The organism is Streptomyces sp. NPDC032745 (assembly GCF_055579465.1).
In genome coordinates, this window is sequence record NZ_JBVING010000014.1 from 113312 (window position 1) to 226286 (window position 112975).

A 112975-nucleotide genomic window follows, 5' to 3' on the forward strand; every position below is an offset into this window, starting at 1 on the left:
CCAGCAGCCCGGACGCGAGCACGGTCCCGTAGACCCCGCCGAACATCCAGTCGGCACCCCGGCGCGGCGGGGGGAGGAGGGGCGCGGCGGCGGGCTGCTGGGGCGGGGCGTCGGGCCGGGGACCGGCCGGGAAGGGTTGCGCCTCCTGCCCCGCCTCCTGCCGGTTCGGCTCGCTCTCTCCGGTCGGCTCGTTCCGTCCGTCGCTCATCCCGGCCCTTCGGTCCGATACATCCCTTTTGCTTGGCTTCACACCCTATGGGGTGGGGAGGTGAGGGCGGGATGAGTACGAGGCCGAGCGAGACCCCCGCGCAGCCCCGGCAGCCCCCCGCGCCGCAGCCCCGGCCGCCCCCCGCGCCGCAGCCCCGGCCGCCCCCGCGCCGCAGGCCCCGCCCGCGCCTACCGCCTCGCGGCACCTGCGCGCCCCATCGCCTGCGCCAGTGCTTCCACCGCTCGGCCGAACGCCGCTTCCGGTGGTGCCGCGTAGCCCACCACCAGTCCCTCCCTGCCCGCCCCGGTCGCGGCCGGGTGCCGGTATTCCGACAGGCCGTCCAGCGCCAGGCCCGCCGCCCGGGCGGCCTCCAGCGCCGCAGCCTCCCTCCCCTGCGGGAGCTCCAGGACCGCGTGCAGCCCCGCCGAGATGCCCGTCACCCGCAACTCCGGGGCGCGGGAGGCCAGTACGGAGACCAGCTGGTCGCGACGGCCGCGGTAGCGGTGCCGCATGCGGCGGATGTGGCGGTCGTACGCACCGCACGTGATGAAGTCGGCCAGTGCCAGCTGGTCCAGGGCGCTCGCCCAGGACTCCCGCAGGCCCTTCGCCGCCAGGACCCGGTCGACCAGGTGGTCCGGCAGTACCAGCCAGCCCAGGCGGACGGCGGGGGAGAGGGACTTGCTCAGCGAGCCCGCGTAGACGACGTGCCCGGGGTCCAGGCCCTGTACGGCGCCGACCGCCTTGCGGTCGTAGCGGAACTCCCCGTCGTAGTCGTCCTCCACGATCAGCCCGCCCGTCGTACGGGCCCACTCCACGGCGGCGGCCCGCCGCGCCGGAAGCAGCGCGGCGCCCGTCGGGAACTGGTGCGCCGGGGTCAGCAGCAGGGTGCGGGCCCGGGCCGGGATCTCGTCCGGGCGGGCGCCGTCCTCGTCGACGGGGACGGGGCGGGGGCGGACCCCGGCGGCTTCGAGGATGCCGCGGTGGAAGGGGAGCCCGTACTCCTCCACGGCCCAGTCGCGGGGCAGCAGCGACGCGAGGAGCCGCAGGCCGTTCGCGAAGCCGGAGCAGATCACGAGGTTCTCCGGGCCGGTACGCACGCCGCGCGCCCGGGACAGGTACGCGGCCAGCGCCCGCCGCAGCTCCGGGCGGCCCCGCGGATCGCCGGGCCCGAAGGCCTCGGTGGGGGCCTCGGCGAGGGCCCGCCGGGCACTCGCGGACCAGGCGCCCCGCGGGAAGGAGGCGGGGTCGGGCTTGCCCTGGAGCAAGTCGTGGCGGGGACCCTCGGGGGCGGCCGGGGCCGGCTCGGCCGGCGCGGCGGCGGTGGCCGCCCCCTCGGCGACCCGGGTGCCGGAGCCCTGCCGGGCGGTGAACCAGCCCTCGGCGACGAGCTCGGCGTACGCGTCGGCGACGGCGTTGCGGGCCAGGCCGAGGTCGGCGGCCAGCGCCCGGTAGGGAGGCAGCCGGGTCCCACCGGCGAGCCGCCCGCTGCGCACGGCTTCGCGGAGGGCCTGCGCGAGGGCGGTACGCCGGGCGCCGTGCGCGGGCAGCTCGAGATGCAGGTCGGCACCGGCGCCGGCGCCTGGGCTTACGCCCGGGTCTGCGCCTGGGCCTGCGCCCGGGCCTGCGCCTGGGCCTGCGCCTGCGCCTGCGCCCGGGCCTGGGCTTGCGCCTGCGCATGCGCCTGGGCCCGGGCCTGTGCCTGGGCTTGCGCCTGTGCCCGGGATTGCGCCTGGGCCTGCGCCCGGGCCTGCGCCGGCGCCTGCGCCCGGGCTTGGGCCTGCGCCTGGGCCTGAGCCTGCGTCGGCGCCTGTGCCTGTGCCTGGGCTTGCGCCTGCGCCTGTGCCTGGGCTTGCGTCTGCGCCCGGGATTGCGCCTGGGCCTGCGCCCGGGATTGCGCCTGCGCCCGGGCCTGAGCCTGCGCCTGGGCCCGGGCCTGGGCTTACGCCCGGGCTTGTGCCGGGGCCGGGGCCGGGGCCTGCGCCTGCGCCTGGACTTGCGCCCGGGCCTGGGTTTGCGCCCGGGCCTGGGTTTGCGCCCGGGCCTGGGTTTGCGCCCGGGTTTGCGCCCGGGTCTGCGCCCGGGTCTGCGCCCGGGTCTGCGCCCGGGTCTGCGCCCGGGTCTGCGCCCAGGCCGTCACCGGGTCCGGCGGTGGTGGTGCCCGCGCCCGTGCCGGACGCGGTGGTGGCGGTGGCGGTGGCCGTGTGGTCGGACGTCATACCGGGAGCGTAGGCGGGTGCGCCGGTCCGCCGACGGGGTCGTCCGCGCAGGTCGGCCCCGGTTCCGGCGCCACCGCCGGGCGGGGGCGGCGGATCGGCTCAGCCCCGGGGCCGGTCTTCCGGATCATGCTCACCCGGCTGCCGCCGGGAGGGGGCCGCAGGCCGTGACGCCTGGCGCCGCGGCCTGAACCGGGCTGATCCGAAAGCCGGTTCTCAGCGGGCCAGGGCCTCGCGGACGGCCTCCTCCGAGCGGGCGATGACCGCCGTGCCGTCCTCCGCCGTGATGATCGGGCGCTGGATGAGCTTCGGGTGCGCCGCCAGGTGGGCGATCCAGCGGCCCCGGGCCTCGTCCGTCTCCTCGCGCGGCAGGTCCCGTACGCCGGTCTCCTTCGCGATCGGGTCCGAGGTGCGCGTGATGTCCCACGGCTCCAGGCCGAGCCGGCCCAGGACCTCGCGGATCTCGTCCTCGGACGGCACGTCCTCCAGGTAGCGGCGCACGGTGTACTCGGCGCCCTCCGCGTCCAGCACGGTCAGCGCGCTGCGGCACTTCGAACAGGCGGGATTGATCCAGATCTCCATGGCCCCAGCCTAGGTCGTGTCGTCAGAGTCCCTCCCCCAGCTACCTCTGGGAGGTGCCCCCAGGCCGGCGGGGGCTGGCACGCGCGCTCGCCGCGTTGTCGTCGGTCAACGACGTCCCCCAGCTACCGCTGGGAGGTGCCCCCACCGCGTCGCTTCCCTCCTCCGCCTTGCGATCGCACGCACCAGGCCCCGCCGGCACCGCCCTTCGGGCGGCCGACGCCAATCCCTGGCCAGAGCCTGTCTGGCCAGGGGCTTCTGTCAGTGGTCCCCGGTAAAATCGAGGGAGAACGACAGGAAGCCAACTACCGTTTGGGAGGCTGTAGATGGCCACTGCCACGACCATTGAGACCGTCAAGAAGAAGCCGCTGCCGGCGGGGCTGCCCCGCGAGTGGTACGAGAGCCACAACCGCCGTCTGAAGGCGATGCGGCTGGCGATATCCCTGCTCGACTCGGGGACGTACGACGCCCGTCGCGCCACCAACCGGAAGATCCGCACGATGGCGGTCCGCACGGGCATCCACCGCCCGTCGAACGTCACGTGCAAGATGGTCCGCGCCTTCATCATCAGCAACGGAGCCTGAGCAGCCGACAGGGTCGACGGTCGACCGCGTCGGGCAGAGCGTTCCCGAACGCTCTGCCCGACGACGCGGAACGCCGCGGGGGAGGCGGCGCAGTGAACGGGGCGAGGGGCGGGCGGGAGCGCACGGCCGGCGGCGGGCGGGGACGGGACCCGCGCCCGGGGCCGTCCGGGTCGTCGGCGTCGGGAGCCGGGGAAGGCCGGGCCGGAGCCGGCCGGCGGCGCGGCCGCCGCCACGGCCGCCGCCACGGCCGCCGCTCTCGCGGGCGCCGAGATGCGCCTTCGACCCACCACATGAGCAGGACTGCTCGGTCATCCGGGGGCGCCCGCCGCGTCCGGGAGGGACAGCACCAGCAGGGCCACGTCGTCGCGCGGGCCGCCGTCGGTGAACGCCACCAGGTCCTGCCACACCGCCTCCACCAGCTCGGCCGGGTCCTTGGCCAGGGCCGGGATCCGGGTGGCCAGGGGGTAGAAGTCGCCCGCCGCGTCCCGGGCCTCCGTCACCCCGTCCGTGTGCGCGAGCAGCCGGTCGCCCGGCAGCAGCGGGACGTCGGCCACCACCGCGAGGTCCGCTCCGGCGAGCCCGAGCCCCAGCGGAGGGCCAGGTTCCACGGCCACCTCCGACACCGTGGACGCCCGCAGCAGCAGCACCGGCGGATGCCCGCACGAGACGATCCGTACGAGGTCCAGCCCGGGCGGGAACTCCAGCAGCAGCGCCGTCGCGAACAGCTCCGGATGATGCTCGACGGCGGCCTCGGCCGAGCCGGCCGAGCCGGCCGAGGCCGCCGGTCCCGTCGAGCTTGCGGAGCCCGCCGCACCCGCGGTGTCCGCCAGCAGTCTGCGGTCCAGCCGTGCGGCCACGCCCGCGAGCTCCGGATCGTCCAGCACCCCCTCCCGGAAGGCGCCGAGCAGCCCCGCCACCGTGCCGACCGCCGCCAGGCCGTGTCCCTGCACGTCCCCGACCAGCGCCCGCACCCCGTACGGCCCGACCCGTACGTCGTACAGGTCGCCGCCGACCAGCGTGCCGCGCTGGGCGGCCCGGTACAGCCCGGCGCAACGCACCGGACCGACCCGTTCCGGAACTGGCGGCAGCACCGCCAGCTGCGCGGCCTCCGCGACGGTCCGTACGCTGACCAGTTGCGCGTCGCGGCGCCGCCGGACCCAGGCGATCACCACGCTGAGCAGCGCGACCACGGCCACGGTGGCCAGGTCCGCGCCTTGGGCGTGCCCGACCCCGAGCGACGACACGCCGAGCAGCAGCAGCACGATCCCGGCGAAGACGGCGGTGCCGGCCGCCCCGTACGCGAAGGCCGCGACCGGGGGCAGGCCGGCCAGGAAGTAGCCCAGCTCGATGTCGCCCGGGGTGGCGCTCTGTGCGAGCACCAGCCCCACCAGCGCCACGGGAGGCGCGAGCCGCGCCCAGAGTGGTGGCGGCTTCCCGTGCAGCCAGCCAGGCTCCTCGCGTCGGCGTCTCACCCCTCCACCCTGGTACGCGGGCCCGGGCGGCGCACGCCGGACCGGCCTGCCGGGTGGACCTGCGGGGTCCGGGCGCCGACAGTGGTCCCGTGACGGACACGGACGGGGTGGGGCAGAGCGCGGCGATCAGCACGCGGCTGAACTGGCTGCGGGCGGGAGTGCTCGGCGCGAACGACGGGATCATCTCCACGGCCGGCCTGGTGGTGGGCGTGGCCGGGGCCACGACCTCGCGGGCGTCGATCCTGGCGGCGGGGGTGGCCGGGCTGCTGGCGGGGTCGCTGTCGATGGCCGCGGGGGAGTACGTCTCGGTGAGCTCCCAGCGGGACTCGGAGCGGGCCGCGCTGGAGACGGAGCGGCAGGAGCTGGCGCAGGAGCCGGAGGCGGAGCTGGCGGAACTGACGGAGCTGCTGGAGGCCAGGGGGCTGAGCCGGGAGCTGGCGAGCGAGGCGGCGGAGCAGCTGACGGAGCGGGACGCGCTGAAGGCGCACGCGAGGGTGGAGCTCGGGATCGACCCCGACGAGCTGGTCAACCCCTGGCACGCGGCGTTCGCGAGCCTGATCGCGTTCACGGTGGGGGCGCTGCTTCCGCTGCTGGCGATCGTGCTGCCGGGGCCTTCGGCGCGGGTGCCGGTGACGGTGGCGGCGGTGCTGGCGACGCTGACGCTGTGCGGGGTGATCAGCGCCCGCCTCGGCGGCGCACCTCCCGTCCGGGCGGTCCTGCGCAACGTCGCCGGCGGAGCCCTGGCGATGACGGTCACGTACGCGGTGGGCACCTGGCTCGGCACCACCTGACCCCGTCCCCACCCCCGCCCGGATCCGGACGAAGCCCGCGGGCCCCGGCGACGGAGCCGCACCCCGGGCCGGGTCCGATGGGGGCAGGCCGATGGCCCCGGCGGCGTCGCACCCGTACGGGCGCAGCCCGGCGGAGGGCCCTCGGGCGGGGCCCGGGGAGGGGCCCCGGGGCGGGTCCGGGCGGGGCCCGGGGAACGGGGGAAGGGCGGGGCGGGGAGGAAGGCCGTGCAGCGCCACCGGATGGGCCGGGCAGCGGACCTGTGCAGCGCCACCGGATGGGCCGGGCAGCGGACCTGTGCAGCGCCACCGGATGGGCCGGGCAGCGGACCTGTGCAGCGCCACCGGATGCGCCGCGCAGCGGACCTGCATCATGGGCCCATGCGTATCGCCATCACCGGCTCCACCGGCCTCATCGGCCAGGCCCTCGTACGGTCCCTGCGCGCAGACGGCCACGACGTCGTCCGCTTCGTGCGCCGCACGCCCGCCGCGCCCGACGAGGCGGCCTGGGACCCGCGGCGCGGGTACGTCGACCCCGCCGGGCTCGCCGGCTGCGGGGCCGTCGTCCACCTCGCCGGGGCCGGGGTCGGCGAACACCGGTGGAGCGCCGCGTACAAGAAGGAGATCCGGGACAGCCGGGTGGCGGGAACCTCCGCCCTGGCCCGGGCGATCGCCGCGCTCGACGCGCCGCCCGCCGTCTTCGTCTGCGGCTCCGCCATCGGCTACTACGGCGACACCGGCGACCGCGCCGTCGACGAGCACGCCCCGGCGGGGCAGGGCTTCCTGCCCGAGGTCTGCATCGAGTGGGAGGCGGCCGCCGCCCCCGCCCAGGAGGCCGGAGTACGGACGGTCTTCGCCCGGACCGGACTGGTCGTCGCCGCCGAGGGCGGGGCCTGGGGCAAGCTGTTCCCGATCTTCCGGGCCGGGATCGGCGGCCGGCTCGGCAACGGGCGGCAGTACTGGTCCTTCATCTCCATGTACGACGAGATCGCCGCCCTGCGGCATGCCATCGACACCCCGGAGCTGTCCGGCCCCGTCAACCTGACCGCCCCCGAGCCGCTGACCAACCGTGAGGTCACCGCCGCGATGGGCCGCGTACTGCACCGGCCGACGCCGTTCCCCGTACCGGCGCCCGCCCTGCGCGTGGTGCTGGGGGAGTTCGCCGGGGACGTGCTCGGCAGTCAGCGGGTGCGGCCCGCCCGGCTGTTGGAGAGCGGGTTCACGTTCCGGTACCCGGGCATCGACGAAGCGATCCGCGCCGCGCTCGCCCGGTAGCCCGATGGCCCGATGGCCCGATCCCACCCCGCCCCGGGCCCCCGCCGCGGCGCGCGATCCGGCGGCGTGCGACCGGTTGTGACCCGGATGCGACCGGTGTGCGACCGGAGTCGGGCGTAATACTCCACCGAACTCGGGTTCCCATGGAGCCCGTTGGGGGAAGGAGGATCCCCACACAGCCGCGCCGACCTCGGGGAGGGGCACGTGCTCAGCAGCTCACACCGCGCCGCACAGCATGCGGACGTCGTCATCGTAGGAGCCGGGGTCTCAGGACTCGCGGCCGCACACCACCTGATCGCGGCAGGGGTCACGGTCACCGTTCTGGAGGCCGCCGGCGATCCCGGCGGCCGGATGGCCACCGAGCACGTCGACGGATTCCGGCTGGACCGGACCGGGCAGCTGCTCAACACCTCGTACACGGAGCTCGACCGGACCCCCGGCCTGGCCGGCCTGGTCCTGCGGCCCTTCGCTCCGGGGGTGCTCGTCCACACGGACGGCAGGCAGCTCCGCGCCGGGGCGCTGACCCCGGCCCGCGCACTGGCCAGCGGCTCCTTCGACCAGGCCCGGCTCAGCGCCTACCTCGGCCGGCTCGCCGCCGTGCCCGTGGAACGCGTACTGGCACGCCCCGAGCGCACGGCACTCGCCGCCCTGCGCTCCCGGGCCCACGGCACGACCCTGCGGCCCCTGCTCGCCGCCCTGCTGCGCGATCCGGAGCTCACCACCTCCAGCCGCGTCGCCGACCTCGCCCTGCGCACCTTCGCCCGTGGCCGGCTCGCCGTGCCCGAGGGCGGCGCCGCCACCCTGCCCGAGCTGCTCGCGGCCACCCTGCCGCCCGGCACGGTGCGCACCGGGGTCCGGGTCCGCTCGGTGGCGACCAACCTGGTCACCACCGAGGAGCACGGCGACTTCAGCTGCCGCTCCGCCGTCCTGGCCACCGGCGCGCGGGCCGCCGCCGAACTGCTGCCGGGGCTGCGCGTGCCGGAGTTCCACGAGGTCACCGTCATCCACCACGCCACCGCCGCCCCGCTCCCGTGGGACGGCTCGCTCCTGCTCGACGGCGATCCCAGGTGGCCCGTCGCCCACACCGCCGTGATGAGCGCGGTCGACCCGACGCGGGCCCCGGCCGGCCGGAGCCTGGTCACCACCACCGTGCTCGGCCCGCCGCCGCCCGCGCGTACGGTCGCCTCGCGCCTCGCCCGGCTGTACGAGACCGGCACCCGGGACTGGGAGCTGCTGGCCGTCCACCACGCCCCGGAGGCCGTTCCCGCGATGCCGCCTCCCTACGACCTGCGCCGTCCGGTCCGGGTCCTGGCCGGGCTGTACGTGTGCGGCGACCACCGCGACTCCAACACCGTCCAGGGGGCGCTGCACTCGGCCCGCCGCGCCGCCACGGCCGCCCTGCGCGACTTCGGCATCCGGCTCCCGGCGAGCGCGGAGCCCGCCGCCCGGGCGGTGGCCTGAGAACCACGGGTGCCAGGGCCCGGTTCCGCCCCGCGGAACCGGGCCCACGCCTGACCCCTGACCCCGTATCAGCAGCTCACGACAGTGCGGCCACCCGGTCCCGGTACGTCCGCACCGCCGAGGCGTCCCGGTACGGCTCCAGCCGGCGCTCGAAGTCCCGTACGTACTCCACCGCGCGCACCGACCTCATCTCCATCGCCTGCTGCGCCGCCTCCGCACCCAGCGCACACGCCTGGTCCAGCTCGCCCAGCCCCAGCCGCGCCGTGGCCAGCACCACCCGGCAGAACAGCCGCGAGCGCGCGAACCCGGGCGCCCGCAACTGCAGGGACCGCTCCGCGTGCTGCGCCGAGGCCCGGTACTGCTGGAGGTCCCGGTGGCAGTGCCCGAACTCGTCCGCCAGCTGCGCCTCGTCGAACAGCCGTGCCCAGTGCGGTACGTCGTCCCCCGGCCGGGCCGCGCCCAGCGCGCGCTCGGCCCGTACCAGCGAGGCCGTCGCCGCCCGGACCTCGCCGAGCACCGCGTGCCCGCGCGCCTCCGCCGAGTGCAGGAGCGCCTGCACCACCGGCGGCGGCCCGGAGCCGACGCCCTGCTGCGCGACGCGGGCCAGCTGCACGGCCTCCCGGCCGTGGCCGAGGTACACGGCCTGCCGGCTCATGGTCACCAGTACGTACGAGCCGTACGGCCGGTCCCCGGCGGCCTGCGCGAGGCGCAGCGCCTGCACGAAGTAGCGCTGGGCGAGCCCGTGGGCGGCGATGTCGTACGAGGTCCAGCCCGCGAGCCGGGTCAGGTCGGCGGCGGCCGAGAACAGCCGCCGCCCGGTGGTCTCCCCGTAGGTGCCGCGGAGCATGGGCTCGGCCTCGTGCTCGAGGTAGCGCACCAGGGCCTGCCGGGCGTGCCCGCCGCCGTAGGTCTGGTCCAGGGTCCGGAACAGTTCGCTCACCGACCGCAGCGCCGCGATGTCCCCGCTGGTCACCCGCTGGCCGGGACCCCGGTCGATCTGCCGCTGCCGGGGAACCGAGCTTCGTCCCTGCACCGGGACGCGGGCCGCCGCGGCGGCCGCCGCGGCCGCGGCCGCCGGGTCCGCGCCGCGGCCCACGCGCTCGTCGGCCCGCCCGATGAGCCAGTCCCGGCTGGGCACGACCAGCCCGGCCGGGGTGAACGCGATCTTCCGCAGTTCGGCGTGGGAGCCGGAGTCCTTGCGCCAGAGGCCGCTGGCGATGTCCACGGCCTCCTCCGGGGTGGCCGCGAACTCCAGACCGGCGTAGACGGGCGCGCAGGCGTCCAGGCCCAGGTCCTGTGCGGAGAGCCGCCGGCCCAGGCGCCGGGTGAAGACCTCGGCGATCAGCGCCGGGGTGGTCCCGCGCGGCTGCTGCCCGCGCAGCCACCGGGTCACGGAGGTCTTGTCGTACCGCAGATCGAGACCGTGCTCCAGGCCGAGCTGGTCGACGCGGCGGGCCAGACCGGCGTTGGAGAACCCGGCTTCCGCGATCAGCGCCGCGAGCTGCCGGTTGGGGACGCGCTGGGCAGGTCGTTCCGTCATCGGCTCCACGGTTTCCTGACGTGACGGACCGGAGTCCCGGCCCTGTGAACGGCGTGAATGTAGCGGCGAACTCCGCTCTTGCCGCCCCCTCTGTCCCACATTCATCCGATCGTGTGCAGAATCGGTAGGGCTCTTTACGGACCGACCCCTTCCGTCCGCGTACGCTGCGCGACATGACCCGCAGGCCCACCGCGGCGGAGCCCTCCGCCGACGCCACCGCGCCACCGGCCGCGCCCGAGCTGCCCGCGCCGCTGACGGCGCCCGAGCTGACCGAGGCCGAGTGCCGCCGGTGCGGCACGTACATCGCGGGTCTGGACGGCCGGTACGCGTGCGGGGTCTGCGGCTGGGTCAACGACCACTCCGAGGGCCACCGGCGGCTGCCGCGGGCGGACGAGGACCCGGACCGGCCGCCCCGGGGCCGCAGGCGGCCCAGGCCGCTGCCGCCGGGCCCGGAGGACGGGCCGCGGACGGGCCCCGAGGACGGGCCGACGGAGGGGCCCCCGACGGGCGACTGAGGGGGCGGAAACCGGCCGCCGTACTCTTGGCTGGGTGCGATACGTGCACACGGCAGGTTCAACGAGGAGGCGCTGCGGTGGCTGAGCTTGGGTTTGTCCATCTGGGCTTCGGACCCGATTACGTCGAGTACACCCAGGCCTGGGAGGAGCAGCGGCGGGTTCACGCCGCACGCTTCGCGGACGAGATCGGCGACACCTGCCTCCTGCTGGAGCACGAGCCCGTCTACACCGCCGGCCGGCGCACCGCCGACAACGAGCGGCCGCTGGACGGCACCCCCGTCGTGGACGTGGACCGCGGCGGCAAGATCACCTGGCACGGCCCGGGCCAGCTGGTCGGCTACCCGATCATGAAGCTGCCCCGCCCGGTCGACGTCGTCGCGCACGTGCGCCGGCTGGAGGAGGCGCTGATCCGCACCGCCGCCGAGTTCGGCCTGGAGACCACCCGGGTCGAGGGCCGCTCCGGCGTGTGGGTGCTCGGCGACCCCGTCGAGGAGCGTCCGAAGATCGGCGGCCTCTCCCTCGACTTCGACCCGCGGCTGACGGACGACGAGTTCGACCCGCGTCTGAACGGCCCCGAGTACGCCCCCTCCAACGCCGGCCAGCGCCGTGAGGACCGCAAGCTGGCCGCGATCGGCATCCGCGTCGCCAAGGGCGTCACGATGCACGGTTTCGCGATCAACGTGAACCCGGACAGCACGTGGTTCGACCGGATCATCCCGTGCGGGATCCGGGACGCCGGTGTGACCTCGCTCTCGTACGAACTGGGCCGGGAGATCACCATGGCCGAGGTGCTGCCGGTCGTCGAACGCCACCTGAAGGACGTACTGGAGCAGGCCGAGCTGCGGCCCCGGGAGACAGAGCCGGCCGCCGGCTGACACCCGGGGGGAATGCGTCCGCCCGCCCCCAGGTTGGCGGACGTAAGAGCGTATGAAATTACGGGCGTACCCTGGTGGGCGCCGAAGAATCGAAGTCACAGGGAGCCGGTCGTGTCCGCAGTCGCACCCGACGGACGCAAGATGCTGCGCCTCGAGGTCCGTAACGCCCAGACGCCCATCGAGCGCAAGCCCGAGTGGATCAAGACCCGGGCGAAGATGGGTCCCGAGTACACGAAGATGCAGGCCCTGGTGAAGGGCGAAGGACTGCACACCGTGTGCCAGGAGGCCGGTTGCCCCAACATCTACGAATGCTGGGAGGACCGCGAGGCCACCTTCCTCATCGGTGGCGACCAGTGCACCCGGCGCTGTGACTTCTGCCAGATCGACACGGGCAAGCCCGAGGCCCTGGACCGGGACGAGCCGCGCCGCGTCGGCGAGTCGGTCGTCACCATGGACCTGAACTACGCCACGATCACGGGCGTCGCGCGCGACGACCTGGCCGACGGCGGTGCCTGGCTGTACGCGGAGACCGTGCGCCAGATCCACCAGCAGACGGCGGGCCGCGAGACCGGCCACACCAAGGTCGAGCTGCTGGCCCCCGACTTCAACGCGGTCCCGGAGCTGCTGGAGGAGGTCTTCGCCTCCCGCCCCGAGGTCTTCGCGCACAACGTCGAGACGGTGCCGCGGATCTTCAAGCGGATCCGCCCCGGCTTCCGCTACGAGCGCTCGCTCGACGTGATCCGGCAGGCCCGCGCCTACGGCCTCGTCACCAAGTCCAACCTGATCCTGGGCATGGGAGAGGAGCGCGAGGAGGTCTCGGAGGCCCTGAAGGAGCTGCACGAGGCCGGCTGCGAGCTCATCACCATCACGCAGTACCTGCGGCCCTCGCCGCGCCACCACCCCGTGGAGCGCTGGGTGAAGCCGGCCGAGTTCGTGGAGCTGGCGAAGGAGGCCGAGGAGATCGGCTTCTCCGGTGTGATGTCGGGCCCGCTGGTCCGTTCTTCGTACCGCGCCGGGCGGCTGTACCAGCAGGCGATGGAGAAGCGCAGCCGAGTCTGAGCGTAAGCGCGCGACGGTGTGACGCGCGCTACCGCACGGACTGTGTGAACTCACGCACAAAGTCTTACCAACGGGTAACACCGCATCGACGCGGCCCCTAGGCTCTTTTGTAACGAAGAGCCCGGCGGGCCGCGTAAATGTTTCATCACCGTTTGACCGACCGGTCATGCCCTGGTAACACCAGTCAGTGACGATGGGTCCACACACCGCGCACGCCGTCGCACACCGCCGACGCACGCCCGTCACGCACCCGGACCGACTTGAGCACCGTGAAAGGGATCGACATCATGCAGGCCGCGCCCGTACGCGCCATTGCCATTCCGTCGTTCACCGACGCCTTCCGGGGTATCGAGTCGCTGCTCATGAGCGGCGCCCGCCGCAACGCCTGGACCGCCGTCCTCGAGGACCGCCGCAGAGCCAAGGACCGGGTCGAAACCGAGCACGTACTCGAGGCCGCGGCGACCCGGACCTCGCAGGCCACGTAAACTTCGCTGTATGGCGAGGAAGTCAAACGCAGAGACTGCTGCGAACCCCGGGCGACTGAAGCAGATCGCCCTGACGTACAAGATGACGCGCAAGGCCGACCCGAAGGTCGGTCTGATCGTCGCGGGCGTGGGAATCGTCACCTTCGGTGTCTTTCTTGCGATCGGCTTCCTGATCGACCACCCGGTCTACCTGGGCATCCTGGGCTTCCTGGTGGCGTTCCTCGCGATGGCGATCGTCTTCGGACGGCGGGCCGAGCGGGCTGCCTTCGGGCAGATGGAGGGACAGCCGGGCGCGGCCGCGGCCGTACTGGACAACGTGGGACGGGGCTGGACGACCACCCCGGCCGTCGCGATGAACCGGAGCCAGGACATCGTCCACCGGGCCGTCGGCAAGGCGGGCGTCGTTCTGATCGCCGAGGGCAACGCGAACCGGCTGAAGCCGATGCTCGCCGCCGAGAAGAAGAAGCTGGCCCGGATCATGCCGGACATCCCGGTGCACACCTTCATCGTGGGCACCGGCGAGGGCGAGATCCCGCTGAAGAAGCTGCGTACGACGCTGCTCAAGCTGCCGCGCGTACTGGCCGGCCCGCAGATCACCCAGGTCAACGACAAGCTGCGGGCCATGGGCGATCTCATGTCGAACATGCCCCTGCCGAAGGGCCCGATGCCGAAGGGCATGCGGATGCCGCGCGGCGGGAAGATGCGCTGACCGGTTCAGCTGATTTTCGTATACGAAGAAGGGGCGCCCCCGGACCGATGGGTCCGGGGGCGCCCCTTTGTTCTGTCTCGTGCGTGTGCCGCGCCTCGTGCGCGTCCGGCTAGATGCGGACCTGGACGGCGCGGGCGAGGCGGTCGTGCAGGCCGCGCCCGTCCCGGTCCCAGACCAGCGCGGGGATGACGAGGGCGAGCAGCACGGTGCGCAGCACGACCCGGCCGAGACCGAGGCGGCCGCCGCCCTCCGCGACGACACGCAGGCCCACGAGCCGCTTCCCGGGGGTGAATCCCACGGTGCCGACGGTGAGGATGCTCAGCACCACGAAGAGCGCCAGCGTCCAGTTGCCCGTGGCGGCCGCGTTGCCGCCCGTGATCAGCCCGTATGCGATCACCTGGCAGCCGACCCAGTCGATGGCGACCCCGCCGAGGCGGCGGCCGAACCGGGCCACCGAGCCGGAGCCCTGCTGGGGCAGGCCGAGCCGCTGGCCCGGGTAGCCGAAGTCGACGCCCATGTCCTCGGCGGCCGCGCGGGGGCCGGAGAGCCAGGATCCGAGTGCTTGCCTGTTGTCCACCCGAACACGGTACCTGTGCGGCTCCACGGCGTTCCGGCGGGACCCTGGTTAACTTGTGCGAAACAAATGGGTCATGCTTGAGAAATCCCGCCTGCTTATGGTCGGGTCAGCGTGCGGCACCGCACTGACGCACCACGAGCTATAAAGCCCGCCCTGCCCCGGGGCCGGGAGTAGGAGGAGTTGGATGTTCCAGAACGCCGACGAAGTGAAGCAGTACATCGAGGAGAACGACGTCAAGTTCGTCGACGTCCGCTTCTGCGACCTGCCTGGTGTGATGCAGCACTTCACCATTCCGGCGCGGGCGTTCGACCCGGCGGAGGAGCTCGCCTTCGACGGCTCCTCGATCCGCGGCTTCCAGGCGATCCACGAGTCCGACATGGCGCTGCGTGCCGACATCACCACCGCGCGCCTGGACCCGTTCCGCAAGGACAAGACGCTCAACATCAACTTCTTCATCCACGACCCGATCACGGGTGAGGCCTACAGCCGCGACCCGCGCAACATCGCGAAGAAGGCCGAGGCGTACCTCGCCTCCACCGGCATCGCCGACACCGCGTACTTCGGCCCCGAGGCCGAGTTCTACGTGTTCGACAGCGTGCGCTTCGCGACCACCGCGAACGAGGGCTTCTACCACATCGACTCCGAGGCCGGCGCCTGGAACACCGGTTCCGAGGAGAACAACCGTGGTTACAAGGTCCGCTACAAGGGTGGTTACTTCCCCGTAGCCCCGGTCGACCACTTCGCCGACCTGCGCGCCGAGATCTCCCTCGAGCTGGACGCCCAGGGCCTCCAGGTCGAGCGCCAGCACCACGAGGTCGGCACCGGTGGCCAGGCCGAGATCAACTACAAGTTCAACACGCTGCTGGCCGCGGCCGACGACCTGATGCTCTTCAAGTACATCGTGAAGAACGTCGCCTGGCGCAACGGCAAGACCGCGACCTTCATGCCGAAGCCGATCTTCGGTGACAACGGCTCGGGCATGCACGTCCACCAGTCGCTGTGGGCGAACGGCGACCCGCTGTTCTACGACGAGGCCGGCTACGCGGGCCTGTCGGACACCGCCCGCTACTACATCGGCGGCATCCTCAAGCACGCCCCGTCGCTGCTCGCGTTCACCAACCCGACGGTGAACTCGTACCACCGCCTGGTCCCGGGCTTCGAGGCGCCGGTCAACATGGTGTACTCGCAGCGCAACCGCTCCGCCGCGATGCGCATCCCGATCACGGGCTCGAACCCGAAGGCCAAGCGCGTCGAGTTCCGCGCCCCGGACCCGTCCTCGAACCCGTACCTGGCGTTCGCGGCCCTGCTGCTGGCCGGCCTCGACGGTGTGAAGAACAAGATCGAGCCGATGGAGCCGATCGACAAGGACCTCTACGAGCTCTCCCCCGACGAGCACGCGAGCGTCCCGCAGGTCCCGACCAGCCTCGAGGACGTCCTCAAGGCCCTGGAGGACGACCACGAGTACCTCCTGGCCGGCGGTGTCTTCACCCCGGACCTGATCGAGACCTGGATCGACTACAAGCGCACGCACGAGATCGCCCCGATCGCCCTGCGCCCGCACCCGCACGAGTTCGAGCTCTACTTCGACATTTAAGTCAGCCGCAGGTCAGGACGGGTTTCCGTCCTCCTGGGCCGTCTGTGGGCCGTCGCCGGTGTCTCCGCCCTTGCGGAAGACGCCGTCGACGGCCCTTCGTGCTCTCGCCTGACTGTTGGGCATGAGGTGCGTGTACGTCCGCAGGGTGAACCCGGGGTCGCTGTGGCCGAGGTACTCCGACAGGGCCTTGACGTTCTCCCCGGCGTCCAACAGAACGGACGCGTAGAAGTGCCGTAAGGCGTGCATCCCATGCTCGCGTGACTGGGTAAAGCGTTGCCCCGGCACGCGCGGCGGGATGACGCCGGCCGTGACCAGCGCAGGCTTCCACAGCCGCATGTTGAAGAAATTGCGGTTCATCGGCTTCCGCTCCCGTGAGTAGAACAGCAACGTGGCCGTGACCGGCGGCCCGTCCGGCGTCTTCCACGGCAGCGTGACGGCGATAGGCGGCCGCTGGGTGATGTGCTCCGCGAGAGCGAACGCCACGGAGTCGGGCAGCGGCACGTCGCGGAGCTTCCCGCCCTTTGGTGGGGCGAACACCAGCTGTGCCCTGACCATCTTCACCTGGCGCACGACGTGCACGACGCCCCCGAGAAAGTCGACCTCGTCCACGGCCAGCCCGAAGATCTCCCCCTGCCGCAGACCGCATCCCGCACCGATGTCCACCACGTTCCGGTATGGCACGGGCAACGCTCCGCGGACCGCGAGGACGCGTTCACGCGGCCACGGCTTGAGCTTCCTCACGTCCGCACGCGGCGGCCGGACGGATCCCGCACGGCAGGGATTCCGGTGGATGATGCCGTCGTCGACGGCGGCGCCGAAGACTGCCGACACGTTGGCGAAGATGACCCGCTGGTACGACGGTGCCAGTCCCGCGTCTTGCAGGATGCGGCCCCAAGCCCGGATGTGCGCCGGCAGGAAGCCGCTCATGGGGCGGTGGCCGCCAAGCGCGGCCGGGAGGACGTATCCGGCATCCCTCCGGCAGGCGGGGCAGGCACGGCGGCCGCGTTCGCCCGGTCCAGGGCCGCCTGTTTGGCCGGGGTCATAAGCCGGACCGGCAGGGCCCGGTCGACGCGGTAAAGGAACGCGGTCAGCGGGACACGCCTGAACCGCGGACGCAGCACCGTGCCCTCGGAGCCCTCGTTGTCCGTCAGGTGCTGGTGCACGTGGACGGAAGGTGCTTCCAGGTCAACTGGAGCGGGGGAAACCTCTCCACCCCATCAAGGCAGCTTGCTCCGCGTAACACACGCAGCCCGGTCCCTGGCCGCGCCTGCTCTCCTGTCTTCGCCCCGCTCCAGCCCGGCTGGCGCCCATGCCGCGCACAGCAATCAGCCGCCTGAAGTCAGGGAAAAGGTGCGCCGTGGCTGGGGGCAGCTGGCTCCAGGACTTCAGGCAGCCACTTTGGCGCGAGCCTCGAAGATCACAGCCTCAACGTCGCGCTTTAACGGGCAGGTCCACAGACTTCCCAAAGCGCCGGACGCCTACGAGGCCATGTTCACTCGAGCCAAAGCAGCTCCAGCTCAAAGCAGCTCCACCGACCTAGCATGAGTAAGCCAGCTAGTGAGCCACACACCAGAACCGCAGAGATCTTAAAACTTGCGAATTAAACCAAGCGTTTTTGAAAGCACATGGTGAGATGCGGCGCGCCTATCAGGCGGCCATCCTTGCCCAAGAGCGATGCCGTTACCAAAGAACCCTCCAACTGCAGCTAGGGTCGCGCCAAGAGCACTCACTCCCGCAACAATGCCACTTTGGAGTGCCACGAGGATTGGTGCAACATTGAGAGCCGCCCAAGCCATCATAATTCGATCGGACGCTCTCCAATACCACAGAACGAGCATCACCACCGCCAACAGTGACTGCACAAAGGCGACAGCGCCAAATCTCGTAGCCGCGCCATATCCGAGTTCTGAGGAAGGAACGAATAGGCCGGAAAAAACAATGATTGCGCCAGCAAGAAAAGCGCTATCGCCGAGGCGACCCCGCCTGGCAGCTGACATCAGGAAGGTGGCAGCTAGAGAAGCCACAAGCAGTGGGTAGGTGGGAATATCAACCTCAGGTCCAAAGAAGAGGGCCAAAGCTAGAAAGCCGGAGCAAGCAGCTACGAAGTCCTTCGTGATGAGTAACCCACGCATCCATTTTCGATTCACACCGTCCAATACGTCACGACGGGAAGCCGCTTTGCCGGTGATGCCTGCCGTGTAGATTCCCTCCCCAACGGAAAGAAGGAGAGTCAGCAAGCCTAACACTAGGGAAGTTGCGCAGGTGAATTCAATATCATCAAAGGAGGCCGCGTAGTCGTCCCAATATGCACTTTGCAATGCAAGGAACGTTGCCAGGGACAGTGAAATGTTAGCCATCGCGCAGATGAGGTAGAAAATCCAACCATAAATATCGCCATAGGAGTAGTCGCCCCGAGCGCGAGGCGACATGCTGACGATTCTCTCGCCAAAGCCAAAATGGTATCTGTCTTGGGTGGAAGTGGCCCCGACGTGATCGCCTTCTTCTGGCTTCTGATTGGCCGATTCGATTAGACCGCCACCGGCAACTGGGGTGCGGCCACTGATGGGCCGCTTAGCGACTGGGATCGACCCGGACCCGCTGAAGTTCTGTCTAGGGCGAGGCAGCTGGGAGGGCAGCTCATCGTGCACGTATTTGTAGATGTCATCAAGGTCAACAACCCCGTCGGCGTTACGGTCTTCTGCCCCAAAAGCCATGGCATCGATCAAGGACTGAGTAAAAGGACTTGGCATCCCCCTTTCGGCGCTATCGGATGCCTCTTCTGTGGCACCCGCCGCCGCGATGACAAATCTTCCGTTTCCGGCCAGCTGATTTACCAAAGCGCCACCGTCGCCTTTGAACGCTCCACTGTGGCAGCAATCCAGGATGGCGATTACAGTCCTAGCGCGCGTTCTCTCCATGACGCTTCGTAGTGCACTGCAGGAGACGCCCGTAGAAATTATCCTACTTTGGATAGTGTCCCTACCGCACAAAAATAGATCTGCAGACACCTTCTTCCCGTGGCCACTGTAATAAAATAGGAGTGTGTCCTCCGTGCCTGCCGACATGAAGAAATCTTCGGCCGTTTTCAAAATTTCACTTGACGATCTCTCGTATAGGACGTCAACGGCATTTGTGGGAAACTCGCCAACGAGTTGGTCGGTGATGACGCGCCACAGCATCAGACCGTCGAATACCGGACCATTAAGCGGTGGAAGATTAGACGGGTCTTCCGGGTATACGGAATTGCAAACCAATAGAGCCTTGTGCAAAGTCACTCCCCGGGCCGCAGAGGCTGCGCTACCGTAGCCTAACGAGACATCAGATGAAGGAGAAGAGTGCCGTGGTGGAGATGGCCATCGAGCTTGACGTTGAGGGCTTGTCGAACAATCACCCTGCTGCCGAACAGGCATTCGAAGAGTTCCGATCGGACGTACAATCGACTCCCAATGTCAGGCTAGAAGAGCGGGTCGTTGCCTCGGAAGGCGGTAAGGGTGGACTCTCGGACCTCGCCCTCATTCCCGAAACTTCTGCGGCAGCCGTGGCGGCTGTGCGCATCGTGCGCATGTGGCTCAATCGTGATCGCTTCCGCAAGATCAAGATCACCGTACAGCGGCCCAATGGCGAGCCGCTCCAGGTGGAGGCTTCCGGCGATAACATCTCACTGGAAGCGTTGGAGTTTGGTTTGAGGAAGATTTTGGAAGACGGCGAGCAGTAGACGCCTGTCCATGACGGCAGCCGGTGGTAATCGGGGAAAGAAGACTTCTTGGTCTTGTTGGGCAGCATCGGGTAGAGCCCGGCGGGCCAACCTTGGACGGCTGACCTGCTGAAACGCGCGGCGCGTACAGGCCTCCGGGGTGGTGTACCGCCCTGGGCCGTCCGAGGGTGGCCCAGGGGGACCTACGATGACCAGGGCCACCGCTCCTGTGCTGGTCAGAAGTGGGTCTGAACCTGTCTCCTCAAGTCACGGCGCTGCGCTGTAAGTTCCTCGACATCTAAGCCCCAGTGCCGGCCGACCGCCGGTCGGCTGGTGCTCCGGCCGGCCGAAGCCCCGTCCTTCTCCTCGGAGAAGGGCGGGGCTTCGCCGTTTTCCGGTTAGGTTCGGGGCCATGGATGATCCGTGGAAGACCGTTGGTGCGCTGGCTGCGCGGTTCGATGCGTACGACCGGGAGCGGGGGATGGCGCACGAGGAGAGCGTGACCCTGCAGATCCTCAAGATCGGCGAGGAGTTCGGGGAGGCCGCGCAGGCCGTCATCGGGGCCAAGGGGACCAACCCGCGCAAGGGCACCTCGCACACGTGGAACGACGTGGAGGCCGAGGTCGCCGATGTCATCGTGACCGCGATGGTGGCCCTGGCCCGGATGCGGCCCGATGCCGCCGCGTTCTTCGCCGAGCAGCTCAGGCTGAAGTCGGACCGGTTCCTCTGACCCTGCGGAGCAGGGGCATCGAGCCCGTCAGTTCGCGCAGGCAGCGGACGGCCAGTTCCGGCGGGGAGCCGGGGCCTGCGACCGGGGCTTCCGTGGTCGACCAGAGCTCCAGGGAGATGCGGATGGCGTCCGTGGCGGCCGCCGCGAGGAGGCGGACGCCCAGGGGGTCGGCGTCCTCGCCGGCCAGCCGGGTGATCACCGGGACCAGGCGCTCCTCGGAGTCCTGGTTCACCCGGTACCAGACCGCGCGCAGCGCTTCGTCGCTCGAGGCTGCACGGAGCAGGCCGCGGGTCACCTGGAGGCCCTCCTCGACTGCCTGGGAGTCGCTGAGCGAGCGGGTCACCGCGCGTTCCAGGGCCTCGTCGAGCGGGGTGCCGGGGTCCTCCTCGGCGAGCAGTGCGCGCCAGGCGTCGCCGCCGCCGGCGAGCAGCGGGGCCACGGCCTCCTGCTTGTTGCGGAAGTAGCGGTAGAACGTGCGCAGGGCCACGCCGGCGCGGTGCGCGATGTCCTCGGCGGTGGTGCCGTCGGGACCGTGCTCGGCGAAGAGTTCGCAGGCCGCGCGCGCGATGTCGAGCTGCGTGGCGGCCTTGCGGCGCTCGGTCAGCGACTGGACTCCGGGACCGGCCTGGGGAGAGTACGGACGAGGGGATCTCACGGGTGAAGCCTACCTCCCGGGAATGAGATGGATTGCATGCTTTGACACTCTGGCAAAACGTGTCACGTACTCGGTACGCTCGCCCCCATGAACCGTTACGAAGGACGTCGCGTCCTCATCACCGGCGGCGGCTCCGGCATCGGCCGGGCCACCGTCCACCGCATCCTCGCCGAGGGCGGCCGCGTCCACACCGTGGACGTGAACGAGGCGGGCCTGAAGGCGACCGCCGACCAGGCCCTCGCCGACGGGCGCGCCGACCGGCTCACCACCGCGGTCCTCGACATATCCGACGAGGCCGCCGTGCAGGCCGGCACCGCCGCCGCCGTCCAGGCGCTCGGCGGGCTCGACGTACTGGTCAACGCCGCGGGCATCCTGCGCTCCGCGCACACCCACCAGACCACGCTCGAGTTCTGGAACAAGGTCATCGCCGTCAACCTCACCGGCACCTTCCTGGTGATCCGCGAGGCGCTCCCGGCACTGCTGGAGGGCGACCAGCCGGTCGTCGTGAACTTCAGCTCCACCTCGGCGTCCTTCGCCCACCCCTACATGTCCGCGTACGCGGCCAGCAAGGGCGGCATCCAGTCCATGACCCACGCGCTGGCCGCCGAGTACAGCAAGCAGGGCCTGCGCTTCGTCGCCGTCGCGCCCGGCTCCATCGAGAGCGGCATGACCACGGGCAACGGCCCCGGCCTGCCCGAGGACACCGACTGGAGCCTGTTCACGAAGCTGGCCCCGGCCATCGGCCAGGGCTTCGCCGGCCCGCAGACCGTCGCCGGCGTCGTCGCCATGCTGGGTTCCGAGGACGGCGCCTTCATCACCGGTACCGAGATCCGCATCGACGGCGGTACCCACTACTAGGCCGCGGGATCAGCTTCTGAAGCGGTCCCACAGCCGGGGGAAGCGCTCCGCGAGCACGGCTTCGTTCTCGAAGTCCAGCGGGGTGCCCTCCGGCTCGGCCGGCTGGAGCGGAATCCCCAAGTCCGGTGCCACCGCCCCGGTCAGCTGCTCGTACGCCTCGTCGGCCGCGTACCCGAGCTCCTCGCCGTCCCCGTCGATGTCCTCGTCGAACTCGTCCAGGAGCTCCGCGAGCGCGTCGGGATCGTGCACCGCGCCCTCGAAGACCTCCCGGCCCTGGCCGATCAGCCAGCAGCGGAAGTAGTCGAACGCGTCGTCGCTCGCCCCGTCGAGCAGTACCCAGGCCGCGCCCCACAGGTCCCACGTGTACGCCCGGTTGTACCGGGACTCGAAGTGCCGGGCGAAGTCCAGGACGGAGTCCGGATCGAGCTGCGCCAGCCGCTCCACGAGCAGCTCGGCGTGTTCCTCGGGGTCGCCCTCGGCGGCCTCGCGGGTACGGTCGACGATCTCCCAGAACTCCGTCTCGTCCATCACCGCTCCAGCATCACGGGTGCGCCCCCTCGCCGCCACCGCTCATACGGCCAAAGGCCGGTGTCCGACCCCCCGATCGCGGGGGCCGGACACCGGCCTTGAGTCTTGCCGTGCCCGAGTCCTACAGGCCGTAGCGCTCGCGCGCCTCCTTGATGGCGGACGCCGGCACCTCGCCGCGGCGGGCGAGCTGGGCCAGCGCGGCCACCACGATCGACTGCGCGTCGACACCGAAGTGGCGGCGGGCGCCCTCGCGGGTGTCGGACAGGCCGAAGCCGTCCGTACCGAGCGAGGTCCAGTCCTGCTCCACCCACTGGCTGATCTGGTCCGGGACCTGGCGCATCCAGTCCGACACCGCGAGGACCGGGCTGGTGACGCCCTCGAGCGCGCGGGTGACGTACGGGGTGCGCATCTCGCCGCGCAGCAGCGCCTCGTCGCACTCCAGGGCGTCGCGCCGCAGCTCGCCCCAGGAGGTGGCGGACCAGACGTCGGCGGCCACGTTCCAGTCGGCGGCGAGCAGCTGCTGCGCCTCCAGCGCCCAGTGGATCGCCGTACCCGAGGCCATCAGCTGGATCTTCGGGGCGTCGGCGGCCGGGGCGGACTCCAGCGAGGAGGCCTCGTTGAAGCGGTAGAGGCCGCGCAGGATGCCGTCCTCCACGCCCTCCGGCATGGCCGGCTGGACCTTCGGCTCGTTGTAGACCGTGAGGTAGTAGAAGACGTCCTCGGGCTTCTCGCCGTACATGCGGCGCAGACCGTCCTTGACGATCACCGCGATCTCGTACGCGAACGCCGGGTCGTAGTTGAGCGACGCCGGGTTCGTGGACGCGATCAGGTGCGAGTGGCCGTCCGCGTGCTGCAGGCCCTCACCGGTCAGCGTGGTGCGGCCGGCGGTGGCGCCGACGATGAAGCCCTTGCCGAGCTGGTCGGCGAGCTGCCACATCTGGTCGGCGGTGCGCTGCCAGCCGAACATCGAGTAGAAGATGTAGAAGGGGATCATCGGCTCGCCGTGCGTCGCGTACGACGTGCAGGCGGCGATGAAGTCGGCCATGGCGCCGGCCTCGGTGATCCCCTCGTTGAGGATCTGGCCGTCCTTGGCTTCCTTGTAGTACATGAGCTGGTCGCGGTCGACCGGCTCGTACGTCTGGCCCAGCGGCGAGTAGATGCCGGCCGACGGGAAGAGGGACTCCATGCCGAAGGTACGGGCCTCGTCGGGGACGATCGGCACCCAGCGCTTGCCGGTCTCCTTGTCGCGCATCAGGTCCTTGACGAGCCGGACGAAGGCCATGGTGGTGGCCATCTCCTGCTTGCCGGAGCCCTTGAGCAGCGGGGCGAAGGAGCGCTCGGCCGGGGCGGGCAGGGCCACGTGGTGGACCTTGCGGGCCGGGGCCGGGCCGCCGAGGGCCGCGCGGCGCTCGTTCAGGTACTGCACCTCGGGGCTGTTGGCGCCCGGGTGGCCGTACGGGACCTGGCCGTCGACGAAGGCGCTGTCCGGGATCGGGAGTCCGAGCAGGTCGCGCATGCTCTTGAACTCGTCGGTCGTCAGCTTCTTCATCTGGTGGTTCGCGTTCTTCGACTCGAACCCGGCACCCAGCGTGTAGCCCTTGACGGTCTGCGCGAGGATGACCGTCGGCGCGCCCTTGTGCTCCAGGGCGGCCTTGTACGCGGCGTAGACCTTGCGGGGCTCGTGGCCGCCGCGGGAGCTGTGGAAGCACTCGGCGATCTTCGCGTCGGACAGGACGCCGGCCAGCTGCACGAGCTCGGCGTTGGCGCCGAAGAAGTGCTGGCGGATGTAGGCCACGTCGCGGGTCGCGTACGTCTGGAACTGCGCGTCGGGTACCTCGCGCAGGCGGCGTACCAGGGCGCCCGTGGTGTCGAGCTGGAACAGCTCGTCCCAGGCGGAGCCCCACAGCGACTTGATGACGTTCCAGCCGGCACCGCGGAACTGGGCCTCCAGCTCCTGGACCACGCGGAAGTTGGCGCGGACCGGACCGTCGAGGCGCTGCAGGTTGCAGTTGATGACGAAGGTCAGGTTGTCGAGCTGCTCGCGGGAGGCGAGGGCCAGGGCGGCGGTCGACTCGGGCTCGTCCATCTCGCCGTCGCCCAGGAAGGCCCAGACGTGCGAGTTGGCGGTGTCCTTGATGTTCCGGTTCTGCAGGTAGCGGTTGAACCGCGCCTGGTAGATCGCGGAGAGCGGGCCGAGGCCCATGGAGACCGTGGGGAACTCCCACAGCCACGGCAGGCGCCGCGGGTGCGGGTAGGACGGCAGGCCGTTGCCGCCGGACTCCTGGCGGAAGTTGTCGAGCTGCTGCTCGGAGATGCGCCCGTCGAGGAAGGCGCGGGCGTAGATGCCGGGGGAGGCGTGGCCCTGGATGTAGAGCTGGTCGCCCGATCCGTCGGCCTCCTTCCCGCGGAAGAAGTGCTGGAAGCCGGTCTCGTAGAGCCAGGCCGCCGAGGCGAAGGTGGCGATGTGGCCGCCGACGCCGTACTTGGAGCCGCGGGTCACCATGGCGGCCGCGTTCCAGCGGTTCCATGCGGTGATCTTGGCTTCCATCTCCTCGTCACCCGGGAACTCGGGCTCGGCGGAGGTGGGGATGGTGTTGACGTAGTCCGTCTCCAGCAGCTTCGGCAGGGCGAGGCCGGCGGCCTCGGCGTGCTGGAGGGTGCGGCGGAGCAGGTATTCGGCGCGGCGCGTACCGGCGGCCTTGGCGACGGCGTCGAGGGAGGCCGCCCATTCGGCGGTCTCCTCGGTGTCGCGGTCCGGGAGCTGGTCGAGCTCGCTCGGAAGCTTTCCTACGGGGTCGGACATCGGTGTGCGCCGCCTTCCGGACAAAGGAGAGGTGGTGAAGAAATCCCTGACGGGCAGGACAGGGTCGATGGGCCCGGGTGGGGCCCGCCGACGACTGTAAATCGCTGATCGATGATCGATCAAATGAATGTGACATTGAAATGGCCATCCGGCCAAAAGTCGGCACCCGGTGCCATGGAATCAGGCACCCGGTGCCGGGCAAACCAGGACAGAGTGACCCGTCAGGCGCGGGGTGCGCACCCCAGGACATGCCGCTTCACCAGCACGCCGATGTCCGGATCCTGATTGCGGAACGCCTCCACGAGGGCCGCGTGCTCCTCGGCGTACGACTTCTGGACGGTTCCGAGCCAGCGGATGGACAGGGCCGTGAAGACCTCGATGCCCAGGCTCTCCCAGGTGTGCAGCAGCACGCTGTTCCCGGCCGCCCGCACCATCTCCCGGTGGAACCCGACGGTGTGCCGCACCTGCGCGGTCCCGTCCTCGGTCCGGTCGGCCTCCCACAGCGCCGCCACGTGCGGCTCCAGGGCCGAGCAGTCCGTCGCCAGCCGCGGCGCGGCCAGCTCGGCCGCGATCTGCTCCAGGCCGGCCCGGACCGGGTAGATCTCCTCCAGGTCGGCCGCCGACAGGTTCCGTACGCGCACGCCCTTGTTCGGCGCCGACTCGATCAGCCGCAGCGTCTCCAGCTCGCGCAGGGCCTCGCGCACGGGCGTCTGGCTGACCTCGAGCTCGACGGCGATCCGCCGCTCGACGATCCGCTCGCCGGGCTTCCAGCGCCCGCTGACGATCCCCTCCACGATGTGCTCGCGGATCTGCTCGCGCAGCGAGTGCACGACGGGTGGGGTGATCATCCGGGCTTCATCTCCTGTGGGGGCATGCAGAGCTCTGATGCGTAGACAATACGGCGCAGTAGCCCGCCGGGATGCGTTCCTGGTCAGGGCCGTTGGGTGAGGCTGGTAACAAGGACGACGCCCAAAGCCGTGACCCGGCCTACCGACAGGCGGTACGCGCCCGGTTCCGGCGGAGGGAACGCGGCGGCGTAGCGGCCGTCGCCCAGACTGCGCAGGGTGCGGGCCGTCGGGCGGCCGCCGTCCGCCGGGCGCAGTTCCGCCGTGAGCCGCAGTTCCGCGTCGGGGGCCGTGACCGTGACCTCGTACGGGGCTCCGGCCGCCAGCGCTGAGGGGGCCTGCACGCCCAGGCGGGCCACGGCGGGGTGCTCGCGCCGGCGGGGCGGGGGCGTGTGGCCCAGGAGCCCCCACAGGGCGTCCCGGACGGCCCGGTTGTGGTGCAGGGAGCCGTGCTGCTCGTACGGGGTGAAGGACTCGGTCACCGCTCGGCCCGGGCCCTCGCCGAGTGCGTCCGCGGGGAGGGCGGCGAGGAGCGGGACCGTGCCGTCGCCGCCCCCGGCCGCGCCGTCGAGCTCCGGCAGGGGCGTCAGGCGGTCGTCCGCGTACGAGGCGATCGCCGCCGTGGGCTGGCCGACGCCGGCGATCGCCTGCAGTTCGGCCCGGGGCGGGGCGCTGCGCAGGTCCGCGTGGAAGCGGGCCGCGTCCGCGAGCAGGGCCGCGTCCACGCCCGGCAGGCCCGGCAGGTCGCGGGGGTGCGCGAGGCCCTGCGGCCCCGTCACGCACGCGTAGTCGGGGGCCAGCTGGTGCAGGGACGGCAGGCTGCGGGCGAACGGGCCGAGGTCCGGGCCCGGCGGGCGGCTGTCGTTGACCAGGTTGGCCAGGGCTTCCACGGAGCCCCGGTGCGGGGTGCCCAGGGTGATCAGGCGGCGGGTGATCTCGTGGCCGCCGAGGCGCTCCACGTAGTGCCGGGCGACCAGCCCGCCCAGCGAGTGGCACAGGAACACCACCCGGGCCTCGCGGCGCTCGGGGGCCGAGGCCCGCCAGCGCTCCAGCTCCAGGTCGATGCGGCCCTTCAGCCGCTCCGCGTTGAAGCGGCACGACAGGCGCCAGTCGTACGGGAAGGTGAGGAGGTTGTCCGCCACGGACAGGGTGAAGTGCCGCTCCAGCCAGCGCAGCAGGTCCGTGTAGCCGTCCACCGGGTGCCAGACGCCGGGGAGGGCGTGCAGATCGGGCATCAGGCCCACGGGGACGACCCCGTCGCCCGGGTCCCCGTCGCCGATGTCCTTCGGGAGGCGCAGGGCCGTCACGGAGCGGCCGAAGGTCTGCAGGCCGCGTAACAGGGCGGCGCCCGACAGGTCCCAGACCGCCGTGCCGTCGGCGTCCGCCAGCCGGCTGCCCATGATGCCCGGCAACACCACGACAAGATCCGTCACCTGTGCCCGTGCCCGTGTCATACGACGCCCCCCGAGATGTCACACATGGACCCACCAGGGTATGACGACGGCGCCCCCGCCCGAAGTGGTTCCGGGCGGGGGCGCCGTGCGTGGCGTCTGCCGATGGGGCGTCAGCCTCAGAGGCCGAGCTCGACCTCGAACTCGCCGGCCTCGAGGATCGCCTTGACGGCCGAGAGGTACCGGGCCGCGTCCGCGCCGTCCACCAGGCGGTGGTCGTAGGACAGGGTCAGGTACGTCATGTCGCGGACGCCGATGACGGTGCCCTCGGGGGTCTCGATGACCATCGGGCGCTTGACCGTGGCACCGATGCCCAGGATGGCGACCTGGTTCGGGGGCACGATCACCGTGTCGAACAGCGCACCGCGCGAGCCGGTGTTGCTGATGGTGAAGGTCGCGCCCGACAGCTCGTCCGGCGTGATCTTGTTGCCGCGGACCTTGGCGGCCAGGTCGGCGGTCGCCTTGGAGATGCCCGCCAGGTTGAGGTCACCGGCACCCTTGATGACCGGGGTCATCAGGCCCTTCTCGGAGTCGACGGCGATGCCGATGTTCTCCGAGTCGAAGTAGGTGATGGTGCCCTCGTCGTCGTTGATCCGGGCGTTGACGACCGCGTGGGCCTTCAGCGCCTGGGCGGCGGCCTTGACGAAGAACGGCATCGGCGAGAGCTTGACGCCCTCGCGGGCCAGGAAGGACGCCTTGGCCTGCTCGCGCAGCTTCATGATCTTGGTGATGTCCACCTCGACCACGGAGCTGAGCTGAGCCTGCGAGTGCAGCGCCTTCATCATGTTGTCGCCGATGACCTTGCGCATGCGGGTCATCTTGACGGTCTGGCCGCGCAGCTCCGAGACCGCGGCGGCCGGAGCCTTGGCGGCGGGGGCGGCAGCGGCCGGAGCCGGGGCGGCAGCGGCGGCCTTGGCGGCCTCGGCGGCGGCCAGGACGTCCTGCTTGCGGATACGGCCACCGACGCCGGTGCCCGAGACCGAGGCCAGGTTGACGCCGGACTCCGAGGCGAGCTTGCGCACCAGCGGGGTCACGTACGCGCCCTCGTCACCGGCGGAGACCGGAGCGGCGGGGGCGGCGACCGGGGCCGGAGCAGCGACCGGAGCCGGAGCGGCAACCGGAGCGGCGACCGGGGCCGGGGCGGCGGCAACCGGAGCCGGAGCGGCGACCGGGGCAGCGGCGACCGGAGCAGCGGCGACCGGAGCCGGGGCGGCGACCGGAGCGGCCGAGACCGGGGCCGGAGCGGCGGCCGGGGCGGCACCGGCGGCGCCGATGACGGCCAGGACGGTGCCGACCTCGGCGGTCTCGTCCTCGTTGATCCGGATCTCCAGCAGCGTGCCGGAGACCGGCGCGGGGATCTCGGTGTCGACCTTGTCCGTGGAGACCTCGAGCAGCGGCTCGTCGGCCTCGACGGCCTCGCCGACCTGCTTCAGCCAGCGGGTGACGGTGCCCTCGGTGACGCTCTCGCCCAGGGCGGGGAGAACGACGTCCGTGCCGGAGGCGGCGGGCGCAGCGGCGGCCGGAGCCTCGGCCACCGGGGCCGGGGCGGCGACCGGGGCCTCGGCGACCGGAGCCGGCGCGGCGGGAACCTCGGCGACGACGGTCTGGGCCTCGGCGGCAGCCGGCGCGCCGGAGCCGTCGTCGATGACGGCCAGCTCGGCGCCGACCTCGACGGTCTCGTCCTCGGCGACCTTGATGGACGCCAGGACGCCGGAGACGGGCGACGGGATCTCGGTGTCGACCTTGTCGGTCGAGACCTCGAGCAGCGGCTCGTCGGCCTCGACGCGCTCGCCCTCGGCCTTCAGCCAGCGGGTGACAGTGCCCTCAGTGACGCTCTCGCCGAGCGCCGGAAGGGTTACGGAAACCGACATGGTTTCTGTTGCTCCTTACGAAAGTGCGGAAGTGGTCGTCGCGCCCGGGACGATTAGTCGTGGGAGTGAAGCGGCTTGCCGGCCAGGGCCAGGTGGGCCTCGCCGAGCGCCTCGTTCTGGGTCGGGTGCGCGTGGATGAGCTGCGCGACCTCGGCCGGCAGGGCCTCCCAGTTGTAGATCAGCTGGGCCTCGCCGACCTGCTCGCCCATCCGGTCACCGACCATGTGGACGCCGACCACGGCACCGTCCTTGACCTGGACGAGCTTGATCTCGCCCGCGGTCTTCAGGATCTTGCTCTTGCCGTTGCCCGCAAGGTTGTACTTCAGGGCCACGACCTTGTCCGCGCCGTAGATCTCCTTGGCCTTGGCCTCGGTGATGCCGACGGAAGCGACCTCGGGGTGGCAGTACGTGACGCGCGGAACGCCGTCGTAGTCGATCGGGACGGTCTTCAGACCGGCCAGACGCTCCGCGACGAGGATGCCCTCGGCGAAGCCGACGTGCGCGAGCTGCAGGGTCGGGACGAGGTCACCGACGGCCGAGATCGTCGGCACGTTGGTCTGCATGTACTCGTCGACCAGGACGTAGCCGCGGTCCATCGCGACGCCCTGCTCCTCGTAGCCGAGGCCCTGCGAGACCGGGCCGCGGCCGACGGCGACCAGCAGCACCTCGGCCTCGAAGGTCTTGCCGTCGGCCAGCGTGACGCGCACGCCGGTCTCGGTGTACTCGGCCTTGTCGAAGAAGGTGCCGAGGTTGAACTTGATGCCGCGCTTGCGGAACGCGCGCTCGAGCAGCTTCGAGCTGTTCTCGTCCTCGACCGGGACGAGGTGCTTGAGGCCCTCGATCACGGTGATGTCGGAGCCGAAGGACTTCCACGCCGAGGCGAACTCGACGCCGATGACGCCGCCGCCCAGGACGATGGCCGACTCGGGGACGCGGTCCAGGACCAGCGCGTGGTCCGAGGAGATGATGCGGTCGCCGTCGATGTTCAGGCCCGGCAGCGACTTCGGCACGGAGCCGGTCGCCAGCAGGACGTGGCGGCCCTGGATGCGCTGGCCGTTCACGTCGACGGAGGTCGGCGAGGAAAGGCGGCCCTCACCCTCGATGTACGTCACCTTGCGGGAGGCGACCAGGCCCTGCAGGCCCTTGTACAGGCCCGAGATGACCTCGTCCTTGTACTTCTGCACACCCGCGATGTCGATGCCCTCGAAGGTGGCCTTCACGCCGAACTGGGCGGCTTCGCGCGCCTGGTCCGCGATCTCGCCCGCGTGGAGCAGGGCCTTCGTGGGGATGCAGCCGTTGTGCAGGCAGGTGCCGCCGAGCTTGTTCTTCTCGATCAGGGCAACGTCCAGACCCAGCTGGGATGCGCGCAGAGCCGCGGCGTAACCGCCACTGCCACCGCCGAGGATCACTAGGTCGAAAACGGTGCTGGCGTCGTTCGCCACGTCACGTCCTCCATGCATGTGCGCCGGGCACCGGTCCTCTGTGACCGGGCGGCGGCTGGTAATCGGCCGCTTGTTTCTTCGGCCCTGTGGTGGGGGCCCTGTCCTGCCGAGAACCCATCTTCGCATTTGTCGGGGGAACGCGGGACGCCGGGCCCGGACTGTGGCAGGTCGTTCTGCCCGAAGCAGGGGTTACCGAAGCGTAGAAACCTACGGATTTCGTTGAGGGTGAACGACCCCGGGGCCTCGATCGACTGATCTTCGAGGCCCCGGGGTGCGTCACGCGTCACACATCACGCGTCAAACGGCACGTCTCACGCGTGGTACGCGCCGTATGTGAGGTACGTCAGCCCAGGTCGCCCGTGGCCGTACGCTCGGCCAGCCGCACCAGGGTGCGCACGGCCGAGCCGGTGCCGCCCTTGGGGGTGTAGCCGTACGGGGCGCCCTCGTGGAAGGCCGGGCCCGCGATGTCGAGGTGCGCCCAGGTGATGCCCTCGCCGACGAACTCCTGCAGGAAGAGGCCGGCCACCAGGCCGCCGCCCATGCGCTCGCCCATGTTGGCGATGTCGGCGGTGGGGGAGTCCATGCCCTTGCGCAGGTCAGCGGGGAGCGGCATCGGCCAGGAGGCCTCGCCGACCTCCTCGGCGATCTCGTGGATCGCGGTGCGGAAGGCGTCGTCGTTGCCCATGATCGCGAAGGTCCGGTTGCCCAGGGCCATCACCATCGCGCCGGTCAGGGTGGCGACGTCGACGATCGCGTCCGGGTTGTCCTCGGAGGCCTTGGTCAGCGCGTCGCCGAGGACGAGACGGCCCTCGGCGTCCGTGTTCAGGACCTCGACGGTCTTGCCGCTGTACATGCGCAGCACGTCGCCGGGGCGGGTGGCGGAGCCGGAGGGCATGTTCTCGGCGAGCGCGAGCCAGCCGGTGACGTTGACCTCGAGGCCCAGCTTGGCCACGGCCACGACGGAGGCGAACACGGCGGCGGCGCCGGACATGTCGCACTTCATCGTCTCGTTGTGGCCGGCCGGCTTCAGGGAGATGCCGCCCGAGTCGTAGGTGATGCCCTTGCCGACGAAGGCGAGGTGCTTCTCCGCCTTGGGGTGGGTGTAGGCGATCTTCACCAGGCGCGGCGGGTTCTCGGAGCCCTTGCCGACGCCCATGATGCCGCCGAAGCCGCCCTTGGTCAGCGCCTTCTCGTCCAGGACCTGGACCTTGATCCCGTGCTCCTTGGCGGTCGCGGACGCGACGGCGGCGAAGGCCTCGGGGGTGAGGTCGTTCGGCGGGGTGTTGATCAGGTCGCGGGCGATGTTGACCTCGGTCGCGACGACCGTGGCGCGCTCGGCCGCGGCCTTGTGCTCCTTGTCGCGCGGCTTGGCACCCAGCAGGGTGACCTCGGCGAGCGGCTGCTTCGGGCCGCCGTTCTTGCCGGAGCCCTTCTTCTCGCCGCCCTGGTAGGCGGTGAAGGCGTACGCGCCCAGCAGCGCGCCCTCGGCGACGGCCGTGACGGCGGAGGCGTCGTCCAGGGGGAGGGCGAAGGCGGCCTTCTTCGTGCCGTGCAGCGCACGGGCCGCGGCGCCGGCGGCGCGGCGCAGGGCCTCCTCGTCGTACGACTCGTCCTTCTCGGGGACGGGGCCGAGTCCGACCGCCAGCACGACCGGGACCTTCAGGCCGTCCGGCGCCGGCAGCTTGGTGGCCTCGCCTTCGGCGCCGGAGGCGCCGAGTGCGTCGAGCACGGCGGCGAGCTTTCCGTCGTACGCCTTGTCCACGGCCTCGGCGCCTGCGGCGACGACCGGGCCCTTGGGGCCCTTCGCCACGCCGACCACGAGGGCGTCGGCGCGCAGCGTCGCCGCGCCGGCAGTGCTGAGAGTCAGAGCAGTCACGGTGGTGAAGTCTCGCTTCCGTTTGTGTTGTGGGCCGAGTGGGTGGACGGCCATCCGTAGCGATCGTATTCCGGCCCGACGGCCGCCAGAAATGAGCCTACGCGTACCGGCTGGTCCGTACGCCACTCGAAGGTTTGGCAAGTTGTTCGATCAAGACGGCGACAGGTTCACCCATCCGTGGTTTCCGGACCAGGTTTGCCCTTTAGACCTGACGAGGTCCGAGAGACTCGAGCCACTCTCGCAAGGGGACGCGGGGTCCCTTTGCATGATTTCCACAGAGCCTCCTCGGCCCGGCCGACCGCCATAGGGCCGCTGTCGAGTGATGCCTGCGGGGGGAAAGGCCGAAATGGTCAACAAGAACCGGATGAACAGGGCTGCCGCCGCAATGGCCGTGGCAGCGCTGATGTCCGTGGCAATGCCCGCTGCGACCGCACAGGCGGCCGTGACACCGCGCATCGACCTGAAGGTGCTCGTCGTCGACGACGGCGGCAGCTCGGTCGAGGCGATCACCGCGGAACTCCGGGACACCGGAGTCCCCTACACGCGCGTCCTGCTGGGCGGCTCCGGCCGCCCGGTGATCAACGCCGCGTTCCTCAGCGACACGGTCGACGGCCGGCCGCGCGCCAAGTACCAGGGCGTCGTGCTGCCGAACGAGAACCCGTTCGGCGAGGGCTCGGCCGAGATGGCCGCGCTCACCGCGTACGAGACGACGTACAGCATCCGCCAGGTCGACGCGTACACCTGGGCCCACCCGGGCGTGGGCCTCGAATACACCGACAACGGCGGCTTCAGCGGGCAGCTCGACGGCACCCAGGCCGCCGTCACCGCCGCAGGCAAGGCAGGTCCCTTCAACTACCTCGCCGGTCAAGTCGCCTTCGAGGACAACTCCGCCCTGATTCCAGAGAGCTACGGGTTCATGGGCAAGCCGCGGGCCGGCTACACCAGCTACCTCGACGCACCCGTCGCCGGCGGACGGGCCTCGCTCGTCGGCGAGTACACGCACGACGGGCGCAGCGAACTGGTCGTCACCTTCGGCTACAACCAGTACCAGCAGCAGTTCCGGCTGCTGGCCCGCGGCATCGTCGACTGGCTCACCCAGGGGGTCCACCTCGGCCAGGAGCGCAGCTACTTCGCGGTCCACGTCGACGACGTCTTCGCCCCGGACGCCCGCTGGAGCAAGGACCTCAACTGCACGCCCGGCGACTACGCCTGTGCGGGCGGCGAGGGCAAGGAGAGCACCATCCGCATGACCGCCGCCGACGCCCAGTACGCGGCGCAGTGGCAGACGGGCAAGAACTTCAAACTCGACCTCCTCTTCAACGCCGGCGCCGGCGAGGAGTGGAAGACCGAGAACGGCGGCACCGACGCCCTCACCGCGCAGCTCGTCGCGGACCGGGCCAAGTACCGCTGGATGAACCACACGTACACGCACCCCTTCCTCGGCTGCGTCCAGGACACCACCACCGTCCCGTGGACCTGTACGAAGAACAGCGCGGGCGCCATCAACTGGATGAGCCGGGCCGAGATCTCCGCCCAGATCCGCGACAACAACAACTGGGCCGCCGCCAAGGGCATCACCACCGACCGCACCGAGCTCGTCACCGGCGAGCACTCCGGCCTCAAGACCCTGCCGCAGCAGGCCCAGGACAACCCCAACCTGGCGGGCGCCCTCGCCGACAACGGGGTCAAGTGGGCGGGCAGCGACAACTCGCGCGAGCCCGCGCAGCGCGCCGTCGGCGCCGCCCTGACCGTCCCCCGCTACCCGATGAACGTGTACTACAACACGGGCACCAACGCGGAGATGGCCGACGAGTACAACTGGATCTACACCAGCCGCGCCGCCGGCGGCAGCGGAGTCTGCGAGGACAACCCCGCGACCTCCACCTGCCTCCCGGCCCCGCTCAACACCACCACCGGCTACCTGGACTACATCGTCCCGGCCGAGGCGCGGACCGCCCTGCGCCACGTCCTGGCCAACGACCCGCGTCCGCACTACGTCCACCAGTCCAACCTCGCCGAGGACCGCACCCTGTACCCGGTGCTCGACCAGGTCCTCGACACCTACCGCGCGCTCTACGCGCCCAGCGCCCCGATCGTGAACCAGAGCATGAAGGACACCGGGGTCGAGCTGAGCCGCCGGGCCGCCTGGGACAAGGCGCTGGCCGAAGGCAAGGTCACCGCCTACCGCATCGGGACCGCCGTCACCGTCAAGGCGCCCTCCGGGGTCGTCGCCCCGATGACCGCACCCACCGGCACCAAGAAGCAGCTCCTGCTGGGCACCGCCGACTTCGGCACCGCCTACGCCGGCAACCGCTCGGCGTGGACCGCGCCCGAGCTGCTGCAGAGCGCGGTCACGCTCAAGCTGCCCAGCTGACCGGAGCACGCCCTTCCGTCCGGCCGAGCGGCCCCGGCCGCCGCTCGGCCGCAACCCTGTGCGAGTGAGCCGAAGGGAGCTGACGACAGCGCTCCCGGAGGCGAACCGAGCCTTGAAGAGATCAGTCCTGGGGGGACACAGCACATGAGCCATGGGCGTCATGTCACCATGCTCACCGAAGGCACCTATCCGCACGTCCACGGGGGAGTCAGCACCTGGTGCGACCAACTGGTACGCGGGATGCCGGAGGTCGACTTCAACGTCATAGCCCTGACCGGCTCCGGCCGCGAGCCGGTCACCTGGGAGCTGCCGCGCAACGTCTACCGGCACACCGCGGTCCCGCTCTGGGGACCACCGCCGGGCCGCAGCCGCCGCTCCGCCCTGCGGGGCAAGGCGCACCGCCGCTTCACGGAGACCTACGAAACCTTCCTGCTCTCGCTCCTCGACCCTGCCCGCGGCGGATTCTCCGAAGCCCTGCACGAACTCGCCGTCCTGGCCCGGGCCGGCCGTCTCGCCCCGGCCCTGCGCTCCGAAACGGTCCTGCGGCTGCTGATGACCGTATGGACCCGCCCCGGCCTCGTCACCGCCGCCGCCGAGCCCACCGTCCACGACGCGCTCACCGCCACCGACCTGCTCGAGCACGCGCTGCGGCCGCTCTCCGTACGGATCCCGCCCGACAGCGTCGCGCACTCCGTCAGCAGCGGGCTCGCCACCCTCCCGGCCCTCGCCGCCAAGTACCTCGACCGGGTGCCCTTCCTGCTCACCGAGCACGGCATCTACCTGCGCGAGCGCTACCTCGGCTACCGCACCGCCGAACAGCGCTGGCCGGTCAAGGCGTTGATGCTCGGCTTCTACCGGGAGCTCAACACCGAGGGCTACCGGCAGGCCGACCTCATCACCCCGTGCAACCAGTACAACCGCCGCTGGGAGGAGCGCGGCGGCGCCGCCCCCGACCGCATCCGCACGGTCTACAACGGCGTCGACCCGTACGCCTTCCCCGACGCCGGACCCGAACCCGAGGTGCCCACCCTCAGCTGGTGCGGGCGCATCGACCCGATCAAGGACCTCGAAACCCTCATCCGGGCGTACGCGTTCATGCGCGAGGAGCTGCCCGCCCTGCGGCTGCGCCTGTTCGGCCCGGTCCCGGCCGGCTGCGAGGAGTACAAGCTCCGCCTGGAGAAACTCGCCGCCGAACTCGGGGTGAGCGACGGCATCTCGTACGAGGGCCGCATCGCGGAGGTGGCCCTTGCCTACGCGGCGGGCAGCGTCGTGATGCTCTCCAGCATCAGCGAGGGCTTCCCCTTCAGCATCATCGAGGCCATGTCGTGCGGCCGCACCACCGTCTCCACCGACGTCGGCGGGGTGCGGGAGGCCGTCGGCGACACCGGGCTCGTGGTCCCGCCGCGCGAACCGGAGACCATGGCCCGCGCCACCCTCGCCCTGCTCCGCGACGACGAACGCCGCGCCGAACTGAGCCGGCGCTCCCGCAGGCGGGTGATCGAGAAGTTCACGCTCCACCAGTCCGTGGACGGCTTCCGGCACATCTACCGCGGCCTCGCCCAAGCCGGGCAGCCCGTCCTGCCCGTCCGCCCGGGCGACGACTGGACGCAGCGGGTCGCCGACCCCTGGTACCGCGAACTCGCCGCCGACGGGAGCCTGTGGTGAGCGGATCCCTCTGGCTGCGCGTACCCGGCGGCGACACCCTGCCCGCCATCCCCCGGCCCCGGCACACCGGGCCGGGGGACGGCGGCCCCGCCGGCGACCCGATGGTCGAACTCGCCGAACGGCTCGGCCCCTTCATCGCGGCGGCCGTCCACCCCGACGAGATCGCCGCCATCCTCGAATCCGACGGGATGACCGACGAGCACATCCGGCTCACCTACGGGCGCCACGACTCCTTCGGCCTCGCCGAGGAGCTCTACGCCCGGGTGCCCCGCGCCTTCCCGGAGCCGGAGCACGTGCCGGACCCCTGGAAGGTCTCCCTCGCCGCCTGCCTGCTCCGCGGGCTGATCTTCGCGCTGCCCGGTCTGGCGTACGTACTGGGCGCCCCGCTGCTGGAGGGCCCGCAGGACCGGCTCGGGCTGCCCGCCGGGACGCTGACCCTGCTCGCCGGGGCGCTCATCGGCTGGGTGTGGGACCAGACCCTGTCCCACCGCGCCTACTCCTGGATGGGCCTGGGCGACCGGGCCGCCGCCGGGCGGACCCTGCTCGTCGGGGCCCCGGCCGGCGCCCTGCTGGGCATGGCCGCCGCGCTGACCGTGCCCGGCGGGCCGCCGTTCTCGTACGCGTTCGCCGCCGGGCAGGCCCTGTACGTCGGGGCCGCCACCGTGCTGCTGGTCCTCGGCCGGGAGCGGGTGCTGCTCGCCGCGCTCGCCCCGATGGCCGCGGGGTCGCTGCTCGCACTGTTCACCGACCCGCCCGTGCCGGTACGGGTGGGCCTGCTGCTGGTGTCCCTGCTGGCCGCCTGCACCCTCGCCGTACGGGAGCTGCCGCTGGCCGAGGGCGTACGGGCCGGCGCGCGCCGAATCCGGGGCTGGGCCGGACACCGGCCCGGCGAGGGTCCGGTGCGCTGGCGGATGCTGCGGGGCGCCGAGGAGGAGTACGGCCCGCGCGGACCCCGCATCGGGGACTCCGTGCCGTACGGGGTGTTCGGCCTCGGGACCGGCCTGCTCGTGCTGTACGCCGCACTGGGGGAGGTGCTCGCCGGGGGTCCCGCCGAGGCCGTCGCGGCCCCCTCGGCGGTGGCGCTCACCCTCAGCATGGGTCCCGCCGAATGGCTGCTCCACCGGTTCCGCAGCGGGAGCCTCGCCGGGCTGCGGGCGGCCCGCTCGCCCCGGCAGTTCTGGCTGCGGATGCTCGGCACGCTGGGCCGCTGCCTCGCCGCGTACCTGGCGGTGCTGCTGGTCCTCGGGCTGGTCGGCACCCTGCTCTGGCCGGGAGCCCCGGGCCTGACCGGGGTCCGGGTCGCGACCCTGCTGCTGCTCGGCGCCGTCATGTGGACCGGGCTGCTGCTCCAGTCCTTCGGGGCGGTCCGGCCGGCGGCCGTGGTCTGCGCCTCGGCGGCCGTCGCCCAGAGCCTGGCGCTGCTGCTGGGGATGGGGCAGCCGCGGCTGGTCCAGCTCGTCGTGGCCGGTGCGGCCGCGGCCGCGCTGGGCACGCTGGTGTGCCTGCTCCTCGGCCGCGCGACGGCCCACCGCTGATTCCAGGACCCGTACAACGTGACCCCGTACAACGTGACCCCGTACAACGTGACCTCGTACAACGTGACCGCGCACAACGTGACCTCGTACAAGAAGAAGGCCTTCATGCTGCTGGTGCCCCTCTACGAGCACCCCGCCGACCGGCCCGAGGACTGGGAGCTGCTGATCCGCTCCGCCGGCCGGCTGCACTCGGTGGTCCTCAACCCCGCCAGCGGGCCGGGCGAGGCCCCCGACGAGCGGTTCGCCGCCGTCGCGGAGCGGCTGCGCGACGCCGGGGTGCCCGTCCTCGGCTACACCGACACCGACTACGGGCGGCGTCCGCACGCCGCCGTCGTCGCGGACCTGCTGCGCCACCGCGACTGGTACGGGGCCGACGGGGCCTTCCTCGACCAGGCCTCCGCCGATCCGGCGCTGCTGTCGCACTACGGGCGGCTCGCCGTCGCGGCCCGGGCCGCCGGCGCCCGTACCCTCGTCCTCAACCACGGGGTCCACCCGCACCCGGGCTACGCCGGACTCGCCGATCTGCTGGTCACCTTCGAGGGCCCCTGGGACGCCTACCGGGACGCGTCGGTGCCGCCCTGGACGGCCGACCACCCCGCCCAGCGGTTCTGCCACCTCGTGTACGCGGTCCCGCCGGGCGCGCCCGCCGCCGAGCTCGCCCGGCAGCGGGGGGCCGCGGTGCACTGCGCGGTCCCCGGGACCGGTGCGCACCCGTGGGGGACCCTTCCGTACGCCCTGGAGGCCGCCGGATGACGCGCTCGCTCCGGCGCGGCCCCGCACTGCCGCTGCTCCTGCTGCTCGCGCTGGCCGCCTGCACCACCGAGGGGCAGGAGCCGGACGACGTGTCGGCCGCCCCGGCGCCCGGGGAGCGCTGGCAGCCGAAGCCCGGGGTCAGCTGGCAGTGGCAGCTGACCGGGAAGCTGGACACCTCGGTGAAGGCCGCGGTGTACGACGTCGACGGGTTCACCACCACCAAGGAGCAGGTCGCCGATCTGAACAAGGCCGGCCGGCGGACCATCTGCTACCTCTCCACCGGCGCCTGGGAGGACTTCCGCCCCGACGCCGACGCCTTTCCGAAGGCGATGCTCGGCGAGGGCAACGGCTGGGAGGGCGAGCGCTGGCTGGACATCCGGCGGCTGGCCGAGCTGGAGCCGCTGATCGCGAAGCGGTTCGACATGTGCCGGGCCAAGGGCTTCGACGCGGTGGAACCGGACAACATGGACGGCTACCGCAACAAGTCCGGCTTCCCGCTCACCGCCGACGACCAGCTGAAGTACAACCGGCTGATCGTGAAGCTGGCCCACGACCGGGGACTCGCGGTCGGGCTGAAGAACGACCTCGACCAGATCCCGCAGCTGGTGGGGGACTTCGACTTCGCGGTCAACGAGCAGTGCGCCGAGTACGACGAGTGCGAGCGGCTCACGCCGTTCATCGCGGCGGGCAAGGCCGTCTTCCACGTGGAGTACGAGGGCCGGATCGGCCAGTGGTGCGAAAGCTCGCAGGAGCTGGAGCTCAGCTCGCTGCAGAAGAAGTACGAACTGGGCGTCTGGCGGCAGTTCTGCCCGCCCAAGGACTAGGACCCGCCCCGCGGACCAGGCCCGAGGCTGCTCAGGCCACCGGAAGGATCGCGTGCACCCGGTAGCCGCCGCCGTACCGGGGGCCGGCGAAGCAGGAGCCGCCCAGCGCCGTGGCCCGTTCGCGCATGCCGAGCAGCCCGTGGCCCCCGCCCGCGCCGTCGTCCGCGGGGAGCTCGGCGGTGCCGCCGTCGTCCAGCACGGTCACCTCCACCGAGGCGCCGACCCGGACCACGCTGACCTCGGCCCGGACCTCCGGGCCCGCGTGCTTGCGCACGTTGGTCAGGGCCTCCTGGATCACCCGGTAGGCCGCCAGGTCCACGGCGGCCGGCAGCGGGTCCCGCTCCCGGCCCAGCTCGACCATCACCTTCACCGGCAGGCCGGCGTGCCGGAAGGTGTCCACCAGCTCGTCCAGTACGGTCAGCCCCGGCGCCGGTTCGGTCGGCGCCTCCGGGTCGCCGGACTGCCGCAGCAGGCCGACCGTGGCCCGCAGCTCGTTCAGCGCCGAGCGGCTCGCGTCCCGTACGTGGGCCAGGGCTTCCTTGGCCTGGTCGGGACGCTTGTCCATGACGTGCGCGGCCACCCCTGCCTGCACGTTGACCAGGGCGATGTGATGGGCCACCACGTCGTGCAGGTCGCGGGCGATCCGCAGCCGCTCCTCGGCGACCCGCCGCCGGGCCTCCTCCTCGCGGGTCCGCTCGGCCCGTTCGGCCCGCTCCCGTATCGCGTCGACGAACGCCCGCCGACTGCGCACCGCGTCGCCGGCGGCCGCGGCCATCCCCGTCCAGGCGAAGATGCCGATGTTCTCCTGTGCGTACCAGGGCAGCGGGCCGGCCAGCATGGCAACGCCCGTCAGCCCGGCCATCGTGAGCACGGCGATCCGCCAGGTGGTGGGCCGGTCGGTGCGGGAGGCCAGCGTGTACAGGGCGATCACCGTGGACATGGCGACGGGGGCCCGGGGCTCGCCGGTGGTCAGCTCCAGCAGGCAGAGCCCGATGGTCACGGCGAGCACGGTGCGCGTGTGCCGCCGCCGGAACACCAGCGCGGCCGCGCCCAGCACCATCAGCAGCAGGGAGAACGGCTCGGGGGTCCGGGTCCCGAAGGTGGGCCCGTGCGGGCCGTGCGGATCGGCGAACGAGCCGACGACCATGGAGACGAGTGCCCCGAGCGCGAGAACGGCATCGGTGGCGAGCGGATGGGTCCGCATCCAGTGCCGGGTGGGGGCGAACGGCCCGAGGTCTGTCGTCACCCGGATACGGTACGGCCTGCCTCCGGCCGGGCGGACGGCGTCAGAAGCCGGGACGCTGCGGGGGCAGCGGGGCGGCCGGGGGCGGGCGCCGGCCGAGGGGGGTGCGGGAGCGTTCCGGGCCCCACTTCGCGCGGACCACGCACACCGCCATGACGGCGGCGATGGCGGCGAGGTGCTCCTTGCCCGCCAGGTTGTCCTTGACCAGCACCTCGCCGATCATCACCGCGATCACCGCGGCACCGGTCAGGTACGCCCGGTACCGCCAGCACACGTAGATCGCGAGGCCGACCACCGCCGCCGACGGGCCGGTGTCGTTGACGACGCGGTCGGACACCGGCAGGCCGAAGGGGTGGTCGGGGCCCAGCGAGAGCCCGATCCGCGCGTACGTGGTCCCGGCGAGGGTGGCGACGTAGCCGATCAGCAGCGTGCGCCACCAGCCGATGCAGATCTCCGAGATCCCGAAGACCAGCAGGATCTGGGCGAGGGCCCCCCACACGGGCAGGTCGAGGGCGGGGACGAACAGGGACAGCGGGGTGCGCAGCACGGCCAGCCACAGCGGGTCGGCGGCCTTGACCGACCCGAGGTTCTGGACCGGCTGGAACCCCCAGGACGTGTTCTGGACGATCTGGAAGACCGAGGTCAGGCAGACGGCCCCCAGCGTCATCGGGGCGGCCCGCCACTTGTCGCGGACCAGGGCGTCGCGGACGGTCCAGAACAGGGGCCCCCACTCGCGGCGGGCGAACCGCCGGAGGGGGGTGGTCGTCCACGCCGTCAACGATTGGTCTCCAGATGTCTGCGGTTCAGCCACTTCGGCAGCCCGGGAGCCTCCAGGAAGCCCTCGGCCCGGCCCGCCGCGATACCGATCCGCAGCAGGTCGGAGCTCTTCTCGAAGAGCATGAACCGCGGTTCCCAGATCGGCCGGTATTTGGCGTTGGCCCGGTAGAGGGACTCGATCTGCCACCAGCGGGAGAAGAAGCTCAGCAGCGAGCGCCACATGCGCAGCACCGGACCCGCGCCGAGCTTGGACCCCCGCTCGAAGACCGAGCGGAACATCGCGAAGTTGAGCGAGACCTGTGTGACGCCGATCTCCTTGGAGCGTTCCAGGAGTTCGATGACCATGAACTCCATCAGACCGTTCTCGGAATCGCGGTCGCGGCGCATCAGGTCCAGCGACAGACCCTTGGGGCCCCACGGCACGAAGGACAGCACGGCGCGCAGATCGCCGTTGCCGTCGGTGCACTCCAGCATCACGCACTGGCCGTCGCCGGGATCGCCCAGTCGGCCCAGTGCCATGGAGAACCCGCGCTCGGTCGCACCGTCGCGCCAGTCGTCGGCCCGGGTGAGGAGTACGTCCATCTCCTCAGCCGGGATGTCGGCGTGACGGCGGATCCGGACCGTGTACCCGGCGCGCTTGACGCGGTTGTAGGCCTGCCGGACGGTCCGCATGGCGCGGCCCTCCAGGGTGAACTCGTCGGTCTCGACGATGGCTTCGTCACCCAGCTCCAGCGCGTCCAAACCGTGCCGCGCGTAGATCTGCCCGGCTTCCTCGCTCGCGCCCATCACGGCCGGCACCCAGCCGTGCTCGCGGGCCTCGGCCAGCCAGGGCTCGATGGCTCCGGGCCAGGCCTCGGGGTCGCCGATCGGGTCGCCGGAGGCCAGCGAGACCCCGCCGACGACGCGGTACGTGACGGCGGCCTTGCCGGTGGGGGACCAGATGACGGACTTCTCGCGGCGCAGGGCGAAGTAGCCGAGCGAGTCGCGGTCGCCCTGCTTGGCGAGCAGCGCCCGCAGCTTCTCCTCGTCCTCCTCGGTCAGCGGGTCGACGGCGCGGCGCGAGCGGAAGGCGGCGAGCAGCACGGCGATCAGCAGCAGCGTCGACATGACGTTGATGACGATGTCCACCCAGCCGGGCGTGGTGATGGCCGCGTAGTCGCGGGCGTTCGGCTCCAGGGTGATGAGCCGCATCACCCCGTACCGCCAGCGGGCCAGGAACGTGGCGTCGGCGGCGTCCGGGTCGGTGTTGGCGGCGCCGACGATCAGCGCGGCGAGCAGCGAGGTGACCAGCAGGCCGACGGCGCCGACGATGGTGGCCAGCTTGGGGTTGGAGCGGTCGCCCTTGGCGTAGAACTCCCGGCGGCCGAGCAGCAGGGCTCCGACGAAGGCCGCGGTCAGCGCGAGGGAGACCCAGTTCTGGGTGTGGTCCCGGAACTCCGGGTAGCAGAGGTTGAAGTCGCCGCTGGTGCACGGGGCGAACGCCGCGGTGGCGAAGGCCAGCAGCAGCATGCCGCTGAGCACCAGGTTCAGGATCCACGCGGCCCGCTTGCGGCGGCCCATGGTGACTGCGAGCAGCAGCGAGAACAGGCCGGACGCGAAGCCCGCCGTGAGCAGGTACGGGGTGTAGAAATCGGCGGTGTTGTGCCGGCGCAGGTCCTGCCCGAGCGAAAGCCACACCGCGCTGAGGAAGTTGACGAAGGTGACGGCGCGCAGGTACCAGACCGCGAACGCGGCGCTGCGCCGTGACCGGGCGGACCCCCGGCCGGTCTCCCGGCCGCTCCCCTCTTCCTTCCTCTCGTCTTTCCTCTCGTCTTTCCTGCTGTTCGTGTCCTTGCCGGATCCCTGTGCCGCCTTGGCGGTCTGTGCCGCCTTGGCGGCGGGCCGGTCAATATCTGCGCTGGTCAAGCGGGCCTCTCCCATGAAACGCGATGATATGGGGCGCCGCCGTCCATGGGTGGCCCGGTCCGGGGGCGCGCGGCCGGTCGAGCCGCAGCCCCGGAGCGGGCCGTCAGGGGATGTCCCCTTAGGGGGTGTCCGGCGGACGCCCTACCCCTTCGGCTCCTGCGCCGCCTGCTCCGGGAGTTCCGCCGCGAGTGCGGCGGCCGCCTGGACCAGGGGGAGAGCCAGCAATGCCCCGGTTCCTTCTCCCACAGTGACGCCGTGGTCGAGCACCGGGTTGAGTGCCATCCGGTCGAGGGCCTTCGTCTGGCCCGGCTCGCCGCTGGCCTGCCCGGCCAGCCACCAGTCGGGGGCGCGGAACGCGGCGCGCTGGGCCACCAGCCCGCAGGCCGCCGAGACGATGCCGTCGAGGATGACCGGCGTACGGCGGACCGCGCACTGGAGCAGGAACCCGGTGATCGCGGCCACGTCGGCGCCGCCGACCGCCGCGAGCAGGGCCACCTGGTCGCCGAGCACCGGGCGGGCCCGACGCAGCGCGTCGCGGATCGCCGCGCACTTGCGCATCCACGTCAGGTCGTCGATGGGCAGCCCGCCGCGCCCGGTGACCACGGAAGCATCGGTTCCGCACAGGGCGGCGACGAGCGTCGCCGCGACCGTGGTCCCCCCGACGCTCACGTCCCCCAGGACCACGAGGTCGGTGCCGGAGTCGGCCTCCTCGTCGGCGATCCGCATCCCGAGCCGCAGGGCCGCGTCGGCCTCCTCGAGGGTGAGCGCGTCCTCGATGTCGATCCGCCCGCTGCCACGGCGTACGCGGTGGCGGACCACGTCCTCGGGCAGCAGCGCGGGCTCGCAGTCCAGACCGGCGTCCACGATCCGTACGGTGGCGCCGAGGCGCCCGGCGAGGATCGAGACGGGGCTGTTCCCGTCGAGCACGGAGCGCACCAGCTCGTGCGCACTGCCGGCGGCGCGGGCGGACACCCCCTCGGCGGCGATCCCGTGGTCGGCGGCGAACAGCACGACGCGGGGCCGCTCGATCGGCCGGACGGGCACCCGCCCCTGCGCGGCGGCGAGCCACTCGGCGAGCTCGTCGAGCCGCCCCAGCGCCCCGGCCGGCACGGCCAGCCGCTCACGGCGTTCCTCGGCGTCACGCCGGACGCCCCCGTCGGGGCGCTCGATCAGATCGGAGAAGTCGTCGAGATTCAGCGTGGTCATCTGCCAGAGCGTACAGCGGGTAAGGCCCTCCCCAAGCCCCGTCCGCCCTGCTCGCCGGGCGGCGCGCGGAGTCAGTCCTTCAGGACCACCGCCTGCCCCGCGACCACCATCAGGACGTGCTCGCACTCGGCGGCCACCAGGTTGTTCAGGCGCCCCAGTTCGTCGCGGAAACGCCGGCCGGACGCGGTCGCGGGAACGATGCCCGAACCCACCTCGTTGCTGACGGCCACCACGGTGCGGCGGGTCGCCCGCACGGCCGCCACCAGCTCCGCCACCCGCTCCCGGAGCTCCTTCTGACCCTGCGCCGCCCAGACTGCGTCGTCCCAGGCCCCCGCCCGGTCCATGGCGTCGGTCAGCCACAGCGCCAGACAGTCGATCAGCAGCGGCGGCCCTCCCTCCACCAGCAGCGGCGCCAGCTCGCACGTCTCCGCCGTGCGCCAGCCCCCCGGCCGCCGCTCCCGGTGCAGGCCGATCCGCGCCGCCCATTCGGCGTCGCCGTCCCGGGAGCCGCCGGTGGCCACGTAGACCACCTCCGGGAAGCTCGCCAGCCGCCGCTCCGCCTCGAAGGACTTCCCCGAGCGGGCGCCGCCGAGCACCAGCGTCCGGCGCGGCAGGTCCGGCACCGCGTGGTACTCGCCGACCGTCACGGTCGTCCCGTCCGGCACCACCCGCGCCCCGGCCGCCGCGCACCGGCGCTTCAGCTCCCGGCCCGGCGGGGTGTCGTGGTCCAGGTGCACGGCGATCACGTCGGTGGTCGGCCCGGCGGCGCCGCTCGCCCGCAGCCGCGCCAGCGCCTCCGGCCGGCCCAGCACGTCCGCGAGGACCGTGTCGTACGGGCGCTGCCCGACGGCGCCGTTCGTTCCGGCCGGCGCCCCGCCGGGCGGGAGGTACAGCAGCCGGCTCCCGTCCGGCCCGGTCACCTCGTACCCGGTGCCCGGCGCGTCCATCGGCACCGCCCGCACCCGGTGCCCGCTGATCACCGCGAGCTCCCGCCCGTCCGGCACCCGCCCGGCGGCCGGCAGCCCCGGCGGCAGTTCGACCGGCGGCCCGTCGTGCGGATGGGTGAGCAGGACCTGCCGTACCCCGGCCAGCGAATGCCCCGCGCGGGCGCCGGCCAGCACCGCCCCGGGGGTCAGGTCGAGCAGCAGCGCCCCGTCGACGAGGAGGGACGTAGCGGCGCGCGACCGGGGGCCGACGGAGACCGCGCAGGCCGCGCAGGGACAGCCGGGGCGGGGCAGTCCTTCGGGTGTGCCGGTGCCGAGCAGAGTGAGTTCCACGAGAAGATCCTCCCGCGTCGCCGGGACTGCTGCGCGCCCGGCTACTCTGCGGGCAGACTTAGGGGGTGCCTCGCCGATCAGGCCGGATCAGTGAGCGGGCGTGCCAGACGCCGGGAGCCCGGCCTGATCGGCGAGGCACCCCCTGGGCGAGAAGCGGACGAGCAACGGAGGCGGACATGGCGTGGACGTGGCGGTTCGAGAAGGCCGACGGCACCGAGACGAGCCCGGCGGTCGTGCCGGAGGAGTTCACCACGCAGGGCGACGCTGAGTCGTGGATCGGCGAGGTCTGGAAGGAGCTGCTGGAAGGCGGCACCGAGCAGGTGAAGCTGTCCGACGACAACGGCACCGAGCTGTACACGATGAGCCTGCGCGCGGCGCTGGACGCCTGAGCGGCAGCCGCTGACGCGAGAGGCCCGGACCCCGTACGGGGTCCGGGCCTCTCCGGATGTTCTGCCGGGGCGGGTCAGCCCCGTACGCCGCACAGGTGCAGCAGCGCCGCGACCCCGCGGTACGGGTCGGTCCTCCCGGCGCGGTCCTCGGCGGCCAGCAGCCGCTCCAGCTCCTCGTCCGGGGGAAGTTCCTCGCCGGCCTCGGTCCCGTCGGTGAAGACGCGTACGCCGTACCAGGCCTGCAGCGGTGCGCCGATCCCGGACAGCGTGGCCGTGAGCCCGGCCAGCCGGTCGGCCCGTACGTCCAGGCCCAGCCGGTTCGTGTAGTCGACGGTGTCGAAGGCGGCCAGAGCGGCCGGCCAGTCGGCGTCCAGTCCGGGCCGCATCGCGAGGGCGTCGCCGTTGCGCACCAGCAGGGACAGCAGTCCGCCGGGCGCCAGCATCCGGGCGAGCCCGGCGAGCATCGCGTCCGGCTCGGGCACGTACATCAGCACGCCGTGGCACAGCACCACGTCGAAGCTGCCCGGCAGGAAGTGCGCGCCGGTCTCGCGGCCGTCGCCCTCCATGAGCCGGACCCGGTCCTGGATCCCGGCGGGCTCGGCCGCCAGCGCCTCCTGCGCGACGACGAGCATCGCCGGGTCCTGCTCCAGTCCGGTCACCTTGTGCCCGGCGCGGGCGAGACGCAGCGCCTGGGTGCCCTGGCCCATGCCGACGTCCAGGACGCGCAGCCGCTGCCCGACCGGGAAGCGGTGCGCGATCTGTTCGTCGACCTGTCGGCCCACGAGTTCCTGGCGGACGGCGTTGCGCAGTCCGCCCAAGCCCTCGAGCCACAGCCTGGCGCCCCCCGCGAAGCCGTCTCCCGACGCTCCGGGCTTCCCTCCGCTCAGGGCCGTTCCCCGCGCTTGACCTGCGGCTTCGGCAGGCGCAGCCGGCGCATCTGGAGGGTGCGCATCAGGCCGTACGCGATGGCGCCGCGGCGCGGCTCGTCGGGGAAGCGCTCGGCGAGGGCCTTGCGCATGCGGAAGCCCATGGCGACGGAGTCGACGATGATCAGGGCGATCACGCCCAGCCACAGCAGCAGCGCGATGTTCTGGATCGACGGCACCCGCACCATGCTCAGCACCAGGATGATCACTGCCAGCGGTAGGAACATTTCGGCGACGGAGAAGCGGGAGTCCACGAAGTCGCGGACGAACCTGCGGACGGGGCCCTTGTCGCGGGCGGGCAGATAGCGCTCGTCGCCACTGGCCAGCGCCTCGCGCTGCTTGGCCATCTCCACCCGGCGGCGCTCACGGGCACGCTTGGCGTCCTCCTTGCGATTGCCGGTCGAGGCCACCACGGCCTTGCGCTGCGACTGGGCCACAGCACGCTTCGGCGTCGGGCGGCCCTTCGGGGCCTGCGGGTCACGGGGCTGCGAGAGGTCGGCGGTCACCTTGTCGGTGGCTGCGGCCTTCTCTTCCTTGGAGGAACGGCTACCAAACACAAAACCCAAGCCTACGTGGTTGCGGGCGGGTACCCCACCCCGGCGGGGAACGATCCGGCAACGGCGGGCGTCTTCCCTGTGCAGGGTTCGTCCTGCGGGCCGGGCCTCCCCGGACCCTCCGGCACCCGTCGGGGGAGCACCTACTCCCTACGCCTGACAAGGGCGGGGGCGGAGTCGTCCTGGAGGAGGAGCGCATCCGTACACGAACAGTGCGGTAATGGAGACAGGGCCCGTACTGTGGGTTCTGATGGTGGTCGGCCCGGCAGGCCGGGGTGATCGCCATGGCTGGTGACCTGGAGCGAAGTCCGTCAGAAGGGGGCGCGCGAAGCCCATGAGCGGTGTCATGAAGCGTATGGGGATGATCTTCCGCGCGAAGGCGAACAAGGCCCTGGACCGGGCCGAGGACCCGCGCGAGACCCTCGACTACTCGTACCAGAAGCAGCTGGAGCTGCTTCAGAAGGTGCGCCGCGGCGTCGCCGACGTGGCGACCTCCCGCAAGCGCCTGGAGCTGCAGCTGAACCAGCTCCAGGGCCAGTCCGCCAAGCTCGAGGACCAGGGCCGCAAGGCTCTCGCCCTGGGCCGCGAGGACCTGGCCCGCGAGGCGCTGTCCCGGCGTGCCTCGCTGCAGCAGCAGGTCAGCGACCTGGAGGTGCAGCACCAGACCCTGCAGGGCGAGGAGGAGAAGCTGACCCTCGCCGCGCAGCGCCTGCAGGCCAAGGTGGACGCCTTCCGTACGAAGAAGGAGACCATCAAGGCGACGTACACGGCGGCGCAGGCGCAGACCCGGATCGCGGAGTCCTTCTCCGGCATCTCCGAGGAGATGAGCGACGTCGGCCTGGCCATCCAGCGCGCCGAGGACAAGACCGCCCAGCTGCAGGCCCGCGCCGGCGCGATCGACGAGCTGCTGGCCTCCGGCGCCCTCGACGACCAGAGCGGCCTCGGCTCCAAGGACGACATCCAGGCCGAGCTCGACCGCCTCTCCGGCGGTACGGACGTGGAGCTGGAGCTGCAGCGGATGAAGGCCGAACTGGCGGGCGGCCCGTCGGCGCAGCAGCAGGCCATCGAGGGCGGCACCCCGGGCAACGCCCAGCAGCCGCAGACCCAGCACCGGTTCGACAAGCAGTAGGACGGGGCCCGTCATGATTGTCCGCATCATGGGGGAAGGCCAGGTGCGGGTGGCCGACAGCCACTTCACCGAACTGAACAAGCTGGACGACGACCTGCTCGCGGAGATGGAGAGCGGTGACGAGGAGGGCTTCCGGCGCACGCTGGGCGCGCTGCTCGAGGCCGTACGGCGGCTCGGCGATCCGCTGCCGGACGATGCGCTGGAGCCGTCCGAGCTGATCCTGCCCGAGCAGGACGCCTCGCTCGACGAGGTCAGGGAGATGCTCAGCGACGACGGCCTGATCCCGGGCTGAGCCCCCCGGCAGCAGGACACGGACACGGATACGGACACTGACGTGCAGGCGCCCGGCCGGCCCCCTTCCCGGGGCGGGCCGGGCGCCGCTGCGTTGCGGGCCGTACGGGGTGTCCGTCAGTGCTTCGTGGGCTTCGTCGGCTTCGAGACCGCCGCCCGCTCCGGATCCGGGGTCCCGCCGATGAAGTTCTCGAACCTGCGGCGCGGGGCCGCCCAGCGCCGGTCGTGGTGGAACGCGCGCAGATTGGCCTTGGCGCGGGCCCGCGGGCGTTTCGCGTAGAACCTCTTCGCGTACGGGGAGCCGGGCCGGGCCAGCCGGACCGCCCCGATCAGCGCCACGAAGGGGATGACCGTGCCGAAGAGCGCGGTGCGCGCCTTGCCCTTCCACAGGGCGATCAGGGCCAGGAAGAAGTTGGTGGCGGTGTTCATGATGATGAGCCCGCGGCTCTGCCGCTCCTCGGCGGTCAGGTCGTTGACGCCGAACGGCAGGAACCCGCCCAGCACCAGCGCCACCAGCGCGGCCGTCAGGACCACGATCTCGACGCTCTTGCGGCCCCGTTCGCTCCAGTAGACGTCGTCGAGGTGCAGGATCAGCGCGAACTCGTCCAGCACCAGGCCGGCGCCCAGCCCGAAGATGACGGCCGAGAGCAGCGCGCCGAAGCCGTACCGGCCGCTGCCGACGGCCCCGAACCCGCCGATGATCACGAGGACGACGCCGGGCACCACGTGGTGGATGTGCACGCCGCCCGGGGTGATGTTCTTGAACGGCCCCCGCCCGGCCCGGATCAGCCGGGTGATCACGCGGGTGACGAGGAACGACGTGACGAACGAGAGCAGGGCGAGGAGCAGCGGGAGCTTCCCCGGTTCGACGATGTTCCGGTACCACCAGTGACCCATACCGCCGGCTCCCTGTTGTGGGCAGCTCCCCAATTTTCCCGTATGGGGCAATTTACCGCCCCCGATGAGCGGGTAGCGTTCGCGCCGATGAAAGATTCGTTCGACGACCCACCCCCCGCGTCGCCCCTGACGCCCCCCGCGGAGCGCGCCTCGCTGCGCGACGGCGTGCGCTTCGCGTTCGGCACGCTCACCGTGCTGCCCGCCCGCATCACCCGCTGGGACCGGCCCGCGGCCCGCACCGGCATGGCCTGCGCACCGCTCGCCGGCCTCGTCGTGGGCCTGCTCGCGGCCGTGCCGGGGGCGCTGCTGCTGATCCTGGGCGGCGGCCCGCTGCTCGCGGCGGCCGTCACCGTCGCCGTACCGGCCGCCCTGACCCGGGGGCTGCACCTCGACGGCCTCGCCGACACCGCCGACGGACTGGGCAGCGCCAAGCCGGCCGAGGCGGCGCTGCGCATCATGAAGCAGTCCGACATCGGCCCCTTCGGGGTCGTGGCGCTGCTGCTCGTGCTGCTCGTCCAGGTCGGGGCCCTGTCGGACCTGTACGCCGACAGCTGGGTCCGCGGGGCCCTCGCGACGGTCCTCGCCGCCGTCACCGCCCGGCTGGCCATGACCCTGGCCTCCCGTGACGGCGTACCGCCGGCCCGCCCCGAGGGGCTGGGGGCGGCGGTCGCCGGCGTGGTCCCGCGGGGCTCGGCCGCGGTGATCGCCGCGCTGGTGGTGACCGCGGCCGCGGCCGTCGCCCTGCCGCTGGGCCCGCTGTCGCCCGTCCAGTACGCGGGCGCGGTCCTCGCCGCCCTGGCGGCGGCGGAGGTCCTGCTCCGCCGGTGCGTACGCCGCTTCGACGGGGTCACGGGCGACGTGTTCGGAGCCCTCGCCGAGGTCTCCGCGACGACGGCCCTGGTCGTCCTGGCCCTGGGCTGACCTCCGCAGGTTCCGCAGGCTCCGCAGGCTCCGCAGGCCCCCGCGGGACCCGCCCGCGGGAGGGGAACACGTAGGGTTCGGGCGTGGAAGAGACGCCGACGACCATCAGGGTGCTGCTCGCCGACGACCAGGCCCTGCTCCGCAGCGCCTTCAAGGTGCTGGTCGACTCCGAGCCCGACATGGAGGTCGTCGGCGAGGCCTCCGACGGCGCCCAGGCCTGCGCGCTCGCCCGGCAGACCCGGCCCGACGTGGTGCTCATGGACATCCGGATGCCGGGCACCGACGGTCTCGCAGCTACCCGCATGATCAGCGCGGACCCCGAACTCGCCGCCGTCCGCGTGGTCATGCTGACGACCTTCGAGGTCGACGAGTACGTCGTCCAGTCCCTGCGGGCCGGCGCCTCCGGGTTCCTCGGCAAGGGCGCCGAGCCCGAGGAGCTGCTCAACGCCATCCGCGTCGCCGCCGCCGGGGAGGCCCTGCTGTCCCCGGCCGCCACCAAAGGGCTCATCGCCACCTTCCTCGCCCAGGGCGGCGGCGCCGACCCCGGCGGCCCCGCCGCCGTGCACGCCGAGCGGCTCGCCGCGCTGACCGTCCGGGAGCGCGAGGTCCTCGTCCACGTCGCCGCGGGCCTGTCCAACGACGAGATCGCGCGCCGGCTCGAGGTCAGCCCGCTCACCGTCAAGACCCATGTGAACCGGGCCATGGCCAAGCTCGGCGCCCGCGACCGGGCCCAATTGGTGGTCATCGCCTACGAATCGGGACTGGTCCGGCCCCGGGCCGACTGAGCGGCCTCGGGGAAGCGGAGTACGGCCGCGTACTGCGGACGCGGTATGCGCCACATAAGGACGCGGGACCTGGGGGCGACGCTGCACCGCCCGGCGTGCGGGAGGCTGAAGGCCCGCGGCCTTCAGGCCCAGCCCCGCGCACGCCACAGCAGAGAGATCCCACACCCATGTCCTGGCTGTCCCGCTTCAGCCTGGCCCAAAGAGCGCTGATCGGCCTCGTGTCGATCACCGCACTGCTCTTCGGCGCCATAGCCATCCCGCAGCTCAAGCAGCAGCTGCTGCCGTCCATCGAACTGCCGATGGTGTCCGTGCTCGCGCCGTACCAGGGCGCCTCGCCCGACGTGGTGGAGAAGCAGGTCATCGAGCCGATCGAGGCCACGCTCAAGGGCGTCGACGGCATCACCGGCATCACCTCCACCGCCAGCGAGGGCAACGCCCTCATCATGGCCAAGTTCGACTACGGCGACAGCGGCACCAAGCAGCTCGTCGCCGACGTCCAGCAGGCCGTGAACCGGGCCCGCGTACGGCTGCCCGCCGAGGTGGACCCGCAGGTCGTGGCCGGCTCCACCGACGACATCCCGACCGTCGTCCTCGCCGTCACCTCGGACAAGGACCAGCAGGCGCTCGCCGACCAGCTGAACCGCTCCGTGGTCCCCGTCCTCGAGGACATCGAGGGCGTCGGCCAGGTCAGCGTCGACGGGGTCCAGGACCTCCGGGTCGCCGTCACCCCCGACAACGCCAAGCTCGCGGCGGCCGGCCTCGACGGCGCCGCCCTCGCGCAGGGCCTCCAGGCGGGCGGCGCGACCGTCCCCGCCGGTTCCTTCGACGAGGCGGGCAAGAACCGGACCGTCCGCGTCGGCGGCGGCTACACCTCCCTCGCCCAGCTCGAGGACCTGCGCCTGAGCGCCGGCCCCGGCAAGCCGGCCGTGCGCCTGGCCGACGTCGCCACCGTCAAGCAGGAGCCCGCCAAGGCCGTCTCCCTCACCCGTACCAACGGCAAGCCCAGCCTCGCCCTCGTCCTCACCATGGACAAGGACGGCAGCGCCGTCGCGATCTCCGACGCCGTCCAGGACAAGCTGCCCGAGCTGCGCACCGCGCTCGGCGCCGGCGCCGAGCTGACCGTCGTCAGCGACCAGGGACCGCCCGTCGCCAAGTCCATCTCCAGCCTCACCACCGAGGGCCTGCTCGGCCTGCTCTTCGCGGTGATCGTGATCCTGGTCTTCCTGGCCTCGCTGCGCTCGACGCTGGTCACCGCGGTCTCCATCCCGCTGTCCGTGGTCCTCGCGCTGATCGTGCTGTGGACCCGCGACCTGTCGCTCAACATGCTGACCCTGGGCGCGCTCACCATCGCCATCGGCCGCGTCGTGGACGACTCGATCGTGGTCCTGGAGAACATCAAGCGCCACCTCGGCTACGGCGAGGAGCGCGAGGCCGCCATCATCGCCGCGGTCAAGGAGGTCGCCGGCGCGGTCACCTCCTCCACGCTCACCACCGTCGCCGTCTTCCTGCCGATCGCGTTCGTCGGCGGCATGGTCGGCGAGTTCTTCGGCCCGTTCTCCCTCACCGTCGCCGCCGCCCTGCTGGCCTCGCTGATCGTCTCCCTGACGGTCGTGCCGGTGCTCTCGTACTGGTTCCTGCGCGCGCCGAAGGGCGTCGACCCGGCGAACGCCGAGAGCGCGACGAAGGCGCGGCGCGAAGCCGAGGAGAAGGAGGCGAAGAGCCGTCTCCAGCGGTTCTACGTGCGGGCCCTGGGCCTGGTCACCCGCCGCCGGATCGCCACCCTGGCCGTGGCGGTGGTCGTCCTCATCGCCACCTTCGGGATGGCCCCGCTGCTGAAGACCAACTTCTTCGACCAGGGCGAGCAGAGCGTCCTGACGGTCAAGCAGCAGCTGCCCCCCGGCACCTCGCTGGCCGCCTCCGACGCCGCCAGCCGGCGCGTCGAGAAGGCCCTGACCGAGGTCGAGGGAGTCAAGGACTACCAGGTCACCGTCGGCTCCTCCGGCTTCCTGGCCGCCTTCGGCGGCGGTACGGGCTCCAACCAGGCCTCGTACCAGGTCACCCTGGAGGACTCCGGCGACTCCGAGGGCGTCAAGAAGCGCATCGAGGACGCGCTCGGCAAGCTCGACGGCATCGGCGACACCAGCATCTCGGCGGGCGGCGGCTTCGGCAGCCAGAACCTCAGCGTGGTCGTCAAGGCGGGCGACGCGGCCGTCCTCGCCAAGGCGGCCGAGCAGGTCCGGGCGGAGGTGGCCACGCTCGACGACGTCACCGACGTACAGAGCGACCTGTCCCAGTCCGTGCCCCGGATCTCGGTCACCGCCACCCCGAAGGCCGCCGAGGCGGGCTTGAACCAGGCCGCCCTCGGCGCGATCGTGGCCCAGGCCGTACGGGGCAACCCGGCGGGCAAGGCCGTACTGGACAACACCGAGCGGGACATCGTCATCAAGTCCGCGCAGCCGGCCACCACCCTGGCCGAACTGCAGGCGCTCCCCGTCGGCCCGGTCAGGCTCGGCGACGTCGCCGAGGTCAAGGAGGTCCCCGGCCCGGTCTCGATGACCCGGATCGACGGCGCCCGCGCCGCCACCGTCACCGCGAAGCCGGTGGGCGACAACACCGGCGCGATCGGCGCCGCGCTCCAGACGAAGATCAGCGCACTGGACCTGCCCGAGGGGGCCACGGCCACCATCGGCGGCGTCTCCGAGGACCAGGGCGAGGCCTTCGCCTCCCTCGGCCTGGCCATGCTCGCGGCCATCGCGATCGTGTTCATGCTGCTCGTGGCCACGTTCCGCTCGCTGATCCAGCCGCTGGTCCTGCTGGTCTCGATCCCGTTCGCGGCGACCGGCGCGCTCGGCCTGCTGCTCCTGACCGGCACCCCGCTGGGCGTCCCGGCGATGATCGGCATGCTGATGCTCATCGGCATCGTCGTGACCAACGCGATCGTCCTGATCGACCTCGTCAACCAGTACCGCGCCCAGGGCCTCGGGGTCGTCGAAGCCGTCATCGAGGGCGGCCGGCACCGCCTGCGCCCCATCCTCATGACGGCCCTCGCGACGATCTTCGCGCTGCTCCCGATGGCGCTCGGCGTCACCGGCGAGGGCGGGTTCATCTCGCAGCCGCTCGCGGTCGTGGTGATCGGCGGCCTCGTCAGCTCGACCCTGCTGACGCTGCTCCTGGTGCCGACGCTGTACACGATGATCGAGCTCCGCAAGGAGCGCCGCCGCGCGAAGCGCGCGGCCAAGCGCACGGCCCGCCTGACGGTGGTCCCGTCCCCGGACGAGTCCTCGGACGAGGAGTCCCCCGTCACGGTCTGACGCACGGTCCGGCGGACGCCGAAGGGCCGCCCCCTCGATCGAGGGGGCGGCCCTTCGGGCGTACTGCGGGCGTACGGGCGGTACGGGCAGTACGGGCGGTACGGCTACGGGAGCGCGAGCATGCGTTCCAGGGCGAGCTTCGCGAAGCTCTCCGTCTCCTTGTCGACCCGGATCTGGTTCACCAGGGTGCCCTCGGCCAGGGACTCCAGGGTCCACACCAGGTGGGGGAGGTCGATGCGGTTCATCGTCGAGCAGAAGCAGACCGTCTTGTCGAGGAAGACGACCTCCTTGTCCTGCGCGGCGAATCGATTCGCCAGACGGCGGACGAGGTTCAGCTCGGTGCCGATGGCCCACTTCGAGCCGGCCGGGGCCGCCTCCAGCGCCTTGATGATGTACTCGGTCGAGCCGACGTAGTCCGCGGCCGCCACGACCTCGTGCTTGCACTCGGGGTGGACGAGGACGTTGACGCCGGGGATGCGGGCGCGCACGTCGTTGACCGAGTCGACCGAGAACCGGCCGTGCACCGAGCAGTGGCCGCGCCACAGGATCATCTTGGCGTTGCGCAGCTGCTCGGCGGTCAGGCCGCCGTTCGGCTTGTGCGGGTTGTAGAGCACGCAGTCGTCCAGGGACATGCCCATGTCGCGGACGGCGGTGTTGCGGCCCAGGTGCTGGTCCGGGAGGAAGAGCACCTTCTCGCCCTGCTCGAAGGCCCACTCCAGGGCCTTCTTCGCATTCGACGACGTGCAGATCGTGCCGCCGTGCTTGCCGGTGAACGCCTTGATGTCGGCGGAGGAGTTCATGTACGAGACGGGGACCGTCGCGCCCGCCACGCCCGCCTCGGTGAGCACGTCCCAGCACTCGGCGACCTGCTCGGCGGTGGCCATGTCGGCCATCGAGCAGCCGGCCGCGAGGTCGGGCAGGACGACCTTCTGGTCGTCCGAGGTCAGGATGTCCGCGGACTCGGCCATGAAGTGCACGCCGCAGAAGACGATGTACTCGGCCTCCGGCTTGGCGGCCGCGTCCTTGGCCAGCTTGAAGGAGTCGCCGGTGACGTCGGCGAACTCGATCACCTCGTCACGCTGGTAGTGGTGGCCGAGGATGAAGACCTTGTCCCCGAGCTTCTCCTTGGCCGCGCGGGCGCGCGCGACCAGGTCCGGGTCCGACGGCGAGGGCAGGTCGCCGGGGCACTCCACCCCGCGCTCGCTCTTCGGGTCGGCCTCACGGCCGAGCAGCAGCAGGGCAAGGGGCGTCGGCTGGACGTCCAAAGGCTGGGCGGTGGTCACGACACGCACCCTTTCTGTTCTGCGACAAGGGGAACTTCTGAAGCAGAGCTTCGACTTCTCGTCTATTTGACGCTATCTATCATAGCCGCTTCACGTCACTTTGACGATGCCGATAGTGTCGATGTGACGAATTCCCCTGAGACGAAGCACTCGGTCCGTCGGGGCCGGCCGCCCACGACGGTGTGCGAGCATGAATGTCTAAGACATGCGTCGGGTCCGGAATGAATCCGCGACCCCGCTCGTTGCCATCGACGGCAAGAGTCCGACGTTTCCCTGCTTCCGGCGGGGAGCCGCCCACTTCGGGAGTGAATGCAGATGTCCGTACAGGACGACAAGACCACTGTGAGCGACGGCATCCTCCTGTCCGACGCCGCCGCCGAGAAGGTCAGGACCCTGCTGGAGCAGGAAGGCCGCGAAGACCTGGCGCTTCGCGTCGCCGTCCAGCCCGGCGGCTGCTCCGGCCTGCGCTACCAGCTCTTCTTCGACGAGCGCTCCCTCGACGGTGACGTCGTCAAGGACTTCGACGGCGTGAAGGTCGTCACGGACCGGATGAGCTCCCCGTACCTGCACGGTGCCTCGATCGACTTCGTCGACACCATCGAGAAGCAGGGCTTCACGATCGACAACCCCAACGCCACCGGCTCCTGCGCCTGCGGCGACTCGTTCAGCTAGGCCCGTCGTCCGGCTGAGCCCGGAAAGAGCCTGTACGAGGAAAGGCCCCCGGCACCGAGAGGCGCCGGGGGCCTTTCGCGTACGGGCTACTGCCGGGGGAGCGGCTTGCCCGAGGTCACGTCCACCACCTTGCGCTCGCCGAGCGGCTGCTGGAGGGTCGTCGACACCGTCATCTCCTGGGCGAGCATGATGCAGGCCCGGCCCGGCTCGTTCGGGGTGTCTGTGATCTTCACCATGACCGACCCGGCCTCCTCCCGCGCCTCCAGGGCATAGGTGCTGCACACCCCGCCCCAGAAGTTCACGGTCAGCTTCCGGTCGGCCTCCTTGTACGAGAACCCCGGCACGGTCCGGCCGCCCTTGGGGGCCGAGGGCGCGGTGGAGCCGTTCTCACCGGCCGGCTGGACCACCGTCCGCCCGGGCCCGCCGTTGCTGCCCGCCACCTCGAACAGCCAGGCCGGCACCAGGCCGCGCGCGCCGTCCACGGTCCCCGGGGCCAGCCCGAGCACGGCTCCCTTCACGGTCTCGGTCCGCGGCGGCTTCATCGGGCGCGGCTCCGGGTTGCAGGGCGGCGTGTCCGAGGGCCCGACCGGGGTGTCCGGGGTCAGCGGGACCGAGGTCGCGCAGCCGCTCGGCCCCGGGTCCGTACCGCCCGTCCCGGCCGAGGACCGGTTCAGCCGGGCCAGCGCCTCGACGGCCCCGACCACCGGCTGATCGGCGGCGCGCACGGGCGCCTTCAGCTCGCCGCTGCCCGCCACCACCTGGGAGTCCGCGCCCACGCTGACCTTCGTGGACCAGCCCTGCGTGGGCAGCCCGTCGATCACCGGGTCGGCGTTGACCACGCGGACTGCGCCCTGGACGAGCCGGGCGTCCAGCTTGGCCCCGCCCTGGCCGAGGGCGGCGAGCACCGGGGCGGCGGCGGTCTTCGCGGCCTCCTCGCTCACCGGTGCACCGCCCTTGCCGCCCGCGCCGTCCGCCTCCTGGGCGCCCTGGGGGAGGGTGGCCGGGCCGCAGGTGTCCTTGCCGCGCTTGCAGTCGTCGCCGGCGCCGCCGGTCCCCTGGAAGCGGGAGAAGTTCCAGGTGCCGGGCGCCTTGCGGCTCACCGTGAGCCGGGGTCCGGCGCCGTCCGCGCTCTCCCCGGCCTGCCAGACGTCGCCGCTCAGCCTCGGGGTGCCCGGGATGCCGAGGGCCGTCGCGAGCCGGGCCACCTCCTCCGAGGCGACCTCACCGGTCGCGGCGAAGGACGGCGCGGTCGCCGGAGCCTCGGGAAGGGCGATGTCCGCCCGGTACGTCACCCCGCTGCCGTGCGGATCCGGCTCACCGGGGGCGATGCCCGGCCCCGAGGGGCTCGGCGCGACGCGGGGCGCCGAGGCCGCGCTGTCGCCCGTACGGCCGCCCGGCGTACCGTCGCCGTACGCCGTCGACGCCCAGTACGCCGTACCACCGCCGGCGAGCAGGACGGCGGCCGCGATCGAGCCGATGGCCCAGGCCGGCCGCCGCCGTGTGCCGCGTGATGTGTCGGGTTGTTCGCTGGTCACCGCTTGCTCCTTCGCCCGTACCGCAGTGGCTGATGCGGCTGTGACGGAACAGACGGCAAACCGGTTCCCCAGCTCCGGAAGGAGCTTCCGGAAGGTGCTTCCGGAGGGACCGGCCCTACTCGCCGTACTCGGCCGTGGAGGCGATCAGGCGGGCCGAGGCCGGCGGGACGCTGATCCCGTGGATCTGGGAGGGCGCCACCCGGTCCGGCCGGGGGTCTGCCGGGACCGTCCAGTGCGGGGCCATCCTGGCGCAGTCACCCAGCAGCCGGGCGAAGCCGGGCTGCGTGTCGGCCGTCTTCTCGGCGTTTGGGCCGTTCGCGGCGTACCCGAAACCATCGGTATAGGTCATGGGGCACGGTAGGCACGGTGCAGCGGGCGAAGAAAGACCTACTACGGGGTAGTTTCGTGCGGTCGGCCGCGGGGCAGCGACCGGGTAGTTTTGAATGTCCCCCTCGCCGTCCCTCGCAGGAGCGTCCACGCCGTGCGTATCGCCATCACCGGCTCCATCGCCACCGACCACCTCATGACCTTCCCCGGCCGCTTCGCCGACCAGCTCGTCGCGGACCAGCTGCACACGGTCTCCCTCTCCTTCCTCGTCGACAACCTCGACGTACGGCGGGGCGGTGTCGGCCCGAACATCTGCTTCGGCATGGGCCAGCTCGGCATCCGCCCGATCCTGGTCGGCGCGGCCGGGTACGACTTCGACGAGTACCGCGCGTGGCTGGACCGGCACGGAGTCGACACCGACTCCGTGCGGATCTCCGAGGTCCTGCACACCGCGCGCTTCGTGTGCACCACGGACGCCGACCACAACCAGATCGGCTCCTTCTACACGGGCGCGATGAGCGAGGCCCGCCTGATCGAGCTGAAGGCGGTCGCGGACCGGGTGGGCGGGCTCGACCTGGTCCTCATCGGCGCCGACGACCCCGAGGCGATGCTGCGCCACACGGAGGAGTGCCGGACGCGGGGGATCCCGTTCGCGGCGGACTTCTCGCAGCAGATCGCCCGGATGGACGGCGACAACATCCGCACCCTGATGGAGGGCGCGACGTACCTCTTCTCGAACGAGTACGAGAAGGGCCTCATCGAGTCGAAGTCCGGCTGGTCGGACGAGGAGATCCTCGCCAAGGTCGGCACCCGGGTGACGACGCTGGGCTCGCGGGGCGTGCGGATCGAGCGGGTCGGCGAGGAGCCGATCGTGGTCGGCTGCCCCGAGGAGACGGCGAAGATCGACCCGACCGGCGTCGGCGACGCGTTCCGCGCCGGGTTCCTGACCGGTCTGGGCTGGGGCGTGGGGCTGGAGCGGGCCGCGCAGATCGGCTGCATGCTGGCCACGCTCGTGATCGAGACGCTGGGCACGCAGGAGTACACGCTGGCCCGTGCGCACTTCATGGAGCGCTTCACGAAGGCCTACGGCGAGCCCGCCGCTTCGGAGGTCCGCGCCCACCTGGCCGCGTAGCGGCCGGGGCTCCGCCCGGAACCCGCGCTCGAACGCCGGCGGGGCTGACATCCAGCCCCGCCGGCGTCACACCTGCCGGCGGACCGTGTACGCCACTCCCACCGGGCGGGGGGCTTCGCCCAGGTACGTGTGGCCGCGCATCGTGCACCAGGCCGGGATGTCCAGGCGGGCCACGTCGTCGTCCGACAGGACGGTCACGGTCCCGCCGACCGGGACCGCGGTGATGACCCGGGCCAGCTCGATCACCGGCTGCGGGCAGCGCAGGCCCAGCGCGTCGATCTCCAGCGCGTCCGACACCGGCGCCACGGCCACCGGTTCGCCCACGCCGAGCGTGGCGCGGACCCCCGCCACCACCCCGGGCAGGACCTCCAGGAAGCCGTTCACCTCCTGCGCCGTCGTCCCCGACGGCAGGGAGACCCGTACGTTCCCCTCCGACAGCACGCCCATCGCCCGGAGCACATGACTCGGGGTCAGCGTGGAGCTGGTGCACGAGGAGCCCGACGAGACGGAGTAGCCCGCCCGGTCCAGCTCGTGCAGCAGGGTCTCGCCGTCGACGTACAGGCAGGAGAACGTGACCAGGTGCGGCAGCCGGCGCTCCGGGTCACCGACCACCTCCACGTCCGGCACCAGCCGCGCCACGCGCCGCCGGATGCGGTCCACCAGGATCCGCAGCCGGGCCGCCTCCGCGTCGGCCTCGGCCCGCACCGCCCGCAGCGAGGCCGCCGCCGCCACGATCGCCGGGAGGTTGGTGAAGCCGGGGGAGCGGCCCGACTCCCGTTCGTCCGCGGGGAATTGGGGTGAGAAGCGGACGCCCTTGCGGACCGCCAGCAGCCCGACTCCCGCCGGGCCGCCCCATTTGTGCGCGCTCGCGGTGAGCACCGACCAGCCGCCCTCGACCGGACCCCAGCCCAGTGACTGCGCCGCGTCCACCAGCAGCGGCACCCCCGCCGCCGTGCAGACCTCGGCCACTTCCGCCACCGGCTGGACCGTGCCCACCTCGTGGTTGGCCGACTGGAGGCAGGCCAGGGCCGTCGACGCGTCCAGTACGGAGGCGTATCCGGCCGGGGACACCGCCCCCGTGCGGTCCACCGGGACCTGCGTCACCGTCCCGCCGGCGGCCTCGTGCGCCTCCGCCGCATGGAGGACAGAACTGTGTTCGACCGCCGATACGACCAGATGACCGCCGATGCGCCGGCGCCCGGCGAGAGCTCCGGCGACCCCCGTGTGAACCGCGTGCGTCCCCGAAGGAGTGAACACGAGCTCGTCGGGGCGACAGCCCACCGCCTCCGCCGCCGCCTCGCGCGCCGCGTCCAGCAGCAGCCTCGCGCGCCGGCCCTCCCGGTAGAGCCGGGCGGGGTCCGCCCACCCCTCGTCCAGGGCGGCCTGCAACGCCTGCCGGGCCACGGGGTGCAGGGGAGCGGCGGACGCGGTGTCGAAGTAGGGCATCCGGCCACGCTAACCGGCGGCCGGGACCGTTCGAGGTCAGGGGCCGTCAGATGCCCTCCGGAGGCCGCCATTCAGGGGGTGTTGGGCCGTCCCCCGTACGGCGGATCCATCCCTTCGGGGACAGTAGCGGCGCGTTGGGCACCCTCCCCGCGCGACCCCAAATAGCGTCCAGTAGGGTTTGGTCCGCATAAACATCCAAACCCCTGCCTGCGTCAGGGCCGGCGACCGACCCGAATACGGCCGCGGCCGGCCGCGCGGGCCGAGACTCTCGGGAAGGCGCTACGTGAGTCCCTACGGCTCCGACCGCTCGCCGCGGCGCCCGATGCGGCGGAAGCTGCTGCAGGCGCTGACTGCGGGCGCGGTCCTGGCGACCGCCACTGGTTGCTCGTACAACTGGCAAGACTTCCCCCGGCTCGGAATGCCCTATCCGGTCACGGAGGAGGCGCCTCGCATCCTGTCCCTGTGGCAGGGGTCGTGGGCAGCTGCCCTCATCACGGGCATCCTGGTCTGGGGCCTGATCATCTGGAGCATCATCTTCCACCGGCGCAGCCGGACGAAGGTGGAGGTCCCCCCGCAGACCCGGTACAACATGCCCATCGAGGCGCTGTACACCGTGGTACCGCTCATCATCGTCTCGGTGCTCTTCTACTTCACCGCGCGTGACGAGTCGAAGCTGCTCGCGCTCACCCCGAAGCCGGCGCACACGATCAACGTGGTCGGCTTCCAGTGGAGCTGGGGCTTCAACTACGTCGAGAACGTCGACGGCGATGCGGCGACCCCGAAGGCTGGCGAGGTTCCCAAGGAGCTCGCCAACATCCCGGACCGCTTCACCAAGGAATTCCCCGCGGGCGCCGAAGGCGTCTACGAGAAGGGCGTTCCCGGCGACCGCAACCTGGAGACCGGCAACCCCGGCCCCACGCTGTGGCTGCCCAAGGGCGAGAAGGTCCGCTTCATCCTGTCGTCGAACGACGTCATCCACTCCTTCTGGGTGGTCCCCTTCCTGTTCAAGCAGGACGTCATCCCGGGCCACACCAACGTCTTTGAGGTCATCCCCTCCCAGGAGGGCACCTTCATGGGCAAGTGTGCCGAGCTCTGCGGCGTCGACCACTCCCGGATGCTCTTCAACGTCAAGGTCGTCTCGCCCGAGGCATACCGGGCGCACCTCAAGGAACTGGCCGAGAAGGGGCAGACCGGCTTCCTCCCGGCCGGCATCAAGCAGACCGACCCGGCCCGGAATGCGGAGACGAACAAACTGTGAGCATCCTCAACGAATCTCAGGGTGCCGCCGCCGACTCGTATGAAAACGAGCTGCCGGTGCGGCGCAAGCAGCCGGGCAATGTCGTCGTGAAGTGGATGACCACTACCGACCACAAGACCATCGGCACGATGTACCTGGTCACGTCGTTCGTGTTCTTCATCATCGGCGGCGTGCTGGCGCTCCTCATGCGCGCCGAGCTGGCCCGTCCGGGCACGCAGATCATGTCGAACGAGCAGTTCAACCAGGCGTTCACCATGCATGGCACGATCATGCTGCTGATGTTCGCCACCCCGCTCTTCGCGGGCTTCGCGAACTGGATCATGCCGCTGCAGATCGGCGCGCCCGACGTGGCGTTCCCGCGGCTGAACATGTTCGCGTACTGGCTGTACCTCTTCGGCTCGACCATCGCGGTGGCCGGCTTCGTGACGCCGAACGGCGCCGCAGACTTCGGCTGGTTCGCCTACTCCCCGCTGTCGGACGCGGTCCGCTCGCCGGGCATCGGCGCCGACATGTGGATCATGGGTCTGGCCTTCTCCGGCTTCGGCACGATCCTCGGCTCGGTCAACTTCATCACCACGATCATCTGCATGCGCGCCCCCGGCATGACGATGTTCCGCATGCCGATCTTCACCTGGAACGTGCTGCTGACCGGTGTCCTGGTCCTGCTCGCCTTCCCGGTGCTGGCCGCCGCGCTGTTCGCGCTGGAGGCCGACCGCAAGTTCGGTGCGCACGTATTCGATGCGTCAAACGGCGGCGCGCTCTTGTGGCAACACCTCTTCTGGTTCTTCGGACACCCAGAGGTGTACATCATCGCGCTACCGTTCTTCGGAATCGTCTCGGAGATCATCCCGGTCTTCTCCCGCAAGCCGATGTTCGGTTACATCGGTCTGATCGGTGCGACGATCGCGATCGCCGGCCTCTCGGTGACCGTGTGGGCCCACCACATGTACGTCACCGGCGGCGTGCTGCTGCCGTTCTTCTCCTTCATGACCTTCCTGATCGCGGTCCCGACCGGTGTGAAGTTCTTCAACTGGATCGGCACCATGTGGAAGGGCTCGCTGTCCTTCGAGACCCCGATGCTCTGGACGATCGGCTTCCTGGTCACCTTCACCTTCGGTGGTCTGACCGGCGTCATCCTGGCCTCGCCCCCGATGGACTTCCACGTCTCCGACTCGTACTTCGTCGTCGCGCACTTCCACTACGTCGTCTTCGGCACCGTGGTGTTCGCGATGTTCGCCGGCTTCCACTTCTGGTGGCCGAAGTTCACGGGCAAGATGCTGGACGAGCGCCTCGGCAAGATCACCTTCTGGACGCTGTTCATCGGCTTCCACGGCACGTTCCTGGTGCAGCACTGGCTGGGCGCCGAGGGCATGCCGCGTCGCTACGCGGACTACCTCGCGGCCGACGGCTTCACCACCCTGAACACGATCTCGACGATCAGCTCGTTCCTGCTGGGCATGTCGATGCTGCCGTTCATGTACAACGTCTGGAAGACGGCGAAGTACGGCAAGAAGATCGAGGTCGACGACCCGTGGGGCTACGGCCGTTCGCTCGAGTGGGCGACGTCCTGCCCGCCGCCGCGGCACAACTTCCTCACCCTGCCGCGGATCCGTTCCGAATCCCCGGCGTTCGACCTGCACCACCCTGAGATCGCGGCCCTCGACCACCTCGAGGACCACAGCGTCGCCGCCAAGGCCGTCACCGGTGGCAAGGAGGCCGGCAAGTGAAGATCCAGGGCAAGATGTTCCTCTGGCTCTCCTTCTTCATCCTGATCATGGCCGTCGTGTACGGCGTGTGGTCGAAGGAGCCCGTCGGAACCACCGCGCTCTTCCTGGCCTTCGGCCTGAGCGTCATGATCGGCTACTACCTGGCCTTCACGGCCAAGCGCGTGGACGAGATGGCCCAGGACAACCTGGAGGCCGACGTCGCCGACGAGGCGGGCGAGCTGGGGTTCTTCTCCCCGCACAGCTGGCAGCCGCTCTCGCTGGGCATCGGCGGTGCGCTCGCGTTCATGGGCGTCATCTTCGGCTGGTGGCTCATGTACTTCTCGGCCCCGATCATCGTGATCGGCCTGTGGGGCTGGGTGTACGAGTACTACCGCGGTGAGAACCAGAACCAGTAACACCGCAGGCAGAACGAACACAGGGGCCCGGACACCTCCAACGGAGGAGTCCGGGCCCCTCGTTTGCAGTCACCCCGCGCGCCGTAATGGTCATACCTTCATAGCGTTGGCTCCATGAAGCACTCACCGCGTCTTTGGACGGTACTCAGCTGCTCCGTGCTGGTCGCGTCCCTGGGGGCCGGCGCCACCGCCTGCGGGCCCGGAGACAACCCGCTGTCAGCCCGCCCGTACGACGCGGGCGACCAGGTCGTCTTCAACCAGCCTCCGGGCGGCCGGCCCCTCGACCACGAGAAGCCCTTGGAGATCACCGCCAAGGGGACCGGCGGCAACCGGATCACCGACGTGTCCGCCGTGGACGCCCAGGGCCGCCGGCTCGCGGGCGAGCTGAGCGCCAAGGGCGACCGGTGGCACAGCACCGCCCCGATGGCCGCCGGAGCCCATTACACGGTCCTGGTGAACACCGAGGACGAGCGCGGGGCCCCGGGGCAGCGCAGGCTGACGTTCGAGACCACTCCGGCCAAGCAGGTCCTGAAGGTCGAATTCGGGCCGGACGAGGGCAAGTACGGCGTCGGACAGCCCATCACGGCCGAACTGAACGAGCCCATCACGGACAAGGCCGCCCGCGCGATCGTGGAGCGGGGCCTGGTGGTCGACACGCCGCCGGGCGTCGAGGGCGCCTGGCACTGGGTGGACGACAAGCACCTGCACTTCCGTCCGAAGGATTACTGGCCCGCCCACTCCGCCGTCTCCGTACGGAGCAATCTGGAGGGCATCAAGATCTCCGACGAGTTCCACGGGGCCGCCAGCAAGCCGCTGCAGCTGGAGATCGGGGACCGGGTCGAGGTCACCACCGACGCGTCCTCGCACTACCTCACGTTCGAGCGCAACGGAGAAGTGATCAACACCATTCCGGTGACCACCGGAAAGCCCGGCTTCTCCACGCGCAACGGGGTCAAGGTGGTGCTCGGCAAGCAGTACTTCGTCCAGATGCGCGGCGACACCGTCGGCATCGGCGGCAGCGAGTACTACAACCTGCCCGTCTACTACGCGACCCGCGTCACCTGGAGTGGTGAATACGTGCACGCCGCGCCGTGGTCCGTGGGCTCACAGGGCTACGAGAACGTCAGCCACGGCTGCACCGGCATGAGCACGGGCAACGCCGCCTGGTTCTACGAGAACATCACCGAGGGCGACATCGTCCGGGTGATCAACAGCATCGGCGACGACATGGAGCCGTTCGGCAACGGCTTCGGCGACTGGAACCTGGACTGGAAGGAGTGGCGCGAGGGCAGCGCCCTCCTCAAGGGCACCCAGGAAGGCCGCAGCCCGATCGACAAGGCCCGCCTGCGGCCGACTGTCTGAACCGGTCGGCTTCGCCTCCGGGGTCGCTGTTGTCGGCTCCAGGAGGGCGTGCGTCCTCGAAAACCGCTCGTGCCTCACGGTTTTCTCCGGGCGCTCGCCCTCCTTCGCCGACGCGGCCCCTCCGGCTCAGCCGACCCGTGCAGCCTTCGGCCGGGCAGGGGCGGTGGTGCTCCCCGGCGGGAGCCGAGGGGCCCGGTCAGGCGGAGTTGGCGGCGAGGCGGGGGCGCAGCAGGCCCGCCAGGGCGTCCGCGAACTCCACCGGGTCGACCGGCAGGGTCACCGCCGCGTCCGCACGGCTCCAGGTGGCCAGCCAGGCGTCCTGCGGACGCCCCATCAGCAGCAGTACCGGCGGGCACCGGAAGATCTCGTCCTTGATCTGCCGGCACACGCCCATGCCCCCGGCCGGAACCGCCTCGCCGTCCAGCACGCACGCGTCGATCCCGCCCGCGTCCAACTCGCTCAGGACGGCCGGGAGGGTGGCGCATTCCACGAACTCGACCGGCGGCAGGTCCGCGGCCGGCCTGCGCCCGGCCGCCAGCCGCACCTGCTCCCGGGTGCTCGCATCGTCGCTGTAGACCAGAACCCGTGCAGTCGACCGCATTTCGTTCCTCCACGGTGCCGTGAATAACGTTGATGTTGCGCGGGATGCTACTCCGTCCGACCCGGTGTCAACATCGGTTCGGACAGCCTCGCCGATCAACGCGCCGGGCCGATCTGATGGGCCGTTCGGGCCTTGCACACGCCCCTGACACTCCGAACGGCACCCCCCGGGGTGAGGGCGGGATAAGCGACCGACATAATGTCGGTCGTGGCGACAGCAACGACAGTAGATACCGGGCACGCGCACCCGACGGTCAACCGGCCGAACCTCGTCAGCGTCGGAACCATCATCTGGTTGAGTTCCGAGCTGATGTTCTTCGCGGCCCTCTTCGCGATGTACTTCACCCTGCGATCCGTGACAGGTGCCGAGTACTGGACAGAGCAGGCTTCGGCCTTGAATCTGCCCTTCTCGGCGACGAACACGACGATCCTGGTGCTCTCCTCCCTCACCTGCCAGCTCGGCGTATTCGCCGCGGAGCGCGGTGACGTGAAGAAGCTCCGGTCGTGGTTCATGATCACGTTCGTCATGGGTGCGATCTTCATTGGCGGCCAGGTGTTCGAGTACACCGAGCTGGTCAAGCACGAGGGCATGAGCCTCTCGTCCGGTCCGTACGGCTCCGTGTTCTACCTGACCACCGGGTTCCACGGTCTGCACGTGACGGGCGGTCTCATCGCCTTCCTGCTGGTCCTCGGCCGGACGTACGCGGCCAAGAGGTTCACCCACGAACAGGCCACGTCGGCCATCGTCGTGTCCTACTACTGGCACTTCGTCGATGTCGTCTGGATCGGCCTCTTCGCGACGATCTACCTGATCAAGTAGCGAACACGTCACCGGGCCAGACCCGGCACTCCATCCAGAAACACCGACGCAGAAGATCCTGACACCGGGGTAATCCGTGAAAAAGCTCTCCGCACGACGACGCCATCCGCTGGCGGCGGTCGTCGTTCTACTCCTCGCGCTGGCGGCCACTGGGGGGCTGTACGCCGCCTTCGCCCCCGCGGGCAAGGCGCAGGCCGATGAAACCGCCCAGTCCCTCGCCATCGAGGAGGGCAAGAAGCTCTACGCCGTGGGCTGCGCAAGCTGCCACGGAACCGGCGGTCAGGGTTCCACTGACGGCCCCAGCCTGGTCGGCGTCGGCTCCGCGGCCGTCGACTTCCAGGTGAGCACGGGCCGCATGCCCGCCCAGCAGCCCGGCGTGCAGGTGCCGAAGAAGCCGGTCATCTACGACCAGGCGCAGATCGACCAGCTCGCCGCCTACATCGCCTCCCTCGGCGCCGGCCCGATCGTGCCGACCGAGAAGCAGTACGACCCGGCGGGCGCCGACATCGCCAGGGGTGGTGAGCTCTTCCGCAACAACTGCGCGCAGTGCCACAACTTCACCGGTGAAGGCGGCGCACTGACGAACGGCAAGTACGCCCCCAACCTTGAGGGCGTCGAGCCGAAGCACATCTACGAGGCCATGCTCACCGGCCCGCAGAACATGCCCTCCTTCCCGGACAGCACCATGCCGACGAAGGAGAAGAAGGACATCATCGCGTACATCCAGCACGTGAACGGCGAGCAGTCGGTCAGCCCTGGCGGCCTGAAGCTCGGTGGCCTCGGCCCCGTTTCCGAGGGTCTGTTCGGCTGGATCTTCGGTCTGGGTGCGCTGATCGCTGTCGCCGTCTGGGTCGCGGCCCACACCGCTAAGGCCAAGAAGTCATGAGTAGCCAAGACATTCCCGAAGAGAAGCACCTGCCGAGCGAGCAGGGCGACGCGCACCACGGTGGCGTAGCAGTCGCGGACGACCCGTTCGCCGACCCGGGCCTTCCGGTCCACAAGCCCCGTATCCAGGACATCGACGAGCGGGCCGCGAAGCGCTCCGAGCGCACCGTGGCGATGCTGTTCACGCTGTCGATGCTGGCCACGATCGGCTTCATCGCCTCGTACGTGGCCATCCCGGTCGACAAGATCGTGTACATCTTCCCCGTCGGGAAGGTGAGCGCGCTCAACTTCGCCCTGGGTCTGACCCTGGGCACCGCCCTCTTCTGCATCGGCGCGGGCGCGGTCCACTGGGCCCGCACCCTGATGTCCGACGTGGAGGTCGCCGACGAGCGCCACGAGATCGCAGCGCCGCCGGAGGTCAAGGCGAAGGTCCTGTCGGACTTCGCCGACGGTGCGAACGAGTCCGGCATCGCCCGCCGCCCGCTGATCCGCAACACGATGCTGGGCGCGCTGGCCATGCTGCCGCTGTCCGCCGTCATGATCCTGCGCGACCTGGGCCCGCTGCCCGAGGAGAAGCTGCGCAAGACCGTGTGGGCCAAGGGCAAGCTGCTCATCAACCAGAACACGATGGAGCCGCTGCGTCCCGAGGACGTCCAGGTCGGTTCGCTGACCTTCGTCGTGCCCGAGGGCCTCGAGGAGGAGCAGCACGACTTCCAGACGCAGATCGCCAAGGCTGCCGTGATGATCGTCCGGATCAAGCCGGAGGACATCAAGGACAAGCAGGAACTGGAGTGGTCCCACGAGGGCATCGTGGCCTACTCGAAGATCTGCACCCACGTCGGCTGCCCGATCAGCCTGTACGAGCAGCAGACGCACCACGTGCTCTGCCCGTGCCACCAGTCCACTTTCGACCTCTCCGACGGCGCCCGTGTCATCTTCGGCCCGGCTGGCCACGCGCTTCCGCAGCTGCGGATCGGCGTGAACGGCGAAGGCTTCCTCGAGGCGCTCGGCGACTTCGAAGAGCCCGTCGGTCCTGCATTCTGGGAGCGCGGATGAGCACTGCCACCGATTCGAAGCGCAAAGCGCCGGCCGGCGAGCGGGTAGCCGACTGGGCGGACGGCCGCCTGGGCATCTACAGCCTGGCCAAGTCCAACATGCGCAAGATCTTCCCGGACCACTGGTCCTTCATGCTGGGTGAGATCTGCCTCTACAGCTTCATCATCATCATCCTCACGGGTGTGTACCTGACGCTGTTCTTCCACCCGAGCATGAACGAGGTCGTGTACCACGGCTCGTACGTGCCGATGCAGGGCGTCCAGATGTCCGAGGCCTTCGCCTCGACGCTGGACATCAGCTTCGACGTCCGCGGTGGTCTGCTCATCCGGCAGATCCACCACTGGGCGGCCCTGATCTTCGTCGCGGGCATGGTCGTGCACATGATGCGCGTCTTCTTCACCGGCGCGTTCCGCAAGCCGCGTGAGGTCAACTGGATCTTCGGCTTCCTGCTGCTGGTCCTCGGCATGTTCACCGGTTTCACCGGTTACTCCCTGCCGGACGACCTGCTCTCGGGCACCGGTGTCCGCTTCATGGAGGGCGCGATCCTGTCCGTGCCGATCGTCGGCACGTACATCTCGTTCTTCCTCTTCGGCGGCGAGTTCCCCGGCGGCGACTTCGTCGCCCGGTTCTACTCGATCCACATCCTGCTGCTGCCCGGCATCATGATGGGCCTGCTGGTGGCCCACCTGATCCTGGTCTTCTACCACAAGCACACCCAGTTCGCGGGTCCCGGCAAGACGAACAACAACGTCGTCGGCATGCCGCTGCTGCCGGTCTACATGGCCAAGGCCGGAGGCTTCTTCTTCCTGGTCTTCGGTGTCATCGCGGCCATCGCGGCGATCGCCTCGATCAACCCGATCTGGGCGCTCGGCCCGTACCGTCCGGACCACGTGTCCACCGGTGCGCAGCCCGACTGGTACATGGGTATGCCGGAAGGCCTGATCCGTGCCATGCCGGGCTGGGAGATCAACCTGTGGGGCCACACGCTCGTCCTGGGCGTGTTCATCCCGCTGGTGATCTTCCCGGTGGTGCTGGGCGCGATCGCCGTCTGGCCGTTCATCGAGTCCTGGGTCACCGGGGACAAGCGCGAGCACCACATCCTGGACCGCCCGCGCAACGTCCCGACCCGTACGGCCTTCGGTGTCGCCTGGATCGCGGAGTACATCGTGCTGCTGATCGGCGGTGGAAACGACATGTTCGCGCAGTACTTCCACCTCTCGATCAACAACATCACGTGGTTCGTCCGGATCGGCTTCTTCGTCGTACCGGTCCTCGCGTTCATCGTCACGAAGCGCATCTGCCTCGGCCTGCAGCGCCGGGACCACGACAAGGTGCTGCACGGTCGCGAGACCGGCATCATCAAGCGCCTGCCGCACGGTGAGTTCGTCGAGGTCCACGAGCCGCTCTCGCAGGGCAAGCTGCACACGCTCACCGCGCACGAGCAGTACAAGCCGGTCGAGATCGGCCCGACGGTCGACGAGAACGGTGTCGAGCGCAAGGTCGGCCGCAAGGAGAAGCTCCGCGCGAAGCTCAGCAAGGGCTTCTACGCCGAGAACAACCAGATTCCGAAGCCCACGGTGGAGGAGTACAAGGAGATCCAGAGCGGCCACGGCCATCACTGATCCCGCTTGAGGGACTGATTTCGGTCAGTCCTGGTGTCGCCACGGCGAGAGCCCCGTCCAGTGTCCGGACGGGGCTCTTTGCCGTCCCCGGGGCTGGATAGGCTGGAGCCCTGCCCATTCGACCTGGACCCCGATATCGGGTGGCCGACCAACAGCAGGAGCGGACCATGAACGTTGTGACCCCGGCAGGCGGCGACAGCGTGGCGGCCCGTGGCTGGCCGGGCGTCCTCGACGCCCTGCTGAGCGGCCAGGACCTGCGCGCCGAGGAAACCGCCTGGGCCATGGACCGGATCATGCGCGGGGAGGCCACCGACGCCCAGATCGCCGGCTTCGTGGTGGCCCTGCGGGCCAAGGGGGAGACCGTCGCGGAGATCAACGGCCTCGTGCGGTCCATGTACGGGCACGCCAACCTGATCGAGGTGCCGGGCCGGACGGTGGACATCGTCGGCACCGGCGGTGACGGGGCCAAGACGGTGAACATCTCGACGATGTCGTCGATCGTGGTCGCCGGTACGGGCGCCAAGGTGGTCAAGCACGGCAACCGGGCCGCGTCGAGCGCGAGCGGTTCCTCGGACGTGCTGGAGAAGCTCGGGGTCAACCTGGACCTCAGCCCGGCGCGGGTCGTCGAGGTCGCGGAGGAGGCGGGGATCACCTTCTGCTTCGCGGTCAAGTTCCACCCGGCGCTGCGTCACGTGGCCGCGGCGCGCAGGGAGCTGGGCATCCGGACCACCTTCAACTTCCTCGGCCCGCTGACCAATCCGGCGCGGGTACGGGCGCAGGCCACGGGCGTCGCGGACGCCCGGGTGGCCCCCATCGTGGCCGGCGTGCTGGCGGAGCGCGGCTCCTCGGCGCTGGTGTTCCGCGGCGACGACGGCCTGGACGAGCTGACGACCACCGCCACCTCCCGGGTGTGGTGGGTCCGCGACGGCCGGGTGGACGAGCAGTCCTTCGACCCGCGCGACGTGGGCATCCCGCTGGTCGACGTCTCCGCGCTGTCGGGCGGGGACCCCTCGTACAACGCGGACGTCGCCCGCCGCCTGCTGGCCGGCGAGACCGGACCGGTCCGCGACGCGGTGCTGCTGAACTCGGCGGCGGCCCTGGTGGCCCTGGACCCCGGCACGGGCTCCCTGGAGGACCAGATCCGCGCCGGCATCGCCCGCGCGGCGGAAGCCGTCGACTCGGGTTCCGCCCGCGCGGCCCTGGACCGCTGGGTGGCGGCCAGCAACGCGTAGTGGTTCGGCGTGTGGCCTTCGGTGTCATGTCGGCCGGGGCCGCCGGCCCGTGTTCCGGCGGCCGGAGGCCGGCGCAGCCGGGCGATGCCCGTGAGGCCGCTTGCGGCCGAGTGGTGTGAGCGCGGCGTTGGGGAATCGAGAACGGCGTGAAAGTGGTGGCCCCGGTCCAGTATGCGGACCGGGGTCTTGCGCGTGAGGGATCTTGTGGCAGGATGCTGACCAGGTCACGAGTGACAGCGTTTAGGCCCCGGCTTGCTGTCCGGCAACCCTCCTTCCGTGGCGGGGTGCCCCGGGTGATGACCAGGTCGTAGGCAGAAAGGCCTACGGCAAGCGCGGATCCCTCGACACCAGGGGTCCTGGTCTCTCGAGGAGCTTTTTCCGTGAGCAAGCGAATGCGATAGGGCGACTCCGCCCCTTCTTCACCCTCCGTACGGCCCTCAGTCGTCCGTGCGTCGAGGCAACTCCCGTACCCCACTGCCGCATGCGCGTCCGCGCATCCGTGCACCCGCGTACGGGCCGTCCGAAGCCATTCAGCCTGTCCCGCCGGGAGATACCGCCATGTCCACGTACCCGAACGCCGTCGCCACCGCCGCCGTGACCGCCCCCGTTGCCGCCCCCGTCGACCCCGCCTGTGCCGAGCCGCTGCCGGTCCTCGGCCGGGACGTCACCGTCCCGCTCGTCACCGGCGGCGAGGTCACGTACGCGGCGCTCGACTATGCGGCCAGCGCCCCGGCCCTGCAGCGGGTCTGGGACGACGTCGCCGCGTACGCCCCCTACTACGGCAGCGTGCACCGCGGCGCCGGCTACCTCTCCCAGCTCTCCACGGACCTGTTCGAGCAGAGCCGCGCCACGGTCGCCGAGTTCCTCGACTGCCGCCCCGCCGACCAGGTCGTCTTCACCCGGTCCACCACCGACTCCCTGAACCTGCTCGCCGCCGTACTCCCGGCCGGCTGCCAGGTCTTCGTCTTCGAGACCGAGCACCACGCCTCGCTGCTGCCGTGGGCCGACGCGCAGGTCACCTACCTCAACGCCCCGAGGACCCCGGCCCAGGCCGTCGAGACCCTCGAGCGGGCGCTGGCCGACCGGAACCCTTACGGCCCGGCGCTGGTCTGCGTCACCGGCGCGTCCAACGTCACCGGTGAGCTGTGGCCGGTGAAGGAGCTCGCCGCGGCCGCGCACGCCCACGGCGCGCGGATCGTCCTGGACGCCGCCCAGTTGGCCCCGCACCACCCCGTCTCCGTGCAGGAGCTGGACGTGGACTGGGTGGCCTTCTCCGGGCACAAGCTCTACGCGCCGTTCGGCTCGGGCGTGCTGGCCGGCCGCGCGGACTGGCTGCAGCAGGCGGAGCCCTACCTGGCCGGCGGCGGCGCCTCCCGGAAGGTCGCCCGCCGCGCGGACGGCGGCGTCGACGTCGAGTGGCACACCACGGCCGCCCGCCACGAGGCCGGCTCCCCGAACGTGATCGGCGTGTACTCGATCGCCTCCGCCTGCAAGGCCCTGACCGAGGCGGGCTTCGACAGCCTCGTCGCCCGGGAGCGCCACCTGATCGCCAAGGTCCGGGGCGGCCTGGCGGAGGTCCCGGCGGTCCGGATCCTCTCCCTCTTCGGGGACGACGCCCCGCGGGTCGGCGTCATCTCCTTCGTCGTGGACGGCTGGAACAGCTCGCACTTCGCGGCTGCGCTGTCGGCGGAGTACGGGATCGGCGTCCGCGACGGCCTGTTCTGCGCCCACCCGCTCGTCCGCACCCTGCTGGGCAGCGAGCCGCAGGCCCAGGGCGAGTGCGGAGCCCCCGAGGCAGCCCCGGGCGAGCGCTCGCTGAACGCGATCCGCGTCAGCTTCGGCGCGGGCACCCCCGACGAGCACGTCGACCGCTTCGTCCGCGCGGTGAAGGAACTCGTCGCCGACGGTGCCAAGTGGCAGTACCGCACCGAAGAGGGCCGCTGCGTCCCCGCGGTGTGACACCGTACGGATCATGACGTACTGGGATCCGATACCGACCGTCCGCGCCCTGGCGGGCGAGCCGCATCCGCTGTGGCGGGGCGATCGGGTGAGCCGGGACTGGTCCGGGCCGGCGCCCGACGGGTGGGAGCAGCGGGACTGGCGGAGCGTGCCCGGACCCTTCTACGCGGCCAACTCCGACACCTGCCTCACCGGGCGGCAGTGCGCGCCCGGGCACGTCATGTACGAGGACGAGTACGCCAGTGAGTTCGTGTACCGCCAGCCCCGGACACCCTCGGAGGTCCACGCCCTGATCTGCGCCGCCGAATGCGAGCCCTTCGCGTCGTACGGCGGCGACGGGGACGCCCATTGGACCCCGGAGCTGGTCCGGGACTGGTGGCGGGACCGGGCCCGGGTGCGGGAGTGGGCCGAAGCGGCCGGCCGGGGCCCCTGGGCGACCGCCCGGAGCGACTGGATGAACGATGCCGCCGCCGGGGCACGGGCGTACGTCGCCCACATCGAGGGCGACCTCGGCGACTACCTGCGCGGGTACGTCTTCCGGCTGGCCGAGGGCCGCCCGGCGCGGGCCGGGGAGAGCCTGCCCCTGCTGTGAGGGCTCGTCACGCGTCCAGGCCGATGGCGAACGCCGCTTCCAAGTCGTGCTGGGAGTACGTGCGGAACGCCACGTGGGTGTCCGTCGCCTCCACGCCCGGGATCTTGCTGATGCGGCCCGGGATGATGTCCGCCAGGTTCTCGTGGCGGGCCACGCGGACCAGCGCGATCAGGTCGTAGGTCCCCGTGACGGAGTAGACCTCGCTGACGTTCTCCAGCGCGGCGATCGACTCGGCGATCTCGGGGATGCGGTCCACGCTGGTCTTGATGAGCACGATCGCGGTGATCACGGCTGGCTGTCTCCCTCGGTGGCCGTCGCTGGTCTCCTCACTCTAGTCGTACGCCGATACCGCACCCACGCGTAGACGAAGCCGAGCGAGAAGCCCACGACATGGGCCAGGTACGCCACCCCCGGGCCGCTGCCCGCGCGGTGCGCCGCCAGCCACTGGAGGCCGAACCAGAACAGAAGGACGATCCAGGCCGGGAAGCGCAGCGGCAGGAAGAGGAGGAACGGGAACAGGCTCGTGACCCTGGCCCGGGGGAACAGGCACAGGAAGGCCCCGAGCACCGCCGAGATCGCGCCCGACGCGCCGACCAGGGTCTGGGCCGAGGAGGCGTTGGCCGCCGCGTACGCCGCCAGGGCGAGGTAACCCGTACAGACGTAGAAGGACAGGAATTCCGGTCGGCCCATCCGCTCCTGCGTCATCACGCCGAAGACGTAGAGGAAGAGCATGTTGCCGAGCAGGTGCAACCAGCTGCCGTGCACGAACAACGCGGTGAGCGGGGTCAGCAGCGCCCGCGCCGACCCGGTGAACAGCTCGTCCGGGACCACCCCCCAGCGCCGGAAGTACGCGGTCCCCGTCTCCAGTAACCGTTCACCCGTCCCGTACGAGGGGTTCAGCCCCGAGGCAGGGCCGAGCAGGAACACCACGCAGCAGCCGGCGATCAGCACGTGGACGACCACCGGGCCCCGGACGGCCTCCCGGACGGCCTCCCGGAGGGCCTGCCACCTTACGATCATGCGATCGAGCATGACCCAAGCGGACCCACCAGGAGCACCGGCAGGCCGTAGGGTTACGTGCTGCGGTCTGCGGATTGACGCAGACGGCGGCTTTAATTGAAACAGCTACGAAGGAGAGAGCGGCCTGATGACGGTTCCCCTGCCGACCGACACCACCCGGTGGCGCTGCACGCTGTGCGGCAACCTCACGCGTTTCGACGTCACTCGTTCGTCGAAGGTCGTGGAGTACGTCCACCTGGATCTTGCCGGGGAGCCCAAGGTCGAGGAACGCGAGGTGGTCAATGAGACCATCGAGTCGGTCCGCTGCCGGTGGTGCAACGCGGTGGACCAGATCGAGCTCGTGGACAGGCCGGGCGCGGACTCCTGACGGAGCCGGGCCCACAGGTAGATCACGGTAGGGGTGACGGATTGTGGAGCCAGCAAGCGGCGCTGAGCCGGCCGACGCGGCCGGCGACGCCGCGGAGGTGCTCGACCGCCCGCTGCCGGAAGGCGTGCGGCGCCGGGTCGTCGCGCTCGTCTCGGACGCCTTCGGCGGACTGACGGTCGCGGACCTCCCGGCGCAGTTGCGCCAGTACGCCCGGTTCACCCCGACCCGGCGCGCCAAGTTCGCGGGCAACGCCATGGCCGCGGCCGTGGAGGCGGACGCCGTCTTCAGGGGGCGCGTCGCCGAGAAGCTGCGCGAGGCGCAGGCCGAGCTGGCCGGTGCGCTGGAGTCCGGTGCGCCGCCCGCCGCCGCGGATCCGCTGGACGTGGCGGCCGCCGCGTACGTGCTGCGGCCGGTCGGCTGGGTGAAGCTGGTGGCCGCCGCCGGCGAGGAGGCGCAGCGCGCCGACGCCGAGCGGGTCGGCGAGGAGACCCGGCGCGAACTGGACCGGCTCCGCGAGGAACTGGCCCACGCGCGGGACCTGCAGCGCCTCGGCGGCGAGCAGGTGCGGGCCGAGCTGGACGCGGCGCGCAAGGAAGCGGAATCGCTTCAGCGCAAACTGCGCAGCGCCCAGAGCGATGTGAAGCGCGGCGAGGCGGCCCTGCGCAAGGTCACCGCCGAGATCGACGGGATCCGGGGCGAGGCGGCCGCACACGTGGCCGCCGCCGAGAGCGAGACCCGGCGGCTCAAGTCCCGCCTCGCAGAGGTCGAGGCGGCGCTGGAGACCTCGCGCCGGGCCACCCGCGAGGGCCGCAGCGTCGAGGACATGCGACTGCGGCTGCTGCTGGACACCGTGCTGGACGCGGCCCAGGGGCTGCGCCGCGAGCTGGCGCTGCCGCCGGTGTCGACGAGGCCGGCCGACACCGTGGACGCGGTGGAGCCGGGCCGGATGACCCCGAAGGACATCGCGGCGCGGGCCCTGTCGGAGACCGATCCGGCGCTGCTGGACCAGTTGCTGGCGCTGCCCCAGGCCCATCTGGTGGTCGACGGCTACAACGTGACGAAGACCGGCTATCCGACGATGCCGCTGGAGAAGCAGCGGCTGCGGCTGCTGGGCGGGCTGTCGATGCTGGCCGCGCAGACCGGCGCGGAGATGACCTGTGTCTTCGACGGCGCGGAACTGGCGGCCCCGGTGCTGCTCGCGCCGCCGCGCGGGGTACGGGTGCTGTTCTCGAAGCCCGGCGTGACGGCGGACGAGCTGATCCGCCAGCTGGTGCGCGCGGAGCCCCCCGGCCGGCCCGTGGTCGTGGTCTCCACGGACCGCGAGGTGGCCGACGGCGTGGCGAAGGCCGGCGCCCGGCCGGTGACGTCCGCTTTGTTGCTGAAGCGGCTTTCGCGCGTTTCGTAACTCGTTGACGGAATGCCCGATTTGGCATGGCCGAGAGGGAACGTACCGTCAAGTGCCCTGCACGGAGCGTGGGCTGTAGGTAAAGAACCTGGTCGGCAAGCGATTTTTTTCTCGACAGGATTTGAACTGATCACAGCCGGGTCACTAGGGTCTGGTCAAACCTTCGTGCGGTAGATCACTCATTCGGGGTGGCAGCGAAGGTGTCGCCGAGTTGCGTTCCTTCGGCGGCTCGAGGAAGAAGGAGCTCGCCTTCGTGGCGTCCCACCGTCGACCCAAGCAGCCGACCCGCACTCGTGTGACCGTGCTCACCGCCACGGCCGCCGCGGCCGTCGCCCTCTCCGCACACGGCGCCTCCGCCGCCCCGGCCCAGCCGAGCAAGGACGAGGTCAAGGCCAAGGTCGACGCCCTCTACGAAGAGGCGGAGCAGGCCACCGAGAAGTTCAACGGGGCCAAGGAGCGCCAGGAGAAGCTCGAGAAGGAGATAGGCCAGCTCCAGGACCAGGTCGCCCGCGGCCAGGACGAGCTCAACCAGCTGCGCACCACGCTGGGTTCGATGGCGAGCGCCCAGTACCGCACCGGCGGCATGGACCAGTCCGTCGCCCTCTTCCTCTCCGGCGACCCCGAGACCTACCTCGACAAGGCCTCCACCCTGGAGCAGTTGAGCGGCAAGCAGGTCGAAGCGGTCCAGAAGATCCAGGCCAAGCAGCGCGCGCTCGCGCAGCAGCGCCAGGAGGCCTCCGGCAAGCTCGCGGACCTCGACGCCACCCGCAAGGAGCTCGGCGAGAAGAAGAAGGCCTCGCAGGACAAGCTCGCCGAGGCCCAGACCCTCCTCAACACCCTGACCGCTCAGGAGCGCGCCTCCCTCAAGGACGAGGACACCCGCGCCAGCCGCGGCGCCAGCGACCGCGCCGACCTCGGCAACGTCAAGGCCTCGGGCCGCGCCGGCGCCGCCCTGGCGGCCGCCAAGACCAAGCTGGGCAGCGCGTACGTCTCCGGGGCCACCGGCCCGAGCGCGTACGACTGCTCGGGGCTGACCCAGTGGGCCTACAAGCAGGCCGGCGTCAGCATCACGCGCACCACCTACACCCAGGCCAACGACGGCACGCGCATCGGCCAGAGCCAGCTGCAGCCCGGCGACCTGGTGTTCTTCTACTCGGACCTGCACCACGTCGGCCTGTACGCGGGCAACGGGATGGTCCTGCACGCCTCGAACCCGCGCGGCGGCGTCAAGTACGAGGCCATCGGCAACATGCCGTTCCAGTTCGGCGTCCGCATCGGCTGACGCTCCCGGGTCCCCCTCGGGGGACTCCCTCGCGGGACGCGCCGTACACCGCCCATCCGGGCGAATTCCGCGGCCCCGCTGTGACCACACGCCCCGCCGGTGACCTGCGTCTGAGGCGGGGCGTCACTGTGTGTGCCCTCCGGCGGTCGTTGGCCGGTGTGTGGCCGCGCGGCTACTGTCTGCCAGCGCGGAACCCGGCACACGGCCGTCCACGGGGGGCGGACCCGGTCCCGCGCAGCGGAAGGGAGCGGTTCCTCGTGGCGTCCCATCGCCGGCCCGGGCGCGGCAGTCTCGACCGGAACACCAAGGTCACCGTCCTCACCGCCGCCGCGGCCACCGCCGCGGCAGCCCTGGCGGGCGGGGCGGCGAGCGCGGCCCCGGCCCAGCCGCAGGAGCCGCCGTCCGGCGCCCGCGCCCAGGTCGACCGGCTCTTCGAGGAGGCCGAACAGGCCACCGAGCGCTACAACCGGGCGGGCGAGCGGGCCGACCGGCTGCGCACCGAGATCGACCGGGCCCAGGACGCGCTGGCCCGCGGCCAGGACCGCATCAACACCATGCGCGGCGTTCTCGGCGCCTTCGCCGGAGCCCAGTACCGCTCCGGCGGCATCGACCCCGCAGTCGAGCTGATGCTCTCCGAGGACCCGGACGAGTACCTCGACAAGGCCTCCCAACTCGGCCGGCTGACCGACCGGCAGGCCCGTCGGCTCGACGAACTGCGCAAGGAGCAGCGCCGGCTGGGCCAGCAGCGCCACGAGGCCTCGCAGAAGCTCGCCGAACTCGACGCCGTACGCGCCGACGTGGCCCGCCAGAAGCGTGCCGTCATCGCCAAGCTCGCCGCGGCCCGCCGGCTCCTGGGCGCCATGCCCTCGCAGGAGCGGGCCGAATTCGAGCGGGCCTCGCGCTCGGGCCAGCGCCCCGGAGGGCTGCCCGAACCGAACTCGCTCGGCCCCTCCTCGGGCCGCGCCGCGACCGCCGTGATGGCGGCCCGGGCCGCGGTCGGCCGCCCGTACATCTGGGGCTCCACCGGGCCCTCCGGGTTCGACTGCTCCGGGCTGATGGTGTGGTCGTACCGGCAGGCGGGCGTCTCGCTGCCGCGCACCTCGCAGGCCCAGCGGTACGCGGGCCGCCGGGTCCCGCTCTCACAGGCGCAGCCCGGCGACCTGGTCACGTACCGCTCGGACGCCAGCCACGTCGGCATGTACGTCGGGAACGGGCAGGTGGTGCACGCCCCGTACCCGGGGGCGCGGGTGCGGTACGACCCGGTCGGGATGATGCCGGTGTCCTCGGTGACCCGGCCCTGACGCGGGCCGTGCGTACGATCGTCGGATGTCCCCGGTCCGTCGGCTCCTCGTACGCGCACTGCCGCTCCTGCTGAGCGCGCTGCTCGCGGGGTGCGGGGCGCCCGCTGCGCCCAGTGGGCGCGACACCGCCGAGCGGGACATCCGGGAGGCCGTCGCCGCCTGGTCGCGGACGCCGCCGGCGCAGCTCGCCGGGATCCCGCTGGAGGGATGGGCGTACGAGGTCTCCGCGGTCCGGCGCGACGGCGAGCAGGCCACGGCCCGGGCGGAACTGCACTACCGGCTCACCGGCTACGACACGGCCCCGGCCGGGTCGGCGCGCGAGGTGCGGCTGAGCGGCGGCGGCGGACGGTGGCGGGTCACCGGGGACCGTCCCGCGCCGGGCGCCCCGCCGCAGCTGTGGGACCAGGGCCAGGTGGAGGTGGTCCGGGGCGCGCACGCGCTGGTGCTCGGCGTCGGGCAGTCCCCGCAGACCCTGTCCGCGATCGCGGCGGAGGCGGACCGGGCGGTGCCCGCGGCGAGCGCCGCCTGGCCGGGGCCCTGGGCGGGCCGGGTGGTGGTGCTGGTGCCCGGCTCGCTGGAGCGGATGGCGGAGCTGCTGGGGCGGCCGGCCGCCGAGTACCGGGACATGGGGGCCGTCACCACGGGCCGGGTGGGCGCCGCCGCGGCCCCCGCCGACCGGGTCGTCGTCAACCCGGAGGGCTGGGCGGAGCTCGGCGCGGCGGGCCGCGGCGTCGTCCTGACCCACGAGGTCACCCACGTGGCCACCCGCGCCGCGACCTCCGCCCGGACCCCGCTGTGGCTCTCGGAGGGCTTCGCGGACTGGGCGGCGTACCGCGGCGGCGCCGCCACCCCGCAGCAGGCCGCGCCGGCACTGGCCCGGGCGGTCCGCCGCGGCGAGCTGCCGGCCGCGCTCCCCGCCGACGGGGCGTTCGCCTTCGGCGGCGACCCGGAGGCACTGGCCCGCGCGTACGAGGGCGCATGGCTGGCCTGCCGCCTGATCGCGGCCAAGTGGGGCGACGCCACGCTGGTCCGCCTCTACGACCTGGCAGGCCGGGGGCCCCTGGCGACGGCCCTGGAGGAAACGACCGGCGGCGATCTGCCCGGCCTGACGCAGGCCTGGCAGGCGAGCCTCCGCCAGGAGCTGGGCCAGTCGTAGCCCGGCCCGCGCCGGGCGGGCCGCGCGGGGCCGTCCGGTACTGTCGGCAGGCGATGCACAAGACGCTGATCGTGACCAATGACTTCCCGCCGCGGCCCGGCGGTATCCAGGCCTTCCTGCACAACATGGCGCTGCGGCTGGATCCCGACCGGATCGTCGTCTACGCCTCCACCTGGAAGCACGGTGCGGAGGGCCGCGAGGCCACCGCGGCCTTCGACGCCGAGCAGCCGTTCCAGGTCGTGCGCGACCGTACGACGATGCTGCTGCCGACCCCGCGGGTGACCCGGCAGGCGGTCGGGCTGCTGCGCGAACACGGCTGCGAGTCGGTGTGGTTCGGGGCGGCGGCCCCGCTGGGGCTGATGGGGCCGGCGCTGCGCCGCGCCGGGGCGAAGCGGATCGTGGCGACCACCCACGGGCACGAGGCGGGCTGGGCGCAGCTGCCGGCGGCGCGGCAGCTGCTGCGCCGGATCGGCGAGGGCACGGACACCCTGACGTACCTGGGCGAGTACACGCGCTCGCGGATCGCCTCGGCGCTGACGGACCGGGCTGCGGCGCGGATGGTGCAACTCCCGCCGGGGGTGGACGAGAAGACCTTCCACCCCGGGTCGGGCGGCGACGAGATCCGGGCCCGGCTGGGGCTGTCGGACCGGCCCGTGGTGGTCTGCGTCTCGCGGCTGGTCCCCCGCAAGGGGCAGGACACGCTGATCGGGGCGATGCCGCGGATCCTGGCCGCGGTGCCGGACGCCGTGCTGCTGGTGGTCGGCGGGGGCCCGTACGAGGCGGACCTGCGGGCGCTGGCCGTCTCGGCCGGGGTCGCGGACTCGGTGGTCTTCACGGGCGCGGTCCCATGGGCCGAGCTGCCCGCCCACTACGGCGCCGGGGACGTCTTCGCGATGCCGTGCCGGACCCGGCGGGGCGGACTGGACGTGGAGGGCCTCGGCATCGTCTACCTGGAGGCCTCGGCGACGGGCCTGCCGGTGGTCGCGGGCGACTCGGGCGGGGCGCCGGACGCGGTACTGGAGGGCGAGACGGGCTGGGTGGTCCGGGGCGGCGTCCCCGAGGACGCGGCGGACCGCGTGATCGCGCTGCTGCAGGACCCGGAGCTGCGCCGCCGCATGGGCGAGCGGGGCCGCGCCTGGGTCGAGGAGAAGTGGCGCTGGGACCTGCTGGCCGACCGCCTGCGCGAGCTGCTCTGACCGACCCGGGCGCGTCGGCGGCACGGCCGTGCCCGTGCCGACGGACACTGGCGGCATGTCTGCGGACGTGCCCGACCGCGGCGCGCCGGTGAGGAGTGGTGAGGACGATGGACGACGTGCTGCGCGGCACCGTGGCCCTGGTGACCGGCGCTTCGAGCGGGATCGGCCGGGCGGCCGCCCTGACCCTCGCCGGAAAGGGCGCCGCCGTCGCGCTCACCGCACGGCGCGCGGAGCGGCTCACGGAACTGGCGGCCCAGATCGAGGCCGGCGGCGGCACCGCGCTCGTGCTGCCCGCCGACATCGCCGACGAGGCCGAGGCCGCGCGCGTGGTCGAGCGCACGGCCAAGGAGCTCGGGCGCCTCGACATCCTGGTCAACAACGCGGGCCTGATGCTCCTCGGGTACGCCGCCGAGTCGCCCCTCGCCGACTGGAAGCGCACGGTGGACATCAACCTGACCGCCCTGATGCACACCACCCACGCGGCCCTGCCGCACCTCGTCAGCGCCGCCGGGGACGGCCCCCGGAAGGTGGCCGACATCGTCAACGTGTCCTCTCTGGCGGGCCGCCGGGCCGCGGCCACGGCCACGGCGTACTGCGCCACGAAATTCGGCGTGGTCGCCTTCAGCGAAGCCCTGCGCCAGGAGCTGGCGCCGCAGCACGTGCGGGTCTGCGTCGTCGAGCCCGGCGCCGTGGACACCGAGTTGCGCGGGCACAACTCCCCGGAGATGCAGCAGGCGCTGGAGCAGATGTTCGGGGGCATCGAGCGGCTGGAGGCGCAGGACATCGCGGACGCGATCGCGTACGGCGTCACGCGGCCGCGGCGGGTCGCGGTGACGGAGATGGTGGTCCTGCCGACCGAACAGGTGTGAGGCCGGGGCCGCGTACGGACCCCGACCCCGGCCCCGGCCCCGGGTCCGGGTCCGGGTCCGTGATCCTCCGCCACATCTGACTGTTCCTCAGAAGTCTGTCAACACCGCCTCTGGGTGGACGGCCTGATTCCGCCCATGATGCGGCCATGACACCTCAGCTGACGCGCCGTCACTTCCTGGGTATCGGCGCCCTCCAGACCGCCGCCGCCCTCGGCTTCACCCGCATAGGCCTGCAATCGGCCGCGGCCGCCGAGCCCGCCGCCGCGCAGTACGCCCCCGCCATCGTCGTGGGCTCGGGCTACGGCTCGGCCGTGGCCGCCCTCCGGCTCGGGCAGGCCGGCGTACGGACCGTCGTCCTCGAGATGGGCCGGCTCTGGAACACCCCCGGCCCGGACGGCAAGGTCTTCCCCTCCACCTCCGCCCCCGACCAGCGCTCCATGTGGTTCCGCACCCGTACCGAGGCCCCGCTCGCCCAGTTCCTCTGGCTCGACGTCGTCAACCGCGACATCAGCCCCTACCCCGGTGTCCTGGACCGCGTGAACCACGGCGACATGTCCGTGTACGTCGGCCGCGGCGTCGGCGGCGGATCCCTCGTCAACGGCGGCATGGCCCCGACGCCCCGGCGCTCGTACTTCTCCGAGGTGCTGCCCCAGGTCGACGCCGACGAGATGTACGGCACGTACTACCCCCGCGCCCGCGCCATGCTCGGGGTCAACGACATCGACCCGGGCTGGTTCGAGTCCACGGAGTGGTACCGGTTCGCCCGGATCTCCCGCAGGCACGCCCAGAACACCGGCCTGCGGACCACCTTCGTGCCCAACGTGTACGACTTCTCGTACATGCAGCGCGAGGCCGCCGGCACCGCCACCCGCTCCGCCCTCGCCGGCGAGGTCATCTACGGCAACAACCACGGCAAGAAGAGCGTCGACAAGACCTACCTCGCGGCCGCGATCGGCACCGGCAACGTCACCATCGAGACCATGCAGCGCGTCGTCGGCGTGCGCCAGGACCCGGCCGGCGGCTACGTGCTCACCGTCCAGAGCAGCGATCTGACGGGAAGGGTCACCCAGGTCAGGGAACTCGGCTGCAAACAGCTCTTCCTCGGCGCCGGCAGCCTCGGCACCACCGAGATCCTGCTCCGCGCCCGGGAGCGGGGCACCCTGCCCGCGCTCAGCGAGAAGGTCGGGCTCGGCTGGGGCCACAACGGCAACATCATGACCGCCCGCGCCAACCACCTGTGGGACACCGTCGGCTGCAACCAGGCCACCATGCCCGCCCTGGGGATCGACGACTGGGACAACGCCGCCAACCCGGTGTTCGCGGAGATCGCCCCGCTGCCCATGGGCTTCGAGCACTGGATCTCGATGTACCTGGCCATCACCAAGAACCCCGAGCGCGGCCACTTCACGTACGACGCGGCCACCGACTCGGCGCGGCTCAACTGGCGCCGCGACCAGAACACCCCGTCGGTCCAGGCCGCCAAGAACCTCTTCGACCGCATCAACCGGGCCAATTTCACGATCTACCGGTACGACCTGTTCGGCGACAACAGGAACTTCGCCGACAACTTCACGTACCACCCGCTCGGCGGCTGCGTCCTCGGCGACGCGACCGACAACTACGGCCGCGCCAAGGGCCACCAGGGGCTGTACGTCGTCGACAGCTCCCTGATCCCGGGCTCGCTCGGGGTGAACCCGTTCGTCACCATCACCGCGCTCGCCGAGCGGAACATGGCGCGGATCCTGGCAGAGGACCCGCGCTGACCGCAGACGGCCTCAGCCGCGGTACAGGGCCTCGATCTCGTCCGCGAAGTCCTTCGCCACCACATTCCGCTTCAGCTTCAGCGAAGGCGTGATGTGACCCGACTCCTCCGTGAACTGGGAGGGCAGAATGCGGAATTTCCGCACCGATTCCGCCTTGGAAACCGCCGCGTTGCCGTCGTCCACGGCCTTCTGGACGGCGGCGATGAGGTCCGCGTCCTCGCGCAGCTCCGCCGCCGTGACCCCGGCCGGCTTGCCGTGCTCCGCGGCCCAGCGGCCGAGGAACTCCTCGTCGATCGTGACCAGCGCGGCCACGAACGGCCTCGCGTCGCCGACCACCATGCACTCCGCGACCAGCGCGTGCGCGCGGATCCGGTCCTCGATCACCGCGGGCGCGACGTTCTTGCCGCCCGCCGTGACGATGAGCTCCTTCTTGCGCCCGGTGATCGCGAGGTAGCCGTCCTCGTCGAGGGTGCCGACGTCGCCGGTGTGGAACCAGCCGTCGGTCAGCGCCTCGGCGGTCGCGGCCTCGTTCTTCCAGTACCCGTTGAACACGTGCTCGCCGTGCAGCAGTACCTCGCCGTCGTCGGCGATCCGCACCACGGAGCCCGGCAGCGGCTGGCCGACCGTACCGATCTTCGTGCGGTCCCACGGGTTGAAGGCCGTGGCCGCACACGACTCCGTCAGGCCGTAGCCCTCCAGGACGGTGAAGCCGATGCCGCGGAAGAAGTGGCCGAGCCGCTCGCCCAGCGGGGCCCCGCCGGAGATCGCGTACTCGCCGCGCCCGCCGAGGACCGTGTGGAGCTTGCTGTAGACCAGCTTGGAGAACAGCTTGTGCTTCAGCTTCAGGCCGAAGGACGGGCCGCCCGGGGTGTCCAGCGCCCGGCTGTACGCGATCGCCGTCTCGGCGGCCGCGTCGAAGATCTTGCCCTTGCCGTCGGCCTGGGCCTTGGCGCGCGCCGAGTTGAAGACCTTCTCGAAGACGCGCGGCACACCGAGGATCAGCGTGGGCCGGAAGGACTGCAGCTCGTCGGTGAGGTTCTTGATGTCCGGTACGCAGCCCAGGCGGATCGGCGCCAGGACGGCCGCCACCTCCACCAGGCGCCCGAAGACGTGCGCGGCCGGCAGGAAGAGCAGCACGGAGCACTCGCCGGTGCGGAACAGCGGGCTCAGGCGCTCCACCACGTTGCCGCACTCGGCGAAGAAGTTGCGGTGGGTCAGCACACAGCCCTTGGGGCGGCCGGTGGTGCCCGAGGTGTAGACGATGGTGGCCGGGTCGTCGGCGTTCGCCAGCGAGCTGCGCCGGTCGACCTCCTCGTCCGTCACGTCCGCGCCGGCGGCCTGCAGCGTCGCCAGCGCGCCCTGCTCGATCTCCCAGACCTCGCGCAGCTCCGGCAGCCGGTCGCGCAGCGAGGCCACGGCCGCGTTGTGACCCGGGCTCTCCACGACCACGGCGACCGCGCCGGAGTCGCCGAGGATCCACTGGATCTGCTCGGGCGAGCTGGTCTCGTACACGGGGACGGTGACGGCGCCCGCGCTCCAGATCGCAAAGTCGAAGAGCACCCACTCGTAGCGGGTGCGGGAGATCAGCGCGACGCGGTCGCCGGGCTGGATGCCGGCCGCGATCAGGCCCTTTGCGGCGGCGCGCACCTCGGCGAGGAACTCGGTCGCGGACACGTCCTGCCACTGGCCGCCGACCTTGCGGGCCATGACGGCGGTGTCGGGATGCTGCGCGGCATTGCGGCGGATGAGATCCGTCAGGTTCCCGTCCGACGGGACCTCGTACAGGGCCGGAAGGCTGAACTCGCGCAAGACTGCTGCTCCTCTGGGCGCCATCGCCACCATGTGGACCGACCGGACGTTACCCACCGGTAGTGGGTTCCGGATAGAGGGAACCGGCCAGATGTTCCGTGCGTCACAGCCGCGGCCGTGCCATGCCGACAGTAGTCGACCCCGTTTGCGACTCGGAAGTAACCGCAGGTAGGCAGCCTGTGACCCCCGCACTACCGGCCGCCCCCGGGCCGCCCCTAGGGTGGGGCGCATGGGTGGCAGGAAAAGCAGCACGCGGGTCCATGTCGTCAGCGACGTCCACGGCAACGCCGAAGCGCTCGCCCGCGCCGGTGACGGCGCCGACGCACTGATCTGCCTCGGCGACCTCGTGCTCTTCCTCGACTACGCCGACCACTCGCGCGGCATCTTCCCCGACCTGTTCGGCGTCGAGAACGCCGACCGGATCGTGGAGCTGCGCACGGCGCGCCGCTTCGACGAGGCCCGCGACTTCGGGCGGCGGCTGTGGGCGGGACTCGACCGGGAACAGCTGATCGAGGGCGCCGTGCGCCGCCAGTACGCCGAGATGTTCGCCGCGTTCCCGCAGCCCACGTACGCCACCTACGGCAATGTCGACATCCCGGGTCTGTGGCCCGAGTACGCCGGTCCCGGCACCACCGTCCTCGACGGGCAGCGGGTGGAGATCGGCGGCCTCGTCTTCGGCTTCGTCGGCGGCGGACTGCCCTCCCCGATGCGCACCCCGTACGAGGTGGACGAGGAGGAGTACGCCGCCAAGGTCGAGGCGCTCGGCGAGGTGGACGTGCTCTGCTCGCACATCCCGCCGGAGGTCCCCGAGCTCTGCTACGACACGGTCGCGCGCCGGTTCGAACGCGGCAGCGAGGCCCTGCTCGCGGCGATCCGGCGGACCCGCCCGCGGTACGCGCTGTTCGGACACGTGCACCAGCCGATGGCCCGGCGCATGCGGATCGGCGGCACGGAATGCGTGAACGTCGGGCATTTCGCCGCCACCGGAAGGCCCTGGGCGCTGGAGTGGTGACCTCCCGGCCCCCGAGCGGTGAGCCCCGGGCCCTGGAGTGGCGACCTCCGCACGCACGGTAGCCTGCACGCGGCGGCCGCAGGCCGCACACTTCCTCGAACAATCCCTGGAGGGGCGACCGCCATGGCCGAACACACCAGCTCGAGCATCACGATCGAGGCGGCGCCGGCCGACGTCATGGCCGTGATCGCCGACTTCGCCCGCTATCCCGAGTGGACCGGCGAGGTGAAGGAGGCCGAGGTACTGGCCACCGACGCCGAGGGCCGCGCCGAGAAGGTCCGGCTGCTGCTGGACGCGGGCGCGATCAAGGACGACCACACCCTCGCCTACACCTGGAAGGGTACGGACGAGGTGAGCTGGACCCTGGACAAGTCGCAGATGCTGCGCCAGCTCGACGGCTCGTACCGGCTCGCCCCGCTGGACGGCGGAAAGCGCACCGAGGTCACCTACCAGCTGACCGTGGACGTCAAGATCCCGATGCTCGGCATGATCAAGCGCAAGGCCGAGAAGGTCATCATCGACCGCGCTCTGGCCGGCCTGAAGAAGCGCGTCGAATCGGCCTGATCCATGCACATCCTGCTGATCACCGGCCCCGGCGGGGCCGGCCGCACCACCGTGGCCGCGGCCACCGCCGTCGCCGCCGCACGGGCCGGGCAGCGGGTGCTGCTGCTCTCCGGCGACCCCGGCAATCCCCTGTCCGCACTGCTCGGGGAGCCCACGGGCCGGCCCGTCGAAGCCGCGCCGGGGCTGACGGCCGTACCCGCCGGAGGGGTCCTCGCGGCCCGCGTGGACTCCGGCGAGGAGTTCCGCGAGGAGCTCGTCGCCCTCCAGGAGCGCGGATCCGCCCTGCTCGGCATGGTCGGGGCCCGCCCGCTCGGGGCCGAGGAGCTCACCGAGCTGCCCGGCGCCGAGCAGTTCGCCCTGCTGCGCGCCCTGCGCCGGGCCGCGGCCGCACCCGGCACCGACCTCGTCGTCGTCGACATGCCTCCGCTCCACCAGGCCGTGGCCACCCTCGCCCTCCCCGCCCAGCTGCGCCGCTATCTGGCCCGGCTGCTCCCGGCCGAGCGGCAGGCGGCCCGCGCCCTGCGGCCCGTACTGGCCCAGCTGGCCGGCGTGCCCATGCCCGCGCAGTGGCTGTACGAGGCCGCCGCGCGCTGGGACGAGGAGCTCGCGGCCGTCCAGGCCGTCGTGGAGGCCGCCGACACCTCGCTGCGGGTGGTCGCCGAGCCGGGACCGGGCGCCGACGCCGCGCTGCGGACCGGGCTGCTCGGCCTCGCCCTCGAGCAGCTGCCGGTCGACGGGATCGTCGCCAACCGGATGGTGCCGCAGGGCTCTCCCGACCCCTGGCTGGCCGGGCTCGCCGCCCAGCAGGAGAAGTACGCCGCCCAGTGGGCCGGGGCCGGGCCGGCCGGGGACGTGCCCGTGCTGCCGCTGGGGCACCTCGGGCACGACCCCCAGGGGCCGGAGGACCTGGCCGGGCTCACCGGGGCGGAGGGGCTCGTTCCGGCGGTCTCCGGGGAGGCCGGGGACAGGGCCCGGGACGCGGCCCGGGAGCGCCGGGCCTGGGTGGTCGAGGACCGCCGCGCCGAGGACGGGGTACTCGTCTGGGTGGTGCCGCTGCCCGGCGCCCACAAGCGCGACCTCGACCTGGTCCGGCGCGGCGACGAGCTGCTGCTCGCGGCCGGCCCGTACCGCAGGATCGTTCCGCTGCCCTCGGCGCTGCGCCGCTGCACGGTCTCCGGCGCCGCCCTCGCCGACGGGGAGCTCCGCATCCGCTTCACGCCGGACCCGGGGCTCTGGCCCCGCAGGCCCTGAACCGCGTACCCCCGTTCGGGTAACGTCGAAGGTAGTACGTACCGCACGCCCAGCAGCTGCCGCAGGAGAGTCCGCCATGAGCGAGGCCACCGACCGTCCCACCGACGACGACGCCTGGGCCAAGGCCTGCGCCGAGGACCTCGCCGCGGAGCAGGAGCGCCGCAGGGCCCGGCAGGGCGGCACCGACGCCGGCACGGGGACCGCCGCCGAGGAGCTCTTCAAGCTGTTCGAGGCCGTCGCCGACAAGGTCTCCGGGCTGAACAACCCGCTGCTCGGCGCCGCCGCCCAGGGTGCGGTACGCCAGTTCGTCAACCAGGCGAAGGCCGCCGCCAAGCCCGTCGTCGAGCGCAACCCCGAGGTCTTCGACCACCTCGCGGCCGCCGGCTCCGAGCTGCTCGCCGCGTACCGCTCGGCCGTCGAGGGCCACGAGCGGCGCTGGACCCGCGACGAGCCCGCGGCGGGCGCGGGCCCGGACGGCCCCTCCGGCGACCACCCCTCGGGCGACCGTCCCTCCGGCGACCGTTCCGACCCCCGCGACGAGGGCGGCAGCGGTCCGACGCAGCGGATCGATCTCGACTGAGACCATGCCGCCCTCGGGTACCGTTGGCCGTGGCGGGGTTTGACCGGAAACCGAGGGACTAATGGGACTCACCATCGGCGTCGACATCGGCGGCACGAAGATCGCGGCCGGCGTGGTCGACGAAGAGGGCACCATCCTTGAGACGTACAAGGTGCCCACCCCGCCGACCGCGGACGGAGTGACGGACGCGATCTGCGCCGCAGTGTCCGAAGTCAGCAGCAGCCACACCATCGAGGCCGTCGGCATCGGCGCCGCCGGTTACGTGGACGACAAGCGTGCGACCGTGCTCTTCGCGCCGAACATCAACTGGCGGCACGAGCCGCTCAAGGACAAGGTCGAGCAGCGCATCGGCCTGCCGGTCGTCGTCGAGAACGACGCGAACTGCGCCGCCTGGGGCGAGTACCGCTTCGGTGCGGGCCAGGGCCACGACGACGTCATCTGCATCACGCTCGGCACGGGCCTGGGCGGCGGCATCATCATCGGCAACAAGCTGCGCCGCGGACGCTTCGGCGTGGCCGCCGAGTTCGGGCACATCCGGGTGGTCCCGGACGGCCTGCTGTGCGGGTGCGGGAGCCAGGGCTGCTGGGAGCAGTACGCCTCCGGGCGCGCGCTCGTCCGGTACGCCAAGCAGCGCGCCAACGCCACCCCCGAGAACGCGGTGGCCCTGCTCGCGCTCGGTGACGGCACCGCCGACGGCATCGAGGGCAAGCACATCAGCGAGGCCGCGCGCGCCGGTGACCTGGTGGCCATCGACGCCTTCCGCGAGCTGGCCCGCTGGGCGGGCGCCGGGCTGGCGGACCTGGCGTCCCTCTTCGACCCGTCGGCGTTCATCGTCGGCGGCGGGGTCTCGGACGAGGGCGACCTCGTCCTCGACCCGATCCGCAAGTCCTTCAAGCGCTGGCTGGTCGGCGGCGCGTGGCGCCCGCACGCGCAGGTGCTGGCCGCGCAGCTGGGCGGCAAGGCCGGCCTCGTCGGCGCGGCGGACCTGGCCCGCCAGGGCTGACACCGCGTCTGTTGTCCGCACTGCCCGCCGCGCCCCCCTGGGGCGGGGCGGGCAGTCTGGCTATGTTCTGGCTATGCTGCCGAACTCTGTGACGGAACCCGACGGTTCCGCGGTGATCCGAGCCCTCAGCTACAACATCCGCTCGATGCGGGACGACGAGGATGCGCTGGCCCGGGTGATCCGCGCCTGCGCCCCCGACCTGGTGTTCATCCAGGAGGCGCCGAGGTTCTTCCGCTGGCGCAAGCACGCGGCGCGGCTGGCTGCGAAGACGGACCTGGTGGTGCTGAGCGGCGGCGCGACCGCCGCGGGCCCGCTCCTGCTCTGCTCCCTACGGGCCTTCGTGGAGCGGACGCAGGACGTCCTGCTCCCGCTGACCCCGGGCCTGCACCGGCGGGGCTTCGCCACGGCGGTGGTCCGGTTCGGGGCCGCGCGGGTGGCGGTGCTGAGCGCGCACCTGTCGCTGGACGGGCCGGAACGCCGGGCGCAGGCCGACCTCCTCCTGGACCGCCTCGCGGCCACGGACGCCCCGTACGCCATCGTGGCGGGCGACATCAACGAGACGCCGTCCGGCCCGGCGTTCCGCCGCCTCTCCACCGCCCTCCAGGACTGCTGGACGGTGTCCCCCTGGGGCGGCGAGCACACCTTCGTCCGCTCCGGCCCGCCGAGGCGGATCGACGCGATCTTCGCGACGCCGGGTGTGGAGGTCCTGACCTGCGGCGTCCCGACCGCTCTGCCAGGCGTCAGGAAGGACGACCTCCAGGCGGCCACGGACCACCTCCCGGTCCTGGCCGCCCTCCGCCTCCCGGCCCCACAGCCCGGCGCGCGCCGGAAACCCGGCCCCGCCGGCGCTTGAGCGTGGGGGTACCCCCGGACGGAGTCTGGGGGAGCGTCCGGGTCCGCGGCCTACACCACCGCGCCGCGGCCCGGGTCGTCGTCCTCGTCGTCGCCCTGCGACATCCGCGCCACCAGCGTGGCGAAGCCGCCGAGGAAGCCGCCGATGCCGAGCGTCGTGAGCCACCAGGTCATGTCCCACTGCAGCAGCACGGCCACCAGCAGCAGCACCGGCCCGCCCACCACCGCCAGCCACGCGAACTTCGCCGTCGTGTCCGCCGGCGGGAGCTCCGGCTCCGGAGGGACGAAGTGGCCCTCGTCCTTCTCGTCCGGCTCCGCCGGCGTGTGGTCCCGGGGCCCGGTCCCGGTCCCGGTATCGGTATCGGTATCGGGACCGCTCACGCCCACGCCCGGGGCGAACACCACCGAGCTGCCCAGCGCCGGAGCCGGGGGTTCCTTGTCCGCCGCAGGCTCGGGAGCCGGCTCCACGTCCTCCTCCGGCAGCATCAGGTTCTCGATCGGCCGGAACGGTCTCGACCCCGGCGGGTCCGGCGGCTCCTGCCCGTACCCGGCGACGATCGCCGCCCAGGCCGCCTCCTCGTCCAGCGGGGGGACACCCCCCGGGGACTCCTCGTGCTCAGCCACCGCTGGCCGCCCCCTCCCTGCCGACGCTCTCCGCGAGCCGCCCGACGAACGCATAACTGTCCGCGAAGATCTGCTCCGCGTCGTAGTCCAACGTCGCCACGTGGTAGCTCTGTTCCAGCAGCGTCTCGGTGACGTCCGTCGACGAGATCCGCGCGAGGATCCGCGCCGAGTCGACCGGCGGTACGACATGGTCCTGCGGGCTGTGCAGCAGCAGCACCGGCTGCGTCACCTGCGGCAGCTCGGTGTCCAGCATCTGCAGGAACTTCCGCAGCGAGTGGGCGGCCCGGGTCGGGACCCGGTCGTACCCGACCTCGTCCGAGCCCGGCTTCGCGATGTCGCTCGCGATGCCCGGGGTCGAGCGGATGAAGTGCTTGGCCACCGGGAGGGCGACGGCCAGCGGGTCGTGCACCTTGTTGGCCGGGTTGACGAGCACGAGCCCGCTGATCGCGTCCCCGTGCTTGGCCGCCAGCCGCAGGCTCAGCGCCCCGCCCATGGACAGGCCGAAGACGAACACCTGCGTGCACCGGTCCAGCAGCTCCCGCAGCGCGCGGTCGACCTCCGCGTACCAGTCCTGCCAGCCCGTGAGCTGCATGTCCTGCCACCGCGTCCCGTGCCCGGGCAGCAGCGGCAGCGACACCGTCAGGCCCTGCCCGGCGAGATACTCGGCCCACGGACGCAGCGACTGCGGGGAACCGGTGAAGCCGTGGCAGAGGAGGACGCCGACCTCTCCGCCCTCGTGGCGGAACGGCTCAGCTCCAGGGAGGACGGGCACCAGGGTCTCCTTCGACGGGTGGGGGGTGCGTAGCGCTGTGTGACTTCACCGTACGCGACGGGGATGACACCGACCAGGGTCGTCGACCGCTCTCGCCCGAGCCAGGGGATATGGTCTGTTCGACAGACACAGGAAGGCTTTCGAGTTGATCTACGGCGCAATGAAGTTCTCCATCGGGGGTTCCCTGAAGCTCGCCTTCAGGCCGTGGGTGGAGGGCCTCGAGAACATTCCCGCCGAGGGGCCGGCGATCCTCGCGAGCAACCACCTGTCGTTCTCCGACTCCTTCTTCCTGCCGGCCGTGCTGGACCGGAAGGTCACCTTCATCGCGAAGGCGGAGTACTTCACCTCCCCGGGCGTCAAGGGCAAGCTGACGGCCGCCTTCTTCAAGGGCGTCGGCCAGCTCCCGGTGGACCGCTCCGGTGCGCGTGGTGCCGGCGAGGCCGCGATCAAGAGCGGCATCGACGTCATCGAGCGCGGAGAGCTGTTCGGTATCTACCCCGAGGGCACACGTTCACCCGACGGCCGCCTCTACCGCGGCAAGCCCGGCGGTCTGGCCCGGGTGGCCCTGGCCACCGGTGCGCCGGTGATCCCCGTGGCGATGATCGACACGGAGAAGATCCAGCCGCCCGGCAAGGTCGTCCCGAAGCTGATGCGCCCGGGCATCCGGATCGGCAAGCCGCTGGACTTCAGCCGCTACCAGGGCATGGACAGTGACCGCTTCATCCTGCGCTCGGTGACCGACGAGGTCATGTACGAGATCATGAAGCTGTCCGGCCAGGAGTACGTCGACATCTACGCGACGGCCGCCAAGCGCCAGATCGCGGACGCGGAGAAGGCCGAGAAGGCCGCCAAGGCCGCCGCCGAGAAGAGCGCCGGCAAGAGCGCCGAGTAGCCGAGCAGCGGACCAGGGCGGGGAGAACGGGCGGCACCGCCCGCACGGGGTGGGGGAGATGGCGAAACGCGAACGCGTCGTGCGCATGTCGGTCGAGCAGCCGCTGTGGCGGGCCCTGACCGCCTACCGGCTGATCACCATGGTCTACGCGGCCCTGCTGTTCGCCTCGGCGTACAAGGACTTCGACCGCCCCTGGGTCGCGGCCGGCTACCTCGCCGTGCTCGCCGTCTGGACCGTGGCCACCCACCGCAAGGTGGCGAACGCCGTCAGCTGCACCAAGCGGTTCCTCGGGGCCGACCTCACCGTCGCCCTCGTCGGGATCCTGCTCACCCCGGTCGCGGACACGTACGAGCGGATCGCCGCCGGCGGCCCCACCCTCCCCAGCATCTGGACGGCGGGCTCCGTCCTCGCCTTCGCGATCAAGGGCGGCTGGCGCTGGGCGGGATTCGCCTCGACCTTCGTGGCCGCGGCCAACGTCCTGGTCCACGGCGGCGATCCCACCCGCGACACCCTGCACAACGTGCTGCTGGTCTGGGTGGCCTCCATCGCCATCGGGTACGTCGTCGAGGTCGCCCGGGCCAGTGAGGCCACCCTCGCCCGCGCCCTGGAGATCGAGGCCGCCACCCGCGAGCGCGAGCGCCTGGCCCGCGACATCCACGACGGGGTCCTCCAGGTCCTCGCCATGGTCCAGCGGCGCGGCACCGAGCTGGGCGGCGAGGCCGCCGAGCTCGGCAGGATGGCCGGGGAGCAGGAGGTGGCGCTGCGCACCCTGGTCTCCAGCGGGCTGGTGCCCGCCTCCCGGATCTGCCGCGACGAGTCGCTCGGCGCGCTGGTGGACGCGTACGAGGTGGAGGAGCCCGGCGCCGACGAGGGCGAGCTGGATCTGCGGACGCTCCTCGCCCCGCACGCCGGATCCCGGGTCAGCTTCGCCGAGCCGGGCACGCCGGTCCTGCTGCCGGTGCCCGCGGCGAAGGAGCTGGCCGCCGCGGTCGGCGCCGCCCTCGACAACGTGCGCAAGCACGCCGGGGACGGGGCCAAGGCCTGGATCCTGGTCGAGGACTGGGGCGACGAGGTGATCGTGACCGTCCGCGACGACGGCCCGGGCATCCCGGCGGGCCGGCTCGACCAGGCCGAGGGCGAGGGCCGGATGGGCGTGGCCCTGTCCATCCGCGGCCGGCTGCGGGACCTCGGCGGCAGCGCCGAGCTGGTGTCCGTCCCCGGGCAGGGCACCGAAGTGGAACTGAAAGTACCTAGGGGGAGAACCCAGTGAGCCAGACCGACGCGTCCCACGAGCCGAACGAGCTCGGCGCGATCAAGGTGATGGTCGTGGACGACCATCCGATGTGGCGGGACGCGGTCGCCCGCGACCTGGCCGCCGCGGGCTTCGACGTGGTCGCGACGGCCGGCGACGGCCCCGAGGCGGTCCGCCGGGCCGTGCCCGCCGCCCCCCACGTCCTGGTCCTCGACCTCAACCTGCCGGGCATGCCCGGGGTGCAGGTCTGCAAGGAGCTCGTCGGCGCCAACCCCGCGCTGCGCGTCCTGGTCCTGTCCGCCAGCGGTGAGCACGCCGACGTCCTGGAAGCGGTGAAGTCCGGCGCGACCGGCTACCTGCTCAAGTCCGCGGGCGCCCAGGAGCTGATCGACGCGGTCCGCCGGACCGCGGCCGGCGACCCGGTGTTCACCCCGGGCCTGGCCGGTCTGGTGCTCGGCGAGTACCGGCGTCTGGCCACCGACCCGGCGCCCGCCGCCCCCGACGAGCCGAAGGCCCCGCAACTGACCGACCGGGAGACCGAGGTGCTGCGGCTGGTGGCCAAGGGGCTCTCGTACAAGCAGATCGCGGAGCGCCTCGTCATCTCCCACCGCACGGTGCAGAACCACGTGCAGAACACCCTGGGCAAGCTCCAGTTGCACAACCGGGTGGAGCTCGTCCGGTACGCGATAGAGCGCGGCCTCGACGACGCGTAACGGGGGACGCGCGCGGTGTCGTACGTCGTACTTACGTCCTCGTACGAGTGAACGGGGGGACGCAACGCCCCGTAATTCCACCGGAATTGACCCTTCCCAGGCTCTTGCTGTGACCTGAGTCACCACTAGCGTGACCGTCGTGCGGGCTCAGTGGGCCCTGTGGCGAAGGGAAGTTCCATGAAGGTCGGAGTGCTGACGGGCGGCGGCGACTGCCCCGGGCTCAACGCGGTCATCCGGGCCGTCGTCCGCAAGGGCGTCCAGGAGTACGGGTGCGAGTTCATCGGCTTCAAGGACGGCTGGCGCGGCGCGGTCGAGGGGGACGCCGTCCCGCTCGGCATCTCCGCCGTCCGCGGCATCCTGCCGCGCGGCGGCACCATCCTCGGCTCCTCGCGGACCAACCCGTTCAAGCAGGAGAACGGGGTCCGGCAGATCAAGGAGAACCTCGCGAAGTACGAGGTCGAGGCCCTCGTCGCGATCGGCGGCGAGGACACCCTGGGCGTGGCCGCCAAGCTGTACGGGGAGTACGGCATCCCGTGCGTCGGCGTCCCGAAGACCATCGACAACGACCTGTCGGCCACGGACTACACCTTCGGCTTCGACACGGCGGTGGGCATCGCCACGGAGGCCATCGACCGCCTGCACACCACGGCCGAGTCGCACATGCGGGTGCTCGTCGTCGAGGTGATGGGCCGGCACGCCGGCTGGATCGCCCTGCACTCGGGGCTGGCGGGCGGCGCCAACGTCATCCTCATCCCGGAGCAGCGCTTCGACGTGGACCAGGTGTGCGCGTGGGTGACCTCCCGGTTCAAGGCGAGCTACGCACCGATCGTGGTGATCGCCGAGGGAGCCATGCCCAAGGACGGGGAGATGGTGCTGAAGGACGCCACCACCGACTCGTTCGGGCACGTCCGGCTGTCGGGCGTGGGGGAGTGGCTGGCCAAGGAGATCGAGGCGCGGACCGGCAAGGAGGCCCGGACCACGGTGCTCGGGCACATCCAGCGCGGCGGCACGCCGAGCGCCTTCGACCGGTGGCTGGCGACGCGGTTCGGCCTGCACGCGATCGACGCCGTGCACGACGGTGACTTCGGGAAGATGGTCGCGCTGAAGGGGACGGACATCGTGCGGGTCGCGATCGCGGACGCGACGGCGAAGCTGAAGACCGTGGACCCGGCGCTGTACGAGGAGGTCGGGGTGTTCTTCGGCTGAGCCGGAGCGGGCGGGCGGGCTGTGGGTCGTAACGGCCGTAAGGTGACGAAACGACCCATGGTCCGGGCGCGTGCTGCGGACCCTGGCCGGGGGCGGGACGAAGATGATCACCCAGCGGTCCACCGGCTTCAACAACATCGACCTGGACGTCGCCCGGCGGCTCGGCATGACCGTGAGCCGGGTCTCGTACGTGGGGTGGGACGTCGTACAGAACCCGGCGTGCGTGGAGCCGGGCATGGAGTACGTGGACAAGCAGGAGCTGCTCACGTCCGCGGACCTGGTCAGCCTGCACGTGCCGCTGCTGGAGTCGACGCACCACCTCATCGACGCGGCCGCGCTGCGGACGATGAAGGACGACGCGATCCTGGTGAACTCCAGCCGCGGCGGGCTGATCGACTCGGAGGCGCTGGTGTCCGAGCTGCGGTCCGGGCGCTTCGAGGGGGTCGGGCTGGACGTGTACGAGGCCGAGGCCGGGCTGTTCTTCCTGGACAAGTCCCTGGAGGCCGTCGAGGACGACACCCTGGCCCGCCTGATCACGTTCCCGAACGTGGTGGTCACCTCGCACCAGGCGTACTACACGCGCGACGCGGTGGGCCAGATCATCGAGACGACGGTCCGGAACGTGGCGGACTATCTGGCGGGGCGGAGGTCGGAGAACACGCTGTCCCCCGAGTGACGCGAGTTCGTCCGGAGTTCAGGCCGGAGCCATCTGTGCGGCGCGGGTGCATGGTCTAGATTCGGCCGCGTGGACATACCTTCCGTGGGCCGCTGGATCCTCATGGCCTTTGCCGCGATACAGCTCGTGTACGCCGTCCGGGCCCTGCGGCCCGCGCTCCGTTCCCGGCCGGGGGAGAGGGTGGACGCGTGGCTGGCGTTCGCGGACCCGGCGGTGGGCGCGCCGGTGTCGCTGGCGCTGGCCTTCGGGAACCTCACGATGGTCCTCGCCGGCATGGCGGTACTGGGCCCGGTCCTGACCTGGCAGCTGGTCCGGACGATCCTGTCCCGCCGCACGAAGCCGACCCCGGCCTGACGGCTCCCGCTGCGCGGAGCTCCTGCCCCTCCAGGGGAAAGGCCCGCGCAGCGGACCCGGCTAGACCGCGGCCGTCGTCACGGCGACCAGGAGCTCGCGGAGCAGGTCGGCGCCTCGGAGGGTGAGGATCGATTCCGGGTGGAACTGGACTCCCGCGAAGGCGGATGCGCGGAGGGCGTGGACCTCCCCCGTCACCGCGTCCCGGGAGACCTCCACACCCTGCTCCGACAGGCGGGCCGCCGCAGCGTCGGGGCAGTGCGCCGTGTACGTGTTGTAGAAGCCCACCACCTCCTCCTCGCCGAAGAGGTCGATCCGCGTCTGCGTCCCCTGCGCAGGCTCCGCCTTGCGGATCAGCGGCAGGCCCAGCTCGGCCGCCAGCAGCTCGTGCCCGAGGCAGACGCCCAGGATCCCGGACCGGTGCCCCGCCAGGAGTTCCGCCGTCAGCCCGCGCAGCATCCGCATCTTCGGGTCGGCCGCGTCCGCCGGGTTACCCGGCCCCGGGCCCAGGACGACCGGGCCGGTCCAGGACAGGGCCGTCTCCCGCAGCCCGGGATCGTCGTAGCGGCGTACCGTCACCTCCAGCCCCGTCACCCGCAGCACATGGGCCAGCATCGCCGTGAAGGTGTCCTCGCCGTCCACCACCAGGGCGTGGCCGGCCCGGGCCGGGGGCCGGTCCTGCATCCGGAGCCAGAACGGCGCCAGGTCCCGGCGGCGCGCCGCGAGGGCCGCCCGGACCCGGGGGTCGGCCGCGAGGCCGGTCGCCCCGAACGCCGGCCGCGGGGCCGCCGGGCGGACCCCGAGCGCCGCCAGCACCCCGGCCGCCTTCGCGTGCGTCTCCGCCACCTCGCCCGCCGGGTCCGAGTGCCGGACCAGCGTGGCGCCCACCGGCACCCGCAGCGTGCCGTCCGCCGCGATGTCCGCGGTCCGGATCAGGATCGGGGAGTCCAGCGTCTGGGACCCCGAGGCGTCCACGCCCAGCAGGGCCAGGGCGCCGGCGTAGTACCCGCGCCCGCCGGCCTCGTACCGCTCGATCACCCGGCAGGCGTTCTGCACCGGCGACCCGGTCACCGTCGCCGCGAACATCGTCTCGCGCAGCACCTCCCGCACGTCCAGCGAGGAGCGGCCGCGCAGCTCGTACTCGGTGTGCGCGAGGTGCGCCATCTCCTTCAGCCGCGGCCCGACGACGACCCCGCCACGGTCGCCGACCGTGCACATCATCTTCAGCTCCTCGTCCACGACCATGGAGAGCTCCTCGGTCTCCTTGCGGTCGCCGAGGAAGGCGAGGAGCGACTCGGCCGTCGGGCCCCCGGCCGGATGGCGGTAGGTGCCGCTGATCGGATTCATCACGACCGTGCCGCCGGACATCCGCACGTGCACCTCGGGGCTGGCCCCGACCAGCGTCCGGTCCCCCGTGTGCACGACGTACGTCCAGTACGCGCCGCGCTCGCCCAGCAGCAGCCGCCGGAACAGCGCGAGCGCGTCGGCCCGCCCGAAGCCCTCGATCCGGCCCTCGTACGTGCGCCGGATGACGAAGTTCGCGCCCTCGCCGCGGCCGATCTCGTCCCGGATCACCCGCTCGACGGTCGCCGCGTACTCCTCGTCGGGCACGTCGAAGCCGCCGCCCTCGACCCGGACCGGGTGCTCCGGCAGCGCGGCCAGCGCCTCGGCGAGGGGGACCTCGTACGCCTCCTCGGCGGCCAGCACGCTCAGCGGCGTGCCGTCGTCGCGTACGTCGAACCCGCGCTCGCGGATCTGGCGGAACGGCACGAGGGCGAGGGTGGGCAGCTCCCGTACGGGCAGCTCGGCCAGGCGCCCGGCCTCGTGGACCGGGCCGATCAGCACCTCGACGGTGTCGTGGTCGCGGCCGGGGGTCCGGCGGCGCAGCAGGGCGAAGGGCGGGCAGGAGTCGTCGAGCAGCTCGAGCAGGCGGCTGGGTTCCAGGCGGCTGGTGTCCATGGGGCGGGCGTCCTTCTCCATCGGCGGGGTGAAGAGGAGCGGCCGGGCCCGGAAAGCACCGAAGGCCGCCCCTCGGGCGGCCTTCGCGTCGTGCGTGTCAGTGGGTACGCGCGAGAAGTGGGCCGCCGGGAGCGGGCCACCACCAGTTCTGGTTCGAGAGCGCGTACATGCCGCCGACGATAGCCCACCCGCACCCGCAGAGACACCCGTCTCACCCAGTGGGCGCCGGGCTGGACGTGACGCAAGACGCCGTAATGTGTACGAGGTGACCGTGAACGCTGAAACCCAAGCCCCCGCCGCCAAGGCGACCTGGCGAGACCTTCCCGCGGCGCAGCAGCCTTCGTACCCCGATGCCGAGGCACTGCGCGCTGTCGTCGCGGACCTCGAGTCGTATCCTCCGCTCGTTTTCGCGGGTGAGTGCGACCAGCTGCGCGCCCGTCTGGGAGCCGTCGCCAAGGGCGAGGCGTTCCTGCTGCAGGGCGGCGACTGTGCCGAGGCCTTCGACGCCGTGTCCGCCGAGCACATCCGAGCCAAGCTGAAGACGCTGCTCCAGATGAGCGCCGTCCTGACGTACGCCGCCTCCGTGCCCGTCGTCAAGGTCGGCCGCATCGCGGGCCAGTACTCCAAGCCGCGCTCCAAGGACACCGAGACCCGCGACGGCGTCACCCTGCCGACCTACCGCGGCGACTCCGTCAACGGCTTCGCCTTCACCGAAGGGGCCCGGATCCCGGACCCCGAGCGGCTGAAGCGCATGTACCACGCGTCCGCGTCGACGCTGAACCTGGTGCGCGCCTTCACCACCGGTGGTTACGCCGACCTGCGCCAGGTGCACGCCTGGAACCAGGACTTCGTGAAGTCCTCCCCGTCCGGGCAGCGCTACGAGCAGCTCGCGCGGGAGATCGACAACGCGCTGAACTTCATGAAGGCGTGCGGTACCGACCCGGCCGAGTTCAAGGCCGTCGAGTTCTACGCCTCCCACGAGGCGCTGCTGCTCGACTACGAGGGCGCGCTGACCCGCACCGACTCGCGTACGGGCAAGCTGTACGACACCTCCGGCCACATGGTCTGGATCGGTGAGCGCACGCGCCAGCTGGACCACGCGCACATCGAGTTCTGCTCGCAGATCGCCAACCCGATCGGCATCAAGCTCGGCCCGACCACCACGGTGGACGAGGCCCTGACGTACATCGACCGCTTGGACCCCGAGCGCGAGCCGGGCCGGCTGACCTTCGTCGTCCGCATGGGCGCCGACAAGGTCCGCGACAAGCTCCCCGAGCTGGTCGAGAAGGTCACCGCCTCCGGTGCGACGGTCGGCTGGGTCACCGACCCGATGCACGGCAACACCTTCGAGGCGGCCTCGGGCCACAAGACGCGCCGTTTCGACGACGTGCTCGACGAGGTCAAGGGCTTCTTCGAGGTCCACAAGGGCCTCGGCACCCACCCGGGCGGCATCCACGTCGAGCTCACCGGTGACGACGTCACCGAGTGCGTGGGCGGCGGCGACGAGATCTTCGTCGACGACCTGCACCAGCGCTACGAGACGGCCTGCGACCCGCGGCTCAACCGCAGCCAGTCCCTGGACCTGGCCTTCCTGGTCGCCGAGATGTACCGCGATCAGTAAGCGCGATCAGTAGGTAGAAACGCACGAGAGTGGGGCACGGATCGATGTGATCCGTGCCCCACAGTCGTTCCCAGGGCTTTTGGGCGAGCCTCACTTTGGGTACGGTTAGGTAAGCCTCACCGAATAGGGGATGGCTGCAAAACCATTCCTGCCAGGGAGGTGAACCGCGTGTACGTCTGCTCTTGCTTCGGGATCACCGACAAGCAGGTCAAGGAGCACGCGGCCGCCGGGGCCTGCACCCCCCGCCAGATCGCCTCGGTCACCAAGGCCGGCACCGACTGCGGATCATGCGTACGCACCATCCAGGGCATCCTGGGCCGCGGGGCCTGCCCGCGCCGGGAGCTGCTGGAGAAGGGCAACGCGGCCGCCGTGCTCGCCGCCGACCCGGAGCTCGCGGAAGCCGCGTAAGGCCTGGGCCCGCAGGGTCGCGCTGCGGCTCAGCTCTCCGGCTGCTCGATCAGCTGCGCGATGTAGAGCGGCTCACCGATGCTCTCGATGAGCTCCAGCTGGGTGTCGAGGTAGTCGATGTGGTGCTCCTCGTCCCCCAGGATCTCCTCGAAGAGGCGCGCCGAGGTCACGTCGCCCTTGCCGCGCATCACCTCGATCCCCCGCTTGAGGCGGTCGATGGCCTCGACCTCGACCTGCCGGTCCGCCTGGAACATCTCCGTCAGGGTCTGGCCGACCCGTACGTGGAAGAGCCGCTGGTAGTTCGGCAGCCCGTCCAGCATGAGGATGCGCTCGGTGATCTTGTCCGCGTGCTTCATCTCGTCGATGGACTCGGCACGGGTGTAGTTCGCGAGCTTGGTCCAACCCTTGTTGTCCTGGATCCGGTAGTGGAGCCAGTACTGGTTGATCGCCGTGAGCTCGCCGGTCAACTGCTCGTTCAGAAACTCGAGGACCTCGGGGTCGCCCTGCATTGCAGAGGCTCCTTCCAGGCAATGTCAGCTGTGTGACGGGTCTGGGGGTACCTCCCAGCCGTGACTGGGGGAGTGCGCGCATCCTTGCACCGCCGCAGGAGGCCGTCCAGTAAGTGCCTCCTTAGTGTGAGTTGCCGTGACTTGCCCGTATAGGGGCATAGCTGGTCGTGACCACCCCGCCACGTCTGTCACCATGGAGGCATGGGTCAGCCGGAAAGCCGGGAATCTCCGGGAGCAGAGCAGCTGGAGCTTCCACCGGGGCAACGGTTGCAGCGCGGCTGGCCGGTCACCCATTACGGCCCGGTCCCCAAGTTCAAGCCGGACCGCTGGGAGTTCCGCGTCTTCGGAGCCACCGCCGACGGTGACAAGCACTGCTGGAACCACGAGGAATTCACGGCCCTGCCGTTCGAATCGGTCGTGGCGGACCTGCACTGCGTGACGAAGTTCAGCATGCAGGGCGCCGAATGGGGCGGGGTCCTCGCCCGCGACATCCTCGCCCTGGCGCCGCCGTCGCCGCAGGTCACGCATGTGATGGTGTGGGCCGAGTACGGCTTCAGCTCCAATCTGAGGCTGGCCGACTTCGCCTCCGACCGGACCGTCTTCGCCACCCACGAGGGCGGTGAACTGCTCACCGCCGAGCACGGTTTCCCGGTGCGGCTCGTGGTCCCGCACCTGTACGCCTGGAAGGGCCCGAAGTGGGTCCGCGGCATCGAGTACATGACCGCCGACCGCCGCGGCTTCTGGGAGGAGCGCGGCTACCACAACATCGGCGACGCCTGGCGCGAGCAGCGCTACTCGTACCAGGAGGAGCCGGGGGACGGCCCCGAGTTGTAGGGCCTGCCACCCGGGGCGGGCCGGGGCCCGTGCTCAGTGGTGGTACCGGTGCACGACCGCGTGGCCCTTGCCGCGGCCGATCAGCCACTTGTTGACCGGGGTCGTGACGACGAAGGCGAGCGCGAGCGAGATCGCCAGCACGATCCAGAACAGCGCGTCCGCGAGGTGCGCGTCCATCGCTCCAGGCCACAGCGCGATCACGCCGTTGTCGATCAGTTCCATGACGGCGATCGAAAGAGTGTCCGCGGCCAACGCCACCCGGACGGCCGTACGCAGGTCCACGCCGGCGGCGAGGACTCCGCGCAGGGTGAGGGCGTAACCGAAGAAGAACGCCAGGACGATCGCCAGGATCATCGTCGGAACGTTCCCCCACCCCAGTGCCGTGCCGATGACCATGCCGAGCACTTCGCCGATGGCGCAGCCGGTGAGGCAGTGGAGGGTGGCCTTGGCCGCCATGGCCCAGCTGGCCTGGCCGTGGCGGCTGTCGTGGTGCTGGTGGTGCGTGTCGTGCTCGTGGTGTGCGTGTTCCATCGCAACCCCCTGGGAAACGCCGGACAACGGTCCTGCGGATAGCAGAACCGTATACCCCCCAGGGGTATTCCTCAACGGATCAGTGGAGCTCGCGCAGCTCCTTCAGCAGCGCCACGTCCGCCGCGTGCCCTTCCTTGCCGCCCGGCGTCTCGATGATCAGCGGGACACCCTCCGTCGCGGGGTGCGTGAACAGCTCGGCGAAGGCGTCCCGGCCGATGTGGCCCTGCCCGATGTTGGCGTGGCGGTCCTTGTGGGCGCCCACGCCCTCCTTCGAGTCGTTCGCGTGGATCAGCTTCAGCCGCCCCTCGCCCACCGTGTCCACCAGCAGGTCCAGCGTCTGCTTGGCGCCGCCCGGCTCCGCCAGATCGTGTCCCGCGGCGAAGATGTGGCAGGTGTCCAGGCAGATCCCCAGCTTCGGATGGTGCTCCAGCGCCTCGAAGTACGGCCCGAAGTCCCAGGTCCGCGAGCACAGCGAGGAACCCTGCCCGGCCGTGGACTCCAGCAGCAGGAACGGGTCGTCGTCGTGCACCAGCTCGTCCAGCAGCGGCAGCATGTACTCCCTGACCTGCGCGTACGCCGCCTCGCGCGGGCGCCCTCCGGTCGCCGAGCCGGTGTGGACGACCACCCCGAGCGCACCGATCTCCCGGCCGCGGCGCAGCGAGTGCCGCAGCGACTCCACCGACTTCTCCACGGTCGCCTCGGTGTGCGAGCCGAAGTTGATCAGGTACGGCGCGTGCACGTACGCCGGGATCGACCCGGCCGTGCACCCGGCCCGGAACAGCTCGTCCTGTGCCGGGTTCCCGACCGGGGTGGCCCAGCCGCGGGGATTGGCCACGAAGACCTGGACGGCCTCCGCACCCATCTCCCGCGCGTACGCCAGCCCCACCGAGGCGAGCCCGCCGGCGACGGGGACGTGCCCGCCCACGGGATTGCGCACGGCCTGCTCCGTGCCCCTCTGGTCCACTGCCGCTACAGCCCCTTGGTCCGCAGGACGATCGTGCTGCCCTCGGGGGCGTTCTGGCCGCCCGGCACCGACTGGGCGTCCACCGTGTTGCTGAAGGACAGGAACGGACGCTCCACCTTCACCTTGAAACCGGCCGCCTCCAGCGTCCTGCGGGCCACGTCCGCCTCCTGGCCGGTCACGTTCGGCACCGGAATCTGCCGGGGGCCCTTGGACACGGTGAGCGTCACCGTGTCACCCGTCGCGGCCTGCGCTCCGGCGCCGATCGACTGGTTGGCGACCGTACCGGCCGGGAACGGCGAGTTGACCTGGTCGGCGGCCGTCTCGACCTTGAGTCCGGCGTCCTGCAGGGCGGCCCGCGCCTGGTCGAGGGGCCGTCCGGCCACGTTCGGCACCTGGACCGGCCGGCCCTTGCTGACCACGATCGCGACCGCCGTGTCGGGCGACCGCTTCTGCCCGCCCGTCGGATCGGTGGAGATCACCGAACCCTGGGCGACGTCCTGGCTGAACGCCTGCGTGACCAGGCCGGGAGCCAGACCGCTCTTGGTCAGCTCGGCCTTCGCGTCGTCCAGCGGCCTGCCCTTCAGATCGGGTACGACGACGACCTCCGGGCCGCGCGAGACCGTGAGTACCACCGCGCCGTTGCCGCGGATGCGCTGGCCGCTCGCCGGGTCGGAGTTCATCACCGTCCCGCGGTCGAAGGCGTCGCTGAACTTCCGGTCGATCCGCTTCACGCCGAGGCCGGCCGCGGACAGCTCGGACTTGGCCTGCGCCTCGGTCTTCCCGAGCAGGTTGGGGACCTTCGTGAACTGGCCGGCGTTGATGTACCAGACACCTGTGCCCAGACCGAGCGCGAGCAGCACCCCGGCGATCACGAGCAGCGTGCCGCGCCGCGGCCGGCGCGGAGCCGGCGGCGAAGCCGGGGCCGGCCGGGCCTCCGGGCCGTCCGGGAGCTCCAGCCGGGACGTGAGGTTCACGGGCGGCTGCACCGCGACGGGCCGCGGGATCACGCCGGTGCGGTCCTCGGTGGCGCTCCGCGTCTCGGCACGCGCCTGCGGGGGCACGGCGTCCAGCTCGGCGTCACCGAGCAGCGCGCGGGCGTCGAGGGCCAGGCCGAGCAGGGCGGCGGCGTCGGAGGGGCGCAGCTCCGGATCGCGGGCGGTGGCGTACGCGACGAGCTGGTCCAGGACACCCGGCAGCCCCGGGACGGCGGCCGACGGCGGCGGCACGTCCTCGTGGAGGTGCTGGTAGAGCACCTGGGCGGGGGTGCCGCCGGAGTGCGGCTTGGAGCCGGTGAGCATCTCGTACAGGACGACACCGCAGGCGTAGACGTCCACGCGGGTGTCGCCGCTGCCGGTCTCGATCTGCTCGGGGGCGAGGTACGAGACGGTGCCGAGGACGGAGCCGGTGGTGCTGGTGACCGAGTCGACGGACCGGACCAACCCGAAGTCCGCCACCTTGACCCGGCCGTCGTCGCCGATCAGGACGTTCTCGGGCTTCATGTCGCGGTGCACGAACCCGGCCCGGTGGGCGGCGCCGAGCGCGGCCAGGACGGGCTCGAGGATGTCGAGGGCGGCGCGGGGCTGCAGCGCGCCGCGCTCGCGGAGCACGTCGCGCAGGGTGCAGCCGGAGACGTACTCCATGGCGAGGTACGTGTACGGCCCGTCGGTGCCCTGGTCGAAAACGGCGACGACGTTGGGGTGCGCGAGGCGGGCCACGGACTTGGCCTCGCGGATGAACCGGTCGACGAAGCCGCCGTCGGCGGCGAGCGCCGGGTGCATCACCTTCAGCGCGAGCACGCGGTCGAGGCGGGTGTCGACGGCCCGGTAGACCGTCGCCATGCCGCCGGCCGCGATGCGGGCGTCGACGCGGTAGCGGCCGTCGAGTGTCTGCCCGACTAGGGGGTCGTCCAGGGTCGTATCCACCCGGCGATTCTACGAGCGTGTGCCGGAGTCCCGTCCCGGGTGGTGGTTTGTTGCAGCGCAGCTGTGACGTGTGGGCTCCGCTTCGCAGGTCGGGCGGGGTGCGGTATCCCGCTGCACGGGGCCCTCTCCCCGCCCCGCCCTTCTCCCGTTCACCGGGGCTCCGCCCGGACCTGCGCCGGTACGGCGCCTCCCCCGGACTCCGTCCGGGGGACCCCGGGGGCCGCCCCCCGCACGCCCGCGCCTCGCACGCCGGCAGGCTGGTTCTCCCCGCGCAGCGGGCGCCCTCAGAAGGCCGGGCGTTCCGGGTCGAGGGCGGCGCGGCCCTCGGCCGGGGACGAGGCCTCCGCGAAGCGGCGCTGCGGGATGCGGCCCGCGCGATACGCCAGCCGCCCCGCCGAGACGGCATCGCGCATGGCCGCCGCCATCAGGACCGGAGCCTGCGCCCGGGTCACCGCCGAGGCCAGCATCACCGCCGAGCAGCCCAGCTCCATCGCCAGGGCCACGTCCGACGCCGTACCGGCCCCCGCGTCCAGGATCACCGGAACCCCCGCCCGCTCCGCGATCAGCTCGAAGTTGTGCGGGTTGCGGATGCCCATCCCCGAGCCGATCGGAGACCCCAGCGGCATGATCGCCGCACAGCCCACGTCCTCCAGCTTCCGCGCGAGCACAGGGTCGTCGTTCGTGTACGGCAGCACCGTGAAGCCCTCGTCCACCAGGGTCTCCGCCGCGTCCAGCAGCTCCACCCCGTCCGGCAGCAGGGTCCGCTCGTCGGCCACGACCTCGAGCTTGATCCAGTCCGTGCCCAGCGCCTCCCGCGCGAGGCGCGCCGTCAGCACCGCCTCACCCGCGGTGAAGCACCCCGCCGTGTTGGGGAGTACGGAGATGTCCAGCCGGGTCAGCACCGACAGGACCGAGCCCTGGACCGTCGGGTCCAGCCGCCGCATCGCCACCGTCGTGAGCTCCGTACCGGACGCGATCAGCGCCCGTTCCAGGATGTCCAGGCTCGGCGCCCCGCCCGTCCCCATGATCAGGCGGGAGGAGAAGGTCCGGCCGCCCAGCACGAAAGCGTCGTCTGCCATCGCGCTCAGCCTCCCTGCACGGCGGTGAGGATCTCGATCCGGTCGCCCTCGCCCACCGGCGTGAGCGGCCACTGCCCGCGCGGGACCACCGTCTCGTTGAGTGCGGCCGCGACGCCGGAAGGGGCCGCGGTCAGGATGGCGACCACCGCGTCCAGGGTGGTGCCGGCCGCGACCTCGCGCGGCTCGCCGTTGACGGAGATGGTCATGCGTAGGACTCCTGACGTGCGGCGCTGAAGCGGCGCGGGGTGAACGGGCGGGCGATCTCCGGGAGCGCGCCGGTGGTCAGCAGCTCCGCCATCACGTCGCCGGTGAGCGGGGTCAGCAGCACCCCGTTGCGGTAGTGCCCGGTGGCCAGGTGCAGCCCGGGCAGCTCGGTCGGGCCGAGCAGCGGGGCGTTGTCCGGGGAGCCGGGCCGCAGCCCCGCGCGGGTCTCGGTCAGCGGCAGTTCGGTGATGCCGGGCACCAACTCGTGGGCGTCGCGCAGGAGTTCGTACACGCCGCCCGCGGTGACCGTGGTGTCCCAGCCGAGTTCCTCGCTGGTGGCGCCGATGACGAGCTCGCCGTTCTCACGCGGCACCAGGTACACGTGGCTGCCGCGGACCACCGCCCGTACCGTCCGTGACAGGAACGGCGCGTACGCCGCCGGCACCGCGAGACGCAGCACCTGCCCCTTGACCGGCCGTACGGGAGGCAGAACCTCCGCCGGTACGCCGGCCAGCCGGCCGCTGAGCGAGCCCGCGGCCAGCACCACCTGGTCGGCGCGCAGCTCCGTACCGTCGTCCAGCAGTGCGCCGGCGGCCCGGTCGGCGGTGGTGAGCAGTCGCTCCGCGTTCGCCCGGCGGATCTCCACGCCGGCGCCCTCGCAGGCGGCCAGCAGCGCGGCCGCCAGCCGGCGCGGGTCGACCTGGTGGTCGCCGTCCACGCGCAGGCCGCCGCGCACGCCCGGGGCCAGCATCGGCTCCAGGCGGCGGCACTCGCGGCCGGTGAGCCACTCGGACTCCAGGCCGCAGCGCCGCTGCAGGGCGTGCAGCTCGCGCAGGTGGAGCCGGTCGTCGGCGTCGAGGGCCACGGCGAGCGTGCCGCAGGCGCGGTAGCCGATGTCCGTCCCGCCGCCGGCGTCGGCCAGCTCGGCGGCGAACTCCGGGTAGCGGCCGGCGGAGGCGAGATTGAGGCCCAGCAGGGTCTCCTCGCCGTAGTGCAGCTCCGTGACGGCGGCGAGCATGCCGGCCGCGACCTGCGCCGCGCCGCCGCCGGGCGCCGGATCGGCGAGCACGGTCCGCAGTCCGCGCCCGGCCGCCCGCCAGGCGGTGACCAGGCCGATGATCCCGCCCCCGATGACGAGGACGTCGGATCCCCCGGCGGATCCCTTCCGAGATGAGTGCATGGGCGTCCAGCCCCTCCCTTCGCCGGCATGACCCGGATCAGGTTCGTACGGTCGGAGGCCGTCCAGCCTCCCTCTCAGCCCGGTACGCCCGGACTCCCGCGATAGGTACGACGGCCAGACTAACCCCGGCGCCGGGGCCGGGTAAGGCTGCCTCCCCGGCCGCTCCCCGGACCGCTGTTCCTGATGGAGCGTCAGATCGCTAGGCTGGGCGGTGTGAGCGAGCAGACGGAACAGACACAGAGCGGCGTCGTCATCGTCGGCGCCGGAATGGCCGGGGTGCAGACCGCGGTCGCGCTGCGGGAGCAGGGCTGGAGCGGCCCCGTGACCCTGCTGGGCGCCGAGCCCCACCAGCCGTACGACCGGCCCCCGCTGTCCAAGGCGGTGCTGCTCGGCAAGGCCGAGGACTCCGCCTTCGACGTGGACTTCGAGGGGCTGGGCATCGAGCTCCGGCTCGGGGTGGAGGTCACCGGGCTGCGGGCGGCCGAGCGCGAGCTGGACACCGAGGCGGGTCCGGTCCCGTACGAGGTGCTCGTACTGGCGACCGGTGCCGAACCGCTGACGCTGCCCGGGTCCGAGGGCGTCCAGGGCGTGCACCTGCTGCGCACCCTGGACGACGCGGCCCGGCTGCGCCCGGTGCTGGCCCAGGCGCCGGACACCGTGGTCGTCGGGGCGGGCTGGATCGGCGCCGAGTTCGCCACCGCGGCGCGCGAGGCGGGCTGCGCGGTGACCGTGGTCGAGGCGGCGGACCGGGTGCTGGCCGGGGCGCTGCCGGCGGAGGTCGCGGCCCCCATGGCCCGCTGGTACGAGGAGGCCGGGGCCGCCCTGCTGACCGGCGCCAAGGTGGCCTCGGTGGAGTCCGGGCGCGTGCTGCTCGCGGACGGCCGGGAGCTGCCGGCCGGCGCGGTGGTCGTGGGCATCGGGGCCAGGCCGGCGACCCGGTGGCTGGCGGACTCGGGGGTCGGGCTCGGCCCGGACGGCTCGGTCACGGCGGACGAGTACCTGCGGACCTCCCTGCCCGGGGTGTACGCGGTCGGCGACTGCGCGTCGTTCCCGTCGGGGCGCTACGGGGCGCGGCTGCTGGTCCACCACTGGGACAACGCCCTGCAGGGGCCGCGCGTGGTCGCGGCGAACATCGTGGCGGGGGCTCCGGCGCAGGTCTACGACCCGGTGCCGTACTTCTGGTCGGAGCAGTTCGGGCGCTTCGTGCAGTACGCGGGGCACCACGCGGGGGCGGACGAGCTGATGTGGCGCGGGGACCCCGCCGAGGCGGCGTGGTCGGTGTGCTGGCTCCGGGCCGGGACGCTGGTCGCGGTCCTGGCCGTGGGCCGGCCGAGGGATCTGGCGCAGGGCCGGAAGCTGATCGAGACGGGCGCCCCCGTGGACCCTGCCAAGGTCTCCGACCCCGCGACCCCGCTGAAATCGGCCCTCGTCTAGCTGGCCCGCAGACCCGGACGGGTCGGCTCGGGTACCGGGTGCCGGTCCGAGGTGGCAGGCTTGTGCTCGTGACCGAGATTGACGCAAAGATCGATGCCCTTGTCCCCGCCTGGCTGTACCTCCCCGACATCGCGGAGATGCTCGACATCGAAGTGACCCGGGTCCGCCAGCTGGTCAAGGAAGGTCAGCTGATCGCCGTACGCCGCGGTGAGAACCGCGCGCTGCAGGTGCCCGCCGCCTTCATCGACGGCGACAAGACCGTCAAGGGCCTCCCGGGCCTGCTGACCGTGCTCCGCGACGACGGCTTCTCCGACGAGGAGATGCTGGAGTGGCTCTTCACCGCCGACCCGACCCTGCCCGGCACCCCCGTCCAGGCGCTGAGCGAGAATCGCGGCACGGAGGTGAAGCGCCGCGCTCAGGCGCTCGCCCTCTGACCCGAGCGACCCGAGCCGCCTGATCCATCCGCGGTGCACGGGCCCTGGACGGCCCGTGCACCGCTTCCACCCCGGGGGGTACCCATGTCCGCGAACGCCCAGCTGTCCGAGTCCCGGCTCTACCTGTGCACGGACGCCCGCAAGCGGCAGGGGGACCTCCCCGAGTTCCTCGACGCGGTCCTGGCCGGGGGCGTGGACATCGTCCAGCTCCGGGACAAGGGCATGGAGGCGGGCGAGGAGCTCGAGCACCTCCAGGTGTTCGCCGACGCCGCCCGCCGGCACGGCAGGCTCCTCGCGGTGAACGACCGCGCCGACGTCGCCCACGCCATCGGCTCCGACGTCCTGCACCTGGGCCAGGGCGACATCCCGGTGCCCGCCGCCCGCGCGATCCTCGGCGAGGGGGTGCTCATCGGCCGGTCCTGCCACGCCGAGTCCGAGGTCGACGCCGCCGTCGCCGAGCCGGGCGTGGACTACTTCTGCACCGGCCCCTGCTGGCCCACCCCCACCAAGCCCGGCCGGTACGCCCCCGGCCTCGGGCTGGTCCGGTACGCGGCCTCGCTGGCGCAGGCCCGCCCCTGGTTCGCCATCGGCGGCATCGACGCCGGCAACCTCGACGAGGTCCTCGACG

General features: G+C 71.7%; 104 protein-coding genes, 1 pseudogene and 2 riboswitches (2 of these 107 cut by a window edge). Of the genes and pseudogenes, 63 read left to right on the forward strand and 42 right to left on the reverse strand.

What is annotated here, in order from left to right; genetic code table 11:
• The 3 genes from ACZ5WG_RS30325 to ACZ5WG_RS30335 form a co-directional block, all read right to left on the reverse strand.
• A protein-coding gene (locus ACZ5WG_RS30325; RefSeq protein WP_468727373.1) for a hypothetical protein crosses the window boundary here: on the reverse strand, nucleotides 1-208 show its start. It extends 413 nt beyond the left edge of the window; only the first 208 of its 621 coding nucleotides appear in the window; it begins with the start codon at nucleotides 206-208; its stop codon lies beyond the left edge, outside the window.
• Nucleotides 209-396: 188 nt separating this feature from the next.
• Nucleotides 397-1767 (reverse strand): MocR-like pyridoxine biosynthesis transcription factor PdxR, encoded by a 1371-nt coding sequence (pdxR, locus tag ACZ5WG_RS30330; RefSeq protein ID WP_468727541.1) that lies wholly within the window; start codon nucleotides 1765-1767, stop codon nucleotides 397-399.
• Between the two features lie 870 nt (nucleotides 1768-2637).
• On the reverse strand, nucleotides 2638-3003 hold the full coding sequence (locus ACZ5WG_RS30335; protein WP_468727374.1) for an ArsC/Spx/MgsR family protein: 366 nt from the start codon (nucleotides 3001-3003) through the stop codon (nucleotides 2638-2640).
• Nucleotides 3004-3326: 323 nt separating this feature from the next.
• Here ACZ5WG_RS30335 and ACZ5WG_RS30340 point away from each other — a divergent pair, with 323 nt between their 5' ends.
• The gene (locus tag ACZ5WG_RS30340; RefSeq protein ID WP_468727376.1) at nucleotides 3327-3584 is read left to right on the forward strand and encodes a hypothetical protein; all 258 of its coding nucleotides are present in this window, start codon (nucleotides 3327-3329) and stop codon (nucleotides 3582-3584) included.
• Nucleotides 3585-3892: 308 nt separating this feature from the next.
• On the opposite strand, the gene ACZ5WG_RS30345 is transcribed toward ACZ5WG_RS30340, so the two are convergent.
• Nucleotides 3893-5056, reverse strand: a complete 1164-nt coding sequence (locus tag ACZ5WG_RS30345; RefSeq protein ID WP_468727378.1) for a PP2C family protein-serine/threonine phosphatase — start codon at nucleotides 5054-5056, stop codon at nucleotides 3893-3895.
• A gap of 89 nt (nucleotides 5057-5145) precedes the next feature.
• On the opposite strand from ACZ5WG_RS30345, the gene ACZ5WG_RS30350 reads away from it, so the two are divergent.
• From ACZ5WG_RS30350 to ACZ5WG_RS30360, 3 genes are all read left to right on the forward strand, one after another.
• Nucleotides 5146-5847: a VIT1/CCC1 transporter family protein gene (locus ACZ5WG_RS30350; RefSeq protein WP_468727380.1), complete on the forward strand. Its 702-nt coding sequence runs from the start codon at nucleotides 5146-5148 to the stop codon at nucleotides 5845-5847.
• Between the two features lie 378 nt (nucleotides 5848-6225).
• Entirely contained in the window at nucleotides 6226-7119 is an 894-nt protein-coding gene (locus tag ACZ5WG_RS30355) for a TIGR01777 family oxidoreductase (RefSeq protein WP_468727382.1), read from the forward strand.
• A 204-nt stretch (nucleotides 7120-7323) separates the two neighbouring features.
• Nucleotides 7324-8580 (forward strand): FAD-dependent oxidoreductase, encoded by a 1257-nt coding sequence (locus tag ACZ5WG_RS30360; protein ID WP_468727384.1) that lies wholly within the window; start codon nucleotides 7324-7326, stop codon nucleotides 8578-8580.
• Between the two features lie 76 nt (nucleotides 8581-8656).
• Here the strand turns inward: ACZ5WG_RS30360 and ACZ5WG_RS30365 are convergent, their stop codons facing one another.
• The gene (locus ACZ5WG_RS30365) at nucleotides 8657-10120 is read right to left on the reverse strand and encodes a regulator (protein WP_468727386.1); all 1464 of its coding nucleotides are present in this window, start codon (nucleotides 10118-10120) and stop codon (nucleotides 8657-8659) included.
• Nucleotides 10121-10293: 173 nt separating this feature from the next.
• Between ACZ5WG_RS30365 and ACZ5WG_RS30370 the strand changes: the two genes are divergently transcribed.
• From ACZ5WG_RS30370 to ACZ5WG_RS30390, 5 genes are all read left to right on the forward strand, one after another.
• Complete coding sequence (locus tag ACZ5WG_RS30370; protein ID WP_468727388.1) at nucleotides 10294-10635, forward strand: hypothetical protein; 342 nt, start codon at nucleotides 10294-10296, stop codon at nucleotides 10633-10635.
• Nucleotides 10636-10712: 77 nt separating this feature from the next.
• On the forward strand, nucleotides 10713-11510 hold the full coding sequence (gene lipB, locus ACZ5WG_RS30375; protein ID WP_468727390.1) for a lipoyl(octanoyl) transferase LipB: 798 nt from the start codon (nucleotides 10713-10715) through the stop codon (nucleotides 11508-11510).
• A gap of 111 nt (nucleotides 11511-11621) precedes the next feature.
• On the forward strand, nucleotides 11622-12569 hold the full coding sequence (gene lipA / locus ACZ5WG_RS30380; RefSeq protein WP_030291682.1) for a lipoyl synthase: 948 nt from the start codon (nucleotides 11622-11624) through the stop codon (nucleotides 12567-12569).
• A 287-nt stretch (nucleotides 12570-12856) separates the two neighbouring features.
• Nucleotides 12857-13054, forward strand: a complete 198-nt coding sequence (locus ACZ5WG_RS30385; RefSeq protein ID WP_030291684.1) for an SCO2195 family GlnR-regulated protein — start codon at nucleotides 12857-12859, stop codon at nucleotides 13052-13054.
• A 10-nt stretch (nucleotides 13055-13064) separates the two neighbouring features.
• The gene (locus ACZ5WG_RS30390) at nucleotides 13065-13763 is read left to right on the forward strand and encodes a DUF4191 domain-containing protein (RefSeq protein WP_468727393.1); all 699 of its coding nucleotides are present in this window, start codon (nucleotides 13065-13067) and stop codon (nucleotides 13761-13763) included.
• Between the two features lie 109 nt (nucleotides 13764-13872).
• Here ACZ5WG_RS30390 and ACZ5WG_RS30395 read toward each other — a convergent pair whose 3' ends face one another.
• Complete coding sequence (locus ACZ5WG_RS30395; protein ID WP_266994062.1) at nucleotides 13873-14340, reverse strand: RDD family protein; 468 nt, start codon at nucleotides 14338-14340, stop codon at nucleotides 13873-13875.
• Nucleotides 14341-14524: 184 nt separating this feature from the next.
• Here ACZ5WG_RS30395 and glnA point away from each other — a divergent pair, with 184 nt between their 5' ends.
• Nucleotides 14525-15934: a type I glutamate--ammonia ligase gene (glnA, locus tag ACZ5WG_RS30400; protein ID WP_266629900.1), complete on the forward strand. Its 1410-nt coding sequence runs from the start codon at nucleotides 14525-14527 to the stop codon at nucleotides 15932-15934.
• 12 nt (nucleotides 15935-15946) lie between these two features.
• Here the strand turns inward: glnA and ACZ5WG_RS30405 are convergent, their stop codons facing one another.
• Together ACZ5WG_RS30405 and ACZ5WG_RS30410 are read right to left on the reverse strand one after the other, a co-directional pair.
• Nucleotides 15947-16861, reverse strand: a complete 915-nt coding sequence (locus tag ACZ5WG_RS30405; RefSeq protein ID WP_468727396.1) for a tyrosine-type recombinase/integrase — start codon at nucleotides 16859-16861, stop codon at nucleotides 15947-15949.
• Nucleotides 16862-17520: 659 nt separating this feature from the next.
• Nucleotides 17521-19209: a caspase family protein gene (locus ACZ5WG_RS30410; RefSeq protein WP_468727397.1), complete on the reverse strand. Its 1689-nt coding sequence runs from the start codon at nucleotides 19207-19209 to the stop codon at nucleotides 17521-17523.
• A gap of 47 nt (nucleotides 19210-19256) precedes the next feature.
• On the opposite strand from ACZ5WG_RS30410, the gene ACZ5WG_RS30415 reads away from it, so the two are divergent.
• Together ACZ5WG_RS30415 and ACZ5WG_RS30420 are read left to right on the forward strand one after the other, a co-directional pair.
• The gene (locus ACZ5WG_RS30415; protein ID WP_468727399.1) at nucleotides 19257-19649 is read left to right on the forward strand and encodes an effector-associated constant component EACC1; all 393 of its coding nucleotides are present in this window, start codon (nucleotides 19257-19259) and stop codon (nucleotides 19647-19649) included.
• Between the two features lie 391 nt (nucleotides 19650-20040).
• Nucleotides 20041-20358 carry a MazG-like family protein gene (locus ACZ5WG_RS30420; protein ID WP_468727401.1) on the forward strand — a complete coding sequence of 106 codons (318 nt, stop codon included), beginning with the start codon at nucleotides 20041-20043 and terminating at the stop codon, nucleotides 20356-20358.
• Here ACZ5WG_RS30420 and ACZ5WG_RS30425 read toward each other — a convergent pair.
• A complete protein-coding gene (locus ACZ5WG_RS30425) occupies nucleotides 20330-21013 on the reverse strand; it encodes a TetR/AcrR family transcriptional regulator (protein ID WP_468727403.1) in 684 nt (227 codons plus the stop codon). The two genes, ACZ5WG_RS30420 and ACZ5WG_RS30425, sit on opposite strands and share 29 nt — an antisense overlap.
• An 87-nt stretch (nucleotides 21014-21100) precedes the next feature.
• Between ACZ5WG_RS30425 and ACZ5WG_RS30430 the strand changes: the two genes are divergently transcribed.
• Nucleotides 21101-21871: an SDR family NAD(P)-dependent oxidoreductase gene (locus ACZ5WG_RS30430; protein ID WP_468727405.1), complete on the forward strand. Its 771-nt coding sequence runs from the start codon at nucleotides 21101-21103 to the stop codon at nucleotides 21869-21871.
• A 9-nt stretch (nucleotides 21872-21880) separates the two neighbouring features.
• Here ACZ5WG_RS30430 and ACZ5WG_RS30435 read toward each other — a convergent pair whose 3' ends face one another.
• The 7 genes from ACZ5WG_RS30435 to ACZ5WG_RS30465 all read right to left on the reverse strand — a co-directional run bounded on the left by ACZ5WG_RS30435 (nucleotide 21881) and on the right by ACZ5WG_RS30465 (nucleotide 32687).
• Entirely contained in the window at nucleotides 21881-22399 is a 519-nt protein-coding gene (locus ACZ5WG_RS30435) for a DUF4240 domain-containing protein (protein WP_468727407.1), read from the reverse strand.
• A gap of 121 nt (nucleotides 22400-22520) precedes the next feature.
• Nucleotides 22521-25202: a pyruvate dehydrogenase (acetyl-transferring), homodimeric type gene (aceE, locus tag ACZ5WG_RS30440; RefSeq protein ID WP_468727409.1), complete on the reverse strand. Its 2682-nt coding sequence runs from the start codon at nucleotides 25200-25202 to the stop codon at nucleotides 22521-22523.
• 221 nt (nucleotides 25203-25423) lie between these two features.
• Nucleotides 25424-26047, reverse strand: a complete 624-nt coding sequence (locus tag ACZ5WG_RS30445; protein WP_266633592.1) for a GntR family transcriptional regulator — start codon at nucleotides 26045-26047, stop codon at nucleotides 25424-25426.
• A gap of 86 nt (nucleotides 26048-26133) precedes the next feature.
• On the reverse strand, nucleotides 26134-27501 hold the full coding sequence (locus ACZ5WG_RS30450; RefSeq protein ID WP_468727411.1) for a lipase/acyltransferase domain-containing protein: 1368 nt from the start codon (nucleotides 27499-27501) through the stop codon (nucleotides 26134-26136).
• 116 nt (nucleotides 27502-27617) lie between these two features.
• Entirely contained in the window at nucleotides 27618-29369 is a 1752-nt protein-coding gene (gene sucB, locus ACZ5WG_RS30455; RefSeq protein ID WP_468727413.1) for a 2-oxoglutarate dehydrogenase, E2 component, dihydrolipoamide succinyltransferase, read from the reverse strand.
• A 53-nt stretch (nucleotides 29370-29422) separates the two neighbouring features.
• Nucleotides 29423-30811, reverse strand: a complete 1389-nt coding sequence (gene lpdA, locus ACZ5WG_RS30460) for a dihydrolipoyl dehydrogenase (RefSeq protein WP_468727416.1) — start codon at nucleotides 30809-30811, stop codon at nucleotides 29423-29425.
• 343 nt (nucleotides 30812-31154) lie between these two features.
• Complete coding sequence (locus ACZ5WG_RS30465) at nucleotides 31155-32687, reverse strand: leucyl aminopeptidase (protein ID WP_468727418.1); 1533 nt, start codon at nucleotides 32685-32687, stop codon at nucleotides 31155-31157.
• A 346-nt stretch (nucleotides 32688-33033) separates the two neighbouring features.
• Here ACZ5WG_RS30465 and ACZ5WG_RS30470 point away from each other — a divergent pair, with 346 nt between their 5' ends.
• From ACZ5WG_RS30470 to ACZ5WG_RS30490, 5 genes are all read left to right on the forward strand, one after another.
• Complete coding sequence (locus ACZ5WG_RS30470) at nucleotides 33034-35061, forward strand: hypothetical protein (RefSeq protein ID WP_468727420.1); 2028 nt, start codon at nucleotides 33034-33036, stop codon at nucleotides 35059-35061.
• 144 nt (nucleotides 35062-35205) lie between these two features.
• The gene (pelF, locus tag ACZ5WG_RS30475) at nucleotides 35206-36726 is read left to right on the forward strand and encodes a GT4 family glycosyltransferase PelF (protein ID WP_468727421.1); all 1521 of its coding nucleotides are present in this window, start codon (nucleotides 35206-35208) and stop codon (nucleotides 36724-36726) included.
• On the forward strand, nucleotides 36723-38261 hold the full coding sequence (locus ACZ5WG_RS30480; protein ID WP_468727422.1) for a hypothetical protein: 1539 nt from the start codon (nucleotides 36723-36725) through the stop codon (nucleotides 38259-38261). The genes pelF and ACZ5WG_RS30480 overlap by 4 nt, the downstream gene beginning before the upstream one ends.
• 105 nt (nucleotides 38262-38366) lie before the next feature.
• Complete coding sequence (locus ACZ5WG_RS30485) at nucleotides 38367-39014, forward strand: spherulation-specific family 4 protein (RefSeq protein ID WP_468727543.1); 648 nt, start codon at nucleotides 38367-38369, stop codon at nucleotides 39012-39014.
• On the forward strand, nucleotides 39011-39838 hold the full coding sequence (locus ACZ5WG_RS30490; RefSeq protein WP_468727423.1) for an endo alpha-1,4 polygalactosaminidase: 828 nt from the start codon (nucleotides 39011-39013) through the stop codon (nucleotides 39836-39838). The genes ACZ5WG_RS30485 and ACZ5WG_RS30490 overlap by 4 nt, the downstream gene beginning before the upstream one ends.
• A 31-nt stretch (nucleotides 39839-39869) precedes the next feature.
• On the opposite strand, the gene ACZ5WG_RS30495 is transcribed toward ACZ5WG_RS30490, so the two are convergent.
• From ACZ5WG_RS30495 to ACZ5WG_RS30515, 5 genes are all read right to left on the reverse strand, one after another.
• Nucleotides 39870-41042: a sensor histidine kinase gene (locus ACZ5WG_RS30495; protein ID WP_468727545.1), complete on the reverse strand. Its 1173-nt coding sequence runs from the start codon at nucleotides 41040-41042 to the stop codon at nucleotides 39870-39872.
• 82 nt (nucleotides 41043-41124) lie between these two features.
• Nucleotides 41125-41859 carry a hypothetical protein gene (locus ACZ5WG_RS30500; protein WP_468727424.1) on the reverse strand — a complete coding sequence of 245 codons (735 nt, stop codon included), beginning with the start codon at nucleotides 41857-41859 and terminating at the stop codon, nucleotides 41125-41127.
• Nucleotides 41856-43778, reverse strand: a complete 1923-nt coding sequence (locus tag ACZ5WG_RS30505; protein WP_468727425.1) for a phosphatidylglycerol lysyltransferase domain-containing protein — start codon at nucleotides 43776-43778, stop codon at nucleotides 41856-41858. The genes ACZ5WG_RS30500 and ACZ5WG_RS30505 overlap by 4 nt, the downstream gene beginning before the upstream one ends.
• Nucleotides 43779-43904: 126 nt before the next feature.
• Nucleotides 43905-44969 (reverse strand): nicotinate-nucleotide--dimethylbenzimidazole phosphoribosyltransferase, encoded by a 1065-nt coding sequence (gene cobT / locus ACZ5WG_RS30510; protein WP_468727426.1) that lies wholly within the window; start codon nucleotides 44967-44969, stop codon nucleotides 43905-43907.
• Between the two features lie 71 nt (nucleotides 44970-45040).
• A complete protein-coding gene (locus ACZ5WG_RS30515) occupies nucleotides 45041-46246 on the reverse strand; it encodes a bifunctional adenosylcobinamide kinase/adenosylcobinamide-phosphate guanylyltransferase (protein WP_468727427.1) in 1206 nt (401 codons plus the stop codon).
• A gap of 176 nt (nucleotides 46247-46422) precedes the next feature.
• On the opposite strand from ACZ5WG_RS30515, the gene ACZ5WG_RS30520 reads away from it, so the two are divergent.
• The gene (locus ACZ5WG_RS30520) at nucleotides 46423-46635 is read left to right on the forward strand and encodes a hypothetical protein (RefSeq protein WP_468727428.1); all 213 of its coding nucleotides are present in this window, start codon (nucleotides 46423-46425) and stop codon (nucleotides 46633-46635) included.
• 74 nt (nucleotides 46636-46709) lie between these two features.
• On the opposite strand, the gene ACZ5WG_RS30525 is transcribed toward ACZ5WG_RS30520, so the two are convergent.
• Complete coding sequence (locus ACZ5WG_RS30525; RefSeq protein WP_468727430.1) at nucleotides 46710-47453, reverse strand: class I SAM-dependent methyltransferase; 744 nt, start codon at nucleotides 47451-47453, stop codon at nucleotides 46710-46712.
• Between the two features lie 65 nt (nucleotides 47454-47518).
• Nucleotides 47519-48127, reverse strand: coding sequence for a DUF3043 domain-containing protein (locus tag ACZ5WG_RS30530; RefSeq protein WP_468727432.1), 609 nt, complete (start codon nucleotides 48125-48127; stop codon nucleotides 47519-47521).
• Nucleotides 48128-48449: 322 nt separating this feature from the next.
• On the opposite strand from ACZ5WG_RS30530, the gene ACZ5WG_RS30535 reads away from it, so the two are divergent.
• On the forward strand, nucleotides 48450-49244 hold the full coding sequence (locus ACZ5WG_RS30535) for a PspA/IM30 family protein (RefSeq protein WP_468727433.1): 795 nt from the start codon (nucleotides 48450-48452) through the stop codon (nucleotides 49242-49244).
• 13 nt (nucleotides 49245-49257) lie between these two features.
• Nucleotides 49258-49536, forward strand: coding sequence for a PspA-associated protein PspAA (gene pspAA / locus ACZ5WG_RS30540; protein WP_468727434.1), 279 nt, complete (start codon nucleotides 49258-49260; stop codon nucleotides 49534-49536).
• A 116-nt stretch (nucleotides 49537-49652) separates the two neighbouring features.
• Here pspAA and ACZ5WG_RS30545 read toward each other — a convergent pair whose 3' ends face one another.
• Entirely contained in the window at nucleotides 49653-50432 is a 780-nt protein-coding gene (locus ACZ5WG_RS30545; protein WP_468727436.1) for a hypothetical protein, read from the reverse strand.
• A gap of 87 nt (nucleotides 50433-50519) precedes the next feature.
• Here ACZ5WG_RS30545 and ACZ5WG_RS30550 point away from each other — a divergent pair, with 87 nt between their 5' ends.
• From ACZ5WG_RS30550 to ACZ5WG_RS30560, 3 genes are all read left to right on the forward strand, one after another.
• Nucleotides 50520-51353 carry an adenosylcobinamide-GDP ribazoletransferase gene (locus ACZ5WG_RS30550; protein ID WP_468727437.1) on the forward strand — a complete coding sequence of 278 codons (834 nt, stop codon included), beginning with the start codon at nucleotides 50520-50522 and terminating at the stop codon, nucleotides 51351-51353.
• 83 nt (nucleotides 51354-51436) lie between these two features.
• Nucleotides 51437-52138: a response regulator gene (locus ACZ5WG_RS30555; protein WP_468727438.1), complete on the forward strand. Its 702-nt coding sequence runs from the start codon at nucleotides 51437-51439 to the stop codon at nucleotides 52136-52138.
• 167 nt (nucleotides 52139-52305) lie between these two features.
• Nucleotides 52306-55449: an efflux RND transporter permease subunit gene (locus ACZ5WG_RS30560; RefSeq protein WP_468727440.1), complete on the forward strand. Its 3144-nt coding sequence runs from the start codon at nucleotides 52306-52308 to the stop codon at nucleotides 55447-55449.
• A 104-nt stretch (nucleotides 55450-55553) separates the two neighbouring features.
• Here ACZ5WG_RS30560 and nadA read toward each other — a convergent pair whose 3' ends face one another.
• Complete coding sequence (gene nadA / locus ACZ5WG_RS30565; protein ID WP_468727441.1) at nucleotides 55554-56741, reverse strand: quinolinate synthase NadA; 1188 nt, start codon at nucleotides 56739-56741, stop codon at nucleotides 55554-55556.
• A gap of 306 nt (nucleotides 56742-57047) precedes the next feature.
• Between nadA and erpA the strand changes: the two genes are divergently transcribed.
• Entirely contained in the window at nucleotides 57048-57404 is a 357-nt protein-coding gene (gene erpA, locus ACZ5WG_RS30570; RefSeq protein ID WP_008738845.1) for an iron-sulfur cluster insertion protein ErpA, read from the forward strand.
• An 86-nt stretch (nucleotides 57405-57490) separates the two neighbouring features.
• Here the strand turns inward: erpA and ACZ5WG_RS30575 are convergent, their stop codons facing one another.
• Nucleotides 57491-58939 (reverse strand): hypothetical protein, encoded by a 1449-nt coding sequence (locus ACZ5WG_RS30575; RefSeq protein ID WP_468727443.1) that lies wholly within the window; start codon nucleotides 58937-58939, stop codon nucleotides 57491-57493.
• Between the two features lie 115 nt (nucleotides 58940-59054).
• On the reverse strand, nucleotides 59055-59288 hold the full coding sequence (locus tag ACZ5WG_RS30580) for a hypothetical protein (protein ID WP_468727444.1): 234 nt from the start codon (nucleotides 59286-59288) through the stop codon (nucleotides 59055-59057).
• A gap of 132 nt (nucleotides 59289-59420) precedes the next feature.
• Between ACZ5WG_RS30580 and ACZ5WG_RS30585 the strand changes: the two genes are divergently transcribed.
• A complete protein-coding gene (locus ACZ5WG_RS30585) occupies nucleotides 59421-60398 on the forward strand; it encodes a carbohydrate kinase family protein (RefSeq protein ID WP_468727445.1) in 978 nt (325 codons plus the stop codon).
• Nucleotides 60399-60464: 66 nt separating this feature from the next.
• On the opposite strand, the gene ACZ5WG_RS30590 is transcribed toward ACZ5WG_RS30585, so the two are convergent.
• Nucleotides 60465-61844, reverse strand: coding sequence for an aminotransferase class V-fold PLP-dependent enzyme (locus ACZ5WG_RS30590; RefSeq protein ID WP_468727446.1), 1380 nt, complete (start codon nucleotides 61842-61844; stop codon nucleotides 60465-60467).
• A 283-nt stretch (nucleotides 61845-62127) separates the two neighbouring features.
• On the opposite strand from ACZ5WG_RS30590, the gene ctaC reads away from it, so the two are divergent.
• From ctaC to ACZ5WG_RS30610, 4 genes are all read left to right on the forward strand, one after another.
• Nucleotides 62128-63102 carry an aa3-type cytochrome oxidase subunit II gene (gene ctaC, locus ACZ5WG_RS30595; RefSeq protein ID WP_468727447.1) on the forward strand — a complete coding sequence of 325 codons (975 nt, stop codon included), beginning with the start codon at nucleotides 62128-62130 and terminating at the stop codon, nucleotides 63100-63102.
• A complete protein-coding gene (gene ctaD / locus ACZ5WG_RS30600) occupies nucleotides 63099-64829 on the forward strand; it encodes an aa3-type cytochrome oxidase subunit I (RefSeq protein ID WP_468727449.1) in 1731 nt (576 codons plus the stop codon). The genes ctaC and ctaD overlap by 4 nt, the downstream gene beginning before the upstream one ends.
• Nucleotides 64826-65224 carry a cytochrome c oxidase subunit 4 gene (locus tag ACZ5WG_RS30605; RefSeq protein ID WP_030291781.1) on the forward strand — a complete coding sequence of 133 codons (399 nt, stop codon included), beginning with the start codon at nucleotides 64826-64828 and terminating at the stop codon, nucleotides 65222-65224. The genes ctaD and ACZ5WG_RS30605 overlap by 4 nt, the downstream gene beginning before the upstream one ends.
• Nucleotides 65225-65338: 114 nt before the next feature.
• Nucleotides 65339-66586: a L,D-transpeptidase gene (locus ACZ5WG_RS30610; RefSeq protein ID WP_468727450.1), complete on the forward strand. Its 1248-nt coding sequence runs from the start codon at nucleotides 65339-65341 to the stop codon at nucleotides 66584-66586.
• Nucleotides 66587-66782: 196 nt separating this feature from the next.
• Here the strand turns inward: ACZ5WG_RS30610 and ACZ5WG_RS30615 are convergent, their stop codons facing one another.
• Nucleotides 66783-67187, reverse strand: a complete 405-nt coding sequence (locus tag ACZ5WG_RS30615; RefSeq protein WP_053785150.1) for a DNA-binding transcriptional response regulator — start codon at nucleotides 67185-67187, stop codon at nucleotides 66783-66785.
• 198 nt (nucleotides 67188-67385) lie between these two features.
• Here ACZ5WG_RS30615 and ctaE point away from each other — a divergent pair, with 198 nt between their 5' ends.
• The 7 genes from ctaE (at nucleotide 67386) to ACZ5WG_RS30650 (ending at nucleotide 75352) form a co-directional block, all read left to right on the forward strand.
• On the forward strand, nucleotides 67386-68006 hold the full coding sequence (gene ctaE / locus ACZ5WG_RS30620) for an aa3-type cytochrome oxidase subunit III (RefSeq protein ID WP_383507996.1): 621 nt from the start codon (nucleotides 67386-67388) through the stop codon (nucleotides 68004-68006).
• Between the two features lie 76 nt (nucleotides 68007-68082).
• Nucleotides 68083-68892, forward strand: coding sequence for a cytochrome bc1 complex diheme cytochrome c subunit (gene qcrC / locus ACZ5WG_RS30625; RefSeq protein WP_383507999.1), 810 nt, complete (start codon nucleotides 68083-68085; stop codon nucleotides 68890-68892).
• Entirely contained in the window at nucleotides 68889-69947 is a 1059-nt protein-coding gene (gene qcrA, locus ACZ5WG_RS30630; RefSeq protein ID WP_468727451.1) for a cytochrome bc1 complex Rieske iron-sulfur subunit, read from the forward strand. The genes qcrC and qcrA overlap by 4 nt, the downstream gene beginning before the upstream one ends.
• Entirely contained in the window at nucleotides 69944-71569 is a 1626-nt protein-coding gene (gene qcrB / locus ACZ5WG_RS30635) for a cytochrome bc1 complex cytochrome b subunit (protein ID WP_468727452.1), read from the forward strand. Before qcrA ends, qcrB begins: the two co-directional genes overlap by 4 nt.
• Before the next feature lie 167 nt (nucleotides 71570-71736).
• Complete coding sequence (trpD, locus tag ACZ5WG_RS30640; protein WP_468727453.1) at nucleotides 71737-72801, forward strand: anthranilate phosphoribosyltransferase; 1065 nt, start codon at nucleotides 71737-71739, stop codon at nucleotides 72799-72801.
• A 222-nt stretch (nucleotides 72802-73023) separates the two neighbouring features.
• Nucleotides 73024-73140, forward strand: a riboswitch (SAM riboswitch).
• A 219-nt stretch (nucleotides 73141-73359) separates the two neighbouring features.
• A complete protein-coding gene (locus tag ACZ5WG_RS30645) occupies nucleotides 73360-74760 on the forward strand; it encodes an aminotransferase class V-fold PLP-dependent enzyme (protein ID WP_468727454.1) in 1401 nt (466 codons plus the stop codon).
• A gap of 13 nt (nucleotides 74761-74773) precedes the next feature.
• Entirely contained in the window at nucleotides 74774-75352 is a 579-nt protein-coding gene (locus ACZ5WG_RS30650; protein ID WP_468727456.1) for a ferredoxin, read from the forward strand.
• A gap of 7 nt (nucleotides 75353-75359) precedes the next feature.
• Here ACZ5WG_RS30650 and ACZ5WG_RS30655 read toward each other — a convergent pair whose 3' ends face one another.
• Both ACZ5WG_RS30655 and ACZ5WG_RS30660 read right to left on the reverse strand, forming a co-directional pair.
• Entirely contained in the window at nucleotides 75360-75641 is a 282-nt protein-coding gene (locus tag ACZ5WG_RS30655; protein WP_030013053.1) for an Lrp/AsnC family transcriptional regulator, read from the reverse strand.
• Nucleotides 75638-76372, reverse strand: a complete 735-nt coding sequence (locus tag ACZ5WG_RS30660) for a rhomboid family intramembrane serine protease (protein ID WP_468727457.1) — start codon at nucleotides 76370-76372, stop codon at nucleotides 75638-75640. Before ACZ5WG_RS30660 ends, ACZ5WG_RS30655 begins: the two co-directional genes overlap by 4 nt.
• Nucleotides 76373-76499: 127 nt before the next feature.
• On the opposite strand from ACZ5WG_RS30660, the gene ACZ5WG_RS30665 reads away from it, so the two are divergent.
• The 8 genes from ACZ5WG_RS30665 (at nucleotide 76500) to ACZ5WG_RS30700 (ending at nucleotide 85711) form a co-directional block, all read left to right on the forward strand.
• Nucleotides 76500-76739 (forward strand): hypothetical protein, encoded by a 240-nt coding sequence (locus ACZ5WG_RS30665; protein WP_008738811.1) that lies wholly within the window; start codon nucleotides 76500-76502, stop codon nucleotides 76737-76739.
• 40 nt (nucleotides 76740-76779) lie between these two features.
• Nucleotides 76780-78144 carry an NYN domain-containing protein gene (locus ACZ5WG_RS30670; RefSeq protein ID WP_468727546.1) on the forward strand — a complete coding sequence of 455 codons (1365 nt, stop codon included), beginning with the start codon at nucleotides 76780-76782 and terminating at the stop codon, nucleotides 78142-78144.
• A gap of 253 nt (nucleotides 78145-78397) precedes the next feature.
• Entirely contained in the window at nucleotides 78398-79426 is a 1029-nt protein-coding gene (locus ACZ5WG_RS30675) for a C40 family peptidase (RefSeq protein ID WP_468727548.1), read from the forward strand.
• 257 nt (nucleotides 79427-79683) lie between these two features.
• Nucleotides 79684-80727, forward strand: a complete 1044-nt coding sequence (locus tag ACZ5WG_RS30680) for a C40 family peptidase (protein ID WP_468727458.1) — start codon at nucleotides 79684-79686, stop codon at nucleotides 80725-80727.
• Nucleotides 80728-80752: 25 nt separating this feature from the next.
• Nucleotides 80753-81883, forward strand: coding sequence for a hypothetical protein (locus ACZ5WG_RS30685; protein ID WP_468727459.1), 1131 nt, complete (start codon nucleotides 80753-80755; stop codon nucleotides 81881-81883).
• Nucleotides 81884-81936: 53 nt separating this feature from the next.
• Entirely contained in the window at nucleotides 81937-83079 is a 1143-nt protein-coding gene (locus ACZ5WG_RS30690; RefSeq protein WP_468727460.1) for a glycosyltransferase family 4 protein, read from the forward strand.
• Between the two features lie 107 nt (nucleotides 83080-83186).
• Nucleotides 83187-83948 carry an SDR family NAD(P)-dependent oxidoreductase gene (locus ACZ5WG_RS30695; protein WP_468727461.1) on the forward strand — a complete coding sequence of 254 codons (762 nt, stop codon included), beginning with the start codon at nucleotides 83187-83189 and terminating at the stop codon, nucleotides 83946-83948.
• Between the two features lie 146 nt (nucleotides 83949-84094).
• Nucleotides 84095-85711, forward strand: a complete 1617-nt coding sequence (locus ACZ5WG_RS30700; protein ID WP_468727462.1) for a GMC oxidoreductase — start codon at nucleotides 84095-84097, stop codon at nucleotides 85709-85711.
• A gap of 12 nt (nucleotides 85712-85723) precedes the next feature.
• On the opposite strand, the gene ACZ5WG_RS30705 is transcribed toward ACZ5WG_RS30700, so the two are convergent.
• Entirely contained in the window at nucleotides 85724-87520 is a 1797-nt protein-coding gene (locus ACZ5WG_RS30705) for an AMP-dependent synthetase/ligase (protein ID WP_468727464.1), read from the reverse strand.
• Between the two features lie 229 nt (nucleotides 87521-87749).
• Here ACZ5WG_RS30705 and ACZ5WG_RS30710 point away from each other — a divergent pair, with 229 nt between their 5' ends.
• From ACZ5WG_RS30710 to ACZ5WG_RS30735, 6 genes are all read left to right on the forward strand, one after another.
• Nucleotides 87750-88532 carry a metallophosphoesterase family protein gene (locus ACZ5WG_RS30710; protein WP_468727465.1) on the forward strand — a complete coding sequence of 261 codons (783 nt, stop codon included), beginning with the start codon at nucleotides 87750-87752 and terminating at the stop codon, nucleotides 88530-88532.
• A 123-nt stretch (nucleotides 88533-88655) separates the two neighbouring features.
• Complete coding sequence (locus tag ACZ5WG_RS30715) at nucleotides 88656-89096, forward strand: SRPBCC family protein (protein ID WP_468727466.1); 441 nt, start codon at nucleotides 88656-88658, stop codon at nucleotides 89094-89096.
• Between the two features lie 3 nt (nucleotides 89097-89099).
• Nucleotides 89100-90347, forward strand: a complete 1248-nt coding sequence (locus tag ACZ5WG_RS30720) for an ArsA family ATPase (RefSeq protein WP_468727468.1) — start codon at nucleotides 89100-89102, stop codon at nucleotides 90345-90347.
• Between the two features lie 76 nt (nucleotides 90348-90423).
• The gene (locus ACZ5WG_RS30725) at nucleotides 90424-90927 is read left to right on the forward strand and encodes a DUF5304 domain-containing protein (RefSeq protein WP_468727469.1); all 504 of its coding nucleotides are present in this window, start codon (nucleotides 90424-90426) and stop codon (nucleotides 90925-90927) included.
• A 61-nt stretch (nucleotides 90928-90988) separates the two neighbouring features.
• Nucleotides 90989-91930 carry an ROK family glucokinase gene (locus ACZ5WG_RS30730; protein WP_383508055.1) on the forward strand — a complete coding sequence of 314 codons (942 nt, stop codon included), beginning with the start codon at nucleotides 90989-90991 and terminating at the stop codon, nucleotides 91928-91930.
• A gap of 73 nt (nucleotides 91931-92003) precedes the next feature.
• On the forward strand, nucleotides 92004-92783 hold the full coding sequence (locus ACZ5WG_RS30735) for an endonuclease/exonuclease/phosphatase family protein (protein ID WP_468727471.1): 780 nt from the start codon (nucleotides 92004-92006) through the stop codon (nucleotides 92781-92783).
• Between the two features lie 50 nt (nucleotides 92784-92833).
• On the opposite strand, the gene ACZ5WG_RS30740 is transcribed toward ACZ5WG_RS30735, so the two are convergent.
• Together ACZ5WG_RS30740 and ACZ5WG_RS30745 are read right to left on the reverse strand one after the other, a co-directional pair.
• Nucleotides 92834-93406 (reverse strand): hypothetical protein, encoded by a 573-nt coding sequence (locus ACZ5WG_RS30740; RefSeq protein WP_468727473.1) that lies wholly within the window; start codon nucleotides 93404-93406, stop codon nucleotides 92834-92836.
• Entirely contained in the window at nucleotides 93399-94178 is a 780-nt protein-coding gene (locus tag ACZ5WG_RS30745) for an alpha/beta hydrolase (RefSeq protein ID WP_327362986.1), read from the reverse strand. The genes ACZ5WG_RS30740 and ACZ5WG_RS30745 overlap by 8 nt, the downstream gene beginning before the upstream one ends.
• 160 nt (nucleotides 94179-94338) lie before the next feature.
• On the opposite strand from ACZ5WG_RS30745, the gene ACZ5WG_RS30750 reads away from it, so the two are divergent.
• The 6 genes and pseudogenes from ACZ5WG_RS30750 to ACZ5WG_RS30775 all read left to right on the forward strand — a co-directional run bounded on the left by ACZ5WG_RS30750 (nucleotide 94339) and on the right by ACZ5WG_RS30775 (nucleotide 99271).
• Nucleotides 94339-95070, forward strand: a complete 732-nt coding sequence (locus ACZ5WG_RS30750) for a lysophospholipid acyltransferase family protein (protein WP_468727550.1) — start codon at nucleotides 94339-94341, stop codon at nucleotides 95068-95070.
• 58 nt (nucleotides 95071-95128) lie between these two features.
• Entirely contained in the window at nucleotides 95129-96340 is a 1212-nt protein-coding gene (gene macS, locus ACZ5WG_RS30755; RefSeq protein ID WP_468727474.1) for a MacS family sensor histidine kinase, read from the forward strand.
• A gap of 50 nt (nucleotides 96341-96390) precedes the next feature.
• Complete coding sequence (locus tag ACZ5WG_RS30760; protein ID WP_048480546.1) at nucleotides 96391-97035, forward strand: response regulator; 645 nt, start codon at nucleotides 96391-96393, stop codon at nucleotides 97033-97035.
• A gap of 177 nt (nucleotides 97036-97212) precedes the next feature.
• A complete protein-coding gene (locus ACZ5WG_RS30765; protein WP_468727476.1) occupies nucleotides 97213-98241 on the forward strand; it encodes a 6-phosphofructokinase in 1029 nt (342 codons plus the stop codon).
• 49 nt (nucleotides 98242-98290) lie between these two features.
• A pseudogene (locus ACZ5WG_RS30770) lies at nucleotides 98291-98917 on the forward strand (NAD(P)-dependent oxidoreductase); the annotation flags it as partial.
• 69 nt (nucleotides 98918-98986) lie between these two features.
• The gene (locus ACZ5WG_RS30775; RefSeq protein WP_468727477.1) at nucleotides 98987-99271 is read left to right on the forward strand and encodes a hypothetical protein; all 285 of its coding nucleotides are present in this window, start codon (nucleotides 98987-98989) and stop codon (nucleotides 99269-99271) included.
• Between the two features lie 60 nt (nucleotides 99272-99331).
• Here the strand turns inward: ACZ5WG_RS30775 and ACZ5WG_RS30780 are convergent, their stop codons facing one another.
• Nucleotides 99332-101227: an anthranilate synthase family protein gene (locus ACZ5WG_RS30780; protein ID WP_468727479.1), complete on the reverse strand. Its 1896-nt coding sequence runs from the start codon at nucleotides 101225-101227 to the stop codon at nucleotides 99332-99334.
• A 256-nt stretch (nucleotides 101228-101483) separates the two neighbouring features.
• On the opposite strand from ACZ5WG_RS30780, the gene ACZ5WG_RS30785 reads away from it, so the two are divergent.
• Both ACZ5WG_RS30785 and ACZ5WG_RS30790 read left to right on the forward strand, forming a co-directional pair.
• Complete coding sequence (locus ACZ5WG_RS30785) at nucleotides 101484-102848, forward strand: class II 3-deoxy-7-phosphoheptulonate synthase (RefSeq protein WP_468727480.1); 1365 nt, start codon at nucleotides 101484-101486, stop codon at nucleotides 102846-102848.
• 159 nt (nucleotides 102849-103007) lie between these two features.
• A complete protein-coding gene (locus ACZ5WG_RS30790; protein WP_468727482.1) occupies nucleotides 103008-103256 on the forward strand; it encodes a (2Fe-2S)-binding protein in 249 nt (82 codons plus the stop codon).
• A 29-nt stretch (nucleotides 103257-103285) separates the two neighbouring features.
• Here the strand turns inward: ACZ5WG_RS30790 and bfr are convergent, their stop codons facing one another.
• Complete coding sequence (gene bfr / locus ACZ5WG_RS30795) at nucleotides 103286-103765, reverse strand: bacterioferritin (RefSeq protein WP_030291847.1); 480 nt, start codon at nucleotides 103763-103765, stop codon at nucleotides 103286-103288.
• Between the two features lie 201 nt (nucleotides 103766-103966).
• On the opposite strand from bfr, the gene ACZ5WG_RS30800 reads away from it, so the two are divergent.
• The gene (locus ACZ5WG_RS30800; RefSeq protein ID WP_053785179.1) at nucleotides 103967-104599 is read left to right on the forward strand and encodes a sulfite oxidase-like oxidoreductase; all 633 of its coding nucleotides are present in this window, start codon (nucleotides 103967-103969) and stop codon (nucleotides 104597-104599) included.
• Between the two features lie 33 nt (nucleotides 104600-104632).
• Here ACZ5WG_RS30800 and ACZ5WG_RS30805 read toward each other — a convergent pair whose 3' ends face one another.
• The 6 genes from ACZ5WG_RS30805 to thiO form a co-directional block, all read right to left on the reverse strand.
• Nucleotides 104633-105130 carry a DUF4396 domain-containing protein gene (locus tag ACZ5WG_RS30805; RefSeq protein WP_468727484.1) on the reverse strand — a complete coding sequence of 166 codons (498 nt, stop codon included), beginning with the start codon at nucleotides 105128-105130 and terminating at the stop codon, nucleotides 104633-104635.
• Nucleotides 105131-105209: 79 nt separating this feature from the next.
• The gene (locus ACZ5WG_RS30810) at nucleotides 105210-106067 is read right to left on the reverse strand and encodes a deoxyribonuclease IV (RefSeq protein WP_468727486.1); all 858 of its coding nucleotides are present in this window, start codon (nucleotides 106065-106067) and stop codon (nucleotides 105210-105212) included.
• A gap of 32 nt (nucleotides 106068-106099) precedes the next feature.
• The gene (gene pknB / locus ACZ5WG_RS30815) at nucleotides 106100-108016 is read right to left on the reverse strand and encodes a Stk1 family PASTA domain-containing Ser/Thr kinase (protein WP_468727488.1); all 1917 of its coding nucleotides are present in this window, start codon (nucleotides 108014-108016) and stop codon (nucleotides 106100-106102) included.
• A 284-nt stretch (nucleotides 108017-108300) separates the two neighbouring features.
• A complete protein-coding gene (locus ACZ5WG_RS30820) occupies nucleotides 108301-109095 on the reverse strand; it encodes a thiazole synthase (protein ID WP_468727490.1) in 795 nt (264 codons plus the stop codon).
• 5 nt (nucleotides 109096-109100) lie between these two features.
• Complete coding sequence (thiS, locus tag ACZ5WG_RS30825; protein WP_468727491.1) at nucleotides 109101-109301, reverse strand: sulfur carrier protein ThiS; 201 nt, start codon at nucleotides 109299-109301, stop codon at nucleotides 109101-109103.
• The gene (gene thiO / locus ACZ5WG_RS30830) at nucleotides 109298-110479 is read right to left on the reverse strand and encodes a glycine oxidase ThiO (protein ID WP_468727493.1); all 1182 of its coding nucleotides are present in this window, start codon (nucleotides 110477-110479) and stop codon (nucleotides 109298-109300) included. The genes thiS and thiO overlap by 4 nt, the downstream gene beginning before the upstream one ends.
• Nucleotides 110477-110589: riboswitch (TPP riboswitch) on the reverse strand. (Overlaps the previous gene by 3 nt.)
• Before the next feature lie 103 nt (nucleotides 110590-110692).
• Here thiO and ACZ5WG_RS30835 point away from each other — a divergent pair.
• The 3 genes from ACZ5WG_RS30835 to thiE form a co-directional block, all read left to right on the forward strand.
• Complete coding sequence (locus tag ACZ5WG_RS30835) at nucleotides 110693-111913, forward strand: NAD(P)/FAD-dependent oxidoreductase (RefSeq protein ID WP_468727495.1); 1221 nt, start codon at nucleotides 110693-110695, stop codon at nucleotides 111911-111913.
• A 68-nt stretch (nucleotides 111914-111981) separates the two neighbouring features.
• Nucleotides 111982-112347 carry an Rv2175c family DNA-binding protein gene (locus tag ACZ5WG_RS30840; protein WP_266667823.1) on the forward strand — a complete coding sequence of 122 codons (366 nt, stop codon included), beginning with the start codon at nucleotides 111982-111984 and terminating at the stop codon, nucleotides 112345-112347.
• 84 nt (nucleotides 112348-112431) lie between these two features.
• A protein-coding gene (gene thiE, locus ACZ5WG_RS30845; protein ID WP_468727496.1) for a thiamine phosphate synthase crosses the window boundary here: on the forward strand, nucleotides 112432-112975 show its 5' portion. 107 nt of this gene lie beyond the right edge of the window; 544 of the gene's 651 nt are visible here — the first part of the coding sequence; it begins with the start codon at nucleotides 112432-112434; the stop codon falls past the right edge of the window.

Coding starts and splice junctions, on each gene's coding strand:
- ACZ5WG_RS30805 (WP_468727484.1), bottom strand. CDS start 105,130: ATGGAACACGCACACCACGAGCACGACACGCACCACCAGCACCACGAC.
- ACZ5WG_RS30365 (WP_468727386.1), bottom strand. CDS start 10,120: ATGACGGAACGACCTGCCCAGCGCGTCCCCAACCGGCAGCTCGCGGCG.
- ACZ5WG_RS30505 (WP_468727425.1), bottom strand. CDS start 43,778: ATGGGAGAGGCCCGCTTGACCAGCGCAGATATTGACCGGCCCGCCGCC.
- ACZ5WG_RS30685 (WP_468727459.1), top strand. CDS start 80,753: ATGTCCCCGGTCCGTCGGCTCCTCGTACGCGCACTGCCGCTCCTGCTG.
- pspAA (WP_468727434.1), top strand. CDS start 49,258: ATGATTGTCCGCATCATGGGGGAAGGCCAGGTGCGGGTGGCCGACAGC.
- ACZ5WG_RS30780 (WP_468727479.1), bottom strand. CDS start 101,227: ATGGACACCAGCCGCCTGGAACCCAGCCGCCTGCTCGAGCTGCTCGAC.
- ACZ5WG_RS30430 (WP_468727405.1), top strand. CDS start 21,101: ATGAACCGTTACGAAGGACGTCGCGTCCTCATCACCGGCGGCGGCTCC.
- ACZ5WG_RS30820 (WP_468727490.1), bottom strand. CDS start 109,095: ATGGCAGACGACGCTTTCGTGCTGGGCGGCCGGACCTTCTCCTCCCGC.
- ACZ5WG_RS30490 (WP_468727423.1), top strand. CDS start 39,011: ATGACGCGCTCGCTCCGGCGCGGCCCCGCACTGCCGCTGCTCCTGCTG.
- ACZ5WG_RS30405 (WP_468727396.1), bottom strand. CDS start 16,861: ATGAGCGGCTTCCTGCCGGCGCACATCCGGGCTTGGGGCCGCATCCTG.
- ACZ5WG_RS30750 (WP_468727550.1), top strand. CDS start 94,339: ATGAAGTTCTCCATCGGGGGTTCCCTGAAGCTCGCCTTCAGGCCGTGG.
- ctaE (WP_383507996.1), top strand. CDS start 67,386: ATGTCGGTCGTGGCGACAGCAACGACAGTAGATACCGGGCACGCGCAC.
- ACZ5WG_RS30700 (WP_468727462.1), top strand. CDS start 84,095: ATGACACCTCAGCTGACGCGCCGTCACTTCCTGGGTATCGGCGCCCTC.
- ACZ5WG_RS30800 (WP_053785179.1), top strand. CDS start 103,967: ATGGGTCAGCCGGAAAGCCGGGAATCTCCGGGAGCAGAGCAGCTGGAG.
- ACZ5WG_RS30765 (WP_468727476.1), top strand. CDS start 97,213: ATGAAGGTCGGAGTGCTGACGGGCGGCGGCGACTGCCCCGGGCTCAAC.
- ACZ5WG_RS30545 (WP_468727436.1), bottom strand. CDS start 50,432: ATGGGTCACTGGTGGTACCGGAACATCGTCGAACCGGGGAAGCTCCCG.
- ACZ5WG_RS30340 (WP_468727376.1), top strand. CDS start 3,327: ATGGCCACTGCCACGACCATTGAGACCGTCAAGAAGAAGCCGCTGCCG.
- ACZ5WG_RS30550 (WP_468727437.1), top strand. CDS start 50,520: ATGAAAGATTCGTTCGACGACCCACCCCCCGCGTCGCCCCTGACGCCC.
- glnA (WP_266629900.1), top strand. CDS start 14,525: ATGTTCCAGAACGCCGACGAAGTGAAGCAGTACATCGAGGAGAACGAC.
- cobT (WP_468727426.1), bottom strand. CDS start 44,969: ATGACCACGCTGAATCTCGACGACTTCTCCGATCTGATCGAGCGCCCC.
- ACZ5WG_RS30355 (WP_468727382.1), top strand. CDS start 6,226: ATGCGTATCGCCATCACCGGCTCCACCGGCCTCATCGGCCAGGCCCTC.
- pelF (WP_468727421.1), top strand. CDS start 35,206: ATGAGCCATGGGCGTCATGTCACCATGCTCACCGAAGGCACCTATCCG.
- trpD (WP_468727453.1), top strand. CDS start 71,737: ATGAACGTTGTGACCCCGGCAGGCGGCGACAGCGTGGCGGCCCGTGGC.
- ACZ5WG_RS30420 (WP_468727401.1), top strand. CDS start 20,041: ATGGATGATCCGTGGAAGACCGTTGGTGCGCTGGCTGCGCGGTTCGAT.
- ACZ5WG_RS30520 (WP_468727428.1), top strand. CDS start 46,423: ATGGCGTGGACGTGGCGGTTCGAGAAGGCCGACGGCACCGAGACGAGC.
- ACZ5WG_RS30435 (WP_468727407.1), bottom strand. CDS start 22,399: ATGGACGAGACGGAGTTCTGGGAGATCGTCGACCGTACCCGCGAGGCC.
- aceE (WP_468727409.1), bottom strand. CDS start 25,202: ATGTCCGACCCCGTAGGAAAGCTTCCGAGCGAGCTCGACCAGCTCCCG.
- ACZ5WG_RS30370 (WP_468727388.1), top strand. CDS start 10,294: ATGACCCGCAGGCCCACCGCGGCGGAGCCCTCCGCCGACGCCACCGCG.
- ACZ5WG_RS30495 (WP_468727545.1), bottom strand. CDS start 41,042: ATGCGGACCCATCCGCTCGCCACCGATGCCGTTCTCGCGCTCGGGGCA.
- sucB (WP_468727413.1), bottom strand. CDS start 29,369: ATGTCGGTTTCCGTAACCCTTCCGGCGCTCGGCGAGAGCGTCACTGAG.
- ACZ5WG_RS30580 (WP_468727444.1), bottom strand. CDS start 59,288: ATGACCTATACCGATGGTTTCGGGTACGCCGCGAACGGCCCAAACGCC.
- ACZ5WG_RS30730 (WP_383508055.1), top strand. CDS start 90,989: ATGGGACTCACCATCGGCGTCGACATCGGCGGCACGAAGATCGCGGCC.
- qcrA (WP_468727451.1), top strand. CDS start 68,889: ATGAGTAGCCAAGACATTCCCGAAGAGAAGCACCTGCCGAGCGAGCAG.
- erpA (WP_008738845.1), top strand. CDS start 57,048: ATGTCCGTACAGGACGACAAGACCACTGTGAGCGACGGCATCCTCCTG.
- thiO (WP_468727493.1), bottom strand. CDS start 110,479: ATGCACTCATCTCGGAAGGGATCCGCCGGGGGATCCGACGTCCTCGTC.
- ACZ5WG_RS30725 (WP_468727469.1), top strand. CDS start 90,424: ATGAGCGAGGCCACCGACCGTCCCACCGACGACGACGCCTGGGCCAAG.
- ACZ5WG_RS30615 (WP_053785150.1), bottom strand. CDS start 67,187: ATGCGGTCGACTGCACGGGTTCTGGTCTACAGCGACGATGCGAGCACC.
- ACZ5WG_RS30665 (WP_008738811.1), top strand. CDS start 76,500: ATGACGGTTCCCCTGCCGACCGACACCACCCGGTGGCGCTGCACGCTG.
- ACZ5WG_RS30610 (WP_468727450.1), top strand. CDS start 65,339: ATGAAGCACTCACCGCGTCTTTGGACGGTACTCAGCTGCTCCGTGCTG.
- ACZ5WG_RS30650 (WP_468727456.1), top strand. CDS start 74,774: ATGACGTACTGGGATCCGATACCGACCGTCCGCGCCCTGGCGGGCGAG.
- ACZ5WG_RS30690 (WP_468727460.1), top strand. CDS start 81,937: ATGCACAAGACGCTGATCGTGACCAATGACTTCCCGCCGCGGCCCGGC.
- ACZ5WG_RS30335 (WP_468727374.1), bottom strand. CDS start 3,003: ATGGAGATCTGGATCAATCCCGCCTGTTCGAAGTGCCGCAGCGCGCTG.
- ACZ5WG_RS30760 (WP_048480546.1), top strand. CDS start 96,391: ATGGTCGTGGACGACCATCCGATGTGGCGGGACGCGGTCGCCCGCGAC.
- ACZ5WG_RS30485 (WP_468727543.1), top strand. CDS start 38,367: ATGCTGCTGGTGCCCCTCTACGAGCACCCCGCCGACCGGCCCGAGGAC.
- ACZ5WG_RS30560 (WP_468727440.1), top strand. CDS start 52,306: ATGTCCTGGCTGTCCCGCTTCAGCCTGGCCCAAAGAGCGCTGATCGGC.
- ACZ5WG_RS30415 (WP_468727399.1), top strand. CDS start 19,257: ATGAAGGAGAAGAGTGCCGTGGTGGAGATGGCCATCGAGCTTGACGTT.
- thiS (WP_468727491.1), bottom strand. CDS start 109,301: ATGACCATCTCCGTCAACGGCGAGCCGCGCGAGGTCGCGGCCGGCACC.
- ACZ5WG_RS30385 (WP_030291684.1), top strand. CDS start 12,857: ATGCAGGCCGCGCCCGTACGCGCCATTGCCATTCCGTCGTTCACCGAC.
- ACZ5WG_RS30720 (WP_468727468.1), top strand. CDS start 89,100: ATGCACATCCTGCTGATCACCGGCCCCGGCGGGGCCGGCCGCACCACC.
- ACZ5WG_RS30710 (WP_468727465.1), top strand. CDS start 87,750: ATGGGTGGCAGGAAAAGCAGCACGCGGGTCCATGTCGTCAGCGACGTC.
- ACZ5WG_RS30450 (WP_468727411.1), bottom strand. CDS start 27,501: ATGACACGGGCACGGGCACAGGTGACGGATCTTGTCGTGGTGTTGCCG.
- macS (WP_468727474.1), top strand. CDS start 95,129: ATGGCGAAACGCGAACGCGTCGTGCGCATGTCGGTCGAGCAGCCGCTG.
- ACZ5WG_RS30645 (WP_468727454.1), top strand. CDS start 73,360: ATGTCCACGTACCCGAACGCCGTCGCCACCGCCGCCGTGACCGCCCCC.
- ACZ5WG_RS30715 (WP_468727466.1), top strand. CDS start 88,656: ATGGCCGAACACACCAGCTCGAGCATCACGATCGAGGCGGCGCCGGCC.
- ACZ5WG_RS30535 (WP_468727433.1), top strand. CDS start 48,450: ATGAGCGGTGTCATGAAGCGTATGGGGATGATCTTCCGCGCGAAGGCG.
- bfr (WP_030291847.1), bottom strand. CDS start 103,765: ATGCAGGGCGACCCCGAGGTCCTCGAGTTTCTGAACGAGCAGTTGACC.
- qcrB (WP_468727452.1), top strand. CDS start 69,944: ATGAGCACTGCCACCGATTCGAAGCGCAAAGCGCCGGCCGGCGAGCGG.
- ACZ5WG_RS30660 (WP_468727457.1), bottom strand. CDS start 76,372: ATGATCGTAAGGTGGCAGGCCCTCCGGGAGGCCGTCCGGGAGGCCGTC.
- ACZ5WG_RS30390 (WP_468727393.1), top strand. CDS start 13,065: ATGGCGAGGAAGTCAAACGCAGAGACTGCTGCGAACCCCGGGCGACTG.
- ACZ5WG_RS30735 (WP_468727471.1), top strand. CDS start 92,004: ATGCTGCCGAACTCTGTGACGGAACCCGACGGTTCCGCGGTGATCCGA.
- ACZ5WG_RS30695 (WP_468727461.1), top strand. CDS start 83,187: ATGGACGACGTGCTGCGCGGCACCGTGGCCCTGGTGACCGGCGCTTCG.
- ACZ5WG_RS30470 (WP_468727420.1), top strand. CDS start 33,034: ATGGTCAACAAGAACCGGATGAACAGGGCTGCCGCCGCAATGGCCGTG.
- ACZ5WG_RS30590 (WP_468727446.1), bottom strand. CDS start 61,844: ATGCCCTACTTCGACACCGCGTCCGCCGCTCCCCTGCACCCCGTGGCC.